Consider the following 115,343-nt stretch of genomic DNA (forward strand, 5'->3'; position numbering starts at 1 on the left):
TAAGGGCAGGCGTGCTTGCAGTGGTTTTTTCAGCTTGGCTCATAGTTGTTTTCCACAAAATGCTGATAAATTCATATTCTGATGATAGATGAAAATGACTAATAATTCATGGTTAATTTAAGTTATCAGCCATAATCCATTAAATCCGTTAAGGCAGATATCTGCTAAGTCAATATATGTCAATAATAGTCATAGCGTCTCAGAGTGTTATTTGGGAGGGTGTTTATCACTTTTACCACTGAGACATGTTGGTTTTTATATCGGGATAATCTTCTGCTAAGCCTGCAAACCAGCTCTGATTGGCGCTGCTGTCAGCTTTGGACTCCAATAACATGGCAGCAAGACTGGCAAAGCTCGCATGAGCGGTATGACCACCATCTGCTTCAGCATCATCCTCGATAGCTAGCGCGACCTGACCACCAGTCATCGCTAAATAGACTTCGGCTAAGATCTCTGAGTCAAGTAAAGCGCCGTGAAAGGTTCGGTCTTGTTTACCCACATCAAGGCGGCGTACCAGTGCATCAAGGGTGTTTTTCTGTCCAGGGTATTGCTGTTTGGCCATCGCCAGCGAGTCAGTGACTTTTACTCGCTGCGCAAAGTCAGTCATACCAACCTTGTCAAACTCCATTGATAAGAAGGTCATATCAAACGCCGCGTTGTGAGCGATGATCTCTGCACCATCCATAAATTCATAGAGCGATTTGGCTACTTGATCAAAGGTTGGTTTGTCGGTTAAAAAAGCCTCAGAGATACCATGAATACGGATGACTTCTTCGTCCATACCGCGTTCTGGATTGATATAAACATGTAGCTTCTCGCCCGTGAACTTACGGCCGACTAGCTCAACGATACCCACTTCGACTATTCGATCCCCTTTTAGAGCATCAAGACCTGTGGTCTCCGTATCCATAATCAATTGGCGGTTGGCTTCATGACGATGAATGGGCTTGGGTAGCAGTGGGCGAAAATGCGGATTGGCACGGCTGGTATCGCCGTCAAACTGTGGCAAATCTGCCGTCTCATCTGGCAAGTTATTAGTTGGCAAATTGTTAGTTGGCAAGTTATTATCTGCTGTCATTGCATCTGTACTCATAGACTCGGTACTCATTGGCTGTATATCGTGGCTCAGTTGGCTACTGACTTGCATGGAATGTGAGAAGCTATTTGTTGCATCTAAAAGTGTCTCGTCTGAAGCGATGTCATCTAACACTTCCTCTAATAGGGCTGCCTCGTCATCCATCATATCAAAGCCCAAGGGATCAAAGTTAAGCCAGTCATTAGCGGTTATTTGAGTTTTTTTTAGCATTACCTTCATGATTATCATCTTTAGGCGTACTATTGCCTGCAGCTGACGGCTCACTACTTGAAGTGACTCCAAGGTTGGCCAGCTCGTCGGCCTTTTCATTGCCTGCATGACCTGCATGACCTTTTACCCAATGCCAATCAACATCGCGATCCTGACGAAGCTTATCTAGCTGTTGCCACAAATCCTGATTGGCAACGGGCTTTTTGCTGGCGGTTTTCCAGCCGCGTTGTTTCCAATTGGCAATCCACTGCGTAATGCCGTTTTTTACGTAGCTAGAGTCAGTCCAGATTTCAAGCTTTGAGCCGCGTGGGCTGTGCTCTAGGGCTTTTATTGCTCCCATCAGCTCCATACGGTTATTGGTGGTTTCTTTATCGCCGCCGTATAGGTCTTGTGTACGTCCATCGCTAAATATCAGATGTGCGCCCCAACCACCAGCGCCCGGGTTGCCTTTGCAAGCCCCATCAGTATAGGCGACGGTGGTGTTTGCCTTCACTGCCAGTGGGTCGGCTGTATTTTGCTGACGAGTACTTGCAGCGCTTACTGATACGTCAATAGAAGCGCTAGAGGCATGCAGTGATGAAACATGATTGTCTGACATAAAAACTCAATAACCTATTAAATACTAACCTGCAGCCACACACAATTTATATAAAAGCATGGCTCAACTGCTGCTAGTGTCACTTAAATGAATGCGCTTGATTATAGCAAATCCATGACCAATATGTGCTCTTGCTAATGACGAAACTGTAAAACGACATATCAGCACAGCAGGATAGAAATTTTCTGTTAAAATAAGCCTGATGAATTCACCTTAATTTGAATTGAGCTTTTCAGGTCTCAAAACCCTTTATTGTAGGATAATCCTAACATGCCTAAACGCTTAGACGGTCGCTTAGTCACTATAAACAGTAAACTATGCAATAAACTTGCCATTCTCGCAATCAGTAGCATAGCCTGCAGTGCGTTATTTTTGACTGGCTGTAACGACAGTAGTCTTTCAGACGCTGAGAATACAGAGACAAAAGCTGAAGCGGATTTATCTGTCTTTGCAGGCTGTTATACCGTCAGCCATAACGAACCTGCACAGATTAAAATCAGTGAGCAATCAGGTGAGTGGGTGATGCAGATGAAAGAGCCTGCAAGTGCTAACCGTGTCTGGGATGTCGCTGAACCGTTAGAAATCGTTGATAACAGCGAGATACCTAAGTTTTTCTCCATCGATCCTGATAATGTCGATGCAGTCATTGCGCGTCCTGATAGGGTATTGGTGTTGGCACATGTCAAACCTGTCTATGCCAATATTGATCCACTCCTTGACAGTGAGTATTTGTCTTATATTTATAGAGGGGCCAATACCATTTATCGGGTAGATTGTGATGAGGTTAATACGGATATTTTAGCCAATCCACATGCCAACATTGTGATTAATAATGTCAATGAAGACAGCTATTAATGATGGATATAAAGGCCCTTAGACAGTTACTGATTGTTTGAACAGTGTTTGCTATCCAGTGTTTTGTAATAGAGTTAAAAATATGAATTTTTTTAGTTATGTGGTGTTAGGCGGATTGTCTTATGCAGCTGGTTGGGCAATACGAAATTATGTACTGAATAAAAAGCCTGCACCTGAACAGCCGTATGGCTTGAAACATCCAACAATTTTGGGGTATCTAGGTGGGTTTTTTATCATCATGCTGGTGGTGTCGTGGCTGATTGGTCGCTACTTGCTCGGTCATGTTAGCCTTGATCTGCCGTTTATTGTTATCAATAGTTTGGTTGCGACCTTCGTCTATTCATTTGGTCTAAATCCAGAAAACTCACGTTATGATCTGCCGAACTGAACAAGCAAAATGAATAGCAGCAGCACGTGACAAAAAACGCATCCGTTTTTTAGGATTCACTATAGAGCTGATAAATAAGCAACGACGGGTTAATAAAAACCGTGAGTCGTTGCTATTTTTTGTGGTCTTAGTTGGGCGCTTTAGTTAAGAGCTTTAGTTAAGAGCTATGGGCTGTCAGAAAGGGTGTTGTTGTCATCGGTCTTTTCTGCTTTTATCTCAGTCTCAGTCTCAGTCTCAGTCTCAGTCTCAGTCTCAGTCTCAGTCTCAGCTTTGAGAGAAGTTTGGCGTTTTTTCCATGACTGATACTTGTGCAGATCTTTTTCGACCAGTTTTAAGCAAAAAGTAATGACTAAGGCATCATCAATATAACCAATAATCGGGATGAAGTCTGGAATGATATCGATAGGATTTAGAATATATAACAAACCTACGACGACCGCTGATATGGTTTTGTAGGGGATGTCTTTATAGTTGCCTTGATAGTAGTCTTTCACTAAGCTCATAAACAACATCAAGTCTTTAGTAAAGCGTTCTAGATAACTGTTGTCTTGCAGCTTGTCTTTAAGTTTTTCTTCTTCACGAATGATGTATTCTAGGTCAGCATCAGCAATCCTGTCAGTGTTTCCGTTTTTGCTACCCTCTTTATAATCAGCAGTCATTACTATTCTCCTTTCACGTATTTTTAGTATATTCATACTATAGCCAGCATATATCTATAGACCAAATTCGATTCGTGCTCTATTTTAAGATAATTTTTTAAGGCAATGATCCAATATGCGCGCAACCACAAAAACTCTACAGCAGTCATCAACAGACACTACGACAAACAACGAGCTTAATCGCCGCCAGTTTTTTTGGCAGTTAGGCATGACTGCAGGAGCAGGGCTGTTTGCAACCCAGAGCCTTGCGCAAAGCTTGAGTGTTGCTACAAGAGACCAAAAAAGTGCTAAATCCCTGACCAAAGACGAATTACCTATCTCAGAGTTGCCTACCTCAGCGGTTGAAGATAATCAGTTAATAGGGTCTACCTCAAAGTGCATAATACCTACGATTGAAACGCGTCTATTTGCTAGCTCCAACGTTGGCGGTAGTAATGAGCGCAACCAGCTAGCATTGGAGCGATTGGCCTGTGCAGGTTTTGAGGTACACAATCCTGCTATCACCAAACGCCAGTATTTACGCTTTGCTGGTACGGATGCGCAGCGGGCCAGTGACCTGCAGAATATCGCCACTGGTGCCATTAAAGCGCCCAAACTGCTACTCGGCGTGCGCGGTGGCTATGGCGCCATACGCTTGCTCCCGTTGATTGATTGGCCGACGTTAGGACGTGTTATGCACGAGCGTGGCACTATATTGGCTGGGTTTAGTGACGTCACTGCTATTCAATGTGCGCTATTGGCACAAGGGAAAATGAGCTCGCTTGCTGCGCCCATGCTCTACAGTGAGTTTGGCAAAACCACACCTGATGAGGTGAGTTGTCGCCAGTTTGTAGCGGCACTCACTAATCCTAATTTACGCATCGATATACAGAGTGCAGCGTTGACCAGTGCCCAGTTACCCACGATTTTAGCCACTGATGAGAGTCAAACACTAACAGGAACGATCTGGGGTGGTAATCTCAGCGTGGTATCGGCGCTGGCAGGGAGTAAGTACTTACCGAACATTGATGGTGGCATTGTCTTTTTGGAGGACGTGGGCGAGCAGGCATATCGTATTGAGCGCATGCTCTATGACTTGTATTTGGCTGGCGTGTTTCAGCGTCAGCAAGCCATTGTTTTTGGGTCGTTGTCTGGTACCGGTGAAGACAGCTATGACAAACGCTATGATGTGGCGATGGTCATTCGTCAGTTGCATAAGCTGACTGGACTGCCTATCTACAGCGGCATGAGCTTTGGACATATCAGTAAAAAACACAGCTTCCCACTGGGCGCAAGGTGTGAGATAAGCCCGAACGCTCTAGGCGGTTATGGCATGAGCTTTACTGATTATCCAGTCATTGATAATAAAAATATTATAAGTGTTGAGGGGCTGTGGCAGGTTTGAGAAGTACGATAATTTTCCAACATGAATTTTATTCATCTTATGTTTAAGTTAAGTCGTTTTTATTCATGTTCTAATTTGGGTATGATTCATCCCATACACAAATTTGGTTTTATCTCAGTTAATGAGAGTAGATTAAGGTAGCAGATTATCATGAGTAAACAGTTCACATATACCATCTCACACATTCGTTTTGACGAAAACTATCAGCCTGCAGACAGCACGCGTCTGACCACTAACTTTGCGAATTTGGCACGTGGCGACAATCGCCAAGAGAACTTACGCAAAACGCTCGCCATGATAAACAATCGTTTTAACGATTTGGCGCACTGGGACAATCCAACCGCTGACCGTTATTCTGTTGAAGTCGATATCATTTCAGCAGACTTAGATATCGAAGGCAATGGCAATACGTTTCCAGTCATTGAGACGCTGAAAACAACGATTGTCGACCATAAAGAAAACACCCGTATCGACGGTATGATTGGCAATAGCTTCTCATCTTATGTACGCGATTATGACTTTAGCATTGTGTTACCAGAGCATTTCGCAAACCATCCAGAGTCCGCGCCACCAGCTGATTTTGGCGATTTGCACGGTAAGCTGTTTCAACATTTATTGAACTCAGAGGCCTATCAAGCCAACTTTCACAAGCAACCTGTGATTTGCCTGAGTGTGTCAAGCAGTAAGATCTATCAGCGCACGGGCAATGAGCATCCTGTATTAGGGGTCGAATACAGACAGGATGAGTATTCATTGACCGATGACTACTTCCACAAAATGGGCTTAACCGTTCGCTATTTCATGCCTGCAGGTAGTGTTGCGCCTTTAGCGTTTTATTTCGCTGGTGACTTGCTACGTGATTACACCGATCTTGAGCTGATCAGTGCCATCAGTACGATGGAGACTTTCCAGAAGATCTACCGACCTGAAATTTACAATGCCAACTCTACCGCTGGTCACATATATCAGCCAAGTTTGAAGTACCAAGACTATTCATTGACTCAAATTGTCTATGATCGCGCGGAGCGCAGCCAAATGGCGGTGACGCAAGGTAAGTTCACGGAAGATGAGTTTATAAAACCCTATCAGGCCATTCTTGATGAGTGGGCGGCAAACTATGTTGTGACAAGCGAGACAATTCAAAAAGAAGCGGCTAAAAAACGCGCAGCTTAATAGACCCTTATCAACCAAAATATAAAAGATTAGATAATAGAGAAGATTAAATATTATGGAATTATTATTACCGACGTCAACAGCAGGCAGCTTACCAAAACCTTCTTGGCTTGCCGAACCTGAAAAAATTTGGTCACCTTGGGCATTGGAAGGCGAACAACTGCTTGAAGCCAAACAAGATGCGCTACGGGTGTCATTACAAGAACAGCGGCATGCAGGGATAGATATTGTCAGTGATGGGGAGCAGACTCGTCAGCATTTCGTGACCACCTTTATTGAACATCTAGATGGCGTCGATTTTGAGAACCGTAAAACGGTCAAAATCCGTGATCGTTATGAGGCGAGTGTGCCATCTGTCGTTGGGGCTGTGAGCCGTCAAAGACCAGTATTTGTAGACGACGCCAAGTTTTTACGGCAGCAAACAGATCAGCCGATAAAATGGGCGCTGCCTGGCCCAATGACGATGATTGATACGCTGTATGATGGTCATTATAAAAGCCGTGAAAAACTGGCTTGGGAATTTGCCAAAATTCTCAATCAAGAAGCCAGAGAGTTAGAAGCGGCTGGGGTAGATATTATCCAATTCGATGAGCCTGCCTTTAACGTGTTCTTCGATGACGTCAACGACTGGGGCATCGCCACGTTAGAGCGTGCCATTGAAGGGTTGAAATGTGAGACGGCGGTGCATATTTGCTATGGCTATGGTATCAAAGCCAATAATGACTGGAAAAAGACGCTGGGTTCAGAGTGGCGCCAGTATGAGCAAGCATTTCCAAAACTGCAGCAGTCTGCTATCGATATTGTTTCACTCGAGTGTCAAAACTCACATGTGCCGATGGATTTGATTGAATTGATTCGCGGCAAAAAAGTGATGATCGGTGCCATTGATGTGGCAACCAATACTATTGAAACTCCTGAAGAAGTTGCGGATACGCTACGCAAGGCCCTGCAATTTGTTGATGCTGATAAGCTTTATCCTTCGACCAACTGCGGCATGGCACCTCTGTCTCGCCAAGTGGCACGTGGTAAGCTTGCAGCATTAAGTGCAGGTGCGGCAATCGTTCGTAAAGAACTGACAGCTTAGTACGTATTGCACGGCACTTACTACATAGCATCTATTACCCAGTACTAACCAATCTTAAGATGTGTGGGGATCAATGCTCGAGAGTTTGGTTTGATTGTAAAATCCGATTAGAATCATTAAGTAATCCTATCGATAACTGAAGAAAATCTATAGTCGAACCACGCTTAAAGTGTTACGGTATTAAGTCCCTGTGCCTATCATTATAATACTTGCGCGCTTGCCTTGTATTGTTTTTAGGATTGACACGCCCTACTACTTACCGAGCTCAAATTTAGGATTACAGTAATGATTAAGGATATGATTGAAGCAACCGACTTTAGAGATGCAATGTCTATGTTAACGACAGCGGTCAATGTGGTCACCACAAAAGGCCCTTCTGGTATGCATGGGTTTACCGCATCTGCGGTATGTAGTGTCACGGACACACCGCCAACCTTACTGGTCTGTATGAATCGGATGGCTCGATCACATAAAAGTTTTATTGAAAATAAAATCTTGAGTGTCAATGTGCTAGGGGTACAGCATGAATATATATCCAATACCTTTGCCTCCAAACTCGGTTCAAAAGAGCGATTCAAACAGGGTTCTTGGACGCAGTTAGCAACAGGCGCTCCTGTTTTAGAAGATGCGCTCGTCAGCTTTGATTGTGAGATTGAGCAAGTTCAGGAAGTTGGCACGCACAGTATTTTTATATGCCGTGTTGTCGCTATCAAGCAGGAGAAGCAAGATGGGCAAAATGAAAGTTTGGCCTATTTTAATCGTGCCTATCATCAAGTGGGTCAAGCCGATCAAGGGTAAACCGCGTACATTATTTTCTAGGGTCTGTTGGATATCCAATAGACCCTAATTACTATCTAGCTAAAATAACTATAGTTGATACACTTTAAAACCGACACAGTGCTACTGGGATAAATTTTGTGCAGCCTCTGGAGTGCGAAGCGCACAGCAAGCAAGGAAAATTTGTACCAGTAGCACGACAATATAAACGTATCGATTTTATTTCGAGTTGACTATATTTAACCAAATCTAAATAAGAAGTAACTATCCTGTGGAACTAATCATTTTTTTAATAATAGGGGCGCTAGCAGGGTTTGCTGCAGGGCTATTTGGCGTGGGCGGCGGCACCATCATCGTGCCACTGTTATTTATCGTTTTTACGCAAATGGACTACAGTCCTGACAACATCATGCATCTGGCGTTAGGTACCTCACTGGCGACCATCATTGTCACCTCGATCAGCTCGTTAATGGCACACAATAAAAAGGGCGCCGTCATGTGGCCTGTCTTTAAAAACTTAGCGCCAGGTTTAGCGGTTGGCTGCTTTTTGGGTGCGGGAATAGCAGGGCAAATATCTGGGCTTTATCTGCAGCTTATTGTCGGTGTATTTTTGCTTTGGGTCGCCTATAAGATGTTCTTCGGTGGCAAAAAACAGGTCGCCAGTCATGCTAATAATGTCAGTAATGCCAACCATAATAATACAGAACTGCCTTCAAAACCTAAACAGTTGGCAGCAGGCGGGGTTATTGGCGTTGCTTCGGCCATTTTTGGTATTGGTGGCGGCAGCTTAACGGTGCCTTATCTCACCCGTTATAATGTGGTCATGCAAAAAGCGGTTGGTACATCCGCTGCATGCGGCTTGCCGATTGCCATTGCAGGTGCGCTAGGGTATATAGTATTTGGGACGCAGGCGCAAATAAATGTACCTAATACCATTGGCTTTGTGCACATTTATGCCTTCTTAGGTATCAGCATCATGAGTTTTTTCACCGCGAAGGTAGGCGCAAAAGTCGCTCATATACTATCACCAGCATTGTTAAAGAAATGCTTTGCGCTGTTATTAACCGTGGTGGGATTTTATTTCCTTTATAAAGGATTGGTTTGAGGTTTGAAAGACTTAGATTAAACATATACCAGCAGCGCGCATAAATTTATAACAGTTTTATTTTCAACTGACTATACGTTCGTTATTCTTACTAGAGATACAACCTATTAGTAGTCCTAATATTTAAATATTCAACAAATCTTAGTTGCTTATAGCAGCTTGTTGCCGTTCTCGATACGCTTTCGGTGACATACCATATACTCGCTTAAATGCTTGGCTAAAAGTTGAGTTTGATGTGTAACCAACTAGCTCACTGATTTGACCGATACTATTATGTTGTAGGCGTAGTTGGCGAGCAGCAAGACATAAGCGGTAGGTAGTCAGGTAAGTCAAGGGCGGCACCCCCATAATGTTTTTGAAGCGCTGAGTAAAGCTTGAACGAGACATGCCGACCTTTTCTGCCAGCTCATGAGTCGTCCATTTATGATCTGGTGAATCATGAAGAATGGCTAGTGTTTTTGATAAATACGGATCTCTCATAGCAAGCAACCAATTCTCTGCCTTCTCAGGCAATCTTTCAATATATGTGCGTAAGCATTCAACCATGACAATACTTGCCCAAAAATTAATCATCGCAAGCTTACCTAAGCGCTCATATTGAGACTCTATTGTTAAGAAACCAAGGGCCCAGCCGAGCGCTTTAAATTGACTTCCATGGTTTTCATCATGCTCAGGCAAAATGGCGGGTAATGCTGATAGTAGCGGTCGAAGCAGGTCTTTATCGTATTGACATTCGATTACTATAAATTGCGTATTAGAGTTACTGTCTTTGAGAAGGTCGGCAGGACATTTATCATCCTCAAGTAAAGTTTTATCTAACTCTTGGACATGTTGACTATGATAGTTTGGTGCATGACAGATATGTTTATTGGAATTAGGAATCATCACAATATCACCAGTATACACTTGTCGTGATACTCCATTTATAGTGATATAAAAGCTGCCAGCTTGAATCAAATAAAAATAAATATTGTCGCTACTCGTGAGTGAAAATGCCCAGTCACCAGAAAAACTCAAACAATAATATTTAGTTTCCTTTAGGTGCTGAGATTGCTGTAGCAACCTACTCAGTACATCCATAAGTCCCGTCCTTAATTATCAATCAGCTTCGAGATCCTTGTCATCGTTTCCTGTCTAAAAACATTGTTGATACTAGGTTTGATATCACGATGAACGGTGCATTTCTCTATCTAAAAAACCATCAAATATAGTCTGATCAGGTGTAAGAATCTAGCCAATAACCATATCTAAAAGAGTGTGTCTAATTTTATACTACCAAATATCGTATGTTATTTACTTTAAATATTATAGGTTTTTGAGGAAATACCAGCTAAATGGTTGTTTCGTAGGGTCAGCTATATCTTTAGCGAAGATATTTTTTTGTCTTATAAGTCAGGTGGTTAGATCGTTTTTAGTGTTTGCATAGATAACAAGTAGCAGCGAGATTGTAGTAGAGCATGTGATGCGGTCAAGTTAAAGGATAAAAAACCTAATAATCAAAAGCTTGCTGCTCAATATCAAGGTGATAGTCATAAAGCCCTCTAAAAAAATGATTGCTAACCAGTAGAAATCCAAGACAAAAGGTAATTTATCTATATAAATTAACCAAACATGTGTTTATTGTCTCTATATTTTTAGTCGTAGCACATTATCATCAATTTGGCTTGCGACATATTTAGTAGATGGTCTATGTTGGTGTTATGGCCGCTGATAATAGTAAAGCAGATGATTTGATTGGTTAAATGTTAAGTCTACTGTTTGTTGATACTTGTTATAGGAAACCAACTGAAGTTTTGCTGTGAGCAGTTTTCGTACTCAAGTATTTTAAATCTGGATATGTTAATTCTCAAAGGAGTTGAGACCATGACTACTAAAAAAACAGGTTCTAAAGCTACTGACACTAGCAAGCAAAAAAAGCAAACTTCCTCCCAAAACATCTCAGACGTCTCAAAGGCGCAGACATCTGTAGAAGCTCAAAGCGGTGCTACCATTAAGACGCAAATCGATGATTTTAAGCACGGCTTTCATATGGCCGAAGAGTAACTGCTCAGGCTACAATCTGAAATAGCAAAAGATACGAGTAGTGATTCAGCTCAGATCAAGTCATTAAAAGTGAAGGCTGATGCGGCACAAAAGCTTATTTCTGATCTAAAGGATAAAGTCGCTGCCGCCCCTGAAATTGCGCAAAACTTGGGCGTAGGTATTGAGCGTCCAACGATCATCGAAAAAGAATTCCACAACGTGGTTAGAGAAACTGAGCTTAATCTTAACGATGTGGTTTTGGAGACGCCAAAGGTTATAGCGCAGCAGCGTATGACTGGCATTGGGCCACGTGATGCCAAGCTGTTCGCAGACAACACCATGACACCGATCCAGATGATTGGCAAATTGCGCCTCTAGTTTGATGGTGAAGATGGACGACCAGCACCCAATGCTACTTATGCCTTGCAGGCGACGCGAAAAGACTCAGATGAAAAGATACAACTGCGCAGTGGTAAGACAGACTCTAGAGGGTATACCTCAGTTAATTTGTCTAATATTGAGCTTGATAGTATCGAAAAAATCGATGTCATCATCCATGACGCTTCGCTAGACAAAACCAATCCACATATCTATACCTTGTCTAAAGATAGAATCTTGGATGGATTATTGTTAGCAGTTCCTCATATTATCCCTGTTCCAAAAACATTGGTCGAAAAGCTACATGATTGGATGGACAATCATGACAGCACTGAGACACCAGGAACCATAGAAGATCCCGATGATATTGACTTGAGTATCTCGCCAGCATCTTTTGGTCTCAATGAAGAGCATATCGATGGAAACTGCTGTTTGCGGCCAAGGACTGAGTTTCCTGCCAAAGAGTACTACTTTCGCCAAACGGTGCGCCTGACTGATATTGAAGATGTGCGCTTGGTATTTAACGGTGAAAAGGAAAAAGAGCGCACGGGTGTGGCATCACCTATTGATTATGGTGATGACTCTGCGAGTACCTATGCAGTACTAGGCGGCAACTTGCTCATAGGTCTGTCTAATCTGTATCGCCACGGTTGGTATCCTGCTGGGCGCGGCTTGGGACGACTGTTATACTCGACGTCACTAGCACCTTGCGAAGATATCAATCTAGCCTTTATTGATTGGACACGTAGTGAGCGCGATACTCGTTCTGAGTCGCGAACACAAACTGAGCAAATGGAGCATGATCTACAGCATGATCGCAGTATCGATGAAGTGGTGGACTTGGTATTGCGTGAGAACCAAGAGGGTAGCTCAGCTGCTGGCGGCGGCGGAGCAAGCTTAGATCTTGGGTTCTTTAGTATTGGCGGCGGGGGGGGTGGTACCTCCAGCTCATCGACAGGGCGGCGCTCTTTGCACACTTCAACGGTGCAAAATATATCCGATAGTGTGTCGCAAAGTGCGTCGGCTATCCGGCATCAGCGCTCTACCGTTGTCACAACCTCCTATCAGCGAGAGTCTGAACGTATTCAGACGCGTACAGTACATAATCACAATATGAATCACGTGATGAACTTGCAGTACTTTCAGGTGGTAGAGCACTACTCTGTAAAGACCGAGCTGGTTGAGGAAAAACCTGTATTGATGGTGCCCTACGCGGTCGATCAGGCTATATTTGGAACAATTGCCAGTTTTGATAAGTTCGTCAACTCGCCCTCTAGTGCCATTACTCGTTTTCTTGATCGGCATTCAAGACTGTTACGAAGAATGGTGCCGCGCAGCTATAGAAGTGCCTTTCAATCGCTCTCAAGACTGTTGCATTGCAAAGATGTCTATAGTATCGAAGAGCCTTATGCGACTTTTTCGCGTTGGGATATTACTCTAGGGTCAGCATGGCGGCTTGGGGTTAGCCTGCGTATCAAAACCAAATCAGGACAAACGCTGCGCTTAAGCCCTCGCGGTCACACCTCCAATCAGCCTCCAAGTTACTTTGTCTCCTCACCTGTTAGACATGATGATATCAGTGAGTTTATCGTCTCCTTTGATAGTGCCGAGGCGCTACGTAATATCAACGCTATAGACTTAGGTTTTTTTAGCATTAATGAAACCGCCTTTGGAGATGCGATTAAGTTCAAGCTTGACCGTATCGAAGTCTATGCTACGACCGATCGCTCGCGCTATATTAGCAATCCGCAATCCTTTGTGATTGAAACCAATGCTGTTGATGTCACGCTGGATGCTAGCAATCCTTCGGTAAACATCGGTATCGTTGCCAATCCTCCCGTTGACTTTAGCAGCTATCGGGGCCGCGAGCATAGAGACTATTGCCGCTTGCAGGAGCTGATCGCTCACATCCAAGGGCAGCCTATGCGCTATATGCGAGCAATCTGGCTACGCGAGGACTCAGATCGTCGCGCTATCCGATTTGATCAATTCAAAATAGGCGACAAATCACTGCTCGATCATATCGTCAATAAGCCCATCGGTATTTTGGGTAATTATGTCGCCTTTGAGGTGCTCGAAGGCCATCGCATCGCTGCGGTCAGGAGCCCTGACTACGTGGTATCTAGCCGTGTTGTTACTATTCCGACTAGAGGTGTATTTGGTGAGGTGTTCTTATCGTGCTGTAATGCTACAGAAAAACGCGATGTCGAGCGCTTCGTTGAACCTGAGAACCGCTGTCAGCGTACCGCGCCTGACATCACCGGCGTCTCACCTGGTAGCCGCGCATCACGCAGCGATACCACACCGACCAGCTTTGCTGCGCCGATCGTCAACATGCAGGCAGCTCCAGCAGTACCTGACTCCTCGGGTATGGCAAACGCTTTGTCAGTAATGGGAACGCCTGATATATTCCGCGATCTGACCAATGGCGCTGAGCTGTTATCCTTTATCAATAACGCAACCAAAGAGGCGTTTACGAGCACTCGTCAGCACCGCGCTGCTATGGATGCTATCGCAGGAGATGTAGTGCGCGGCTTGGTCTCAGCCTATACAGGTGTGCCAATATCTAGTAGTGATTCAGCTGCGCCTGCGGACGCTAAGACCGATGGCGTCACCAAATCGACCAATACCAAAAGCGGCACCAAAGCCAGTACCACGGCGCCTACCTCAGCGAAGATCAATAACCCAGGTCTGCAAGCGGCATCGAGTGAGATGGTCAGACAGACATCACCTTCCAAGCTGGTCGATCAGTTGCAAGTGATCAAAAAGGCGGTTGATTCGGATCTATTAACCCAAGCAGAAGGAAGTAGACGTACCGCGCAACTACTGGGTGAGATTGACGATCAAAACGTCATTATCCCAGCGTCAAATATCTCTTATGGTGTTGTGGCTGAGCCGTTAGGGACAGCGTCACGCGAGGTCGATATCAAGCTGCGTGTCTTTATACCCGCGCCAGTGGTGACTACTGGCATACCATTGACCAGTGCCTATGCTGGCGATGATCGTAGCTTTTCGTACAGTGATGGTACCTCAAGAGCTGAGATTCATGCCAAGCTTACGTTTGGGACGGATCATGCTTGGCCACAATTGCAAATAGATCAGATCGAATTTGGTGCCACTCATGCCTACGATCAGGACGATACCTCAGATGTGGCTGGCAAGCCAAGCTGGTGGAACTCGATCAATAGTGGTGCAAGCCCAACAGACTCTGGAACGCTGACCAGAACTGCGGACAACTTAAATGCGGTACAGTCCTATACTTATGCGCCTACTGCCGAGAGCTATTGGCCAGATGGACCTATCGCCGCCTTGGTGTATCTCAAAGTCAACGCACCCAATCCACTAGAGTCTCTAGCCCCTGCGATAGACGCCAATCTGTATCTGTATGTCAAACAGTATAATGGCAAGCTCTATTACAAGCTATCAGGCGATCACGACGGGTTCCCAGCGTTTGAACTGTACGTGGATGAGTGCCGAGTATTCTCGCATGATCCTGCTGCCGAAAACCAAAGCCCAGCGTCATTATTGCCACCATCGGAATACAGAGTCGGCGAAACAGGCATCACCAGTGGTTGGAGTATGTTACCGTGTGACATAACTACACAAGTTTAATTACCTTCAGCAATATAGAGCCTCAAGGCACACTGTTTTGAGGCTTTTTTTGGTTAAAGTATACGTAAGGCGCTGATGAATCTCATCTTTTATTCTCGTCTAGGTAGATTGCGAGAAGTATACCGATATGGTGCCAACTTATATTAAAAATATGCTTAGAGTAAAAACGATATAGAAATGGTGTCCGCATAAGTTAAGCAAAGCAATTCTTAATAATAGCTTACCCAATAAAAATGGCCGTACTGAATCAAACCAGTGCGGCCATCATGCTTACCATTTTTTGTCCGTTATTTAGAGTAGTGATGTTCAGCTCACTCTAAGTGATGAGCTTCCTGTAAACCATAAACAGGTGTTTCTATCCCTTCCATTCTGGCCTTAAGTTGCAGTGATAAGTATTGAGAGTAGTGCCGCGACTGATGCAAGTTTCCGCCATGGAACCATAACGCCTCTTGCTGCGTTGGTTTCCACATATCTCTTAACTCACCTTCCCAAGGGCCTGGGTCTTTTTTGGTATCTGAGCCCATCCCCCAGCACTTACCGACTTTATCGGCTACTTCTTGTGAGATTGTTTTTGCCGCCCAACCGTTCATAGAGCCAAATCCAGTAGCATAGACAATTAAATCTGCCTCTAGCTCTGTGCCATCCGTTAGCACCACTGACTTCGGCTTAATGTGATCAATACTAACACCAGATTTAAGCTTTATCTTCCCTTCCGCTACTAGCTCAGAAGCACCGACATCGATATAGTAACCAGAGCCTCGACGTAAGTATTTCATAAAGAGACCAGTATGATCTTCACCAAAGTCGAGCATAAACCCTGCGTCAGTTAACTTTTGATAAAAGTCAGCATCTAACTCTGCTACTTTACGGTAAACAGGCTCATGAAATTGCGGCATGATTTTAAAAGGAATAGAACCAAAGGTCAGGTCCGCCTTATAGGTAGTCATTCCATTCTCAACTGCTTCTTCTGAATACAAACCCCCTAATACCTCATCCATCAAAGTATCTGATTTAATAATATGCGTTGATGAACGTTGTATCATAGTGACGTCTGCGCCATTTTCCCAAAGGGCGGCACAAATATCATGCGCTGAGTTATTGGCACCTAGTACGATACATTTTTTTCCTCGATAAGCCTCACCGCCTGGGTGCTGGCTTGAGTGATGCTGCTCTCCAGCAAAATCTTCCATACCAGAAATTTCTGGTATGTTTGGCAACCCTGACATACCAGTCGCCAAAACCAATTGCTTAGGATGTAATACTAAATGTTCACCCGCTCTATCAACCTCTACATTCCACTGCTGTAACTCCTCATCGAATTCAGCACTGATACATTCAGTTGATCCCCAGTAGTTTAACTCCATAACCTTGGTATACATTTCTAACCAATCACCAATTTTGTCTTTTGGCGTAAATACTGGCCAGTTCTCAGGGAAGGGGAGGTACGGCATATGGTCATACCAGACAGGATCATGCAAACATAATGACTTATAACGATTACGCCATGTATCACCTGGTCTAGGCTGCTTATCTATGACAATTGTCGGAACGTCGAGTTGCCGTAAGCGAGCTCCTAGACCGATACCGCCCTGTCCACCACCGATAACTAAGCAATAAGGCTGCTCGCTATAACCGAGGTTTTTTTCTTCAATTTCCCGTTTTTCCTGCCACGTTAAACGATCAGGGTCAGCACCATGTTCAGCACCTTTTGGACGTAATCTTTTACGCTTTTCAGGGAAGTCTTTGAGCTCGGTCATAGTGGTTAATAATGTCCAAGCTTTACCATTACGCAGACGTAAGTGTCCATAGCCTTTTGCCACCTTGGTGTTGAAGGTTATCCAAGCTTCTATAACACCCTCATTTTCTACTGCATCTTCTTCAAGCTGCCAATTATATGGTTCAGCCGTTTCTAGGGTATGCGAGAGCATATCTTTAATTTCATCTTGCCCCTCCAATGTCTTGATATTCCAAGTAAATGAAACTAAATCACGCCAATACCCTTCGGCTTCAAAGTACTCAGCTGCTTGGTCTATATCTTTTGTGCGCAAGGCTTGATCAAAACCTTGCAGCCAATTAGTGACTTGTTGGCTTGCGGATAACTCATTATCATGCTTTTGAGTAGTCATAAAATTCCTCTCCATGGTTATTTTTATTTACTCTATTGCTAAGCTTCATGTGCAGCAGTGAAAATTCACTAAACACCAAATAGCATACTTTTCGAAGTGAATCGAAAAGTGTGAGCTTTTGATATCAGCGAGTGTCATTTCAAAACAGAAAGTTAATACACTTAAGAAAAAGAATATTCTCTATGGATAGTAACTCCTTATAAGAGCTATAGCCTTTAAGACTATAGCTCTTATAAACAGATGTTGTCAATTCTAGTATATGGTTGTTCTCTCATCTGTTAGCTATCCTGATAAAATGTAGTATTTATATAGTGATTCCTAAATAAAAAGAGTACAGCTTTTACGGCGTGCTACTGGTATAAATTTTCTTTGCTTGCTTGCTTGCTTGCTTGCTTGCTTGCTTGCTTGCTTGCTGTGCGACTGCGTCACTGTTCGGTGCTGCACAAAATTCATCCCAGTAACACTGTATTTGTTTTAAAGTGGATCGACTATACTCACTTTCGGTTGGATTGCTTTGGGTGATTTATGGAGAGGGTGAGATGTATCATGTGCCAACTACGGGTGTTATCTAGTTTGTAGATTAACTATTAACTATTTATTAAGTACGGTTGTTCATATACTCTGCTTCTGTTAAGTCTGGGTTACGACAGTCTTTCAATCCATCATACCCATCGTCATAACGTGAACGTTCAATAATGAATTTACGTAACTCACCCTCTTGACTACCATCAAGCGTGAAATCATTTAATAAATCTATCATGTCTTGTGATGTTTCTATGTCATTGTCAACGAGATAATCAATGCGGGCCGCTTGTGCTGGTGTTAGTGGTCCGGTTGTTTGTACAGCGTGGGCACCTGTACCATTATTGTAGTCGTCCTCATCATAAAAACCATCAGTGTCGATATTACTATTTCCAGTATCAGCTACTTCTTCACTATCAACAATGCCGTGAAAGACATCTTCAAACTCATCATTTTCAGTGTTGTATATTTCATCCTCTACATCAGCCCAGTCTAAGTCAGCGACAGATGGTTCTTCGACTGTATTATTAGACTCTTTATCGTTTAAGTCTAACGGAAAGGCAATTCTTGTGACTTTCCAGCTAAGGCCGTCTCTATGCATAATCACATCTAATGACTCTTTATCAACATCATCAAAGATCTGAACTTTGAATCGATTAAATGACAGGTAGCCGGCTTTATAATCAATATCCTCATTTTTGGCTTCAGGCTTATCTTCAGACGTGTCATTATTTAAGTCAAAATCTAGTTTTTGCCCTTGAAGCATTAATGCAACGCCGTCGGGTGTGACGACACTGTCTATAATTGGGTCTATCATCGCAGTGGCTAACATGGTGCCCAAAGCTTCAAAGCCATCTTGCTCATCACTTGCAGCAAGCTCCTTAAGCATGGCGGCTTTGACTTGATCCTTCATACTTTGTTTCACATTAGGGAAGTCAATGTACCCCGAGAGCTTGTCTGCATCTCCTTGTACAGCAGCATTTTTAATGTTATTCAACGCTATATAGGGTGATGTATAAAGGTAGATTGCAAATACAACAAGCAAGCCCGCCAACCAAGGCAAAAGTTTTTTCAAAAAAGCTCTCCTAAAATATGGATGAAATGAGTTATTAACCTATCGCGCACAAGATATAGTCGGAGCACTTTTAAACCGCTACGGTGTTACCCGCTCTAGATTTACTTAGTGTACTATCTGCGGTCGGTCGCCTTGTAACGACTTAAAAATCGTTGAGATTCTGGTGTATACTTACAAAGCAGTGATTTTTAGCAAGGAATATTAACATTGCTTGACATATAAAACAATTTGATAGAGTGTGATTGGCTAACTCTTGAACTACTGTAAAGAAAATACTAAAAATAGCTGATAGCATATGTGGCCAAAGTATCGCCACAATCACACTCATTGCTCATATTTATCTAACAATCTAATAATAGTCAAAGTTTAGTCAAAGCAATGACATAAACTTTTATTTAAGAAAAGAAGGAAGTTAAAGAAACATGGCTAAAACACCTGCAAATAAGAACGACCAAGCCAAAGATGGTCGCTTTGAAGAAGCCCTTTGGGATGCTGCTAATAAATTGCGTGGTAGCGTCGAATCGTCAGAATATAAGCACATCGTCCTTAGCCTGATTTTCTTAAAGTTCATCAGTGATACCTTTGAGCAGCAGCGCCAAAAGCTCATCGATACAGACTATGAGAAGCACATCGACATGGTGCCTGCTTATACCAAGGATAACGTGTTCTACTTGCCAGAGGAGAGCCGTTGGCGCTTTATCCAGCAGAATGCCAAGCAAGAAGATATCGCGCTCAAAATCGATACGGCGCTCAGCACCATTGAGAAGACCAACCAATCATTGAAGGGCGCATTGCCTGATAATTACTTCTCTCGTCTTGGCTTAACGGCCAGTAAGCTTGCCGCTTTGATTGATGTGGTCAATAACATCGACACTATTGGTAATCCTTCCGAGGACACCGTCGGGCGCGTGTATGAGTATTTCTTAGGTAAGTTTGCCGCAACTGAAGGCAAGGGCGGTGGTGAGTTCTATACGCCTAAGTCCGTGGTCAATCTCATTGCAGAAATGGTTGAGCCGTATCAAGGCAAAATCTACGATCCGTGCTGCGGTTCGGGCGGTATGTTCGTGCAGTCCATCAAGTTCATCGAGAGTCATCACGGCAATACCAAAGACGTCTCTATCTATGGGCAAGAGTACACCAGCACGACCTATAAACTTGCCAAGATGAACCTTGCCATTCGCGGTATCGCTAGCAACTTGGGTGATGTGGCTGCCGATACCTTCTTTAAGGATCAGCACGAAGACCTCAAAGCCGACTTTATCATGGCAAACCCACCCTTTAACCAAAAGGATTGGCGCGCACCTGATGAGCTGGTCGACGATCCACGCTGGGCAGGCTATCCGACACCGCCGACGGGCAATGCCAACTATGCGTGGATATTACACATGATATCTAAGCTCTCTGAGCACGGTACGGCAGGTTTCGTATTGGCAAACGGTTCGATGTCTACCACCACCAGTGGCGAGGGTGAGATACGCGAGCAAATCATCAAAAACGATTTGGTCGATTGTATGATTGCGCTACCAGGTCAGCTGTTTTATACCACGCAGATTCCGGTGTGCTTATGGTTCATCAGTAAAGACAAAGCCGCCACCTCCGCTGATAGTAAAGCAAAAGGGCTGCGCAATCGTAGCGGTGAGACGCTATTCATCGATGCGCGTGCTATCGGTAGTATGGTGGATCGTACGCATAAAGAATTTACTACTGATGACATCGAGGCGATTGCTAAGACTTATCATGCATGGCGCGGTGAAGCGGAAGCAGGCGGTTATGAAGCCTACGCAGATGAAGCAGGTTATTGCAAATCGGCAAGTCTAGTTGATATCAAAGCCAATGACTATGTACTGACACCGGGGCGTTATGTCGGCGCTGCGGCAATAGAGGACGACGGCATCCCGTTTGAGACTAAAATGCTGGAGCTAAGCCAAACGCTATATAAGCAAATGCAAGCTTCTGAAAAGCTAGATGCGACTATTCGTCAGAATTTGGAGGTATTGGGTTATGGTGAGTGATTGGGTAAGTTTAAGCGAAGTATGTGAGATTCGACGTGGTTCTTCACCAAGACCCATTGTTAATTTTACATCAGAAATAACAGGAATGCCTTGGGTAAAAATTGCAGATGCAACAGCAGATGAGTCGAGATATATAACCAAGACAAACCAATTCATAAAACCTGAAGGGGTTTCTAAAAGCGTCATTGTTGAGAAAGGTGATTTAATACTATCTAATAGTGGAACAGCAGGATTGCCTAAATTTATGGGTATTACTGCTTGTATACATGATGGATGGCAGGTCTTAAAGAACTTAGACGGAATTACTAGTGAGTATCTCTACTACTCATTAATACATATCAGACCATTTTTGCTTCATCATGCTTATGACAGTGTAATGAAGAACTTAACTTTAGATATGGTTAGGAATGCAAGAATTAAGTTGCCGCCACTTCCAGAACAAAAAGCCATTGCTCATATCCTCGGTTCTTTAGATGACAAAATCGAACTCAACCGCCAAATGAACGAAACGCTAGAAGCGATGGCTCAGGCATTGTTTAAAAGCTGGTTTGTGGATTTTGATCCAGTTATTGATAACGCGCTCGCAGCTGGTAATGCCATTCCTGATGAATTTATCGAACGTGCTGAGCTACGTAAAGGCATTGAGAAAAAAGAGAACTCAGATATTCAGAGTTTATTCCCTGATGAGTTTGAGTTTACTGAGGAAATGGGATGGATTCCGAAGGGTTGGGTTGTTATACCAATATATGAGATTGCAGATTTCATAAATGGTTCGTCTTTCAAAAGCAAATTTTTCTCCGATGAAAATGAAGGCTTACCAATCATTAAGATCGCAGAAATCAAAAACGGTATTTCGCAACAAACTAAGTTTACTACTCAAGAAATGGCTGACAAGTATTTCATCAGTGATGGTTCAATCGTTTTTTCATGGTCGGGAAATCCAGATACTTCAATTGATACGTTTATTTGGACTGGTGGAGATGGATGGTTGAATCAGCATATTTTCAATGTCGTATTACATGAAGACAAAGACAAAACTTTCATTTATTACTTGTTGAAAAGTTTAAAGCCAGTTTTTACTGAGATTGCAAGGGATAAGCAGACAACAGGGCTTGGCCATGTGACCGTAAAAGACATGAAACGAACTTATACTATTAAACCATCTGGTTCGACATTAGAAGCTTTTGCAAGACAGTCAAATCCGATCTTTGAAAAGTGGTATCAAAATTTATTTTCTTCTAGAGAGTTAATCAAACTCCGCGACACTCTTTTACCTAAATTAATGTCAGGTGAATTGCGTATTCCCGACGCTGACGCCATGACAAAGGAGGTATAGATGAGCATAAACACTGAACATAACCACGCGACAATAGAAATATATCAAAGCCGTAATGGTCAAGCACAGGTAGATGTCCGTTTTGAGCAAGAAACCGCATGGCTGTCACAGGCACAAATGGTGGCACTGTTTGGTCGGGATCAGTCCGTGATTTCACGTCATATCAACAATGCCTTGAGCGACGAAGAAATCTCTGAAAAAAGCAATATGCAAAAAATGCATATTGCAAATTCTGATCGACCCGTGGTCTTTTATGATCTAGACGTGGTTATTTCAGTTGGCTACCGTATCAAGTCACCTCAAGGTGTACAATTTAGGCGATGGGCGACCCAGCGCCTGCGTGAGTATCTCGTGCAAGGTTACGCCATTAATGAGCAGCGCTTTGATAAAAATGCCGCCGAATTAAAGCACGCTTTAGCCCTTATCAAAAAAACCGCGCAAAGCCCTGAACTAAAAACCGATGAAGGACGCGGCTTGATAGAGATTATCAGCCGCTATACCCAGACCTTTTTGTGGCTACAGCGTTATGATGAAGGCCTGCTTAACGACCCAACAGGACAAACAGGCGGTCTATTGCCCAGCACCGCTGATGCCATGGCGGCACTAAATCATCTCAAAGCCCAATTGATGCAACGTGGCGAGGCGACAGAGCTATTTGCCAAACCGCGCGGTGATGGCTTGGACAGTATCTTGGCGACTTTAGAGCAAACCGTGTTTGGTGAGCCGGCTTATCCGACCATTGAGAGTAAAGCGGCGCACTTATTGTATTTTATGGTCAAAAACCATCCCTTTACCGATGGTAATAAACGCAGTGGCGCGTTCTTGTTTGTGGATTTTTTGTATCGCAACAACCGCTTGCTCGACAGCGAGAGCAATATGGTGATTAATGATACGGGACTTGCCGCCTTAACGTTATTGGTTGCCGAGTCTGACCCCAATCAAAAAGACACCTTAATTAAACTCATTATGAACATGCTGTCGTTAGAGAGCTGATCAATAGAGGCGTAACCGATGAAATTCACCGAAGACCGACTTGAACAAGCCATTATTGAATTGCTAGCAGCCGAGGGCTATCCACATACCGTTGGTGAAGCACTTAATCGTAATCCTGACGATGTGCTCATTAAGTCTGATCTTCGACAGTTTCTAACGACCCGTTATAAAGCTGACTTAATCACAGAATACGAGATTGAGTCCATCATTCATAAGCTTGAATACCTTCCTGCCTCAGACCTTTACGACACCAATAAAGCCATCATGAAGCTTGTCGCTGATGGCTTTACCCTCAAGCGTGAAGACTATACCCAAAAAGATTTATACATCCAGCTGATTGATTATGAGGCACTCAATAACAATCGCTTTCGCATCGTGAGTCAAATGGAAATACAAGGCTTTGAGCTGCGTATTCCTGATGGCATTCTTTATATCAACGGTTTACCACTGGTGGTGTTTGAATTTAAGAGCAGCATCCGTGAAGATGCCACCATGTTTGATGCCTACACCCAGCTAACCACCCGTTATAAACGCGATATTCCAGAGCTGTTTAAATACAACGCCCTATGCGTCATCAGTGATGGGGTCAACTCAAAGATGGGTTCATTCTTTGCGCCTTATGAGTTCTACTACTCTTGGCGCAAAGTCACGGGCGATGAGAAGTTAGAGAAAGACGGTATCCACTCCTTATTGACCATGATGAGCGGTTTATTTGATAAAACGCGCTTGCTTGATGTCATCCGTAATTTTATTTACGTACCTGACAAATCAAGCTTTGATGCAAAAATCGTTTGTCGTTATCCGCAGTATTATGCGGCCACCAAGCTATACGCCAATATCAAGCAGCACATGAAGTTGCTCGACAGTCATGGCAACTTGATTGACGATAATGGCTTACGTGACGGCAAGGGCGGGACGTACTTTGGCGCGACTGGCTGTGGTAAGAGCTTTACCATGCTGTTTTTAGCACGTCTGCTAATGAAAGACGCGGCGCTTGGTAGCCCAACCATCATCTTAATCACGGACCGCACCGACTTAGATGATCAGTTATCCAACACCTTTACCAATGCCAAGACCTATATCGGCGATGACAACATCATCAGTGTCGAGAGTCGAGCGCACTTGCGTGAGCAGCTAAAAGGGCGTAAGAGTGGCGGCGTGTTCCTAACCACCATTCATAAGTTCACCGAAGATTTGCAACTGCTGACCGACCGCAGTAACGTCATTTGTATCTCTGATGAAGCGCATCGCAGTCAAATCAATCTCCAGCAAAAAATCACCGTCACCGAAGACGGGGTAAAGAAGTCTTACGGCTTTGCTAAGTACCTGCATGACTCATTGCCCAATGCTACTTACGTTGGCTTCACGGGCACACCGATTGATGCCACTCTTGATGTGTTTGGTCCAGTCGTTGACAGCTATACCATGGTTGAGTCGGTATTCGATGAAATCACCGTGCGTATCGTCTATGAAGGTCGCGCTGCCAAAGTGCTGCTTGATAGCAAGCAGCTTGATGAAGTAGAGAAGTATTACCAGCACAGTGTCGAGTCAGGCGCCAGTGTTTATCAGGTCGATAAAAGCAAACAGACCATGGCCAGTATGTCGACCATACTCGGTGACCCTGATCGTATACGCGCCATCGCCGAGGACTTTGTGCAGCACTATGAAGCACGAGTAGAAGAGGGCACCACCCAAAAGGGTAAGGCGATGTTTGTCTGTAGTAGCCGTGAAGCTGCCTATCAGCTGTACAAAGACATCATAGAGCTGCGTCCTGAGTGGGATGAGGTACGAGCATGTGAGGAAGGCTCAACCTTATCTGAAAGCGATAAGAAAAAAGTTAAACCGTTGGAGCGCGTCAAGATGATCATGACTCGTAACAAGGATGACGCAAAAGGCATGTGGGATAATCTTGGTAATAAAGACTACCGTAAAGAGCTCGACCGTCAGTTTAAAAACGGTAAGTCTAACTTTAAAATCGCCATCGTCGTTGATATGTGGCTCACAGGCTTTGACGTACCTTTTCTCGATACCATCTACATTGATAAACCTTTGCAAAAGCATAGCCTGATTCAAACCATCTCACGGGTCAACCGTAAGTTTGAAGGCAAAGAGAGCGGCTTAGTGGTTGATTATATCGGCATCAAAAAACAGATGAACTTGGCGCTCTCACATTACACTGGCGGTCAGATTCAAAACCTAGAAGATATCCAAAAGTCAGTGGTGGTGGTCAAAGACCATTTAAACCTACTCGATACCGTCTATCATAAGTTTGACTCCAGCCTGTACTTCAACGGTACGCCATTAGAGCAGCTCAATTGCTTGAACGCGGCGGCAGACTTCGCGCTGCAATCCAAAAAGCTAGAAAAACGCTTTATGGATTTGGCCAAGCGTTTGAAGTCTGCCTATGATATTTGCGTCGGTAGCAGTGAGCTCACAAAGGCGCACAAGGACAAGATTCATTACTACCTAGCCATTCGTACCATCATCTTTAAAATCACTACTGGTGGCGCGCCTGACGCCCAGCAGATGAACCAAAAGGTACATGACTTGGTGAAAGACGCGCTGCTGAGTGATGGCGTTGAAGAAATCTTTAAGCTTGGTGATAACAGCGATGGTGAGATTGATATCTTCGATGAAGACTACCTAGCCAAGCTTGAGGTGATTAAACAGCCCAACACCAAGCTGGAGCTGCTACAGCAGCTACTGGCTAAAGCCATTGGTGAGCTGAAAAAGACCAACAAGGTGAAGGGCGTCGATTTCAGTAAGAAGATGAATGCCTTGGTTGAGAAATATAACGACCGTGACGAGCAAGATGTACTACGCGCTGAAGTCATTGGCGATTTCTCTGATGAGATCATAAAGCTGTATCACGAGCTGCGCGAAGAGATGGCGTCGTTTGGTGAAATGGGTATCGACTTTGAAGAAAAGGCATTTTATGACATTCTGCTGTCACTGGCGCATAAATACGATTTTACCTATCCCGAAGACAAGCTGATTGAGCTGTCCAAAGAAGTGAAAAAACTCATAGATGAAAAAGCTAAATACACTGACTGGAACAAAAAAGAGGATATCCGAGCCGAGCTACAGTTTGATCTAATGGTATTGCTTGACGAGTGGGGCTATCCGCCAGTTGATTCAAAAGAGGTCTATAAAGAGATATTTGAGCAGGCTGAGAATTTTAAGCGCCATAGGATGGTTTAGGCATAGCAGGTATATTTTTGATTTAATCGCCTCTTAGCATGACGTTTAGACTGAATATTTTGATAGCTTACACAAAGAAAAACACCGCAAATCATAACGATTTGCGGTGTTTCTTTACTACTATAATGGTACCCGGAGCCGGACTTGAACCGGCACGCTATTGCTAGCGAGGGATTTTAAATCCCTTGTGTCTACCAATTTCACCACCCGGGCAAAACTTGTTTTATCTTTAATGTAAACTAGCTGATAGACCATCTAGTCACTAGATAAGTGGCCGCTATTATAAGCGGTTACGCTAATAATGCAAGCCTAAATTAACGTAAAGTTAATAAATAATTGGAGGCTGGAGTCGGAATCGAACCGGCGTTAACGGAGTTGCAGTCCGCTGCATGACCACTCTGCCATCCAGCCAATCAAGGTGGACTATATTAGCAAAGATAATTTAAATTACAAGTCATTTTTTAGTCAAAACCAAGTTATTTTAGCAAACAGGCGTTTTTAAGCACGCTAAGGGTACTTAGCCATCATAAAAACACTGAAAATTGATATTTTATGCTTACTGTTTTTAACGCCTACTGCTAGATAATGGTACAAACCATAAGGCCACGTTATTTTGGTCAGCGTGGCCTTACTTAAAAACGCATCACCACTAAACGCATTACCACTAAAATAATACTTCGTGACGATGCTTATGCTTATAAAGATTGCAACCAAGATAAAGATTAAACAATGTCCTTATTTTGGCGGCGGGCCTTTTTTACATCACGGTAAGTTGCGGTGCAGATAAGTATCAACACGGCCAATGTGAGTGCAGGCCAAATTAAAATGTACAATCCGTATATAAACACATTATCCATATTAGCTCCTTATATAGTATTGGTCAGATGAGAATGACAAATGAGTTAGGCATTGGTTTTTGATCCTAGGTTTGCTTTTGGTTTGTCATAATTGCCCACCCGCTGTTTAATCAAGTCAAAGTCAAAGTGCTCATCTCCCATGAGACTGACCACGACACAAACAATCGTACTTACGCCATAAGCGGTCAAAGAAGCGACCAAGACCATGTATTGACGTAAAAACCCTGTCGCATAGATGAGCATCAATATCAAAGTGATGGCAGCGGCAAGCATGCCTATCTTACGACCCAAGAAACCAAACACCATCAGACCGATGACGACAGCCGCACCGACACTTGCCATAACTTCAAAGAATAAAGCAGTAAAACCAGTGATTGGTATGAGCTCAAAACGAGCAATACAAAAGAAAATCAGTGCGACAATCACAGAGGAGGTAAAAGCAACATTGGTCACACGATTCCAGAACACACTGGCAATCACAGGGAAGACCACAGCACCCCATAGGGCACCGACAAATACCAGCATGACCAAAATATCAAGCTTGAAGCTGGCAAATATCAAACCTAAAACAGTAGCAACAATCATGGTCGTACGACCAACAAGTATCATTGTTTTGGGTTTCACCCGACCTTTGGCGATATTTTTACCATAGATATCAGCCATCATAATCGTTGACAGTGCGGACAAATCAGAATCGGCTGTCGATGATAGCGCGCCAATCACCAAAATGAAAAACAGTCCAATAAATACTGGATGTAAATAAGTACTCACCATCTGTGGTATCAAGTTGTTCATATCGCCATTCAGGGGTTCGATACCAACGGTCAGCGCCATGAGACCAATCATACCCAAACCAATGACAATGCCAGCGTAACCGACAGTGGCTGTTAGAAAGGTGGATTTAATCTTCGTCTTTTCAATGGCAAATAAACGCTGAGTAATGGTTTGGTTACCAATGGCATAAGCCAATACCGCGACAAAATAAGGCGCTCCTTGTTGAAAAAACGCTTCAGATGAAAAGAAATCCTGCTGCTGCAGGGTGAGATTGGGTAGTCCGCTAACCATCGCTGAAGGACCGCCCATCGAAAACAATATCAACGGAATAATGATAGCGCCAATTGCCATCAGGGCTATAAGCTGCGCAAAGTCAGTAAAGACAGAGGCACGGAAGCCTGAGGTTAATGTATAGCTAAGCACGCCAACGCCTGCGACTATCACACCAGTTTGGAAGGAGAGAGGGGATAGTACGGATACCAATGCACCAGCTGCAGTGAAGTTGACCATCAAGCTAATTAAGCTGCCCATAAGGTTAGATACTGCTAAAATTAATTGGCTTGATGATCCATGGCGAGCATTGATGAGTTCGCCTAATGTGTGTCCATTGGGTGCAAGCTCTCGAAAACGCTTACCAAATGGATAGATGAATAAAATCATCAAGGCGCCCCAAAAACCATAATGAATCGGCCCTGATACCCCATATTTGTATCCAGATGTGGCCGCTGCATAAAAGGACGCCGCCCAGATCCAAGTGGCTGTCATACTGGCCGCGCCCATACCGAAACCGACCCCATGACCTGCTACCATAAATCCAGAGGTGGTCTCCTTGTCTTTTTTAATCAATAAGGACAGTAAGTATGTACCACCATAAAACGCTAACAATAATAAAATAATAGTTAGCGCTGAGAATTGGAACAATGACTCAGTTTTCAAATTGATACCTCGCTATTGTTAACTATAAAAAGCTGACATCATCAAATATAATCTCAGCTCTTGATGATTGAATCAGCAGTCTATCGCTATCGAGAGTGGCAAAATTTGCATTATCAACTGGCCTTATTAACTATCAGTTATTAGAGCCAATCATTGGCGTGAAATCTAATAAGCGTGATGCGCTGGTACAGCTATGTACCAAACTATAGGCGCAGTCTATGGCTAGCGTTTGATAATGGCATTGCCATGATGCTGACAAACGATGCATTTGCATGTCGCGATAATGACTGCATACCAGCATTCATTACGATGTGGATGCTGGTTGATCTTGATAGGCATATTGGCAAAAGTAATTGGCCAACTGCAATTGATACATAAGAAGTAAGATCTATTGAGTTCATCAATAAAACTACAACTATGTTAAACATGTGTAACATTTATGGATAATAAGGGTAACGTATTACCAGCTTAATCTCAAATCTCTTGGGTTATTAGTTTTCAAACTGAATCGCACCGTCATTTGAATGCTTAAAAATAACGATATTAAAATAATAATATTCGCTTGAAGGTATCTATAAAGTAGGTCGGTTTCTGGGTATGTTTTTGCTTAAATCATATTGAATACTAGGCTTTTGGCGGCTAGACAGGTACAATACGCATGTTTAATTTGGTGCTGTTAATGGTTATATATTGATATTATTATGATCAATATATCGATTGATATTCATGTATGTAAAGACATATTTGCATGCCGATACATAGCTATTTCTAGCTAAAAAACCTGTCAGCGCTATTCATATTTTTTTATCGCTTTCTCTATTGGAGTTACTATGTCGACTGCCCATGGGTCCGCTACCGTTTTGGACGGCAAAGCACTTGCTAAACAAATAGAACAGCTACTGCGCACACGCGTGGACGCCATCAAAGAAAAGACTGGACGCACACCAAGCCTTGCTACGATATTGGTCGGTGAAGATCCCGCTTCTGCCACTTATGTGCGTATGAAGGGCAATGCCTGTAAACGCGTCGGTATGGATTCTATTCGAGTAGAAATGCCAAGCGCGACGACCACAGAGCAGCTTATGGCTAAGATAGACGAGCTTAATAATAACCCAGACGTACATGGAATCTTGCTCCAGCATCCAGTACCTAGCCATATCGATGAGCGCGCTTGTTTTGAGCAGATTGACCTTGCAAAAGATGTGGATGGCGTGACTTGCTTGGGCTTTGGACGCATGAGTATGGGGGAGTCAGCCTATGGCTCATGTACCCCGCAAGGCATCATGCATTTATTAGCGCATCATGATATCGAGCTTGCTGGCAAGCAGGCAGTGGTGGTAGGGCGTAGTCCTATCTTAGGTAAGCCGATGGCGATGATGCTCCTGAATGCCAACTGCACAGTGACTATGTGTCATTCAAAAACCCAAGATTTGGCTGAGTATATCAAGCGTGCTGATATTGTCGTTGGAGCGGTAGGCGTGCCAGAGCTCATCAAAGCAGACTGGATCAAAGAAGGCGCAGTCGTCATCGATGCAGGCTTCCATCCAACGGATGATAGCGGTGTCGGCGATATCGAAATGCGCGGCGTAGAAAACATCGCTAGTGCCTATACGCCAGTACCAGGCGGCGTAGGGCCGATGACCATCAATACCTTGATTCGTCAAACGGTTGAAGCGGCTGAGAAATCGGCAGGTCTGATCTAGCCAACCACTCAGCTAAAACAAAAAGGGGCTAAATATTAATATTTAGCCCCTTTTCTATGTTTTTAACAGTGATAATTATTGATCAATAACAGCAGTTAATGCGCAACGACCTAAATGCTTCGCAAGAAGCTGAGCAAGGTTTGTTTCTCTTCAGCAGGCAGCTGTCTAAAGCGCGTTTTTGCTTCTTCAGCTTCACCGCCGTGCCACAATATTGCTTCGGTTAAACTGCTCGCCCGACCATCATGCAAGAATCGTGCTTCTGGATCACGCGCTACAAGCCCAATACCCCAAAGCGGTGGTGTACGCCATTCAAAGCTTTCAGCATTTTTTTCTTTCACACCATCATCCAATCCTGCACCCATATCATGCAAAAGCAGGTCAGTATAAGGGTATATCACTTGCTGTGATAGGAGTGGGAATCGGATGCTTTCCCCAGTTTTTTGCTTGGGTGTATGACAGCCAGCACAACCAACATCGGTAAACAAAGTAGCGCCTTGATTGAAGGTTTGTAAGTCATTGATTCGCCTTTCAGGCACTGCCAACGCTGTCATAAAGTCAACCACGGCATCTAAGCTACTATCTGACACTTCAGGACTACCACCGTTTTCTGCTGTCCAACAGATTGGTTGATTGACTGTACAGTTGGGATCCATAAATACTGAGGTAGTTAGCCCCATATCCTGTGACATAGCATTGGCGTTTTGCGTACGTAAGCTTGAGTTAATTGCTTTCCAACCAAAGCGCCCAACCTGTTGTTGATTGCCCTCATAAACCCAGTGCACGCGACCACTTATACCATCTTGGTTGCTGTCATCTGAATCGGCTGCGGCAATAATATCAGCTTCAGGGATTAGGTTGAGTAGCCCCATACCAACTAACTGTGGTGAAATACGCCCACTAATGGCAGTGTTTCCTAAAGGTTGAGTTGTATCAGTAGGAGTAAAGGTAAACTCAGTACCAGACGGTGTGTTTTGAGTCGCAGTCGTGCTGCTATAGTGCATTTTACCTTCAGGGGCAATACTGGAGTCAGTGCTTTGATGTTGCATTTGCTCACCATAGTAAGCATGTGCCGTACCCTGCCTATCACCCAGCCTAAACAAAATCGCATCACTCAACTCACCATTAGCAAGATGAATGGGTTTGCGGCCTACATCGCTATGGCATTGGGTACAGGCATTGGCGTTGAATAATGGGCCGACACCATCAAATAGCACGCGGCCGACATTCGCGGGTGTCCATTGAGTAATAAATAGCTCGCGTCCAGGTGAGATACCGCCTAATAAACTGCTCGGTAGATTAGGCATTATCTGTAAAAATGGACGTGCTACATCAGAATTGATAGTGGCTGCGCCGCCAGCTGGTAGCCAGTTAGTATCCGTTTCTTGGTTGCTATTATCATCAGGTAAGACTGGTAAGTTAGGGGAAGTGGAGGTACTGTCGTCTGAACCACCACAAGCAGTCAATACGATGCTAAACGTTAACAGAGTCGTACGCACAATAATGGGCAATGATACAGCTGGTGCCTGTTTAAAGAATTGTTGAGAGAATCGCTTAGGTGTCGTGAAGTTATGCGATAAAGACATGGTGTTACCTAAAAAGAGTGTCATAAATGAATACAACGCTGATAATAAGTCATCTAACGGATAAAAGGGCTGCATAGCATATGTGCCCTTTTATCGCTTATTATGGCGTTTTATAAGGTTTGGGTTTGCCAGTATATTGGCATGACGCTGGTGCTAGTTTGGCAGGCTAATGGGAATAGGATAGTTATACATCCATATATGAGCAGCGTTTGCACTGCCGAGTGAGCCCTCAAAGCTCCAGCCCCAAGTGAATAAGTTGCCATCAGCCTGTGTGTTTGATGTCTCATGAGCAATGAGGTGCATCGCGCCCATTGCTATATTATCGATATCCGTCAAGCTGGTGAGCTTGTCAGTCGGCTCATCCAAATCATTATAGATGGTTCTTCCTATGTCATTAGTCTCACCAAACATACCCCAAGGGTAGACCTTGCCATTATTCAGTAGTGCGTAGCTGGCATTGCCATTGGCATAGATACGGCGCACTTCTTTGTCCGTGAACCAAGGAAGCTTTTTGGGTGCAGTGACTGTACTATTCCAAGCGTTATCGGTATTAGAGAAGATTTCGCCGTTATAGCCCACTTGGCTGCTGGCATTCAAGCCCCAGCCATAGACCGAGTCTTGATTGGTTAATGCTAAAACATGATCACGCCCAGCGGCCAATTGCGTGACGATTTCAAGGCTATCATCTGCTACGTCAGACGTCTGAACCACTGAAATACGGACTGGTTTAGGGTTTTCGTTAACACAGTTATTAGCACTGGTACATTCTTGGCCTTTCCCAAGGTTGGCATAGGCATCGCTACCCCAGCCCCAAACTTGACCTTTGTCATCAAGTGCATAAGAGCTATTTGCACTGGCCACCACTTGTACAATCTGGCCAGCATCTATGGCAGAAAAGTCAACTTTGACAGGGTTGCTGCTATCAGTGGTTGAGCCATCGCCCAGTTGTCCTTGACCATTGGCACCAAAAGCCCAAACAGAACCGTCTTTGGTTAAGACTAAGTTGTGCTTATAGCCAGTAGCAACCATCAGAGCATGGTTGATTTCTGAAATGGTAGAGATATCAAGACGGCAATCCTCTTTACTGCTGCAGCTATGACGACCTGTCTCACCGCGGCCCAGTTGTCCATATTTGTCCTCACCCCAACTATAAACGTGACCCTCTTGGTCGATGGCTAATGAGTGATTTTGGTTAAAGCTAATGCTGGCAAGATTGTTTGGAGCACGGCTCATTAATATAGGTGTGGCAGGGTGGACACTGATATCGGATAGTTTTGATGTCATATTGAGGCCGGTTTGACCGTAATTATTGCGTCCCCAACCATACAGCTGACCGTCTTTAAGAGCACCTGTATGCGAGCCTCCAGCAGCAACCTTATCGCCCAAATAGATAGTTTTAATAGACTGTGTGATATTGCCAGCTTTATCGGTTGCCGTTAGAGTCAAAACATTCCTACCTAGTGCCAATAAAATACTATCATTAAATAGACCCTCACTATTTATGGTAAGCACTTGATTTGGTTTGTCATTGAGTTGATAGGTTAATGACTGCATTCCACCAGTATCTTTGACCTGACCTGCTAAGAATACTGCTGCCACGTTTGAGTAGCCATCACTAAATTGATCATTAGTGATCAAGAGAGGCGGCGTCACATCACCTATCTTGATATCGTCTTCACCACCACAAGCGTTGAGCAGTAGTGCTGTCGTGACAAATGTTAATGCTTGGCCTAGACGGGATAAATGCATAAAAACCTCAATAAATGATTAAAATTAGCAACACTGACGGTAAATAAGTACCGTAGCAATACCTGAGCAAGAATTAATGCGAATAGTATTACAAATGATAATCGTTATCAATAAAAATATAGAAAATAATGAGAGTTAATATGCTATCCAAACCAATAATATCTGGAAATAATGACTTTAAGTTCAGCTTTTAGAAAAGGAGCAGACGACCAGCTCAGTTTTAGAGTGGCGACTTACAACCAACCCAAGCGCTTAAAGTTGTAGTATAAGTAGCCGCATAATGAGCCGATGATCAGCATGATGACAAGATATGAATATTCCCAGTGCAGCTCAGGCATAAAGTCAAAGTTCATACCATAGATCCCAGCTATGGCTGTCGGTACTGCCAATATACCCGCCCAAGCGGCAAGCTTACGTACGACCTCGTTCTGTCCCATATTGACCATGGCCATGTAGGTATTCATCACCACGCTCAGCATCTCATTTAAGCCGTTGATGGCATCTAAAGAGTGTAACAAATGGTCATTCACGTCACGGAAGTAGGGTCTGGCTGCTTGCGAAAACGGTGAGACTAAATCACTGTGGTTATGATTGATAAAAAAACTACAGATATCTTGGACTGGCAAGATAACCGCGCGCATATGTACCAGCTGAGACTTCAATCCGTACAAATTGTGCAGCGTCTCTTTATTAAACTCATAAGTAAATATATTACGTTCTTGCTCACGTAAGTAGCTGCCTAAACGATCGGTGATAGGCATATAGTTATCGACGATAAAGTCAAGAATGGCATGCAAGACAAAGATAGGTCCCATGCGCAGTTTTTCAGGACGGCGGTGGCAATGGTCACGCACTGGAGCATAAGAGTTCGAGGGACCAGTGCGAATGGTAATTAGGTAGTTTTTACCCATAAAAATGGCGGTCGTACCATAGCGAATCACACTGCCTTCTAGCTTTGCCGTCCGTATCACTAAGAAGATGGTGTCGTTGTTATAGCTTTCTATTTTGGCGCGTTGATGATCTGCAAAAGCATCTTCAATCGCTAGCTCATGCAAATCAAACGCACTTTGTACTTCAGCGATGGTTTGAAGGCTAGGCTCATATAGACCGAGCCAGATGAACTGACCGTTGTTGGTGAGTGCCTTGCTGACATCACTGATCGCTACCTGATTGAGTCGCTCGCCTGTCTTTCGAGAGTAAGAGTGACAGTTGACGATCTCATTGATGCTTAAAGGTTCAATGTCTTCATAGCGTTCAGCATCAGGGTCGTAGACCGTCATGGTCTCTAGGGTATCTTCTGCGGTTGCATCTGCATCGCCATAGATATAACTGTCATAATCGACCCGATAAGGGTGGTCACTGTTATTAACAGAATACAGATGATTGATATTGGAGTCAGGGGTGATACGTGTGGTCATCTTGATAGGCTGCTTGTCATCGTGATTCATATCACCTCCTGTCATATGGTGTAAAAAAATCGCTGCTGATGGCGTAAGCTACCAAGACGCCGCAGCTATAACTTATGATGTGTGTTGCCAGCGAGCGTAGATGCCCACGCAGATAGGCTAAATGGAGTTTTTACATTTATAGGGCATAGCGCTTCAAAGTGTCGATATCGACTAGTGCCAACAAGCTTTCGTGACAAGCTTCAAGCTTAATCTGCGGGGCAACACCGAAGTCCAAAGCTTCGACCCAACGTAAAGCGCAGACACACCAGTAGTCGCCTGGCTTTAGACCAGGGAAGTTGTATTCAGGTAGCGGCGTGATTAAGTCATTGCCACGGCTGGCTGAAAAGTTCAAAAATTCACTGGTCATTTTGATGCAGACGGTATGTTGACCAACGTCATGATTGCCAGTATGGCAAAAGCCATTACGATAATAGCCAGTAATAGGGTCAAAGCAGCAGCTGGCAAGGGCAGTGCCCAGTACGTTGGTTTGATTGTCGGCTGGGTTAGGATGGTAGTCAGATGACATAGGGTCTCCGAGGTAGATGATATTATTATAGGGTTTGGTAAATGAATTAAGCGTATGCCCTCGCAATCGATAAATATCGCTATGCATGATGGCACCGTCAAATGTGGGTTAGTGTAACATGGGTTCGATAGGATATTGTCATACAAAACATTGCTATAAATTTCAAATGCTTGTCTACGGGTATCAAAAGCTAGCTGCGAACAGGGTTTAGGATAGATGCACTCTAATCATTTTAAGAGAGTGTTCAGCTATCAATAACTTCCTATAACAACTAACCCTATATTGGCTGTAATTGTGACTAGGCGAAACTTGGCTGCTATGCTAAACTTAAAACTTAAAGTGCCTTGATCATTTATCGCATTAATTTAGTCGTTTTATCATTTCCATTTATGCTCATTATCCCTATTTTTTGGTATTACCTAGTTTGTTTATCATAATTGGGTCAATGATGGTGCGTTTAAAAAACACAGCTCATCATTAATGAGTTCATAAAAACACCCTTATAATGCCGCGTTTTTTTGGTAAGCGATACGCCAAACAAGGATTTATTGTGTCTGCAAGTTCTGAATCAGCTGTTCTCGACCTATCACGCTCTGAAAACAACACCCAGTCTATGGATCATAGTACCGCATCTGGTGGTGCTCCACATTTAAGCAATTTTCATTTGAGTAACTTCAGTGCAGAGGTTGCCAATAGTTGGCTATTGCCTGATGGTGTCGTCGATGTGTTGTTTGAAGATGCACAAAAGCAAGAAGTGCTGCGTCATCAACTGACTCAGCAGCTCATTACGCATGGTTATCAACTGGTATGTCCACCGATGATCGAGTATACCGAGTCATTGCTTAGTGAGGCGTCAGAAGATCTTAAACGTCAGACTTTTAAGATTATTGACCAGCTGACGGGCCGCTTGATGGGCGTGCGCGCTGACATCACACCGCAGATTTTGCGTATTGATGCGCATCATGGAGGCGATGGTATTGCTCGTTATTGTTATGCAGGCGATGTGATTCATACCTTGCCATCAGGGCTATTTGGCTCACGTACGCCGCTACAGTTGGGTGCAGAGATATTTGGCTGTGCGTCGCTGAGTGCAGATATTGAGCTGATAGATGTGTTGTTTACGATGATAAACAACCTAAACATGAGTGCAGCGCTGCATATTGATTTGGGTCACGTAGCGATATTCAAGCGCTTAGCCATATTAGCAGAATTGCCTGATAGTGATACCAAACAGTTGATGCACTTATATGCGAATAAAAACCTACCAGAGTTAAAGCGTGTCTGCCAAGCGCTGCCAATGGGTAAGGATTTTTATACATTGGCGCGTTATGGGCATGATATGTCTCAATTGCTGGCCAAACTATCAGATACGGCACAGCAAGATACCGATATTGCCACCGCAGTCGATGAGCTGCAACGCTTAAAAGAGCATCTACAGCAGCAATGGCAGTGTGATGTCAGTATCGATATTACTGAGTTGTCAGGCTATCACTATCATACTGGTATCGTCTTCAATGGTTATATCAATAGTGAGACTCAGCCACTGGTTCGTGGTGGTCGGTTTGACGGTATACAAATCCACAATGAAGAGCCAAGAGATGCTACCGGCTTTAGTATGGATGTCAGCCGTTTGCTCGCCCATACACATTTGGATGACCCCACAGTTGTGGTCATTAACTACAGCGATATGAGTCATGCTGATGGCTTGAAAACACAGGCTTTACAGCAGCAAGTAAAAAGCTTACGTCAGCAAGGTTGTCGTGTCACCATGCCGCTAAATGAGCATGATCGTCCCGTTGGGCTCACACACCGCTTAAGCATTATAGATGACCAGTGGCAGCTACAAGCCGTATAGCCAATCTATTATAAAAGAGTGACAGCGTTAACCTCGCTTGATGTATTACTTATACATCTGTACTCGGTTGCCTTGACTCTCTTTCAAATTGAATCGACTATATAGCCAAATGCTATCTGGACTGAAAAACAACATCACTTTATAGATGTTTTAAAATTTTAAATTTACAAAGTTATCGTACACACCTCAATACATCATTGTAAGGATTAATCATGGGTAAGAACGTCGTAGTTTTAGGTAGCCAATGGGGCGATGAAGGTAAAGGAAAAATCGTTGACTTGCTCACCGAAAAAGCCTCAGCCGTTGCACGTTTCCAAGGCGGTCACAACGCAGGTCATACCTTGGTTGTCGATGGTAAAACCACTATTTTACACTTGATTCCCTCAGGTATCTTACGTGAAGGCGTCACTTGCTTCATCGGTAACGGTGTGGTGTTAGCGCCAGATGCCCTATTAAAAGAGATGAAAGAGCTAGAAGACAACAACGTACCGGTACGCGCGCGTCTGCGTATCTCGCCTAATTGCCCACTCATCATGCCATACCATGTGGCACTCGACCAAGCGCGTGAAGCCAAACGCGGCACGGGTAAAATCGGTACGACTGGCCGCGGTATCGGTCCTGCGTACGAAGATAAGGTTGCTCGCCGTGCTATCAAGCTTGCTGACTTATTCCGTGCAGATCTAGAAGAAAAACTACGTAATTTAATCGAATATCATAACTTCCAACTGACTCAGTACTACAAGGTTGATGCCATCGATTTTGATGAGACTTTCAAGCTGTGCCAAGAGTGGAAAGAAGAGCTAACAGGTCTGGTCACTGATGTAACGGAAGAGCTGAATCAGATGCGCCTTGAAGGTAAAAACTTGATGTTTGAAGGTGCTCAAGGTACGTTGCTTGATATCGATCACGGTACCTATCCGTTTGTGACCAGCTCAAGCGTCACAGCAGGCGGCGTATCTACTGGTACGGGTATCGGTCCACTGTATTTAGACTATGTACTTGGTATCACTAAAGCCTACACCACACGCGTTGGTAGCGGTCCGTTCCCAACTGAGTTGTTTGATGATGTTGGTGCACATTTAGCGCGAGTTGGCCATGAATTTGGTGCGACGACTGGACGTGCGCGTCGCTGTGGTTGGTTCGATGCCGAAGCGCTACGCCGTGCGGTGGTACTTAACTCTATGTCGGGTATCTGCTTGACCAAACTTGACGTGTTAGATGGTCTTGAAGAGCTACTCATTGGTATAGGCTACGACTTACCAGAGACTGAATGTGCAGGCGCGCATGATGCTGAATTCTATGAGTCAGTGACGCCAAGATACGAAACATTAGAAGGCTGGAGCGAGTCGACGGTTGGTATCACTAACTATGATGACTTGCCAGAAAACGCCAAAAAGTACATCAAGCGTATCGAAGCCTTGATTGACTGTCCTATCGATATCATCTCAACCGGTCCTGACCGTGAAGAGACGATCGTACTGCGCGATCCATATGATGCGTAAATAGATAGACCGAAAGCAGACTACTTTAAGTGAATAAATAGACCCCGATGCCTGAGCATGGGGGTTTGTCATTTAAATACTGTCGCTGCTTTGAGATTTATAGCATGTCTTACTGTTAAGTTTACGTTCATGTAAGAGACAATCATAAATTAACCCTATCATTTATAGCGTCAATCATTATAATAGGCAACAATCTTACGTTGAGTGTTGTGTGTCCGTATTGGTGATACATAGCAATGGACTTGGCGTGATGGCTAGAGATAAAACAATCCCTTTCATTTCCTGTTTAACCAACTATTTATTAGGAGCTTTTCATGGCTAACGAACGTACTTTATCTATCATCAAACCTGACGCTGTTGGCGGCAACAACATTGGCGCAATTTACAGCCGTTTTGAAGACGCTGGTCTAAAAATCGTTGCGGCAAAAATGCTGCATCTTGATGACGAAAAAGCAGGCGGTTTCTACGCTGAGCACAAAGAGCGTCCATTCTACAATGACCTAGTATCATTCATGACTTCAGGTCCAGTTGTTGTGTCTGTATTGGAAGGCGAAAACGCTATCGCTAAGCACCGTGAAATCATGGGCGCAACCAACCCAGCTGATGCTGCTGAAGGTACTATCCGTGCTGATTTTGCTAGCAGCATCGATGAAAACGCCGTTCATGGTTCAGATTCAGCTGAATCAGCCAGCCGTGAAATCAGCTACTTCTTCAATGATGATGAAGTTTGTGCACGTACGCGTTAATAGCGGTGATTATTGATATCATCTGTTATGATTAAGGATGATTGTTAATAATTATACCAAACCCAAAAATTACGACTAGCGGTGTCAAACTCGCTAAGCCTACTAAGTGTAGTACTTGCACTCGTTTTCCTAGCTACTCTATTTTTGGAAACGGTATTAGTTTCGCCAAGCGGCTTATATCTTATGGTATAAGCCGTTTTAGCTATTATAATAATCGTATTCTTTATTGAAAACTGTCGCCGTTTACCTCATTATCTATAATTACTCAGCATTATCAATCCCTTATCAGCATACTTTTATCATTTACTATTTATGAGTTCTAAGCGTTCATAGTAAATGAATACAACGTTAAATTGATAAAACCTGCGCTCATAACGGATTGCTCATGCACCACGGTATGGTCAAATCCCTATAAATAATTGCAAAGCTCGTATAAATACGCTCATGCAAAAAGGTTATCTATTATGTCCACTATTCAAACACCCATTCAGCACGTACCTGCAAAAACTACTAATAGCATTAAGCTGGTAGATGAGGCACAAGCCAAGACCAACCTATTAGGAATGACGCAAGCGCAACTTGCCGACTACTTTAAAAGTATCGGTGAAAAGCCGTTTCGTGCGACCCAAGTGATTAAGTGGATATATCAGCACGGTGTGACTGATTTTGAACAGATGACCAACCTTAGTAAGTCATTGCGTGATAAATTGTCACTGAATGCTTGTGTGACTCCGCCCAAAGTCATTCATCGTCAATATAGTGATGATGGCACACGTAAATGGGTGTTTGAAGTGACGGGTGGCTCGCTGGTTGAGACGGTGCTTATTCCCGCAGATGACAGTAAAGTGAACGGCCGTAAGACCTTATGTGTGTCTTCACAAGTAGGCTGCGCGCTTGACTGTAGTTTTTGTAGTACTGGCAAACAAGGCTTTGAGCGTGATCTGACGGCGGCGGAGATCATCGGGCAGCTATGGGTCGCCAATGCCTCATATATGACTGACGAGCATGATAGTTTAGAGGGTGTTGATCACAGCTTATGGGAAAACAATGTGACCAACGTGGTCATGATGGGCATGGGCGAACCGTTATTGAATTACAAGCCAGTGGTCGGCTCGATGGAGCTGATGCTCAGCGATCACGCTTATGGCTTATCAAAACGCCGTGTCACCTTATCGACATCAGGCGTAGTACCAAAAATGTATCAGCTGGCGCAAGATATAGATGTGGCACTCGCCATTTCACTGCATGCACCCAATGACGAGCTGCGTAATGAGCTGGTACCAATCAACAAAAAATATCCGTTAGAGGAGCTCATCGCCGCCGCAAAAAACTATGTCTATGACGTCAATCCGCGCCATAAAAAGCATGTGACCATTGAGTATGTCATGCTAGATGGGGTCAACGATAGCGATGAGCATGCCAAACAAATGGTGGCGCTGCTCGATGGCTTGCCAAGTAAGATTAACTTAATCCCGTTTAACCCATTTCCGCATGCGCCTTATGACAAATCAAGCAATAACCGCATTCATGCTTTTAGCAATATCCTGAGTGAAGCGGGTTTTGTTTGTACCATTCGTCAAACGCGTGGTGATGATATTGATGCCGCTTGTGGTCAGTTAGTTGGGCAGGTAGCGGATCGAACCAGACGCTCGGCAGCATGGCAACAAAGCATCAAGGATCGCGGTATGAATAGTGATGTAGAGGTTTAATATCTCTTTTATCAGAGCTTGTAGCAAAAAATACAGCTGTCATTCATACTCTGAAACAATGAGGAAATGTAGTAATGTAAACTAAATTGTACTTAAGGTATCTAAATCCATTAAACTAATGGCTTTGTTGATTTGCAGTTTTATGAAGGCGGCTATGATGACCATTAAAAACGCTTGGCGTAAGCCGAAATGTTTACTCCCTAAGTACTTAATGCCTAAGTACTTAATGCCTAAGTGCTTACTGATAGCAAGTGCGCTTATGGCCTTGATGGCGGCTGGGTGTCAAAGTACGCCCAGTAACGAGCTTGCTGGGATGGAGTATCAAACCTCAACCCAACCCAGCAATAATCGCAACCTTGATAAGCAAGAAATCGCCCGCGTTCGCACGTCGCTTGCGGCGCAATATATCCGCAAAAACGAGCTTGATACCGCACAGCGTCAACTAGAAAAAGCCTTCGCTGCTGATAGCCGATATGCACCCGCCTATGATATGATGGGCGTCCTGTTGCAGCAAGAGGGCAGCCGCATTAATCTTGAAAAAGCAGATCAGTATTTCAAGAAAGCAATTGCGCTAGATAGAGATTTTGAACAAGCACGTAATAATTATGGCGTTTACTTATCCCAGATGGGACGCTATAGCGAAGCAGTAGAGCAGTTTGAGGTTGCAGGCTCGGCTTTGGGTTATGAAGGACGCATCGGCGCGCTTGAAAACCTAGGGCGTACGTATTTGCAGCTTGATAATAGACCCGCCGCGGCCAAAGCTTTTTTACGTGCATTAGAGGGTAATCGCAACAGCATCATTGCTCATATCGAGCTGGTTGACTTACTCCTTGAACAACAGCGTGTGCAGCAAGCGCAAAGACTCTATGATGAGACTTTGATACTGGTAAAGGGGCAGGGTATGAGCCCGCGACTTCTGTTGCAAGGTATCAAACTTGCCGCCGCGCAAAATGACATAACGGCGCGTCAACAGTTGGCGCAGCAGTTGCTATCCGCTTATCCATTAAGTGATGAAGCAAAACAACTTAAGACTTGGCTTAACAATCCAGAGGCACCATGGAAATGACCAACCCATCAACGAACAATCAATCTAACGCTCAGGGATCATTTGGTGCCATGCTGCAGCAAGCCCGTAAGACTAAGCAATTAAGCTTAGAGGATGCATCACGCGAGCTGTTTATTTTAAAGCGTCATCTGCAAGCGATGGAAGACGAAAACTTCTCAGCGCTGCCACAAGCTGCTTTTGCCCGCGGTTTTGCTATTAATTATGCAAAGTTCCTAGATTTAGATCCTGTACAAGTAGCGACCAGTTTTGATGCAGCTTACCCTAATGAATTGAAGGTACAGTCGACAAGTAATATTGATTCCCCATTACGGCCGATGGGTACCTTGCAACGTGATAGCCGTAGCCGGATTCGCTTCAATCCGTTACTGATTCTTGCCGTCATAGGCTTGATTATCTTGGCAGTGTTTTTATTCCGTATGGTGACCAATGCCAGTAAAGACTCTCAAGACACAACCCCAGTTGTTGAAAACCTGTCAGCATCAGAGCAAGCGCAAGGAGCAGCAATCGATACGAGTGCTATCGATAATGTCGGTGCATCTGGCTCTGCGCTCAATTTAAATAATACGGCTGCTATGACAAATGCGGCACTAGACGTCAATGTAACGGCTAATGCTGATATCACTATCACCGATGCGTCAGGCGCCAGCCTGATGTCTGGTCGTCAAACGGTTGGTGACTATAAGCTGTTTGGTACACCTCCTTTCAATATTCAGATTGATAATGTAGACAATGTTAATTTATCGCTTAATCAAGAAGCGGTTGCTTTAGATCAATATGCGACCGATAAACAGGCCAGCTTTGCGCTAACACCTTAAGCGGTCCTGATTTTTAGAAGCATTCATTTCAATTAGCGCATTCATTATCAATTCATGGTTTAATTCTATCTTTTGCTATGCTTAAAGGATTCATATATGTCAACGTCATCGCCTATTAACCGTCGTCCTACCAAAAAAATATATGTCGGTGATGTCGCGATTGGCGGCGATGCACCGATCAGTGTGCAGAGTATGACCAATACTGACACTTGTGATGTGGCAGCGACGGTTGCCCAAATTGAGCGCTGTGTTGAAGCAGGTGCTGATTTGATGCGTATATCGACGCCCACAATGGATACGGTCAAAGCTTTTGCTGAGATTCGCAAACGTGTCAGCGTGCCCTTGATAGCCGATGTACATTTCGATCATAAAATTGCGCTTGCGGTTGCCGAAGCGGGCGCGGATTGTTTGCGTATCAACCCGGGCAACATCGGTAGCGATGCCAAGGTACGTGAAGTGGTTGCTTGCGCCAAAGACTACAATATTCCAATTCGTATTGGCGTCAATGCTGGCTCACTCGAAAAAGACATTCAGCGTAAATATACTGAGCCAACTGGCGAAGCGATGCTAGAGTCGGCCATGCGCCATATCGATATTTTGGAGCGTCTAAACTTTGACCAGTATAAAGTGTCGGTCAAAGCCAGCAATGTATTTTTGACTTTGGATGCGTATCGCTTGATATCGGCACAAATCGATAACCCGCTGCATCTTGGTGTCACCGAAGCTGGCGTATATCGTACTGGCGCGGTCAAGTCTGCTATTGCACTGGGTGGTTTATTATTAGATGGTATCGGCGATACCATACGCATCTCATTGGCAGCAGAGCCTGAAGAAGAGATTAAGATCGGGTTTGATATTTTAAAATCGCTCAATATCCGCTCTAACGGCGTCAACTTCATTGCTTGCCCAAGCTGCTCACGCCAAGAGTTTGATGTCATCAAAGTGATGACGGCACTAGAAGCACGTTTGGAAGATATTCGTGAACCGATGAACCTATCGGTTATTGGCTGTAAAGTGAACGGTCCAGGTGAAGCAAAAGAGGCTGACATCGGCATCGTGGGTGCAGCGCCAAAATCATTGGTCTACCGTATGGGTGAAAAAAGTCACCTCATCGATACCGATAATTTGGTTGATGAGATCGAGGAAATGGTACGTGCGCATGCTGATGACTTGGCAAAGCTGCGTGAAAACGAAATCATTAGAGTTAAGTAAGGTAGTGATAAATCATTACGATTAGCTATTAATTACTAATAATTATCAGTGATTCATGATTAGTGGTTAATAGTTATAAATTTGGCACCGATAACAACAATAGAAACAACGGTTATAACTTTTAAGGATATGATTGCATCATGATCAAGGCTATTAAAGGGTTTAATGATATCTTGCCAGAACAGTCGGCTAAGTGGCTAAAGTTGGAAGCCATATTGGCAGATGTATTAGGTAGATACGGTTACGAGCATATTCGCTTACCGATCGTTGAGCAGACAGATTTGTTCGCTCGTGCTATCGGCGGTGCGACCGATATCGTCGAAAAAGAAATGTATAGCTTTGCTGACAAATCAGATCCGCCAACGCCTCTAACCTTACGCCCTGAGGGCACGGCAGGCGCGGTACGTGCGGTGATTGAACATAACCTACTGCGCGGCGATACGCCAAAGCTTTGGTATATTGGGCCGATGTTTCGCTATGAGCGTCCACAAAAAGGCCGCTATCGTCAGTTCCATCAGATAGGCGTGGAGAGTTTCGGTAGTGCGTTGCCAGATGCTGATGCCGAATTGATTGCGATGACGCATCTGATGTGGCAAGAGCTGGGTCTAAAAGATGAGATGCGCCTAGAGCTGAATAGCCTAGGAGAGACCGATGAGCGTCGTGCTTATCGCGAGGCGCTGGTGGCTTATTTAACCGATAAGCAAGATCAGCTTGATGAGGATAGTAAGCGCCGCCTAACCACCAATCCACTACGTATCCTCGATAGTAAAGATGCCAATACACAGGCGCTACTTGCTTATGCGCCCAAACTGGCGGACTTTTTGGGTGAAGAAAGCATTGCGCATTTTGAGCAAGTGCAAGCGTATTTGACGGAGCTAGGCATTGATTATGAAATCAATCCGCACTTGGTACGCGGGCTTGATTATTATAATAAAACAGTCTTTGAGTGGGTAACAGACAAGCTTGGTAGTCAAGCGACTGTCTGTGCTGGTGGACGTTATGACGGACTAATCGGACAGTTAAAGTCTGTCGGCGCGCGCGATGATAAGCCAGCCAAATCTGAGCCTGGCGTTGGTTTTGCAATGGGTCTTGAGCGCTTATTATTGCTTATTGAAGCAGTCGCTCCGATGCCAGAGACCTCGGCCTGTGATGTTTTTGTCGTTGCTCATCCTGACGTATTCAGCGCAGGCTTTAGTTATGCACAAAGATTGCGTTATAGCCGCCCAGATCTAAGAGTAAAAATGGCGAGTGCGACCAGTTTGAAAGCGCAAATGAAAAAAGCGGATAAGTCAGGAGCGGCATTGACCGTCATCATTGCACAGCAAGAGCTGGATGACAGCACCATTAGCATTAAAAATATGCAGACGGGTGAGCAGAGCACTGTGGCGCAAGATTGGCTAGAGGCAACAGAGAACTTTATGCGTCCTCAATAAATTCGTTATTGGTTGAAATGTCGTCAGATGCATTCAATTTAGCAAGCTAACTTATAATCACTCGCTCTTTCGCAATGAGTTTTAATAACTAGATTTTATTAGGTAAACAAACATGGTTCAGAATACTCAATCGCCAAATGCAGACAATTCGATGCAAGCGCTCAAGCAATACGGCAGCTATATCGTCACCGCTATTCTATTAGCACTGGCAGGCTATTTTGGCTGGACCTATTGGCAAGACAATCACGCGCGGGTAGATACTGTTGCTGCCGATCATTATGCTGATATCCAAAGACTGAATGAACAAGTCAGCTTGGCCGCGCAAAACCCAGATCTAGAAGCAGAAGCGCTAGCAGGGCTGGCTGCGAGCCGTGAACAGCTCAATCAAGATATTGATGCTTTAGTAAGTACTCATGGCAACTCGGTTTATGCTTGGCAGGCACTCATGATTAAAGCTCGTCAGCAAGTTGATAGCGATGACTTCGCTGGTGCTACCGAAAGCTTGAAACAAGCATTATCAATAGACTTGGGTGATGCAGGGTTAAGTGCCATTACTCGCTTACGCTATGCGCAGATACTATTGTCAGCGGGCGATGCAGATGCGGCGCTATCGGAAGCAAGTAATGATGTGCCTGTTTCTTTTGAAGCGAGTCAGCAAGAGCTGTTAGGTGATATCTATTTGGCACAAGATAATAAAGAATCTGCCATAAAGTCTTACGAAAATGCTTGGGAGCTACTTCGTAAGCGTCAAGAAACCCGTGCAGTATTGGTTTTAAAGATGGAAAGTTTAGGTATCGTGCCTGAACCAATCAGCGAGCAAGCCAGTCTTATTCAAGCTGCCGCTCCAGCAGCAGAGCCATTACTAATAGAAAACGGCAGTATTGAAGCCGGTGTTAACAATAGTAACGATTCTGACTCAGCAGCGCAGTAAATCAGCAGTACAATAAGCCATAGTTTATATTGATGATATCTGTTATTTTATTGACAGTTAATTTATTCGTAGTGAGAACATACAATGACCCGATCTATTCGCTTCAGCAAGATGTCAAAGGGCAAAACCATAAAGACCACTGTCATGCACGTGGCGGTATTGGCGCTAATGACGACTGCTGTCGTTGGCTGTAACCGCGGTATCAAGCCAGTCGTAAACGATCCAGTAAAACTGGTGCAAATTGCGCAGCCTATAAGTGTGCTGCAGCCTGTGTTTAGCGTTGATGTCGGTAATAAAAAAGCCAGTAAAAAAGACCCACTTAATTTGCAAGTGGGTTATGGTAATGAGCAAATTATCACCGCTTCACGTGGGGGTGATTTAACGGGCTTTAATACTGCTGGACAGCGCATATGGTCAGTGAATGTTGATGATCAAATCACAGGCGGGGTGACATTAGACGAGTTTAGCCAGACGGCTATTATCAGTACCCGTGGCGGTTTGGTGATGGCGTTTGATAGTGCGACTGGCGCCAAACGCTGGCAGAAGCAGCTATCGGGATCCGTGCTGACACCTGCGCTTATTAGCAATAATCGAGTGGTTCTATCTGCCAATGATGGCTTCTTACATGGGTTGTCTCTCCAAAACGGACAGTCAGTTTGGCAGTTTGCAACCCAAGTACCAGCGATTAGTATTCGCGGTACGGCCGCCCCGACATTGCTAGACGATAAGACAGCTTTGCTCGCTACGGCTGATGGTCGTTTGCATGCGCTTACTATTGATAGCGGTCTGCCACTGTGGTCAAGACGAGTCGGTGTCGGTACAGGCAGCAGCGAAGTTGAGCGCATGAGTGATGTGGATGGCATGCCTATCATCAATAACAATCAATTATTCGCCATTAGCTATAGCGGACAGTTAATTGGTATTGATTTAGCATCGCGTCAAGTGATGTTCGTTAATGAACTTGCCAGTCTTAAGTCTTTAGCAGTCAATGCTCAGCAAATCGTTGCTACCAGCTTAGATGGTAAAGTAGTCGCTTATGATCGTACTAATGGTCAAGTGATGTGGGAGAGTGAAGCACTGGCTTATCGTGCGTTAACTAATCCTGTGATGATTGGCAACTATATCGCTGTTGGTGATCTTGAAGGAGTCGTACATTTATTTGATCCTGCAACGGGTGACATTGTTAGCCGAGTTGAGACCAAAGGTGCGTTAACCAGTCTGCAAGTACAAGGTAGTCGTTTAATGACTCAAAGCACATCAGGGCAAGTTGCTATTTGGCAAATGGTTCGTTAAACGTACTTTATACGATCTATTACTGCGTGATCGCTATGTAGATCTATAAAGTAAGAAGAGTATGGCTTGTATTGAATTTAAACGCTGCTGAGTCAGCGTTTAATGTCTTGTGTAACTGCTGCATTTCACGTAATCTATGCGCCCCTGATCCTGATATAATGCAGCAACGACAACCTTGTTAATAAGCTGTGCTTACTTATCAAGTGGATGACTTTCATCCGTCATCTGGTGTTAAGAGACACGTCTATACCAACACGCCTTGTCTTGCCTTATCTTGTCTTGCCTTATATAGTATCCATCTAAATTTTCGGTAATATGACGCCTATTCGCTGTCATCATTATCCGCTACTGTATCCATAACTATGCACACAATAGAGAGTAACGAATGAGTATCAAGCCTGTGGTCGCTTTAATTGGCCGCCCAAACGTAGGTAAGTCTACCTTGTTTAACCAATTTACCAAAAGTCGGCAGGCACTTGTTGCCGATCTATCAGGTCTGACTCGTGATCGTCAGTATGGTGATGCAGTATATGAGGGCAAGGCATTCATCGTTGTCGACACTGGTGGTATTGGTGAAGCAGATGATGGCCGAGGGGATATCGATGATTATATGTCTGAGCAGTCGCATACAGCGATTCATGAAGCCGATATCATTGTCTTTGTCGTCGACGCTCGTGCTGGTATGATTGGCGCGGATGCTGAGATTGGCAAGTTTTTACATACTTTAGGCAAGCCTGTTTATGTAGTGGCAAACAAAGTCGATGGTGCTCATGACTCTGCACCTGCCGAGTTTTATGCACTGGGACTGGGTGAGCCGTTTCCAATGGCCGCAAGTCATGGCCGCGGTGTCGGTAACTTGCTAGAAGCCATCACCACTGACATGCCTGAACAAGAGACAGTACATGAGCCTAATGGCTTAAAGCTTGCCATCATTGGTCGTCCAAACGTTGGTAAGTCGACGTTGGTGAATCGTCTACTGGGTGAGGATAGGGTTGTCGTCTTTGATATGCCTGGTACTACCCGCGATAGTATCTACATTCCTTATAAGCGCGATGGCAAAGACTACGTGTTGATTGATACTGCTGGCGTACGTCGCCGCGGCAAAATCGATGATAAGGTAGAGAAGTTCTCTGTTATCAAGACATTGCAAGCGATTGAAGACTCAAACGTCACGGTTATTGTGATTGATGCCCAAGAAGGTATCGTTGACCAAGATTTGCATATGATTGGCTATGCGCTTGATGCTGGCCGTGCCCTAGTGGTTGCGATTAATAAGTGGGATGGTCTGACTCAAGAACAAAAAGACTATATCAAAATTGAGATGGATCGCCGCTTTAGCTTTATACCTTATGTAAAAGTTCATCTTATCTCAGCGCTGCATGGTACTGGCGTAGGTAATCTCTATCCGTCTATCTTACGTGCTTATCAATCTTCGATGTTTGAAGTTTCTACCAATCGCTTAACGCAAATACTGCAAGATGCAGTCACGGCAAATCCACCACCAACCGTTGGTGGTCGCCGTATCAAGCTACGTTATGCACATATTGGTGGTCATAATCCGCCCGTTATCGTTATTCATGGCAATCAAACTGGCTCACTACCTAAGAGCTATCAGCGTTATCTTGAAAACCAATTCCGACAAGTGTTTAAGCTTGAAGGCACACCACTCAATGTAGTCTTTAAGCTCAATGAGAATCCGTACGCCAATAAAAGTGATACGCCAACCAAAGCCAAAGCGCAACAGCTGCTTCAGCGTCAGCGTAATCGCAAGCAAAAGTACTCTAAATCCGATAGAAAGACCGATAAAAAAGGTCGCTAAATGCTTGATTGACTAGATAGCTGATTAATTAGATGGTTTTTGAATAGGGGGCTGAGTTTTATATACCTCTATGAGCTGTGAATATTTAGAGGCAGATAAGAGTTTTGTAAATCAAAAAGGGAGCAGTGGTGGCTCCCTTCTCAATAGCTTATAACTACCCTTAAGCTCCATGCGTATCATGTATTATAAATAAAAACCAACCCACCTTGAGTGAGTTACATGAGTAGAGACTCAGTTAAAAACATACCTACGCTTATTCGACGTACTATTTTTCAGGCCATCAGCTTTTCAGTATTGGCGGCTTTTGTGCTGTCTTTTTCCTACACCTATGTTTATCAATACCAGCAAAAAGCCATCCATGTTCAGAACTTGGGTGAGCTGCTTGCCAGCAATGCCTCAAGTCCTGACGGTGCAAACTTAGTTGCGAGACAAGTCAGCTCGTTGCTAGAAGATGACCCTACCTTACAAAGCATTCTGTTTTATTCTACTGACCAACCCATATCCGACGCCAATCAAACTGCTATTGGCCGTATAAGTAGCGATTGGTACAACGCCTTATTCAGTGATTCTATTAGCTTCAACTACCCAGTGACCAGCCGTTATCTGAGTGGGAGTAGTACTCAGCGAGATAATACTGTACTACAGCTTACTCCTGAAACTGTCAATAATGAGATGGACACAGCGGAATCATCAAGTCAGACGGCTACTCCGAATGCTTTAGTTGGTTATATTAATATTACTTTAGATATTCATAAGCTGCGTTGGCAGTGGGTATATATCAACTTATTATCATGGTTTGCGACTATCTGCATTCCTATTTTTATCGGTTGGTTTGTATTGCGTAAGCTGAACCAACCGACCAAAGATCTTACTGAGCTAGTTAAGGTGTGTGATGTTGTCATTGACAATCCAGAGCTTCAACATTTGCCGGTTATCCAGCAGAAGTTTTATTTTCAAGAGCTGCTAAAAGTTAAAAAAACATTGGTTGTTTTATTTGACAGGCTGCAAGCTGCACAAAAAGACTATCAGGCTCTCGCTGACTTTGAACTGCAATTGCACAATAAAGACTTATCACTTGATATGCAGCGCTCCAATTTCCAAAGTATGATCACCCATGAGCTTAAGACCTCACTCAATGCTATTTCAGGGGGTTTACAGCTGTTGGACAATCAGTATCTCAATGATGAACAAAAAGACACGCTGGCCATTATTCGCAAGGGCAGTCAGCATCTAGAGTTTACTCTTGAGCAGATTATTCAGCTCAATAAAATTGAAAAAGGTCAAGTAGCACTGAGTCTCAATGAGTTTAATCCATTACAAATGATAGCTGACTTATTATTAGAGTTTGAACCAGTAGCCAAAAAAAAGGGGTTAGATCTGGTTAGTCGCGTTCATCATACTGGTTATATGCTTGAAGGAGATACGACGAAAATTCAGCAAATCTTGACCACGCTCATTAATAATGCGATTAAATTTACAGAAAATGGTCAAGTCGTTATTGAGTCTCAACTGACTCACCTTAATGAAAGCATGCGTTGGCAGGTGCATATTATAGATACAGGTATAGGTATCGAAGATATCTATTTTGAAGATATTTTCTTGCCATTTTTTCAGGTTGACTCTTCCCAAACTCGTGAGTATGAAGGCATAGGGGTTGGCTTATCAGTAATCAAGCAAATAGCTCAGCTTATTGGCGCCTCTATTGAAGTCAGCAGTGATTTGGGTGTTGGCAGTCATTTTGTAGTAACGATGCCACTGCGTCAGAGATATCAATCGCAGCAACAGAGCTTGTTGCAAGGTATTAATATCTTATATTGTCACCAAGATGAAACAGGGTTTGAGGTAGAGACGCTGCAACGGTTCGGCGCTAATGTTACCTGTCATCAACATGCGCAGCTGGTGTTGGATCATTTGGCTGAAAAGGAGGTGGCTATGGTGATGTTTGCTGAAGAGGTGCCACCAGAGCGGGTAGAGCGGCTGGCTAAGCGTATCCGTGAGCATGAAACGACGTATCGAACATTACTTATCTATTGCTATCCACCAGATGAAGAGCGCTATCTCGATGATTTTGAGCCTGGCTTAAAAGCAGCTGGGGTAGACTACTGTCATAGCGCTACACGAGACCCTAGAGTATTGAGTCGTTTGCTCAGTAAATGGTTGTATTGAAAAATCCCATGCAAATAAAGTATGGTTTTAGCTGACGACACTTTGTTTAGAGTATGTCTCAATAGTCCTCTAACGAAATCACTCTGCCTGCTGTAGATACAAACAACACTTTCACACAAGTATTATTTCAGTACAAAATAATCAATAGCATAAAGTTTACTACCTGCTACACTGAATTGATTGGCAATCATAAAGGGCTTGGCCAGCGTTATCAAACAATAAAATGTGCTGAAAGTTATCTATAAATATGAGCAGGGTAAAGCCATGAACTCTCTAGAGCTTAAAGTACCACCGGTAGCACAAGTCATTATCATAGCGATTGTCATGTATGGCGTCTCTAAAACCATGCCAAGCTTACAGTTCTCGTTTAATGGCTCAACTTTGATAGCTGTTGGTTTGATAGTTTTAGGTCTATGCATCGGCATGATGGGCATTGCTCAATTTAGAAAAGCGCAGACCACACCGAATCCGCAGGCGCTTGACAGGGTATCCAGCTTAGTGACAAGTGGCATCTATCAATACAGTCGCAATCCCATGTATTTGGGATTAGTGCTAGCCTTATTTGGTTGGGGGTTCTATTTGTCTCACGTTCTACCGTTTGTGCTAGTGCCAGTTTTTATGCTTTATATGACGCGCTTTCAAATTCAGCCAGAAGAAAGGATGATGGCGCGAAAGTTTGGCAATGATTATCAAGCTTATCTGATGCGAGTACGAAGATGGATATAGCGTTTAGTAAGCAAAGAATTTTATGATGAATAAATAAACATCTATATCAGGGAGAAGACGTCATGGAAATGAACGATATACCTTTTAGTATTACTGACTGGACGCAAGTAGAAGCAGTAGAGAATAAAGGTGAAACTGGCACAGGATATTGGAAAACCTGCGAATTTAACAACATTAATGTGCATATGGTTGAATACTCCGCAGGCTACCTAGCTGACCACTGGTGCTATAAAGGGCACATTTTGCTGTGTGTTGAGGGAGAGCTTAATACTGAGTTAAAAGATGGTCGTACTTTTACCTTAACACCAGGTATGACTTATCAAGTAGCGGATGATACGATTGCTCATCGCTCGTCAACTAAGACAGGCGCTAAGCTATTTATTGTGGATTGAAAATTCCCATAAAGATGCTAGGAAAGCTCAGTTTAGTGTTTTCCTAGAATACTGTTGTCATCTTTCTTGGATTTTTTGGCCGCTTTTTTCTCTTTTGCGGTTAACAGCGGTTTCTTTTTGACATTCTTCTTACTATCTTGACCTTTGCTCATGATTTATTCCTTTTGAGGCATCGTATACCGCCCTTTATATCAGACTGTGCTGAGCTAAGTGCTATATCGATACAGTTGACGCAATGATTGCGAGCTGTCTTGAGTATAGTCCTAAGCCTACGCAATAGATAGCAATAGCAGAGTTCGCCTATGATTCAACTCGGATTCAGCTCAACCCTCTTTTTGCCGAATATTTATCCAAATCAACCTTCCTATATATTTGCCAAATCAAGCCTAGCTGGTTTAAGGCTGTTGAGTAAAACTTCTAATCTAAGCTTCTAACCTAAGTTCATAACCTAAGCTAAGCCTAATGGATTCGTTCAATCAATATGAGTATTAATAAGTGCTTACTTACGGATAGATGGCGATTTGCTATAATGAGCAGCAAGCCGATCAATATATGCGGCAAAATCTTACACATCAATATTTAGCACAATGGTGCTTACTGTTTTGGTTAAAAATTATTATGCGTATTCGTAAACTTTTTAAATTTGAAAATGCTCATATTGTGCGAAACTGTAGCTCTGAGCGCTGCAAACACTCTATCCATGGTCACAGTTATCAGATCGAGCTGATACTTGAGGCCAATCGTCTAGACCACGGTCAGATGGTGTATGATTTTGGCTTATTAAAATCTTCGATTAAGGACATTATCGATAGCTTTGATCATGCGATTTGTTTTTGGAATAAAGACGATCCTGAGTATATCGCTGCTTGTAAAAAATTCAGCGCACGCTGGATAAGTTTGCCAGTCTCGCCATCAGCAGAGCAGTTCTCGCGAGTGATATTCTTTTGGGCGCAAGAAATCTTGCAGCAAACCCAAATGCAAAATGGTGAAGCCGATGTCAGCGTATACTCTGTCATTGCGCATGAGACTGCAACTGGCTACGCACAGTGTTTTGCTGATGATGTGGCCAATGAACAAATGGGTAAGCTGGTGTTAGAGGAGTTTGACTTTAGCGATCAAGTTCGTGCTGAGTGGCACGATCCTGAGTTGTATGACAAACTGATTCGCGGTGAAAGCTTTGTCAATCCAACAGTGACTATGCAAGTACAGGCAGGTACAGCCTGATGCATCATGATAACAATATAGCAGATGATAAAAACTTGCAAACCTTGACACTGCATTCTGAAGACGATACCCAAGCATTGGCTAAGCAGTTGGCTGCTTTGCCATTGACGGGGAGTGTGTGGCTGTCAGGTGATTTGGGCGCTGGTAAAACGACCTTGACGCGTTATTGGCTACAAGCGCTGGGTCATACAGGCGCGGTCAAAAGCCCGACTTATACTTTGGTTGAACCTTATAGTATCCAGCAAGATAACGGTACGACTAAGCCCGTTTACCATGCTGATTTGTATCGTTTGCAAGATCCAGAAGAGCTGTCTTTTATAGGCTTTGATGAGTATCTAGATGAGCCAAATGCCTTGGTTATTATTGAATGGGCGAGCCGTGCTGATAGCTATCTGCCGCCGCCGACATTATTTATCGACATGATGCAAGGTGACAATGATAGCCAATCACGTCAGGTTGAGCTGCGACTATCGAAAGCAGGACAAGCGCAAGGGTTAGACTTGTCGGTATTAAAGATTTAGCTTTAACCAACATGCCCTAATATTTAAAGAATATGATACTCATTCATGCCAGATAATTCTTCTAGTATCCGTATAAAAAAACTATCGCCGCTGCTGATCAATCAATTAGCCGCAGGTGAGGTGGTGACACGTCCAGCCGCTGTGGTCAAAGAGTTACTGGAAAACGCTATCGATGCTGGTGCGAGCAACATTGAGGTGCATATTACCCAAGGTGGCATGGGGATGATTGAGGTAGTGGACGATGGCATTGGTATTCATCCTGATGATATGGTGATGGCGATTACCCGTCATGCGACCAGTAAAGTCGCAGATGTCGCCAATTTGCATGGCATTACGACGTTGGGTTTTCGCGGAGAAGCATTGGCAGCAACGGCCGCGGTGTCTCGTTTGACTCTAACCAGTAGTCATGATGACAGTGGCATTGGTCGTCAGTTGCAAGTTGCAGGTATCTTGGATGATAGGCCAAAACTGCTCCCTGTCGTACATAATCGTGGAACGACGATTACAGTCAAGGACTTATACTTTAATGTGCCGGCACGTCGCGGTAACTTAAAATCTATCGCAACCGAATTTAACCATATTGAAACGATTGTCCGTGAAGTGGCTCTAGTACGAGCCGATGTGGCACTCACTCTGTTTCACGATAATAAAAAGCGGCTGTTATTATCTGCAAGATCTATTGACAGTAGTCACGATAGCGCCAACTGTCTGCCATTGTCACGTCTCGAGCAAGCAACTGGATTGCTATTGACCGATAACGCGCTAGAAATAGCGATTGATTTATCCAGTCTCATGCAGCAGCCTATAGAGTACAGCGATCATAAATACTCAGATAATCAGGCAAATATTAGTGGTTGGTTATGGCCTATCACTGACTCAAAAGATACTTTACCAAAATTTTTATATGTGAATGGGCGTTTGGTCAAAGAGCCGATCGTTAGCAATCAGTTGCGGCAACTTGCTCACAATGCTGGGCTAAGTAGCCTAGGGTATGCTCTGTATTTCGATATGCCAACTGAGTGGCTCAATATCAATGTGCATCCTTCCAAACAGCGTATCAAAATCAGTCCATTAAACAATATTATGGCGCATTTAAGCCATGCCATTCGTACTAGACTTAAGACGCTAAGTAACAATGATATGCTAGCAGCTACCAACTACGATAGACAGGCGCTAAACGATAACACCTATAAAGGTAAATCGTTCGATAATTTATTGCCCAAGATATCTACTATTGATTCAACACAGAGCAGGCAAGTTCAAGCTCCGAAATATCCGTATCAGCTGTCAGCAGGCAAGCCGTTTTCTAAAAGCTCAGAAAAATCTTATATTGATGAATCGTCTGATACTAATGTTAATACTGTAAGTGTGGCTTTAGCTGGTAGCGTTAATGCTTTTAGTAGCCCATTTATAGAAACAGGACGATTACCCATTTGCTTGGATGTTATTACCAGCTTAAATGGTTTAGTCAATGAACCTACTATCAATAAAGAGGCTGATGATAAAACGCTGCCTTGGTTATTGTTTTATAACCAAGGACGATGTTTACTTATTAGTGCAGTGGATTGGCAGTCAAAGCTACGTTTGTTATTTGAGTCCCATGTACTTAGCAGTAATGTATTCAAAAAAGACCAAAAGCTAAACAGCGCAGCATCTATCAATCAGCAACTTGCTACCATCAGCACGCAAATGTCAGCGCAGGATGTGGCAGTCTTTATCGTAGATGTTGAGGAGTTACTGAGTAACAACGCAATCAAAGTTATAGATCGCAATAGATTGGTTTCGTTGATGTTGTCGTCCGTGTCCGAACAATTACATAGCTAAATGCTACTCCTGCTACTCACAATATAACTAGTAAAGGCAACTCTATGCGACATTCGTCTGATGGCTTATCTCATGGTTTGAATCCTAATTTAGCGGATAATAGCGTGGTGTGTCTGATGGCACCAACAGCGAGCGGCAAGACCGCACTGGCTTATGAGCTATATGGTACAGGGCGTTATGAGCTAATCTCGGTAGACTCAGCGCTGATATACCGTGACATGAATATCGGTACGGCAAAGCCAACGGCGAGTGAGCTGGCGCGCTATCCGCACCATTTAGTCGATATCATAGACCCTATGCAAAGCTATAGTGTCGCTGAGTTTGTCAGTGATGTCGCACATTTGATTGGTGGCTGTCATGAGAACGGCAAGATACCCTTGCTGGTAGGCGGCACTATGATGTATTACATGGCGCTACTTGATGGACTGTCTCCTGTGCCAGATAGCGATGATAGCGTCCGCATGCGCGTAGAGCAGTGGCGACAAGACGAGGGCATTAGTGCGCTCTATGATTATCTTGGCAAGGTTGATCCTGTGAGCCACCAGCGTCTCAATGCAACCGACACTCAGCGTATTACCCGTGCTGTTGAAGTCTATCTGCAAACAGATATTCCAATAAGTGAATGGCAGCGTAAGCCCAAGCAGGCATTGGCACATAATCCCAATCAGCAGTGGCATGCGCTGGCTGTGATGCCTGATCGCGTATGGCTGCATGAGCGTATTGCGCAGCGTTTGGATATCATGTGGGATGAGGGGCTAGTGGCTGAAGTCGTTAGTTTGCTCGAGCAGTATCCTCTGACACCCAACTTACCATCTATGCGCTGTGTTGGCTATCGACAGGTATTGGAGTATCTGGTACATATCAATCATCCAGTATTAGAACAACCGCATTTGGATAAGGCACAGTTTTATGATGCTTTTGGAGAGCTTGATGAGTCAGGTAGTCCAAAAGCAACACAAAATAAAGTAATTCAGCCGCAAGCGCAGCCATCAAATAGCGGTAGTCAGACCGAAGTGTTTGCTTTTCAGCAGATGCAAAACAAGTCGCTATATGCAACCAGGCAGTTGGCAAAGCGCCAATATACGTGGTTACGTAAACTGACTCAGTTGCCAAGTGCAAACCTTGTTGTAGAAACCTCATCTGGCACATCAGCTAACGAAATAGAGATCGCTTCATTTACGACAATGACCCAAGCAAGTGACTATTTACTAAAGTGACTGTTTACTTTATTTAGTATGTACGTTAATTATTATCTATATTAGTTATCTAGGTGAAAGGAGAAAGTCTTACGTTTATAATGAATATTAAGTATTCATAACAGCAATATGTAAAAAGCAGGTGACAATAAGTTGCAAAAATTAGCCAAAATAACTGTTATAATTTATTATTATAGTATTGACAGACGGCTAGATATCGTTACAAACAATGGTTATGAACCCTAGGTTTTAACAAAACGCTCGTTGAAATAACTGGTTACTTAATTATTTACAATAATATACCATTCGCGATAAAGTAGAATGACTTAAGAACAAATAGGTGCTTATTTAGATACGTTTTATCAATAACAATTTACTATTGTATCTGCTACTAACCATTATAATTAAACAAGCACTTATACTATAACTATATATATTATTTAGGAGAGTTTTCATGTCAAAAGGACAAACCTTACAAGATCCGTTTTTGAACTCGCTACGTAAAGACCGTATTCCTGTCTCAATTTTTTTGGTTAATGGAATTAAATTGCAAGGTCAAATCGAATCATTTGATCAGTATGTGGTGTTACTGAAAAACACAGTGAGCCAGATGGTCTACAAGCACGCTATTTCGACAGTGGTACCAGCGCGCAATCCACGCAGTAGTGGTACAGCATCAACGACTGGTAGTAGCACGACTCAAGGTGCTGCCGGTTACCAAGGCGGTGCTGTAGGCGCTGGCTTTGAACGTGGTGGCAGTGCAGGTGGCGGTTTTGAAGAGCGCGGATTTGCCTCTAATCGTAGTGGCTTCAATCGTGGTGGATTTAGCCAAGGTCAGGATCGTGGCTTTGAGCGTGGCGCTTTAGGTCAGGGAGCTGATCGCGGCTTTGAGCGTGGTGGTTTTGGTCAAGATCGCGGCTTTGAGACACCGGCAGAAGACACAGGCTCTGAAGGGTCAAGCAATGATTTTGATGACAATAAATAATAAATAGAGACAGCAAGTCGCTATTTAGATGCTGCTATCGTTAAAAGTACGTTATCGGTGTGCTTTTAACGGACATACTTATATTACAACTAGACCTGCTATATAAGTGGGTCTTTTTTTATATAGTCGATCCACTATAAAAATTATACCAGTAGCACGCCGTAAAAGCGGTACTCTTTTTATTTAGGACTCACTATATAAAGCATTCCTATACTAGGCGACAACTATCTATTTTCTCCTATATTATTAATATGGCTATTAATATAGTAAAATACCTCACTGATTGATAAGAACACCTCACCGACTAATAAACGTATTGAGCTAAACGATGAATAACCGCGCAGAAAACCTGACTCATGAGCAATTTATAAGTACCGCGATTGACGCGATAAATACTGAAAAAGCTGCCTTGGCATTATTGACAGAGCAGATTGATGATAGGTTTGCGCAGGCGTGTGATATTATTTTGGCTTGTAAGGGTCGGGTCGTTGTGACTGGTATGGGCAAGTCAGGACTTATTGGCCGCAAAATAGCCGCAACCTTCGCCTCTACCGGTACCCCTGCTTTTTTTATGCATCCAGGTGAAGCGGGTCATGGCGACTTAGGAATGCTGGTAAAAGGCGATGTGCTGCTGGCTATTTCCAATTCTGGTGAGTCAGATGAGATTAAGATGTTGCTACCAGTGGTCAAACGCCTAAATATCCCATTGATAAGTATCAGCCGTGATAAGCGTGGCATGTTACCGCGCGCAGCTGACATTGTCTTGACATTGGGTAAGTCGCAGGAAGCTTGTCCGCTCAATCTTGCGCCTACGTCTAGTACCACCGCTACTCTGGCACTAGGGGATGCCTTGGCTGTCGCTTTAGTACATGCGCGCAATTTTACTTCAGAAGACTTTGCCTTATCACATCCTGCTGGAGCGCTTGGCCGTCAGTTGTTAACGCGGGTTGAAGACTTGATGCATAGTAGTGTAGAGGACTTACCACTCATCAATCAGCAAGCGCCACTGCAAGAAGCTTTGTTTACGATGTCTGCTGGACGTTTGGGTATGACAGTAGTGACCGATGATGAGCAAAGAGTCGTTGGGGTGTTTACCGATGGCGACCTGCGCCGTGGACTTGAGAAGGGAATTGATTTGGCTACTCCTATGAGTGCGGTGATGACCAGCAACCCACGTCAAGTTAGCAGAACGATGCGTGCTTCTGATGCACTAAGTGTCATGAATGAGAACGCGATTAACCAGCTATTGATAATGGACGAGCAGGGTCATTTAGATGCTATTATTACTGTCCATGACTTACTGCAAGCGGGTGTGAAATAAGCTATCAATATTACCCAAGTTATGACCTAATACCACACTCTCAACTATTCTAAAGCTATTGCTGTAGGCTGCGGCTTTAGCCCAGCATTTTGCTTCTGCAAAGTTTCAAAGCTGGGCTAAAAGCGCCAGCCTACGATAGGGCATAATAAGTTGAGAGTCAGATGACCTAATATGCCTTAATACAAAAAGACTTGATAAGAGAATGGATTATGCAAGATTTAATCAAAAAAGCGGGACAGGTAAAGCTACTGGTAATGGATGTTGACGGTATCTTATCAAATGGACAGATCATCTATGATGGCAACGGTGTCGAGACCAAAGCATTTTCGGTACACGACGGTGTAGGGGTCAAGTCTTTGGCGCGTTATGGTATCTTGACGGCCATTATTACTGGTCGCAGCAGCGCTATGGTGGATAAACGTGCGGCTGAGATGGGTGTTAACCATGTGGTACAAGGCCGTGATGATAAGCTTGTCGCTCTAAATGAGCTACTTGCAACCTTAGATCCTGCGCTCAATATTACCGCTGCCGATTGTGCCTATATGGGTGATGATTTACCTGATATAAAAGCCATGCAAACGGTCGGTTTTGCTGCCACAGTGCCCAATGCGCATGCCGAGGTCATTCAGCGTAGTGACATGGTGACGACCAGATCTGGTGGCACAGGCGCTGTACGCGAAGTATGCGATCTTATTTTAAAAGGTCATGGACATTATCAAGATTTTATTGCGCACTATACGCTTGATGAAACCAATACTCAGGATGAATTGTCGTGAGTACTCGTGTTTTAATCATCATCGCCTTGATTATTGCTGTCATCGCTGGCTGGTTCTTCCAAAAGCAAGGTGAAATAACACCTCCCGTCAATATAGAGGCTTCAGAAGTAGACTATGAAGCGACTGATATTCAAGCGATACAGACCAACGAGCAGGGCGAAACTGAATACGAGCTCAATGCCGATTCGTTGACACACAACCCAGTGACCAATCAAGATGAGATGTCGGGCATTACTATGAACTGGGAGCCCTCTGATGAGCAGCGCTATGTTATCCAAGCGGGCAGTGCTACTATTAATCAACAAACTGGTGAGCTGCGTTTATCTGGTGGCTTTAGCTTAGTGAGTGAAGAGAAGACTGGTGAAGAAGGTGCTGCATCGGATATCGAACCAATCAAGGTCACGGGTCAGACGCTCAAAGGCAATACTAAGTCACGACAAGTTTACAGTGATGAACCTGTCAAAGTTGAACAAGGCATGAACCGTTTTCAGGCCGCAAGTATGACAGCCAACCTTGAAACTGGTGAGTATGAGTTTGGGCAAGTGGCCGTCACTTTCAACCCTGCTAAGCGTCAAGATCAGGCGCTGTTTTGATCGTTTTTAATCACGCCTATTGCTCTCATATAAGCTAAAATAAACGTTTAGAGTGAGCTAACGAACCCTATTTATTTCTCTAACACTCATGCCTACTCATTATAAAAAGAGTCACTGCTTATGAAATCAAATTTTTTGCTTACTAAACGCCTCAATCATATCCAGCGTTATTTATGCGTATTGCCGACAGTGATGCTATTGGCTTTGCCTCTATACAGCCATGCACTGCCATCTGATGCCAATCAGCCAATTAAGTTGCTAGCGGATAAAGCGACTTATAGTGAGCGTACAGGTGTCACCAGTTATTCTGGTAATGTTATTATCACTCAAGGCACGCTTAGGTTGACTGCGGATGATATTACCGTCAATCTCTCTCAGCAGCGTAGCATTAATTCGGCGGTAGCGACTGGACGTCCAGCGACCATGCAGCAGATAGTCACTAAAGAAAAAGGCCTAGCAAAAGGCCAAGCCAATAAAATAGATTACAATGCGGTCACGGGCATCATCACCTTAACGGGTAATGCCAAGCTAGATCAAAACGGTGCCAGCTTTGCAGGTAATGTTATTCGTTATAGTCTCAAAGCGGGAGATGTAGAAGCGACTGCTGGCGGTAATCAGCGTGTTGAGTTGATACTGCCACCTAGTAATAGTACTAACCAGAGCAGCATACGCTAAGACAATTCTGTGGTTTTGCCTAAGCGCTTAAATTTTGCATGAGTATGAGTATGATATGAGTGATAGCAAAGATTTAGATAGCCATTCTTTAAATAGTAGTTCTATCAATAGCAGTTCTGACAGTCAAACAGTAGCCGCAACGAGTGAGCCAACCTCGCCAGTCAATGCGCGACTGACGATGCAAAACCTAGGCAAGCGCTATGGCAAGCGCTGGGTAGTCAAAGATGTCTCATTCTCTGTTGAGCAAGGACAAGTGGTTGGGTTATTAGGGCCTAATGGTGCGGGTAAAACGACCAGCTTTTATATGGTAGTCGGTCTGGTCAATATGGATAAGGGCCGTGTGACGTTAGGTAAGATGGATTTATCCAAATATGCCATGCATGAGCGTGCCCGTGCTGGTATTGGCTATTTGCCGCAAGAGGCTTCTATCTTTCGTAAGCTGTCTATTGAAGACAATATCTTGGCCATTTTGCAGACGCGTAAGGAGCTGACGGCCGCCGAGCAGCGCCAAGAGCTAGAAAAGTTAATCGGTGAATTCAATCTAGGACATGTGCGCAAGTCTCTAGGGATGAGTGTCTCCGGTGGTGAGCGCCGTCGCTGCGAGATTGCGCGCGCGTTAGCTGCTGATCCTAAGTTTATCTTATTGGATGAGCCCTTTGCGGGCGTTGACCCTATTTCTGTGGGTGATATTAAAGAGGTCATTTTGACCCTGAAGAATCGCGGTATCGGAGTGCTAATCACTGATCATAATGTCCGAGATACGCTAGCAATTTGTGAAAAGGCTTATATCGTCTCAGAAGGCGCTATTATCGCTGAAGGCACCCCGCAAGACATCTTGAGCAACGATTTGGTTAAGTCTGTCTATCTAGGTAAGGACTTTCAAGTATAAGTAAACTATGGTTATAGCCACTTTTTGATAAAGCCTTGTCTCATCTATAAGTGGCTAACTGTAGCAGTATGAATGGATTCAAATAAAAATATTTAAAACCCTGTTATTTAAAGTCATTTTCTTTGTATCTCTACGCTAGCGTTATTATCCCTCATTCATTTTTATCAAATATCTTACTGGCTCATCATCGTCCATGATGATTCAACCTGCATCAATAAAAACATCTTTTCTCTTCTTTATTTTAGAACTTAAATAAGGCGCACATACGATGGCAAAAAATAAAAGTAGCTATGTCTGTCAGCACTGCGGAGCGCATTTTGGCAAATGGTCAGGACAATGTTCTGATTGTGGCGAATGGAACAGTTTGGTAGAAGCCCCCAATGTTAGTATGCCGCATCATAATAAAAACACTGCCAAGCCTAGTACCAGTCGAGCTGCCTCTCGTAATGCAGGTGCACCTGCTGGCAACTATTCTGGAACGCACAGTGCAGTCATGCCGCTCAATGCTGTCAGTGTTACGCTAGATACGCGTCTGCCAACAGGCATCAGCGAGTTTGATCGAGTGTTGGGCGGTGGATTGGTGGCAGGTTCAGTAGTGTTGATAGGCGGTGATCCCGGTATTGGTAAGTCAACGATTTTGCTTCAAACAGCAACCAATATGGCACGCGCAGACTCTTTAGCCGGTAGTGCGCTCTATGTGACAGGTGAAGAGTCGCTGGCTCAGGTAGCCATGCGAGCCAAACGCTTGGATTTGCCTGCTGATCGATTGCGAGTACTGGCTGAGACCAATGTAGAGACTATTTGTGCAGCGTTAACCCAAGAGCAGCCAGCGGTTGCTATTATCGACTCCATCCAGACCATCTATACCGATGCCATTAACTCTGCACCAGGCGGTGTCAGCCAAATCCGTGAATCGGCTGCTATTTTGACCCGATATGCTAAGCAGACAGGGACGGCGCTATTTTTGGTCGGTCATGTCACCAAAGAAGGGACGCTGGCAGGTCCACGTGTGCTTGAGCACATGGTCGATACGGTCTTGTATTTTGAAGGGCAGTCTGACTCACGCTTTCGCATGATTCGAGCCGTTAAAAACCGCTTTGGTGCGGTGAATGAGCTGGGTATCTTTGGTATGACGGATATGGGCTTAAAGGAGGTGGCCAATCCATCCGCCATATTTTTGAGCCGTTATGATAAGCCCGTTGCTGGCTCAGTCGTCATGGTCAGCCGTGAAGGTACCAGACCGCTACTGGTCGAAGTGCAGGCACTGGTTGATGACTCGCAAGGACAGCCACGACGTATGGCACTTGGTCTTGATTATCAGCGTCTATCAATGCTGCTAGCGGTCATGCATCGTCATGGTGGCATTCATACCAGTGGGCAAGATGTTTACGTCAACGTGGTTGGCGGTGTCAAGGTGATAGAAACGGGTTCTGATTTAGCCGTGTTATTGGCGTGCGCATCGAGCATTAAAGAAAGAGCGTTACCATCATCGTTAGCGGTATTCGGTGAGGTAGGTCTATCGGGTGAAATTCGCCCTGTACCAAACGGGCAGGAGCGTTTAAAAGAAGCAATGAAGCATGGGTTTAAGCATGCCATTGTACCTAAGTCTAATGCGCCAACAACTAATTCTGCTCAATTTAAAGGCATTAATATAATCGCTGTTGAGCGCTTGGACGATGCGATAGAAAGAGCGTTTGAGCTATAGCTTTTAAATAGATCACCCATAAAAAAACTGCCAAGCGTAATACGCTTGGCAGTTTTTATTTTAACATTACAGTTCTAAAATACTTTAATATCAATTAAGTGTTTAAGACTAAGGCCCATCAACCCGCTCAATCGAAACGTTGCCAACCCCTTTGTTGGTGATACCCAATTGTTTAGCTGCCCCATAAGATAAATCCATGACGCGGTTGCCATGAAAAGGCCCGCGGTCATTGACTTTAACCACGACGCTTTTGCCATTGGTTTTATTGGTTACTTTAACATAGCAGTTAAGGGGTAATGAGCGATGGGCTGCAGTCAAAGCATTCATATCAAATGTTTCACCACTGGCGGTTTTACGACCATGAAACTTACGACCATACCAAGAAGCCAGACCAGTCTGCTTAAATTTGCTCACAGAGTTCGACGCCACAGCAGTTAAACGCTCTAATACGTCTTCGTCATCAGTGACTTGGCTGGTATCATTGGCTAATAAAGAGCTGTTCAATGCTAACGATGTCGGCTGACGGGCGGACTTGACTAGGCTTGAAGCATTATCATGTTGGCGAGTAAGCTCACCGAGCACGCGATCAATATGGGAGGCGTTATCTTGTGACAAAGTCGCAAGGGAGGTTTTTGCTTCTACTGCGTTTGCGTTAGATGCCACTGCAGATCCAGCACATAAACACACCGACATTGTAAGTAAACCAGACAGACGCTTATTCATAAATTCCTCTATAACTGATACGTCAGAACCTAACTTTGTCATTACAAGTAAGTCATAAAGCCTTTAAATATGCGAATGTAAGATATTTGTCATGGCTTTATAAATAGGTTTTGACGTATGGTTAAGCTTCTTATCATCTTTGATAAATTTACAGGAAGTAACTATTACCAACTGATATTCATGAGATGTATTAATAATATAAATATTAATGCCACTAAAAGAATTTGGCACACTGTTAGGAGTTTTCTACGTAGGTTTTTTGACTTGCTTAACTAAATAGCTTTGCGTGAATCTTTGTTAGTAAAGCGTTAATTAAGTAGTGCGTATGAAAACCTAGATGCTCACTATACGGATGAGCTCCGACTGAAGTATGATTGATTGCTAACTTTATGAGTAGCTATGTATAAGTTATGTATCAACACGTATTGACAAGAGATTAGCGCACTTTTTTGCAAATAACAAGCATTAAAACTTATAGGTAATTATGGATTACTACTTGCACTGGCAAGGAGTTCTATATGTTTATAAGGTCTTATTTTAATAATATCAACTACTTATATGACCTATAGGTCTAATGTATTTATATATTATACAAGTGACAATTTAATACTAATTGCAAAAATAAAGTTATAGGTTTTTATTTTTATATAAAATTTTACTGCATAAAATTAGGAGCGGGTACGATGCTAAATAGGCGAGTATTTTCCCACTTGCATTTATATATGATTCAACAATATGACTCAATAGCTAATATGATTTGTGAGTATGGATGGACATCAGTAGTCCAAATCCCGCCATTAAGGTCACTATCGCTGTGCCGCCATAACTGATAAACGGAAGCGGAACGCCCACAACGGGCAAAAGTCCTCCGACCATGCCGACATTGACAAATATATAAACAAAAAATGACATTGCGATGGCACCTGCCAGTAGGCGACTATAGGTGTCAGGGTGAGTAAAAGCAATGTATAGCGCACGTGTCAATAGGCAAGCATAGATAAACATTAGCAGTATCACGCCAAACAGACCAAATTCTTCTGAGAATGCCGCAATGATGAAGTCAGTATGCCCTTCAGGTAAAAAGTGCAGATGTGACTGCGTGCCTTCTAGGTAGCCTTTTCCAGAGAGTCCGCCAGCACCGATTGCTGTCTTGGACTGGATAATATTCCAGCCAGCCCCTTGCGCATCGCCTTCAGGATTGAATAAGGTTAAGACGCGAGTACGTTGGTAATCGTGCAGTAAAAATTGCCATGCAAAAGCGACTAAAGGTATGGTCAGCGCCAACGCGCCTGATATCATTCGCCATGACAAGCCTGCCAAAAATAACACAAAAATGCCACTGGCAGCGACCAGTAAGGAAGTGCCAAGATCTGGCTCTATAGCCACCAGCAGTACAGGTATGATGATAATCGCTAATGTCACTATAACGCTTAAGAATGAGGGCGGTAGCTCACGTTTAGACAAAAACCAAGCACACATCATAGGCATACCAAGCTTCATAAATTCTGACGGTTGCACGCTACCAAACCCAGGAATATCAATCCAACGCTTTGCCCCCATCCGTACTTCACCAATAATCTCAACCAACACCAGCAAAACGATGCCTAATATATAAAATATCGGTGTAAAGCTGCGATAAATATTCGGTGGAATCTGTGCCATGATAAACATCACGGTAAATCCTACGCCATAGCTCACCAGTTGGCGAATGACCATCGCATTATCTTGCGAAGAAGCGCTATAGAGTATGGTCAGCCCAATGCTGCAGATAGTTAGGAGTAGTATCGTTAGCCATGGATCTATATGAATGCGTTGCCACAAAGTCGGCTCATGATGTTGACCGAAATGATGGCTTTGACGTGAAAAACGATATTGTGGATTCAGAGACATATATAAAGGCAGCTATAAGTGGCTATAATTTAAGTAACTATAATTTAAATGCATGCAAACAGTGACTAAAATTAGCGATAAGTTAATCGTAATAGCGTGCAAGGTGACTGTTGTCAGGTTTTTGCAAAAGCTAGCGGTCATGGATGATGGGAGAGTAAGTTTGTATAAAAGCAAACTCGTCAAAGGTAACGTAATTATAAAAATAATGATGATAAATGTTAATTAGATTTCTATTACCTATTATACGATGCAATAGTTTAGCTTGCCTGCATAAAATTTGATAGTATCGATAAAATGTTTTTAGCGATAATTGCCCACATGAAAAATACGAACAGTAGTATTACATTTATAAAAAAATCCATGATAGCTCTTGCTGTATGTGTCAGTAGTGTGGGTGCTCAAGCGGCCATCTTGCAAGACAATAGTGAGCGCCGCATTCAAATACGTCAAGGTACGGCTGTTACCAGTAATTATTCTAGCAACTCTAATCAGGCGCTATCAAGCGATGATCGTATGCAGGGGCTGATCAAACAAAAACAGCGCGAATATAATTTTGATGCCAACGTATCAATAGAAGAAAACAAACGCGTGTATATCAATAAGCCTAGAGCAAGCACTGGTTATAACAATAGTTATAGCACAAGCGATAATTATTATAGTAATGCCACTGCGATGGATTTTAACACTTGGCTCAATAGCAATCACTTTCGGGCACAAGAAGTTGCAAACTACCAACGTTACCTAAGCTCGCAAATCGGGGCTCATAATGTCCCACCGCTTGAACAATTGCTTACCACAGCGCGTAGTTGGGATAAGTGCGGTTATGAGCCTTATCAGTTGCCACCGCAAGAGTTATGGTCAAATATCGTGCCTACGTTACGGCTCTATAGCTTATTAAAAAATCAAGGAATCTTGCCAGCAAGCACGGAAATCCGTTCTGTCTATCGTAGTCCGGGACTCAATAGCTGTGCTGGCGGTGCTAATAGCAGTAAGCATATGACTGCGGGCGCAATAGATATTTGGGTTCCTGAGTACCAAGATAACTTTTGGCTACTGAGTAAGATGCAAGACGATCTGTGTCAGTTTTGGCAATATCAAGGGGAGTCTTATAACTTTGGACTGGGTTTGTACTCAACAGGTTCTGTGCATTTAGACACGCAAGGTTATCGTAAGTGGGGCTTTAATCATGCTACGAGTAGCTCGTCTTGTCGGTATTAGTATCACTCTAAGCAGCCTATGGGTATAGGGGATAGTATCAATCAGCCAGTGATGAACGAAGGTACTAGTAGCTTTGATCGTTGATGCGTTATAAATTTGAGCTGACGTATAGGTCACTGAAAGTTAGTGAGATTTTGGTTATATATGTTTTAATAGCCATGAATTATTGTTTGTTTGAACGACATTCATTCATCAAGTAGTGACATAAGTGTTTGATATAAGCAGATTTTATGAAAAATACTAGGTTTTCAATGGCTGCTATACGTAAGTTTAAGCCAAGTAAATATATTAATAAAAAAGAGCTAGCATTGATTGTTACAGCTGCATCCGTGCTTTTTGTGAGCAATGCTTGTAGCCCAAGTGATCCTAATACAAGTTTGGTTGATGTAAATCCTACAGCAATCAAGCAGCAGCAGCAAAAAGCTGCTGAAATTGAGAGCCCATCCCGAATTCTGTGTAACTGCCCTTTAGATTAAATGCCTGCTTATACGATCATCAAACATAATCATAAAGCGATTAAGAGCAGACGTCCAGTTACGAATCGGCATCGACCACTTCTTGGATGCCTGCTGTGTTGCTAGATATACCACTTTAAACGCTGCCTGATCAGAGGGAAATACCTTACGCTTATTCACCGCCGTACGAATCACGCTGTTTAGCGACTCAATAGCATTGGTGGTATATATGACTTTTCTAATGTCTTTAGGGTAGCCAAAGAACACCGTTAAGCCCTCCCAGTTATTACGCCAAGACTTGATGACATGCGGATACTTATCGCCCCACACCTCATCAAGGTGTTCGAGATTGGCCTCTGCTATCTCAAGCGTATCAGCGCCGTAGATGGCCTTTAAATCAGTCGCTATTGCCTTCTTATCTGTCCAAGGTACAAACTTCATTGAATAGCGTACCATGTGCACGATACACAGCTGAACCTGAGCGTTGGGGTAAACCGTATTGATGGCATCAGGAAAGCCCTTTAGACCGTCGACGCAAGCGATTAGGATATCTTGTACCCCGCGGTTTTGTAGTTCAGTGAGAACGCCAAGCCAGAACTTAGCGCCTTCATTCTCTGATAGCCACATGCCAAGCAGCTCTTTTCTACCATCAAGTCCCACGCCTAGCGCCAGATAGATTGCCTTGTTGATAATCTGCTATCTTGACGTGCTTTGACGACGATGCAGTCTAAGTAGACGATAGGATAAACACTGCTCAATGGCGGTGCTGCCAAGCGGTGATATCGTCAATAATATTGTCAGTGACTCTTGAGACAAGAGAGCTTGAGATATCGACACCGTAGAGCTCTTTAATGCTCTCTACAATCTCGGTGGTGGTTTGACCTTTGGCGTATGAGCGAGGATCAGCAAGTGTCTGGGAGACACTTGCCCGAAGCGCAAGACGGAAGGCTATGCCTGTAGTGAAATATGATTTTATCATCAAGGCCACTAATACGGGTTTGATGCTTGCGCACTAGTGTAGGTTCAAAGCTGCCACCGCGGTCTCTTGGAGTGGAGATCTCAAGGTCGCCTGTGTCGCTACGGACGGTCTTTTTAGTATGACCGTTGCGCTTATTAGGCTTGTCTGCTTTTTCATGCTTGGGGTATCCAAGATGGTCTTCCATCTCAGCTTCTAAGGCAGTGTCGATAAAAGATTGCATGAGCTGCTTTTGAAAGTCTTTGATGTCATCAAAGCTGTTCATGCTACCAGCCATTTGCTCGGCCAGTTTCTTGATATCAGATTGGTTAGTCATTGCTTATTCTCCTGTTAGTGGATTATAAGCAGTTACACAGAGTTTGGGAAACTCCCGAAATTGAGGACAATATCAAAAACTCCTATGCGCGGCTGGCGGCTCAGCATGCTGATATATGCCCCAAATTGCTGCAAGGAAGTATAGGTGAAGCCACTATTGAGCGTGCTTCTGAGGTGATGGTGAATGATCACTGCGATTATTTTTTGTATTTACGTCGCGGACAGAAGCTTGCTGTTACTCTTGACAATAGACAGATAGAAGCATTACTAATTGTGCCTACGCTGCATAATTTTGCCAACGGCGACTATGAGGTAGTGTCTTCTTATGATAAACATGTCATTCGCTTAGCTTATGATGGTGCCACCTACAAGCCTAAGCACTTAAGCTATGATGTAGCCATAACGGTTACAGACTAATCTGTAACCTTATTCTCAGTTGAGACTTTCAGTTTCGGATCGTCTGCTCCTACCGTCACAATCAAAAAGCGATCAGGATCAAGTGTCTCACGCATGGTCTGATTGACTGCTGGTAGCTGGACGTTGTCAATGCGTCTCATATAGTCGGTCAAATAGTTATCTGGTAGTTTATAAAAATTCATCATCCCCAATAAACCATTGATTCCCGCATTACTCGCAAAACTCATCGGAAAGCTGTTCTTCATGTTGTCCGTGGTCAAGCGCATCTCATCAAGAGTAATTCCCTTGTCTAACGTGTCGTGAATGACTGCTAAGCTGGCATCGATAGCATCGCGGGATTTGTCATTACGTGTGGAAAACCCTATCTGATAAGGGCCGCGAGCCAACATTGGACTCATAGAGCCTGAGATGCCATAGGTAAGCCCAAGGTTTTGACGTATTTGTGTCATCAGTCGGGCATTGAAGTTACCGCCTGCCATGACTTCATTACCCACGGCAAAGTTGGTTTGCTGCTGCTGAGCCTTAGTATCAGTGGCGCGCTTGTTGCCCAATTGACCCATTAATACCGTGGTTTGAGTACTGGGAAATGGAATATGAATGTGCTGTGCTTGGGTGAGGGGTTTTGGTTCAGGTAAGGGCTCAGCGGCTTTACCTGTAGGTAAGTCGCCAGTGATGGCATCAGCGAGTTGTTTGGCTTGGGCTAATGTTAGATTGCCCGTCATGGCAAGTGACGCATTGGCAGCGACGAGATAGCGGTCTTGAAAGTCCGTCAGATCTTCTTTTTTGATGCTTGGTACGGTCTCAAGTGTGCCCGATGAAGGGTGGGCATAAGGGTGCGACCCATACAGAGCCTCATTGAAAGCGAGGCTAGCAAGGCTGCCTGGATCTTGTTTTTGCTGCTGTAGACCGACCAGTAATCTTGCTTTATTGCGCTCCAAAATCTGCGGATCAAAAGTTGGCTGGGTGAGGGTTTGGGTCATTAAATCAACTGCGGGTAGCAAATGCTCATCATCAGACAAGCTGCGCAGCGAGACGATAAACATGTCTTTGTAGGCACGACTCCCTAGATCAATACCTAAAGTCTCAACAGCGCGGGTAAAGGCATCTTCATCTAAGCGGTTGGTTCCTTGAGTGAGCATCGTAGCGGCCATGTTGGCGATACCAAAACCATTGTTACGTATATCCCCGTCACGGGCGCTACCAGCATTGAAGCGCAAGTCGATATCTACGATAGGGAGGGTAGTTGCACGCACAAAAGAGACAGGCACACCAGCAGAGGTCTTGAAATGCTCAATCGTTGGTACAGTGAGCTGTAGCGGTTTGGCGTTATCAAGGCTGGTAAGCTTAGATAATGCTGCAATGGGTGCGCTTGCATCCACTGTCGCGGTAGAGTCGCGATAGCCGTCTTCGGCAGCCAAAGCAGCATGAGCTGAATTTGTATAAGCTGGAGTGGTCAGCGCTGCTAACCCCAAAACCATACCCGCACTGAGAGAGGATATACGCATAGATTTGGTGCGTTTTTGCTGTGCTAGAGTTGCGTGTTGTAGTGTTGTTTTTAGCATGGATATAAAAGCCTTCTTAGTCATATTTTTCTTCTTAGTATTAGGACACGGTCTAGTCAGTCGTTTCTGCTGTGCTTGTCTCAGCTTTATCCGTTTGACTGGCAGGTGGTACGATATGCATCACGGTCAGGTTGTCTGGCACCAGGTATTTTTTGCTGGCGGCTTGGATGTCAGCGACACTCACGCTATCTAGCTTGGCGGGCAGGGTTGCAAGTAGTCTGTCATCGAGTCCGATAGTCTGTAGTGAGCCAATCATCTGGGCTTGTCCTTGCATACTGTCTTGCGCGTAAACTAGGCCAGTGACAGTATTGGTCTTCGCGCGGCTTATTTCATCGGCATTGATGGGGTCGGTAGCAAGCTTGCCTATCTCAGCCGTGATGGCGTCTTGCGCTTGCGTCAAGCTAATACCTTCACGAGGAGTAGCTTGTATCAGAAACAAGCCGTCGCCGCGATCAAGCAAGTTATAAGAAGTTCCTACAGAGGTCAGTAGGCCTTGTTCACGGATGAGCCGACTCTCTAGTCGAGCAGACAGACCGCCGTCAAGCACATCTTGCGCAAGTGAAAGAGCGTACGCTTGCTTTTCATTATTTGCAGCCACTGTTGACAGACTAGGTACGTTATAACCCATAAGTAATACGGGTACCTGAACCGCTTGCTCAGAGTCTACTTTTTGATAGCCACGAAAGCCTTGTTGTCTGACGGCAGGACGCTCAGGCAGAGTAGTGCTGGGTTTTAGATCGTCAAAGTAGCGTTTGACTTGCGTCAGCACGTCTTCTGGTTCAACATCACCGACGATCACCAAGGTTGCGTTATTAGGTGCATACCAGATTTTGTACCAGTCTTTTAACTCAGCCAGTGTAATAGACTCAAGCTCGCTCATGGGTCCGATAACAGACTCGCCTTTAGAGCTGTCAGGTAGAGCTAGTAAGCGAAATGACTCATAGGCCTTGGCCAGTGGATTGTCATCGGTACGTTGGCGACGCTCTTCCATGACGACTTGCCGCTCTTTATCAAACGCGGCGGCATCGAAGCGCAAATTAGTCATACGGTCGGCTTCTAACTCTAGCGCGAGCGCCATACGGTTCGCTGGAAACAGCTCATAGTAACCAGTATAGTCATAGCTGGTAAAAGCATTATTTACCCCGCCAAACTTGGCAATCAAACGTTCATAGTCATCACTTGAGACGTCAGCCGTGCCTTTAAACATCATGTGCTCAAGTAGATGCGAGATGCCGCCTTTATCGTGCGGTTCATCTGCTGAGCCCACACGATACCAAATTTGCGTCATCACGACTGGGGCACGGTGGTCTTCTTTTACGATGATTTTAAGTCCATTGTCTAGCTGATACTCATGCCGACCTGACATATCCATAGCCAGCGCTGAAGGCTGCTTAGTTGCATCTGTTGTTGGGCTAGGAGTGACGGTTGTCAAACTGGTTACATCGGGTTGCGCGGTTGGTTTAAGATTACTGGTTTGACACGCAGCAAGGGTGGTAGCAAGTGCTAAGGCGCAGGCCATGCGTAGTGAGTTAGCAGGTAGTGATAAAGACAGAGACATGATAGGTTCTACTTATAAAATAACGGCTGAATATGGCTAAATAAAGAAGGGTTATTGTGTATGATATAGGCTTTATAGAGATTTATGTCCACCAACAATAACGCTAGCGGTTGGCTTGAATTCTTGAGTTGTGCTACAGCCTACGGCTGCTAATAATAAAATGCTCATAATCATAGCGACCATAATTTTCATGATGGTGTTCGCACGCGAAGTGGTTGACGTCTTGTAAGTTGATAGTATTGCTGACATAAATATTCCTGATTTTTAATATAGTGAATCCTAAATAAAAAGAGTACTGCTTTTACGGCGTGCTACTGGTATAAATTTTCTTTGCTTGCTGTGCGACTCCGTCACTGTTCGATGCTGCATAAAACTCACCCCAGTAGCACTGTATTTGTTTTATAGTGAATCGGTTATAAAAAGTTGTTTTAAAAAGGTAAGACAATAAGACGTATTACAATATTTTTTTCATATCGGAGATTAAGATGGCCGTGGGTTCAAGTGCTTGCATGGTGGCGCAGCCTACGGTTGAAAAAGACAAAGCCAATAAAACAAGCGGTAGGCTTAATTTATGGGTTTTTCTATAAATAGAGTCGCTCTTAAAACCCTGCTTAATATTAGGTTTGATGTCGCTCGATGGGCATGATTGAGTTAGCGGTAACATGTCTGTTCCTGTTTAAATAATCGCTTATAGCTGACTGTAGCGAACTTTAACATCAGCAAAGTCAGAGATTTGTGTCCAAACCTTAAGAGAAGCTTGCTCAGCTGATTTGTCACGCATCAGCGGTTACTGTTATTGACGTCGCTGAGCTTGCCTTGAATTATGCTAAACTAGCACAAAAACCATCTCTTATTCTAATGATGCCGTTGATACTGCTATAAACGGCACAACAAACACATTACTGACAGTGATAACCTTTAGGGCAAGCATATGAATAATCCAAATAATAGCAATCGTGTGGTCATCAACTTGGATGGTGACCTTGATGATTTAGATGACGATGATATTACCTTACCCAGTTTGCCAGCGCAATCCGTCCCCATCATAGATGAGCCTGAGACGAGTGCTGTGCGCACGCAAGAGAGTACAGCAAAGAATATAGGCGCAAATGTAGAAGTATCAACAGCAGACGCTGCAGAAAGTATCGAGCTGGGTACGCCAATTGTATCGACTGACACAAAAGATACGTCTGAAAGCACGGCGGCCAACGAACAACATATCAAAAGTGATACCAATCGGCCTACTATCCCAACGATGCCTTTGCAAGAACATGCAAGTGAGAGCGCAGCAGCAAAGTCATTAGTAGCCAGTACTGAGATGGCTGAAGCTAAACCAAAGCATGTAGATGAGAAGCAAGGCCGTCAACAGGGCAGCTGGTTTAATCGGATGAAATCAGGACTCAGTAAGTCACGTAAGAATCTAGCAGAAGGCATGGTTAGTATCCTTATCGGTGGCAAAGAGATCGATGATGAGTTATTAGAAGAGGTTGAAGACCAACTGTTGGTCGCTGATATTGGGGTAAATGCGACCAATCGTATTATCAAAAGTTTGACTGAGCAAACAGCTCGTGGTGATTTGATTTATGCGCATTCACTGTATAAGGCCTTACAAAGCGAGCTGGTTGACATCTTAACGCCAAAAGTAGCGCCGCTGGTGATTGATACCAGTAAAAAACCCTTTGTTATCTTGGTTGTTGGCGTGAATGGTGTAGGTAAAACGACTACCATCGGGAAGCTTGCCAAGCGTTTACAAGGTGAAGGTAAGTCGGTCATGCTAGCGGCTGGTGATACTTTCCGCGCTGCTGCTACCGAGCAGCTACAGATTTGGGGTGAGCGTAACAATATCCCAGTCGTCGCTCAAGGTCATGGCTCTGACAGCGCTTCGGTCATCTTTGATGCGATGCAATCTGCCAAAGCCAAAAACATCGACGTGCTGATTGCGGATACTGCAGGCCGTTTGCAGAATAAGACTTACTTGATGAACGAATTAGAAAAAGTAGTACGAGTGATGCAAAAGTCAGACCCGAGCGCCCCGCATGAGGGCATGATTGTCCTTGATGCTGGTACAGGTCAAAATGCCATCAATCAAGTGGAGCTGTTCAATAAAGTGGTGCCACTAACGGGTATTACTATTACTAAGCTTGACGGTACGGCCAAAGGTGGGGTGGTATTCAATATCGCTGAAACGACCGATGTACCCATCCGTTATATTGGGGTTGGCGAGTCAATTGATGACTTGCGTGCCTTTAGTCCCAAGCAGTTTGTTGCCGCTTTGTTTGAGACGGATGAAAGTTAACCTTTTAGCAAGATGAGCAGTTAACAAGGCAGGGGAGGTATTATGATTGTAACAATGACAAATTTTGCTCAAGATCAATTAATTTTGATAGCAAGCACAGATGAGCATCAAAGCCCCAAGCTTGTTGAGATTAATTGGCTGTCAAAAGATCAGTCATGGCGACAGTCTAAATCCTCTGCCAAGCTCAAAAGGCACTATGAGCTTAGCGAGGATGATTTCATATTCATAGATAAGAATAGCCTAAGTAAACAGTATCCTGCTCAGGCTTTACTGCTTGATGCCATTAACCAGCTTAATAAATATGCTGCTGGCAAGCGCGATAGTTTTGACTTGCCACTAGATACCTCAATAGGTACTGAGTTTCAGCAAAAAGTATGGCAAGCACTACAAGCTATCAATTACGGTGAGGCTATCAGCTATGCTACGTTAGCACAGCGCGTGGGTAATCCAAAAGGCTTTCGCGCGGTGGCCAATGCTAACGGCAAAAACCCCTTTAGCATTATTATCCCTTGCCATCGGGTCATTGCCAGCGATGGTAAGCTTGGGGGCTATACTGGTGGACTGGATAAAAAAGCATACTTGCTAGCACTTGAAGGGGTGCAGTATAAAACCTAAAACTCAAAATGAGTATTAAAGCTCTCTGCTAGAGAGATGTAAACTGAGAAGCAGGTAAAAAGCCAAACGTTATCTATAGCGTTTGGCTTTTTTATTTCTTAATGAGTGAACTATAAATGCAAGCTACTCTTCAAGCTGAGCCATCACCTCATCGGTGAAGCTGACGTTGGTATAGACCTCTTGTACATCGTCTATATCCTCCAGCATATCGATCATTTTCATTACTTGTTGTGCATCATCGATATTATCAATTTCAGCTTGCGTAGAGGGTGACATAGTCACTTCAGCATTGTCTGAGACAAGACCAGCAGCATTAAGGGCATCTTTGACCTGACCAAAACTTTCCCATTCAGTGATGACAAGCAGGCTGTCGCCATCATTTTCGATATCAAGAGCGCCAGCATCTAGCGCGGCAAGCATAACTTCATCTTCTAAGCTTGTGTCATTAAAGGAGATCTCACCACGCTTAGTAAACAGATAAGCCACTGAGCCTGAGGTGCCAAGGTTGCCATCGTGCTTAGTAAAAGCATGACGCACTTCACTGACGGTGCGATTGACATTGTCGGTCATGGTTTCGACAAGCACAGCCACGCCGCCGACACCGTAACCCTCATAGCTGATCTCATCCATATTAGTAGTGTCGCCGCCACCAGTACCACGATCGACCGCACGATTAATAGTGTCGCGGGTCATATTGACTGACAGACCTTTTTCGATAGCGGCCCGTAGACGCGGGTTTTTATCAGGATCAGGGTCGCCTTGTTTGGCGGCTGAGACGATTTCACGGATAACTTTGGTAAACACCTTGCCTCTAACTGCATCCTGACGGGCTTTACGGTGTTTTATATTTGCCCATTTTGAATGACCTGCCATATTATATCCTTAAGTTTCACTGGCTATTTAGTACATGCTCAATGTGAGTCACATACATGATAATGTTTTTATTTATTAGCATGTTCAATATGCTCTAGCAATCACGCTTTGTAGAGGTGTGTCGATACACTTTCCTAGCGTAACCAGCTTAGGCTTATGCTTGCGAATTGTATGTCGTTAACAGCAGTTTTTTGCTACACTGTGGCAAATTATGTGCCATGATGGTGAGCTTGAGCGGTCTATATTATAAACCACTTCTGCGCATTTTGACTAACCCGCGCTTATCTCTATTACGTCAAACCATCCGATATTATGTATAGTCAATTCAATATAAAAGAGGCACATTCAAATTAGCGTTCTGCTGGTATCAGTTTTTCTCTCTTGCTGCGCACTTTGCACGGTTTGATGCTGCGAAAACTCATGTTAGCAGTACTGTTTTTTTAACTGAATCGACTATAGCTACTGACTTTATGAGCCCACAGATTCTATGAAGCAACCAACTGCTGAAGTCATTACTTATCTACGTAACCGCATTCATATTATTATCGAAGGCACAGACACCCGTTTGGGTAAGTTTTTTGATATTGTATTGCTAATTGCGATTTTGACCAGTGTCGGCGTAGTGATGCTTGATAGTGTGCTATATATGCGTTTGCAATATGGGACGATATTTTATTATGCAGAATGGTTCTTCACCATTTTATTTACTTTTGAATATCTTTTAAGACTGTTTTCAGCGCCCAATCGTCTTCGCTACGCTTTTAGTTTTTTTGGTGTAGTGGATTTATTGTCCATCTTACCAAGCTACTTAAGCTTATTTTTTGGTGGTGTACAGTATCTACTGGTCATACGAATTTTACGTATCTTACGCGTGTTTCGTGTGCTCAAGCTAAAAGCCTACATGCAGCAAGCGGGTTTTTTGGCATCTGCCCTCAGAACCAGCCAACAAAAAATCACCGTATTCTTTTTATCATTGGTGCTACTGGTAACAATTTTCGGCTCAATTATTTATGTGGTAGAAGGGCCTGAGAATGGTTTTACCAGTATTCCAGTCTCTATCTATTGGGCAGTCGTCACGATGACCACCGTTGGTTATGGTGATATGTCGCCAAAAACACCACTGGGTCAGGCCATTGCGACCATGGTCATGATCACGGGTTACTCTATCATTGCGGTGCCGACAGGGATTTTTACCTCTGAGCTGGCGCGTAACATGCGCCCACAGCTCAATCCTGTCACCTGCCCAAACTGCGGTAAGTTTGGTCATGCAGTAGGTGCGGTATTCTGTGATCGCTGTGGCCATGCTCTGCATGTGTGAGTTTTATTGATATTAAGTTATTGACCTCTAACTTATTAATACTTTGGTGTTTCCAAGTATTCTTCTACCAGTGGCGACAAATCTATCTCGACGCCTAGGTTTACCAAGTTCCAATATTGTCCCGATACCGTACGATCGAGCATCATAGTCGTCGCTGACGGTTGGAACTGACCAAAGTACTTCAAAGACGTCCGCATCTGCGTAATGGCTTCATGATGGACTTGGCTACCCGCAAAATCAAAAGGGCCTTCTTGATAGGGCGCTATAGACAGAGGTTTTAGGCCAATGGCAAGCCACTGCTGGTAAAACTCTCCCGGTACGTTTTTTTCATCATCACGGCGGATGCCCAACGCGATCAAATCTTGTTCAAGTGCTGTCGTATCGCCTTTTACAGCATGATAAGCGAACCTGCGAAACAACTGTACTTCCGCATTGCTATAGCTGCGGATACCACCGAAATCATAGGCAACGACGCTGCCATCCTCGCGAAAGGCAAAGTTGCCAGGATGCGGATCACAATGCATGCGATATAAGCCAAATAACTGACCTGCACTAAAGTGAAATAGTCGCTGAGCAATTTTTTGTTTGACGCTGTTGTCCCAAGTCGCCGCAGTGGTCAGGCTTTCTCCCATCTCTTCCGTCAAGGTCAAAATCCGCTTGGTAGAATGACTGCTGATAACTTTGGGGATAATGAGACCTTCGTCGTCGGCGTGAAAGGCGCCAAATACTAATAAGTTATGTGCTTCCTTGATATAGTCGAGTTCATCATGCAAGCTTTGACGTATCTTATCAAACAGTTGCTCTTGCAGTTTGCGACTCATATTAAGCACGCCTGCGACTTTTAAGGCCATGCGTACTTGTTTGAGGTCACTGTCGCAGTTTTCATCGACATCGGGATACTGCACTTTGACCACTACCTTTTGTCCGGAGGGTAGGATGGCTCTATGAACCTGACCGATGGATGCTGCCGCAAAAGGCACTTCTTCAAATTCAGTAAATAACTCATTAATAGGCGCTTTGAGCTCGCGCTCAACCTGCATACGAATCTGAGCGTAAGGCATTGGTGGCGCGTCTTTTTGCAGTTTTTCTAGAGCGGTTGCGACTTCAGGCGGAAACACATCTTTATACTGTGAGGCAATTTGTCCCACTTTCATGACAGCGCCTTTCATCTCACCTAAGGTCTCAGCAATCTGAATCCCCACATCTTGCATCATCTCAGAGCGTGCTTGCAGACGCTTTTCTTCGTCACTAGACAGGTGCTTTAATGAGTTCTTAGCCGCTTTGCCTGCGATGCTTGCAGTCATACCAGCAAGTTTCATAAAGCGTTTTCCGGACGATTTTGCCATTCATATCACCGTGTGTTGAGTCATTATTGGTATATTAAGTCGTTATGTTGATGCAGCTCTATTCTAATTAAGCCCAAGCGGTTTAGCCAGTATGCTTAAGTTACTAAATACTCAAGTTTTCAATACTTAAGAAGCTTAGCTTGTCTGACAGATCTTAAAGCCCATCAGTCAGTTAAGGCTATGTTATATGTATGGAGCAACCAATAATCAAGCGCCATCTGATAGCCAAAATGACCCAAACCGCAAATGACACCGACGGCTATATCGCTTAGATATGAGTGCTGACGAAACGGCTCGCGGCTATGCACATTGGATAAATGCACTTCGATAAATGGTTTTTGGGTGGCGAGCAGGGCGTCACGTAGCGCGACTGAGGTATGGGTAAAGGCAGCCGGATTGATAATAATAGCGTCTACCTGTGATGCTGCATTGGCTAGTAGGCCATGATGTTGAATATCATCGACCAGTTGTCCTTCGTGATTTGATTGAATGCAAATAAGCTCAATATTGTGTTTGGCTGCACGAGCGGTCAGCTGTGCTTCAATATCAGCAAGTGTGGTGTGACCATAAATTTCAGGCTCACGCTTACCTAATAAGTTTAAGTTCACCCCATTGATCAATAGAAGCTTACGTGTCAGTGTAGGCTTTGTCTCTGTATCAGAGCGGTCTGTTGTTGTGGTATTTGTCGTTACTGATTGATGAGAAGGTGCGCTCATAGCTCTCTCTATACTCTATAGATGACTGGAAATAAGAAAATGATAAATGATTAACAGGATAAAGAATGGCTTTATAATAACAGCTTGACCACCATGTTATAAAAAAATTACATAAAAACCCCACATAAGTGCTAAAAACCATGTTAAAAGGCTTTGTGTTACTAAAAACACGTGTTATGATATTTTTTATACGATAAGTATTGCAAGTTTGTTACAAATATCGTTTTGGTATTTGAGACAACCTGTTTATTTTTTGATTTCATGATTTTAGCACCCGTTTATATGCAATGTTGCAAAGGAATTTGGGGCTAATCGCACTTTTTAGGAAGCACTATTATGTCAGCTCGTGAACAAGGTACTGTTAAGTGGTTTAATGACTCAAAAGGCTTTGGTTTCATTCAACGTGATAGCGGAGAAGACATCTTTGTCCATTTCCGCGCGATTCAAGGTGATGGCTATCGCTCTTTAAAAGATGGTGAAAAGGTTGAGTTTAGTGTAGTTGAAGGTCAAAAAGGCCTGCAAGCCGAAGAAGTCAGAAAAGTAGACGAATAATCAGCCTGGCCAATATGAGTGTTTAACCATATTGCAGAGCAAACTACTGATATACTACTGAGTCAAGCCGGTCATAACTTACCAATGTTGAGCATGTTGCAATGTTTTGGTAAAGGGCAGACATAAGGCTTGGCTTTTTTGTGCTTATAGATTTTATATGTCATTATACTGTAGAGTTTGCTGAGTTTGCTGAGTTTGCTGAGTTTGCTGAGTTTGCTGAGTTTGCTGAGTTTGGCCACTCTTGTTTGCATTTACTATAAGCCCAGCCAAAACTTGAGATAGGCCTACTGTCGATTTATATACAAGCAATTCATATATCAGCGATTCATACACAAGGATAATTTTTTGAGTAATTTTAAAACATTCACTGATCTCCCACTTTCAGAGCCAACCTTAAAAGCGATCAGTGATTTGGGATTCACCGAATTGACCGCCATTCAAGCCCAGATATTGCCGCATACTTTGGCGCATCAAGATGCTATTGGTCAGGCGCAAACCGGTACTGGTAAGACAGCGACGTTTTTGCTGACCATTATGGAAACCTTACTAAAGCGCTCTTTCGCTGATGACGAACAGCGGTTTTTAGGTGAGCCGCGCGCAGTCGTTATGGCGCCAACACGTGAGCTGGCACAGCAGATATTCGATGATTGTATCGCGCTGACCAAATATACCTCATTACATAGTGTCTGTATCATGGGCGGCACCAACTATGAAACGCAGCAGCACGAGCTTGAGCGTCAATATGTTGATATTTTGATTGCCACACCTGGACGTTTGATTGACCTGATGAACAAAGGCATGGTGTATCTTGACCGTGTAGAAGTGTTGGTATTGGATGAAGCAGATCGTATGCTCGATATGGGTTTTATCCCTGATATCAAACGCTTGGTTGGTCGTATGCCACCGAATACAGACCGTCAGAGCTTGTTGTTTTCCGCTACCTTTAACCAAGATGTAATGAATCTTGCCTACCGCTGGTTACATGAGCCGCAGTTTGTTGAAATAGAGCCTGAGCACAAAACCAGTGAATTGGTCGATCAGCATTTTTACTTATTGACAGAAGACCAAAAGTTAGATGCCTTACAAGGTATTTTGGCTGATACAGCAGTGGATAAGGTAATCGTCTTTGCCAATCGCAAGGATCAGGTAAAGCGCTTATATCATAAATTGCGTCAAGGCCATAAAGTTGTGATGCTGTCAGGTGATGTGATTCAACAAAAGCGTGAAAAGTACTTACAGCGCTTTAAAGATGGTCATGCTTCTATTTTGGTAGCGACCGATGTCGCAGGACGTGGTATTCATGTCGATGATATCAGCCACGTAGTCAACTATACATTACCAGATCAGCCAGATGATTACGTGCATCGTATCGGTCGTACAGGCCGTGCTGGGCAAACGGGTATCAGTATCAGCTTTGTCAGTGAAGACGATGCCTTCAACATACCCGCGCTTGAAAAGCATTTGGATACTAAGTTTAGCCTTGAGCAATGGCAAGCATAACAGCTTAGAATATAAAGTTGTTTCGCTTGTTTTATAAATAGCCATCATAACTAGCTATTATAAATGCCTGTTAATAAGCAATTATAAAAAAGCCCTCAACGATGAGATACACGTTGAGGGCTTTTCTGTGGCTAATTTGGTTTGGTGCTCAATTATTGAGTGTGATCCACAGTCTCTGCATGTTCATTCATATCATGTGTGCTGTCGTTCATCTGACTCATATCTTGATGGCTAGCGTTATCTGCTTCAGACACTATAGCAGAAGGGCTACCATGATCCATCTGTGCATGACCGTCTTCTCCGCCATGCCCACCATGTCCGCTATGCATGGACATCATAATCATAGGTACAAAAATAACGGCCATACCCGACAGTACCATTAGTGCGCCATTTACTTGGCGTAAGCGGAAACGTCCAATTTTATCACGTAGCCACCCAACGGTCTCATGAGTAGCGACCAACATCGGGACTGTACCTAGACCAAAGACAAACATCAGTGCCGCACCGCTCAACGGGTCATGGGCAACGACAGCGATCAGCAATGCGCCATAGACCAGTCCACAGGGTAAGTACCCCCACAACAGCCCTGCCGCCAGTGCGCGAGGATAAGTATTGAGTGGAAATACTTTTTGACGTACTGGGCTAAGATACTGCCAAAAACGCATGCCTACCCGCTCAAGTTTGTTCAAAAAAGGCATACCAAGCATGGTAACGCCTACAAAGACTAAGACCAGTCCTAGCAAGATACGCGGTGTACTGTTACCTTTCATTAGGGGCTCTAAGACAGTCGTACCGATGAGACCTGCAACTAAGCCCAAAATAGAATAACTGACTAGGCGTCCAAAATGATAGGTAGCGATTAGGCGACGACGCTTGGCTGGGCTGACGTCTTTCATAGATAGACTAAAAGCCGCGACCAGACCACCGCACATGCCCAAGCAGTGTGGTGAACCCAAAAACCCCATTAAAAATGCCGCAACTAATAACGCTGTGGTCATAAGGACTGTCTCCTAAATAATGCATAGTATGCAAACCTGTTTTTCACAAATAAAGACAACAGGTAGTGGATGAAATAGTGAATCTAAAAGTCATACTTGATCGCAGTGCCTAACGGCAAGGCTTGAAAACACGGTTCAAAAAAGGTTTAGGGCTATGTTTTGGGAAGATCAGAGTCTTTGGCTTGGATAGGGGCAGAATCATCCAAACTGATGTCTTTAGCCTCATTATCAAGAGCGCTCGCTTCAGCTTCTTCAGTAGGATTGAGGGGCTCATGAGACTGCAAGACTTGACGCCGCTCTTGTCGGTCATCCAATATAATGCGCTGTGACGCATTGTCCAAATCTTCAAATTGATTAGATTTTACTGCGTAACGCACCGCCCAAATGGCCACCACAAACAGCATCAAACTCAACGGGATTAATAAAAATATACTGAGCATGGTAAACCTCTTAAATAGCAGTTTCTTATATTATTATACACTTTTTGCAAGTGTAATAAGTGACCTGTATAGGTCGAACATTTAATAGATCTTAATGACGCGTTAAACTTGTTTTTAAGTGTGTGGCTGGTGTCAGTTAAAGGTTTTGACCGCCTTACCTCTCGGCGTTAGTAGCTGCTCGATGGTGACTTCGTCTGCCCGGCGACAATCTGACTGCGGGCGCAAAACATCCCGCAGGTAGGCCGCTATTTCATAGACTGCACGCCTAGAATGGCTTAAGTTTTGCGCCGGTTCCATCCAGTCACGATTGACGGGTAGTGGGGCGCTGAGAGGTGTACTATTAATACCATTTAAGGCCAGCTGTCTGCGTGCCCGTGCCATGTGGTAACTGTCGGTCACTAGGTAGACATGCTGTAGCGGGATACGCTTGGCAATAAAACGTGCATTTTCGCAGGTATTCATACTGGCATTTTCACTTATCGAGCCTTCAATACCATGTTCGATAAGCCATTGATTCATCCAAGGAGCTTCAGCGCCACTTAGGACAATCGGTAATGGCAGATCATGATAGGCTGTCGCAGCAGTGCGAACACGGTTTAAGCTGTAGCCATTTAGGATTATTTGGTTGTTATTGTCGTTGGTAAGGCCACCACCTAATATCACGTAAGCCGTTGGTGGTGAGCTTGTCGCTGTAGGCGGCATAGCAGATAGGGGCAGGTGTTGAAACATATATACCACCGCACGCGAGAACAGCGGGGTAAATAGGCTGACAAGGACAAGAATAATCATTGTCGAGCCAAGCAAAAAAGTGATGTTAATGATACGAAATAATCTTATCATACGCTCAGCTGAGCGTAAGTAATGACGCCACAGCCGTTTTGACCATGGGCGTTTAGACCGCATGCTCTTGTCCAATCGTACCGTCAGCGTTTACCCATACTGGTTCACGACACAGGGTAATGGCAAACTTGTCATAAACGCTGCTTGCGATATGGTTTTGGGCTGTTGCCACGTCTGCTTGGGTAGCTTGATAGGGAGTATGGTTGGTAAGCACGAGCGCTTGATGCTTATGAGTGACTATCGGCTCAATACCGCTACCTTTTAGCCCAGCTTGCTCTATCAACCAACCTGCAGCGACTTTGACGGTTGATGCGGGCATAGGGTAGCCGACAATATCAGGGTAAATACTCTGTAATGATTCGAATTGGTTTTGAGAGATGATCGGATTTTGGAAAAAGCTGCCGCAGTTTGGTAATTGCTGCGGGTCTGGTAGCTTTTGTTTGCGAATATCAATGATGGCATGCATCACATCGCGTGGGGCAGGTAGGGCATGCCCTTGCTGCTCAGCATAGGCTTGGGCAACGGTTTGTACATCGCCATAATTGGCTAAAACTTTGGTTGGATCAGTATGCAAACGAAAACCGACACGGCTGATGAGCCAAGTATTGGGCGTGCGTTTGAAGAGACTGTCTCGGTAGCCAAACTCACAGTCTGCGGCAGTTAGCTGATGCCAAGTTTTGCTTGGTAAATGATAAGCACGGACATATTGCATATAGTCTTCAAGTTGAACACCGTATGCACCAATATTCTGTACAGGGGCGGCACCTGTCAGCCCAGGAATGAGGGCTAAGTTCTCGAGTCCATACCAGCCTTGGTCAACGGTATGGATGACCAAGTCATGCCAGTTTTCACCTGCCATGACTTCGATTTCTACATAATCTTGAGTTTGCGCGGTGATGGTGATGCCACGCATTTTTGGTCGTAACACAATAGCATGGAGCTTTGAAGGAAGCAGGACATTACTCCCACCAGATAATACAAATAACGGCTGACTGCTATCGGTGCTTGCCATAAAGGTATCAAGCTGAGACTCAGCTGTGAGCGTCACCACTGTGTCAGCCAGACAAGCAAGTGCCATCGTATTAGCATGAGAAAGGTCATACGATGAATCATTTTGCTTACTGGTATCAAGGCACAAGTCTGTAATCATAAGGCAGTCTATTTAGCAAATAAATGAGCGAGAGTAAGGCCATGATCAGAGATTAAATAGACCTTAATACGCTCGTTATTATAAGGCATACACAAGATAAAATCAGATAAAACATGCAGGTTTTGTGGTTAGTATCAGTAAAGCTCTGAGCGATATAAATGTCTATCAGATACAACTACATAGCATTCCAGCTCTCAATCCAAGCTTTTACACTGGATTCGATACGCTCAATGACTTCTTCAAAGTCATCCCCGTCACCTTGATAGGGATCAGGAACATCATCGCCACCATAGTTGGGATCTTCTTCGCTAAACAATGCCAGTCTAGCCAGTTTATCATCTGTATTTGGCAGGTCATCTTTAATCGCTTGCAGGTCTGCTAAGTTTTGCGTATCCATGGCTAAGATAAGATCAAAGTTATAAAAATCCTCTGCACTGACTTGACGCGCAACCAGCTTACTGAGGTTATAGCCCTGACTTTTGGCATGGCGCTGTGAGCGCGGGTCGGGCGCTTTACCGATATGCCAATCACTCGTACCTGCAGAATCTATTTTTAGCGAAAGTCCTGCTATGGCAGCTTGCTGGCGAAAAATCTCTTCGGCCGTTGGTGATCTACAAATATTACCCAAACAAACCAATAATACTGACGATGGTGTAGACGCTTTAATTTGCATAATATGACCTTTTATGACAATAAAAAAACATGCTATAAAAAACCAGCAATTTTAATGCGGCTCACTAGCATGTGATTGGTTGAATAAATAAAGAGTGAAGAAGTAGTAGCTTTCAATGTTCTAATGATCGAGCTGTTGACGCTTGTCACAAGGAGTTTAGCGTAACGCTTAATGTCGTAAATAACAAGGGCATGCTCTAGGCAACAAAGATCATGCAAGGAATGCAGTCTTTAAACTATTTTAGTGTTTTTTAGTCTTGCTGATGCTTAAAGCGCTGCAGGTCGCGACGTTGTTTTTTGTTGGGCTTATTATCAGGGCGTGCAAGATTAGCAAGCTTGCGCTGTTCAGCATAATAAGCGCGGCGCTCTTCGCTCTCTTGGGTTTCTGAATACAAGACTTGCGCAGCAGTCGCATTGCCACGCTGTGCCGATAGCGCTTCAACGACGACGGTTTTTTCCGTCATTGCGGTTGCCGACCCTTGTCGAATGGTCAACTCGTCACCGACAGCAATCTCTTTACTGGTCTTTACACGGCTGCCAGCATAATGTACACGTCCGCTTTCAATGGCTTGCTTGGCAAGGGTACGCGTGCGATAAAAACGCGCCGCCCATAACCATTTATCAAGACGGATTTTAGTTGGTGTATTAGGCGTATCGTTATTTTTACTCATCTAAACCTCGTTGATAGATTATGATATCAATAGCTAACATTAGTAACTAACTTAGCATTTAGGCGTGTTTCATAGACCCTAATATAGCTTAGTTGTAAATGAAATGACACGCCTGAATGTTTACGTCTTTATTTTTTATTTCAAAAACAACTGATAACCAATATTGTCATTGAGCATCGTACAGTCATAGCCGATATCGAGTAGAGCATCTTGCAATTGGCGTGAGTTACTTTCTGATGCTTGTAAGCCTACCAGTACACGACCTTCAGCGGCGCCATGATTACGGTAGTGGAATAAAGTAATATTAAAATCATTACCAAGCTTTTCTAGGAAAGTCAGCAGCGCTCCAGGTCTTTCTGGAAAGACAATTTTTAATAATTGTTCATTTTCAACATGCGCATGACCCCCAATCAAATGACGAATATGCGATTTTGCAATATCATCATCGGTCAAATCGTATGCCGTATAGCCGTCATTTGCCATTTGATTACTAATAGTCTGACGCTCTTTATCGCCTTCTTTGAGAGCGATACCCACAAATATTGAAGCAGGCTCCATCGAGTCAGGTGACAGCTGATTGTCAGCACGATAGTTAAATTCGGTAATATTACGGCCTTGTAAGCTGCGGCAAAAGTCTAAAAATGCGCCAGTTTGCTCAGGGATAGTGACTGCAAAGATGGCTTCTTTCTTTTCGCCAATCTCGGTACGTTCCGTGATATAGCGCAGACGGTCAAAGTTCATATTAGCACCGCAAACGATGCCGACGCAGTTTTTACCTTGGAGATTATTGGCATTAATATACTTTTTCATACCCGCGATTGATAGTGCGCCAGCAGGCTCAACAATGCTACGGTTCTCTTCAAAGACATCTTTTATAGCGGCGCAGACTTCGTCATTAGTACAGGTCACGACTTCAGGCTCAACGATAGTGCCCGAACCATCGCTCTTTTGGGTACGAATAACATCAAACGGCAACTCGCCGATTTGGGCAACGGCAACGCCATCGACGAACAGCCCGACTTGTTCAAGTTTGACGCGTTCACCAGTTTCTAGCGCCGCCTTTAGGCAAGCTGATTGTGCTGCTTCTACCGCGATGACCTTGACGTGTGGCGCCACTTCCCCTAAGAATGCCGCAACACCTGATATCAGGCCGCCACCGCCGACCGCGACAAAGACATAATCCATATTGCGCCATTGCTGAGTCAGCTCAAGACCAATGGTTCCTTGCCCAGCAATGACCAGCTCATCATCGTAAGGTGGTATGAAAGTCAGACCTTCACGCTCAGCACGGTCAATGGCATAACGATTGGCTTCATCAAAGCTGTCACCATGCAAGTCCACATTGCCACCCAGTGCTCTGACAGCATCAACTTTGATGTCTGGTGTGGTGGTGGGCATGACGATAATATTATTCAGATCTAACCTACGGGCAGAGTAGGCAACACCTTGAGCATGGTTGCCTGCCGATGCGCAGATAACGCCGCGTGCTTTTTGCTCATCACTCAATTGACTGATACGGTTGTATGCGCCGCGCAGTTTAAAGGACTTGACGGGCTGTAGGTCTTCGCGTTTTAGACGAATATCATTAGCAAAACGTTGAGTGAGCTTGGGTGCAGCTTCAAGTGGAGTCTGAATGGCGACGTCATAGACAGTGGCTTGTAAGATGGCTCGTACCCAATGTGATAGCATAATGATTCCTAAATAGGCAATAAATGGAGATAAAAATGAAATAGATTAGCCTATGCTGATTTTTGTCATCTTGCAAGACTCAATTGCAGTTTTCATGGTTGTTTTTATGACAAAGTATGAATGACTGGCAAATCCATATCAAAATTCATCAACTGACACAAGTTAAATTACAATCACTCCTGCGCTGACATCTTTTGTGGTCATCGGGTATAATGACCGCGCATTTTGATATTTTTCACGTTGCCAAGGATTTATAATGAGTGATCAGCAAACACAAAAGAAATCTGCTGCCAAAGCGGCTCTAGAGTATATCGAAGATGGAATGATATTAGGGGTAGGGACGGGCAGCACCGTGAACTGTTTGATTGAGTTGTTACCCACAATTAGGCTTGCAGGCGCTGTGGCTAGTTCGCAAGTGACCGAAGATAGGCTAAAAGCCCTTGGAATTGAAGTGGTGGATCTGAACTTTGCCGGAACATTAGACATATATATCGATGGCGCGGATGAAGTCAATGAGCAGCTACAATTGATCAAAGGGGGTGGCGGCGCGCTCACACGTGAAAAGATCGTTGCTGCCGCTTCCAAGAAGTTTATTTGTATGGTCGATGAAAGCAAACGTGTAGATATATTGGGCCGAAATTTTCCAGTGCCCATCGAGGTGCTACCGCAAGCGCGCTCATATGTTGCAAGGCAGTTGGCTGAAATGGGCGCAGAGCCAGTATACCGTGAAGGGTTTGTCACCGATTATGGTAACGTCATCTTAGATGTGTACGATTTGGATGTGAGTAATCCAATAGCTCTAGAAAAAGAGCTAAATAATATCGTTGGCGTGGTGTGTAACGGTATTTTTGCTGCAAATCAAGCAGATGTACTGTTAAAAGCGGGTAATAATGGGGTTGAACCGATAACACGTTAGAGTAATAATTATTAAACCATCCGCAGTTTTTGGGTTTGATATAGTCTTAAATCTCGAGCATATATAAAGGCAGACTACATAAGTAATCTGCCTTTTTGCTACTATTTTAAGATTGTTTTAGCTCAAGCTAAACGGTTATCGATCTGATAGTTTGATCTTATCCTTTAACAAAAATTCCATCAATGCCTTTTGTGCATGCAAGCGGTTTTCTGCCTCATCCCAGACGACAGAGCGCGGATCATCAAGCATGTCATGAGAAATCTCCTCACCGCGATGCGCAGGCAAGCAGTGCATAAAGACCACATCTGGATCTGCCTTGTCTAATAAAGACGGTGTAACTTGATAAGGGGCAAAACGACGCGCACGGGTATTTTGCTCGGACTCTTGGCCCATACTTGCCCAGACGTCAGTGACAATGAGGTTGGCGTCTTTTGCCGCATCTTGTACGTTTTCGACGAGGCTAACGCAATGTGAAAAGCGTTCCATTAACTTTGCATCAGGCTCAAAGCCATAAGGCGCTGCAACGCGTAGCTCAAAACCGAATTGATTCGCTGCTTGCATAAAGGAGGCGCACATATTGTTGCCATCACCGACCCAAGTCACGATCTTATTCTCGATACTGCCACGATGCTCGTAATAGGTTTGCATATCGGCCAATAGCTGGCAAGGATGAAAGTCGTCGGTCAAGGCATTGATGATGGGCACACTTGAGTATTCAGCAAAAGTCTCAACCTTTTCGTGTCCAAAGGTGCGAATCATGATGATATCAACCATGCTAGAGATGACGCGAGCTGAATCTTCTAAAGGCTCACCGCGACCGAGCTGAGTGTCGTTTGGTGATAAAAATATCGCATTGCCACCAAACTGTCCCATACCAGTCTCAAAAGAGATGCGAGTGCGGGTTGATGACTTCTCAAAAATCATACCAAGCGTACGGCCAACAAAGGGCTGATAGATCTCGCCAGCGTGTTGCATTTTACGCAGTTCGCTTGCACGTATAATGAGGTTTTGTAATTCTTGTTTGGTTAAATCAGATAAGGTTAAAAAGTGGCGCAAACTCATAGCAATCCTAGCAGTCGATCACAGTCAATGAAACGTTATCAGCCGTCAGTGGCAATAGGAAACTACCCAAGCCATGGCGACAACAAACTTTTAGTATAGCGTAATTAGTTTCAATGTAAACGCCAAATTTTTCTAAAAATTCTTCTAAAATAACCCAGTGGTAAATTTACGCCAGTTTGCGGAGGGGACGCGCACTGAGCCTACATAGTAGCTCATAACCAATCGTGCCTGCATGATTAGCGACCTCATCGACATGCGGCTTCGCCCCCCAAAGCACGACTTTGCTATCAAGCGCAATATCTACTAGAGCGGCACTCAAATCAATGACAATCATATCCATGGCCACTCGTCCTCGAATAGGACAGGGATAGCTGGTGTTGCTAGCAGCATCAATCATCATGACATAAGCATCATCACTGATGACACGCGGATAGCCGTCACCGTAACCAATACTGACGAGAGCGGTTCTAGTATCCTGCTGAGCAGTCCAGCGACTACCATAACCAATCGCCTCGCCAGCACTGACTGTGTGTACCGCCATGATCTGCGCACTGAACTCCATCGCAGGCTGTAGATCTAAATCCTTAGCCGATTGATCAATGACTGGTGAGCTACCATAGAGCATGATACCTGGACGTACCCAGTCATAATGATTATCAGAGAAGTTTACGATCCCTGCAGAGTTGCACAACGAGCCCTTGATATCTGCACTGACATGCGCTTGTAAGTGGCTTAGCATGTCAGAAAAACGCTGTATTTGTATGCTGTTGAGCGGATACTCGCGATCGTCGGCATTGGCAAAGTGCGTCGTGAGAATGAGCTGGTAACCAGCATCATGTAAACGCTGCGCTGCTTCTACAACCGTTTTTTCATTGAAACCTAAACGATTCATGCCAGTATTATATTTTATCCAGACCTGCCGTGTTGAGCTTTCGGCTGCTGGTATATTGGCTAGCGCCCAGTCTAACTGCGGTGTATGGTGAATCACGCAGCTACAGTCATTATCAATGGCTTGCTGCCACTCGTCGGCGCTAAACACGCCTTCAACCAAACCAATCGTTTTGTCCCAGCCTAATTGCCGAGCCTCTAATGCCTCAGTAAAAGTGGCAACACCAATCCCATCTGCTTGCTGCAATGCTGGCAACACGGCAGCCACGCCATGACCATAAGCATTGGCTTTTACCATAGCCAATACTTTGGAATTGGGCGCGCGCTTTTTTACTTGAAATAAGTTGTGAGTAAGGGCTTGAGGATTAATGGTTACGGTAGCAGTACGCATAATTAAGATCTTTATTAGTATTTTAGGCCGACAGTTATAGATATTAATAGTCATTTTATGGTGTAAAATAACTTGTGGTTGGGTTTTGAATATTACAGGTACAGATCATTCATGGCTAAGCGTTATTCATCATCAAAAGTAACACCTTGATAGTACTCAGGTGTCAGGTTGATAAAGCGGGTAAATTGACCTTCAAAACCCAAACGTATGGTACCGATAGGGCCATTACGCTGCTTGCCGATAATGATTTCAGCCACGCCTTTGTGATCTGAGTTTTCATTATAAACCTCATCGCGATAAATAAACATAATCAAATCCGCATCCTGCTCGATGGCACCAGACTCACGTAAATCTGACATGATAGGACGTTTGTTGGGTCGGTTTTCTAGACTGCGGTTCAGCTGTGATAAGGCGATAACAGGGCATTCAAGCTCACGCGCTAAGGCTTTTAGACTTCGAGAAATCTCGGAGATTTCGCCAACACGGTTGCCATCAAGACTAGGGACTTTCATCAACTGTAGATAGTCGACGATGATGGCGCCAAGCTTACCATCATGGTTTTTGGCGATACGGCGACAGCGTGAGCGCAGCTCTGATGGTGGCAATGCGGTACTGTCATCGATATATAAATGCTTAGACTGCAAATGTTGAATAGCATTCATCATTTTTGCCCATTCGTCTTCGTTCATTTGTCCTGAACGCAGATGGGTCTGATTGATAGCGCCCCAAGATGACAGCAAACGCATGACGATAGATTCCGCTGGCATCTCCATCGAGAACACCACCACAGGCAGATCTTCATTGAATAGGACGCCTTCTGCCAAGTTCATCGCAAAGGTGGTTTTACCCATAGAAGGGCGCGCCGCAACAATGATTAAGTCACCAGCTTGCAGCCCTTGGGTTTTGTTATTTAGCTCAGCAAATGGCGTCTGCAACCCAATCATGCCGTCAGGATTGGATTTTAGCTCCTGAATTTTATCAATGACATTGGTCAATACTGAAGTAATACCAACGGGGCCGCGTTGTTCTGCGCGTTTATTGTGCTGCTCATTAATACTAAATATTTTGGCCTCAACATTGTCCAAAATATCACTAACGGTTTGATCTTTGGGGTTGTAGGCAAGGCTTAACATATCATTGCCAGTGGTAATCAATTGGCGCAGTGTCGACAACTCTCGTACACGTTGAGCATAGGCAGTCAGGTTAAATAATGTCGCAGGGCTTTGACTCAAAATATCAGCCAAATAACTGTCACCACCTGCAGATTTGAGCAGTTTCTGTGCTTCTAGCCAATCATGTACCATCACGGTATCGTAGGGTTCATTGACCGCTGCTAGATGAGCGATGGCATCAAAAATATGCTGATGGCGTCCTGCGTAGAAGTCATCTTTGGTAACGATATCGGCAATCTTGTCATAGGCTTCTTCGATACTCATCAAAGAAGCCAGTAGCGCCTTTTCAATATCGATATTGTGTGGCGGCTGCTGATTGAGTAAGTCGTCGGTTTTGCTAGAGTCTGCCATGAGTGCCTAATTTATCTAAAAGTCGGTAATAAGGTATGCAAAAAATGGTAATAAAGAGAGAACAAGAACTGTCATTATCGTAAGCAGTGAGTGCTATCACTACATTAGTGGTACTAAAACGCGTCAGAGCAGTGTAACAAATGGTGCTACAATCAAAAGCGAAAGTTTAACACATTATAGGATTTTTTCTTGCTCTATCAGTACCGCGTTAGTCAGTGATGTATCAGTGAGTATCTGTGTATGTAGAGATAAGGGTTCAAGTCTGAGCAGTAAAAATCGTGACATTAAACAGCGTTAGACTTAATGAGAATATAATAATATTTGATAGTTAAGATAAAGTAAGGATGATTTTATAATGACAAAACAACCGTTGTTAATTACCACAGGCGAGCCAGCTGGTATTGGTATGGACGTAGTGCTACTGTTGGCAGCCGAGGGTAAGCTGCAAGATTCTTCTAGGCCTATTTGGGTGCTCGCTGAGAATGAGGCCATGCAAGCGCGCGCTGATGAACTCATCGCTGCTGGCGTGTTAACTGAGTCTCCAACTTGGCAAACTGTCGCCGCACCTATAGATATTGCAGAGTTTGCGCAGCAGATGTCATCGCTGTCTATCGATGATAAAAGTGAAGGCACTGGCGGCAACAGTAGCGAGAATCATAGTCAGGAGAGTCATAATAACGCTTTCACTTTGCTTGAAGTCAATTGCGGTGCACCTGTGGTCGCTGGTCGGATCGATATTAATAATGCCATCATGGTGGCGCGGCAATTGGAGGTCGCTCACCAACTGGCAGCAAACAACATCGTAGCAGCTATCGTCACAGGCCCTCTACAGAAATCTGCGCTTATAGATGCCAATATTAAGTTATTGGATGGCACCATGTTTAGTGGTCATACCGAGTTTTTTATGCAGCAAAGTGGCTGCGATAAAGTAGTAATGATGCTTGCCAATCAAGCCATGAAAGTTGCGCTTGTGACTACCCATTTGGCTCTAAAAGATGTGCCTGCTGCCATCACGCAAGACAGTGTCCGTCAAACTGTGCAAATCGTTGTCGATGAAATGCGTTCAAATTTTGGTATAGATGCGCCGCGTATCTTGGTCTGCGGTCTCAATCCGCACGCTGGTGAGGGTGGACATCTAGGCATGGAGGAGATCGAGATTATCAATCCAGTATTGCAAGAGTTTATCGCAGCTGGCGTAGACATATCAGAAGCGATGCCTGCTGATACCTTGTTTACTTCTCGGCATCTGGAGAGCTGTGATGCGGTGATTGCAATGTATCACGATCAAGGCTTGCCAGTGCTCAAGTCACACGGCTTTGGTGATACGGTCAATTTAACTCTAGGATTGCCTTACATCCGTACGTCAGTCGATCATGGAACGGCGCTTGATTTGGCTGGCAAGGGCGGTGCGAGCGCCACGAGCTTGTATCAAGCGCTAGTGATGGCGAATGAGATGGCAGATAAAGCATTAACGTAAGTGATAAATACCGCATTGAATATGACGCCAAAATACAGTCTGATTGTCAGCTGTGTTATAATTTCACACTGCTTACAAAGCTTTAAATCCAATGTTCTTATGACGTTGAATTTATTCACAGTTTTTTATTTTTTAATCATTAAGAATCCTTTATGTCCACAAACTCGTTTGACGCTAAGACATTAGCTGCCAGCTTGCGATCTGCCAAGCACCAACCGCGTAAACGCTTTGGTCAAAACTTTTTGCATGACAGCAGTATTATCCGCCAGATTGTCGATAGCATTCACTTAAGCCGTGACGATAATTTGCTAGAGATTGGCCCAGGTATGGGGGCATTAACCGAGCCGTTATTGGCAGAAGTTGATGCCATGACAGTCGTCGAGCTGGATCGGGACTTGGCAGACAGTCTACGTATTCGTATTGGTGCTAATAGCCATCCTAACTTTACGATTGTCAAAGAAAACGCCATGAATGTGGACTATCGTGAGTTCTATAGTCCTGAGCGCGGTAAACTGCGTGTAGTGGGGAATCTGCCTTACAACATCTCAACGCCAATATTGTTCCATTTGCTCAGTTACGCTGAGGTCATTCAAGACATGCACTTTATGCTCCAAAAGGAAGTCGTCGAGCGTATTACCGCTGATGTCGGTAGCAAGATTTATGGTCGTCTGTCGGTGATCATGCAGTATTATTGCGATACGGACTATCTGTTAACCGTGCCACGGGGTGCGTTTAATCCACCGCCAAAAGTCACCAGCGCTGTATTTCGTCTCACGCCGCATATCGATAAACCAGTGGTGGCAGAGGATGAAGAGTATTTTGCTATTGTGGTACGAGAGACCTTTAATCATCGCCGTAAAACCTTGCGTGCCATCTTCAAAAACTCAACCCTATTGCCAACATTGACTGAAGAGGACTTTGCTGCCTGTGGTATCGATCCACAAGCACGTCCAGAGACACTCAGCGTCAGTGATTTTGTGGCTTTAAGCAATCAGTCCAAGCGTGTAGAGGTTTGAGCTTTGTTTGCTTTCGATGAGTGATAGTTATAGAGTTTAAATAGATTATTTAAGTAATTATTGAGGGTTTATGAGTTTTCGCCACCAATACGTCATCGGTGACTTGCAAGGGTGTTATGCTGCGTATCAAAAGCTTCTTAAGACCATAGACTTTGATCCCAAGCAAGATAAATTATGGTTTGCTGGTGATTTAGTCGCACGTGGAGAAGATTCATTAAGTACTTTACGTCATGTCAAAGCGTTAAGTGAGCAGGGCGCTGCTGCGACTGTGCTTGGTAATCATGATCTAAATTTGCTTGCCGTATGGCGCGGAGCGACTAAGATCAAGAAAAAAGACAAGACGGCGCCGATTTTTGCTGCAGACGATAGCGATGAGCTGCTACATTGGTTGCGACATCAGCCGATTTTAGCCTATCCTGATGAGCACACAGTATTGGTGCATGCTGGTATACCGCCGCATTGGTCTATCAATGATGCTGCAGAATATGCGCAGCAGTTAGAAGTGCCGCTAAGAGGCAGTTTAAAGAAACTCGATAAGTTGTTACCTAAACTTTATAGTAAGACAGCCGATCATTGGCATGACAATATCGAAGGCTTCACCAAGCTGCGGGCGATATCCAATTATTTCACACGTATGCGCCTTTGCAAGCAAGATGGTACGCTTGAGTTTAGTTTTACAGCAAGTCTAGATGATCATATGCCAGATGGGTTTTTGCCCTGGTTTGCATGGCAGGTGCCACGTGAGCGCAAGATACTATTTGGACATTGGGCAGCACTCAGGGGCGAGGTAGACTTGCCACACGCGCGTGCGCTTGATGGTGGCTGCGTCTGGGGTAATGCTTTATTGGCTTATCGTCTAAGCGATGGTAAAGTGATTCGCTCAAGTGCGCATTGTCCAAACTCTTAATGACCGCTTATCTAACCTTGATATACAAGGCTAGATAAGCGGTCTGTTTTAAGTGGTTCTGTTATAGCAGTCTATTTTGAGTGGTCTATTAATAGGCTTAAAGCGCGGAATTACTGGTTCCACTGAGGTATACTAATAAGGTGTTAAAAGGAGCTAAAAATGAAACTCGCAGAAGCCCTACTTATTCGTAGCGATATGCAAAAAAAACTTGCTCAAATTAAAGGACGTATTCGTAGTAATGCTAAAGTTCAAGAAGGCGATACGCCAAATGAAGATCCAAGTCATCTAATGATTGAGGCTAGTCAAGTCATTACTGAGCTATCTACTTTGATTGAACGTATTCACCGTACCAATGCAGTTGCTAAGACGGATAAAGATCAATCAATGCTGACGCTATTGGTTGAACGCGAGGCGTTGGAGATGCGCCACAAACTATTAATTGAAGCAATTGAAGCGACCGACACTGAGGCAGATCGTTATAGTCATCGTGAAATTAAATGGAATATTATGGTCTCAGTAGCTGAGTTACAAAAGCAAGCCGATGACCTGGCGATGAAACTACGCAAAATTAATATTGTCATTCAAGCCAATAACTGGCAAATTAACCTTGTTGAATAAGATTTGTAGACTACTAAATTTATAATTCTCTATTCTTATAGTCATAAATGAATAGAACCACCTATTGGAACCGATTGGGCGAGTGTCAGACCCCTTACCTACACAACAGGGGGTTGAAAATATACTGTAGTGTTTGTCATGCGTTGCGGGTAGACGCTTTTTTTACTACTTATGCCCCGAACACGTCACAGCTCACAAGGTACTACTTAGACCTTACTACCAGATACTGACAGTCGGTTTCAACTTTACGTTTAATGCCTCTTGATACGCCGATTATCAAGAGCGTCATCTACGAGTACTACGCATTTACCAAACTCAACACCCCGTGTTAAACCTCTCTAATCCACGACTCCATTCAAGTCCTCACTAGGGTACCGAAATCACTGAATGAAGAAGTACTTGCTAAGATACCTTAATTGGGTTCAATTCCCTATACAGACATTGAACGTATTCTAACAATCGATGTCATAATAAATAATTTTTAACCTAAATAAGTCTCTAACGATCAAACTACCAAAACGGCCGCATTAACTTGGCAGATTAGGCGGCTTTTTTGGTTTCGGTAATGGTGTCTTGGCATCTCCTGCCACTTTGCTCTCAGAACTGCTTATTGAATCTGCGCTTTGTGAATCATGACTTGTATTACCATCGATAGCGCCAAGCGTCTTTGTTATTTTGTCGTACTGGATATCATCAGTGTAGGGCACACTATTGAGCTCTTCATTTACGAGACCATCATCGAGATCCACCACTTTGGTAGACGGGGCATGAGGTTGTATATGGTTACCCTTTGGCTGGTTGTCGTAGTATATATCTGTGGCTGTGTCAGCGCTTTGTGCATTGCCCTGCCTAGATTCGGGTAGGACTCTGACATCAGACAAACGCCGTACGACATAATTATTAGGTAAGGCCTTGCCGCCTTTTTGTGCTGACGTATCATCAAATATCATATGGCCTTGACTATCGATACGCGCATATTTCATGGGTTTATCACGCGGCCAAAAGAAGTCAGATGGATGACTAATAATATGACCAAAAACCAACTTGGTAAGTCGGCTCCACTCAAAGAAGCGTACTTCTTTTGAGCGCAGCGCTACGATTAAGGCCAGTGAAAAGCTGACCATGAGGTTGACGAGACCGATAAGCGCAACCCCAAGGATAGAGACCAAAATTAAAGGCCAGCTGATTTGGGCTGATGATAAGTTAAACAGTCCGTGTGCTAGGTTTGCGGAGGCAAAGGCAATATGGCGAATATCAATGGGTAAGCCAAATAAGAAACCTATGGTGGCGGTACTCCCTAAGAATACCCCGAATAAGAAGTTACCCATGATAGCGCCGAGGTTGGCCTCAACAAAACGACCTAAGCGTTGGAGCCATGACTTAGGCATCATATATTGCAGTAACCAGTGTTTATAGATACGAGCGCCAATTTGATTATATACGGCCAAATTATCATAGTAACCCGCAATGAGGCCAGACAAAAATAAATAGACTCCAGCTATGGCAGCATGAGGGAGTGCCAAAGAATAAAAAGGATCAAGATCATGTAAGAGGCTTGCCGCCATATTACTATCGATCATTGGTGCGCCAGTATACTGCAGCCAGGCAAAAGAGATGATTAAAGCGACTGGCACAGCAAGCATGACGTTACCCATGATGGCGATGAACTGAGTACGCAGGATATCGACTACCAGCTCCGATAGCTTGGTAAGTTGATGTGATTTTTTGCCAGAGCCATCTGATATGGTTGAGGCGATAGCAGCGGCAGTCATCGCTGGCTGTTTGGTCGCGACGGTACCGTGCACGATGTGGATAAATACAAAGCCTAGACCATAAATCATACTGTTGACAAATGCCCGTCCCATCGGAGCAAGCGCCAAGTGGTAAGCCAATATTTTTAGGGTCGCCATAAAGGCAATTAAGAATCCGCCAATCGAGGCTTTTTTGAACATTTTTTGATAGCCAGCTCTATCAGTGCTGATGTAGTGTTCACCAACACGGCTGGCATTTTCAGTGACTTTTCGCGACAGTAGCTTGGTATTATTGTCTATCAAATAGCCGATACTATAACGACGATTAGCCGTTGTAATGATGGTTTGAATCAGCTCTATGATGGCTTTATCGCGATTAGGGCTTTTGTCAGCGACCAAGTCCGTCAAGATACGCATACGTTGCAAGCTTTGATCAAGGCGCAACATCATATTGGTCAAACGAATCGAGATGCCAGTTTTATAGATACGCTTACGCACGGTGGCGACGATATCATCACATTGCTCTAACATGACCAGTAAGGGCGCTTGGTCGACGGCGTGCTCTGGAGTAATGTCAGTCAAAGTGTCAAGCTCATGTGCTTGCCGATACTGATTGACAAACAGTACTGCTTCTTGGTTTTGTGCGACAAAGGAGGCGGAGTAGTTTAATATCTGGGGATAGGCTTCCATCAGGTCTGGATGCAGACCAATCCCGCTAATACGATAGGACAAAATCACAATCGCATTCAAAATATTGTTTTTTGCCGTGGCTACCAGATGCAGGTGTTCTTCTTGCACTTTAAGAAGGCTTACGAGGGTATCCCACTTATCTTTTTCGACATTTGCCAGCCAGCGTTCATCTTGGGGCTTATCAAACAAATAACCGACCAGCTCAACCACAGAGTCATCTTGCGGTAGTAACGGCAAAAACCTGTGACCAACCAGCCGACGTAAACTACTAAAAAACCCTTCATCCGACATAATGCCAGTATCTGTATAAAGGGCGATTTGACGATACTGAATGATAAGCTTTAAGACAAAGCTGGCGAGACCATCTCCATATTCTGGATGTTGACGTAAGATGTCGATCAGAGTCTGAATTTTCTGATTGGCAAGGGCAGGCTGCTTTTCAGTTACTCGCAGCTCCTGGATTAAGCGCTTAAGCATTGCTGGATCTGGTACGTCAGCTAAGGCGGTAATCTGCTGTAAAATGCGTTTTATTTCGGACACATTGTACCCTTTATCGTTGTTATTCTATTATGATGTGATGAGAGGTTTAATAAGGGTTATTCTAATCGTAACCGTGCATAGATAGTTAATTATTTTGTTAGCAGTTATTGTGAGCGTCATTTTGGCAAAAAAGGGACAGTAGCGTCACTGTCCCTTTCATTAGAATATTATAGAATGCGTTCGATGACTACTTAGCTAGCAGGTACGTCAAAGTAATCAAGATCAAAGTTCATCATTGGATCACTACCCGCTTTAACCATCTGTGCATGAGCATCAATGCGTGGCAAGATGCGACCAACGAAATAGTCAGCGAGCTTGGCTTTATTGGTATAAAACTCGCCTTCTTTACCATTAGCGGCTTCCACCATCAACGCAAACATGTATGAGTACGCTAGGTAGCCAAATGCATGCATGTAGTCAACGGCACAGCCATTAATCTCATTTTTACGTTCACTGATATTGCTAAGAACACTGGTGGTCAATTCTTCAATTGTATCAGCAGCATCTAGCGTTGCTTGTTTGATACCGTGCTCCGCTTGCATGTTATTGACAAAATCACGAATCTCACCCAAGAAGTGAGTGACATATTTGCCGTTATTACGAGCGACTTTACGACCCAATAAATCAAGCGCTTGAATACCGTTGGTGCCCTCATAAATCTGTGCAATACGAGTATCACGAACGATCTGTTCCATACCCCATTCACGGATATAGCCATGACCGCCAAATACTTGTTGGCAATCAATGGTCGCTTCTAGCGCTTTGTCCGTTAAGAATGCTTTGGCCACTGGCGTTAGCAGCGCAACACGAGCGGCTGCAGCTTGAGCGGCCTCAGGATCGGTACTAAACTTCTCTTCATCAAGATTTTTGGCAACATACATGGCAAAGCAACGAGAGGCTTCAGTATTGGCTTTTGCGTTCAATAGCATACGGCGCACATCGGCATGATGGATGATGGCATCAGCAGGTTTTTCTGGGCTTTGAATCTGTGTATCGCTACGACCTTGACCACGATCATTAGCGTATAACGCCGCATTTTGATAAGCAAGCTCAGAACCACCTAGGCCTTGCAGACCCATGGTGACACGCTCGTAGTTCATCATAATGAACATTGAAGATAGGCCAGTGTTCTCAGCACCAACCATCCAGCCTTTGGCACTGTCAAAGTTCATCACACAGGTCGCAGAGGCTTTGATACCCATTTTGTGCTCGATAGAGCCGACTGCCAAGGTATTGCGCTCGCCTAAGCTACCATCTTCATTGACCAAGAATTTTGGTACTACAAACAGCGAGATGCCTTTTGAGCCTTCTGGCGCATTTGGCGTTTTGGCAAGTACCAAATGAATGATATTGTCAGTAAGGTCGTGCTCACCGCCAGTGATAAAGATTTTGGTACCAGAGATGTCGTAGCTGCCATCGTCATTAGGTATGGCTTTGGTTTTAATAATACCTAAGTCGGTACCAGCATGAGGTTCAGTTAAGCACATGGTGCCTGACCATTCACCTGAATACATTTTTTCTAGATAGGTTTGTTTTTGCTCTTCAGAGGCAGCAGCGTTTAAGCAGATGGTTGCACCAACGGTAAGGTTGGGGTAGAGAGCAAAAGATTGGTTGGTAGTGAAGACCATTTCTTCGGCCAACATGGTCACCATCTTAGGAAAGCCCTGACCACCGTACTCTGGGTCGCCACTTAGGCCAACCCAACCTGACTCAGCATACTGTTTATAGGCGTCTTTATAGCCTGTCGGCGTCGTGACGACACCATCCCCTTCAAAGGTTGCGCCTTCCTCATCACCTGTGCGATTGATAGGCAATAAAATATTTTTTGACAGCTTCGCCATTTCTTCCAAAATCATATCGACCGTTTCTATGTCGACATGGGACAAGCTTTCGTTATTTTGCCAAAACTCAGGCGCTTTAAACACATCATTAAGGATAAAACGCATATCAGTGAGCGGGGCATTATAGACAGACATAAACATTCCTTTGAGTTTACTGTAAAAAAACTAACTTATTTTTAATGAGACGGTATTTTTGTAAATGACTCACGAAGTTTAGCAAATTAGTGAATAATCTTGTGTATCTCTTAGTGAATCATGCGTACACCAAAAGTTAACCCAAATACTTGCAGGTTTATATTAGCACTTTTGTCAGACAAGCACGGCATCAAGAGGGATATAGTTTTGATAGAAGCATTTGTTACTTTTAGACAATAGTACTAATGGTTTATCCCATCGGGTTTGTCTTTTACTTAACCAGTCGTCTGTTCATGCTGCAAAAAAAACCGCATCATCTCTTTCGAAGCGTCAGGTCCTTTAGGGTCTGTATATGACCCAGCACTGCTACCACCTGCCCAGTTATGCCCAGCACCATGAATCTTCCAATACTCTAATTGATTCAGGCCCTTATCGTCAATGACTTTCAGCTGAGTAATACGATAACTTTTTTTAGAGCCAATCTCATGTTGCTGACGGTCTAATATCGTCTTTTGTGCTTGTAATCGCAGCTTGGCTTGCTCAACAATCTGCTCCCCATTACGGATATTTACCGTTTGATCTTGATCGCCATGAAACACAATCATAGGCACAAACTTGTGGTTCGGCGCCAGATTTAGAGAGGAGGTGCTGCCTTTGCGCATGGTCATCAATGCAGAGGGTAGGTTGGTCGCACTACGATAAGCCAGACCCGAATGAACGCCAATAGCAGCATACAATTCTGGATAAGTCTCAGCCATAATCACCGCCATAGCAGCGCCAGCAGATAACCCTGCAATATACACCCGTGATGGGTCCACTGCGTAATCTTTGACAACGGATCGAGTCAATTCTGCAAGCCATGCAGGCTCACCTTGACCTTGCTGTTGATCAGTAGGTCTAAACCAGTTCCAACAGCGATTGGGGTTGGCAGAGGCGGGCTGAGAGGGATAGACAATTAGGCACTGGTGCTCTTCTGCTAATTCATTCATGCGTGTGCCCACGGCAAAATCTTCTGGCGATTGAGTGCAGCCGTGTAGCATAACTATCAAAGGCACTTGTAAGCTTTGCTCTACAGCTTGTGAATAGTTTGAGGGAATATATAGTCTGTAGTCATGACTGCCTTGAGAGGACTTAAATGTACCTTTCAGAAACTGCGCATTCTCAGGAATAGTCGGCTCAATATGCGTATTAAGTCCAGCGCCGATACCACTTATATCCATAGCTGATGGCAAGTCGAGTTTAAAGTTCTTAATCTTATCGGTAAGACTTTGTAAACTCTCAGGCAGCTTATTGGATGATTTGCTAGCAAGCTCTTCAGTATTTGCCATATTTTCTTTTTTTACAGACTTCACTTTTTCTGTAGGCTTTGCTTTTTTTGTGGTTGCGCTATCTTGTAGCGTGGGTCTATCAGGCGTTACATCTTTCATCGTGTTGGCATTACTGGTGTTGTCAGTAGTATTGCTGTCTGATACGTTGCCGCTTAAGTTATTTTGAATGAGGGTAGTGGCCTCTTTTAATCGGCCTGATTTCATCAGTTCCATCGCCTCTTTAAGATGTGGCGGTGTCATATTAAATTTTGAAAAATCCATGGGGTGTTTTCCGTTATATGTCTATAAATTTTGAGGGTAATTGTCAAAGCAGATGCTTAGCTCATTTTGTTGGCCAATACGGCTTTTATCTCTGGGCTTGCCTGAAGCACGCCTAATACGGTAATGCTTTCGATCGTGGCCTCCACAAGCTCTGGTGTCACGTCAGCAGCGATGGTCGCCAGACCCAATACTTGAATGTGTAGTTTTTCATTACGCTCTTGCACCGCTTCAAGATCGGCGCGGGTGTAATGACGTAAGCCTAACTCTAAGGTTTTACGAGCAACGGTTTGACGTACCACATCAGCATGGGTGGTAAGCTGATTGCGTATCGCCGTGCGGATAAAGTCGGTGCGATTAGAATAAAAGCCTTCTTGCACCATCAAATCTACTTGCCCAAGATCGACGTAACCTAGATTGATAGTGACCTTTTCTGTCTCGCCTGCGCGGGTGCGAATAGGCGTTGTATTCTTGCTTGTCATCGAATGTTCCTTATAAGAAAACCTCTGATTGCTGGTATTATACTCCAAATAGAATCCATGTGGAGTATAAATAGTGGTTTTTAATAAAAATTAACATGAACGGCTTAAAATACTTTTAAATTTGCAGATCATTAACAACCTCGTATGCAAAAAAATCGGCAACACACCGAAGTATGTTGCCGATAGGTATATTGTTGCCAAGCTCTCAATCAATTAAAAGATTAAGTACTGAATCAAGAGTTAAAACATTTAATTAAAAGGCAAACTGATCAACATCCATGCTCATGTACGGCTCAACACCCGTGCTGATACGCTGTACGTGGGTAGTAGTACGTGGCAGCAGTTTGGCAAAGTAGAACTGCGCCGTTTTGATCTTGGCATCATAAAATGCTTTTTCGCCGCGACCTTCTTTTATGGCTGTCTGAGCGACCAACGCCATACGTGCCCATAAGTAGGCGAGGGTGACGTAACCACTGAAGTACATGTAATCAACGGCAGCGCCGCCTACAGCGTCAGGGTTTTCAGTGGCTTGCATGCTGATACGTGCGGTCAGATCGCCCCATTCTTTTAGATGCTTGGCAAGTGGGCGAATAAACTGACCCATCTCATCATTGTCTATGTTTTCTTCACAGAAGGCTTCGATGATATTGACAAAGTTTGCCAGCATCTTACCTTGTGAGCCCAAAACCTTGCGACCTAATAAGTCCAGCGCTTGAATCTCAGTCGTACCTTCGTATAAGCAAGCAATGCGTGTATCACGTACGTTTTGCTCCATGCCCCATTCACTGATAAAGCCATGACCACCATATACTTGTACACCATGGTTCGCGGCCTCAAGACCAGTTTCAGTCAAGAAAGCCTTGGCAATTGGTGTCAATAGTGACAGCATTTGGTCAGCGAACTTCAGCTCGTCGCCTTCGCCTTTTGCGACGGTATCGGCAAAGTGTGAAAGGTAGTAAACCAACGCGCGGCCACCTTCAGCAAAGGCTTTTTCGGTCAATAGCATATTACGGACTGCTGGATGTACGATGATAGGGTCGGCGACTTTATCTGGCGCTTTGACACCTGATAGTGAGCGCATGGCCAGACGTTCTTTAGCATAAGTCAATGAGCCTTGGAACGCGTACTCTGCAGCCGTTAGACCTTGAACAGCAGTACCGATACGGGCGACGTTCATAAAGGTAAACATGCACTGTAGACCACGGTTTTCAGGGCCAATCAAATAACCTGTTGCACCATCGAAGTTCATCACACAAGTCGCAGAGGCTTTAATGCCCATTTTGTGCTCAATAGAGCCACAGGTAACTTGGTTGTTTTCGCCTAAGCTATTGTCTTCGTTGACCATCACTTTTGGTACGATAAATAGTGAGATACCTTTTGTGCCAGCAGGAGCGCCAGGCAGGCGAGCCAAACAAATATGAATGATGTTTTCTGCCAGATCATGCTCGCCCGCTGAAATAAAGATTTTTTGACCAGTGATGCTATAGGTGCCATCATCATTAGGCTCTGCTTTGGTACGGATGATACCTAAGTCAGAGCCTGCATGTGCTTCAGTCAGACACATGGTGCCAGACCATTCGCCCGTGACCATTTTTTCTAAATAAGTGTCTTTTTGCGCATCAGTGCCATGATGTTCAATGGTTTGAATAGCGCCATGTGACAGACCAGGGTACATAGAGAATGACCAGTTGGCAGTACCGACCATCTCATTGATGACAGTAGACAATGAGAACGGCATGTTTTGACCGCCGAACGCTTCCTCTGCAGTCAAGGCAGGAAACCCAAGCTCACAATATTGCTTGTAGGCTTCTTTAAAGCCTTTAGGAGTCGTAACTTTGCCATTGTCAAACTGACAGCCTTCAGCATCGCCGCTTTGATTTAAGGGAGACAGCTCATTTTCAGCAAAGCTTGCAGCCATCTCAAATAGGCTGTCCATCAATTCACGGTCGGCCTCTTGAAACTTTGGCAGACGCTTGTAATGGCTTTCGCTGTCAAGTAACTCATGCATCACAAACTGGATATCACGTAGGGGAGCTTTGTACTGCATAACTTTCTGTCCTTTTTTGGGATATGACCGACAACGACGGCATAGCTAAATGTATGACTGTCTGCGTTGTTTATAGTTTTCTGATGCCAGATTATCCATAGTTTTTATAGATAATGACATCGGTCATATGGAGTAACGTTGAGAAGAGATAAAAGAATTATGACTGTATTCGTAATTCGTAGATTCATGACAAAAGATAGGCTTTCACTAAGAATTATACAAGTTTAGTCATAATACTGATAAGTCATGAACCCTTCTTGCATCCTTATTCGATCAACGTTGTAGGACAAAAAACCACTTTAGAATATTGTAATGAGGAGAGAGATATGAGGAATGACAGGCATTAAATGAAGTCGTAACAATAGGGCTGTTATAAAAGATAAATCACATAAATGGCTATCAAGCTATCTATTTTCTAAGTATCTATTTGCTAAGAAGGGATTCAGTCAGCAGTGTGGTTGCCAGCTCAGCGGCAACAGGCCGGCCAAACCAGTAGCCCTGACCATACTTGCTACCCATTTGTAATAACAAATCACGTTGTTGTTCAGTTTCGATGCCTTCAGCGATGGCGCTCATGTCGAGAGCCGTAGCCAAATCTAAGATGCATTGCACGATGGCTTGTTGAGTGCGGTTATGAGCGATTTCAGAAATAAAGCTTCTATCGACTTTAATAAAATCAAAAGGGTATTCCTGCAGATAGCTCAATGACGCATAGCCAGTACCAAAGTCATCGAGTGCCAAGCAGACTCCCAACTCTTTGAGTGCAATCAGCTGCTGTTTAATATTGGCATGGCGCAGCATTAAAGAGGATTCGGTGACCTCAATGTGTAGCTGATAAGGATGGATAGGGTAGCGATCAAAGAGTTGACTGACAAAGCCAAAGAATTCAGGATGGCGAAATTCAGCCGCATCGGCATTGATGCTGACATATTGGGTAAAGCCCATGTCTTGCCAAATAGACAGTTGCTCGGCTATTTGCAGTGCCATTTGACAAAACAGCTCAAACGACATTTTATGTCTGATAATAGCGTCGATAAATTTTTTTGGCGAAAGCAGGCCGCGGCTAGGATGTCGCCAACGTACCAATGCCTCAAAGCCTGTGATTGCTCCAGTACTTAACTCGATTTTGGGCTGATAGTATGGCTCAAATTGATTGTCATTGATTGCTTTGCGCAGCTCAGACTCAAGTTGTAAGTTATCTATTGCTATATAGTTCATCTTATCGCTATACCGACAGATACCGCGACCACCTTGCTGCTTAATATAATGTAGGGCTTTTTCAGCTTTATTTACCAAGTTGGTTACTTGGTTGCCGTCTTGAGGATAGTAGCTCACTCCAATAGATATCTGCAGATAGATATCCTTACCTTTTACTTTAAAGGGCCGTTCACACATTTGCAAAATACTGTCAAGCTCACTACAGATCATATCGGTATCTTTACACTCAAACAGCAAGCCAAAGTCATCACCGCCAAAATGGGCAAAGCAGTGTAATTTTTTGAGCTCTAAACTATTGACCCGACCGACAAACTCTATCATAAGATTGTTGACCAATTCTTGGCCAAGGCTATTGGTAAGCGTACGATAGCGATCTATATTGGCTCGAGCGATGACTAATTGTTGCTCAGTGGTTGTTAATAAATCGTGGCTATGACTCAAAAATACTTTGCGATTGGCTAAGCCTGTCAACTGATTGTAATTGAGTAAATGGGTCAGTTGCTGTCGGTCTTTGACAGCTGATGAGATGTCACGAATGATAGCAAAATAATAGGTGGTTGCCTCAATACACGTTCTATTGAAGGCTATATAACAGTTGATCTTTTGACCATAACGAGAGGCTAAAACAAATTCATTTTCATAGAAACCATTACTGTCTAGGCGATTGGTAATATGTCTTAAGAGAGCGGCTTCCTTTTCTGACAAAAACTCAGCAGCATATATACCCAAAGGCCGGCCAAGCAAAAACGCCTCGTCATAACCGAGCATATCCTCGTAGGCAGCATTGATGGCTAGATAGCGCAGTTCAGCATCTAGAATAAATATAGCATCGTCAAGGCGTTCACATAGTTTAGAGAGCAGCTGTTGCTTGATGGGTAATGATATTTGTTTAAAAGTGCTCATGACTATGCTCAAGGGTAAAAATACAGTGGATAAATAAAAGTTAAATAGATAGTGATTTTTAAGGGTGATAAAAGCCTATCAGTGGTTATGTTGCAATTGATAAAGTGCATCAAGGGTGGCTAAAGCAACCACCGGTGCCGTTTCAGTCCGCAAAACCCTTGACCCAATTTGCCAAGGTGCAAAACCAACGGCCTCGGCTTGTTTACATTCATCGTCGCTGAGCCCGCCTTCAGGGCCAATTAATAGCTCAATAAAAGGCGAGTCCTGCTTTAATACCGTTAATAACGACTTAGGCATAGCAGGCTGTCCAGCTGCTGGTACGCTCATTTGCAGGCGCATATCTGCTGGTTGCTGTAACACTTGATAATAAGCATCCTGACTTAACGCTGCCATGATAGGGCTGACTGATATGCTGCTAATAGTCTGGTTGTCGTTATTATCGTTGTTACTAGCGTTTTTATTATCATCGCTCTGATTAATAATCATGCTATCAGTTTCTGTTTTTTTGCTCTTTAACCATTGCGAGACAGGCTGCGGCGCAAGAATAAGCGGTGGCCGATTGAGTCCGCACTGCTCACAGGCAGCGATGGCCACTTGCTGCCAATGGAGAAGTTTCTTATCCACTTGCGCAGCTTTTAGGTTGACCTCACCATGGTGGCTGCTGAGAAGTTGGATGGCGGTTACTCCAAGCTCAGTGGCTTTTTGAATCGCATAATCCATACGCTCACCGCGACTCATGACCAGCCCTATGTTGCTGATAATAGGTGCGGCGCGATCATCGCTTAGATGAGCAAGTAAAGTGACAGTGGCCTGTTTTTTACTGATTTCTTGTAGCTGTACTTGATATTCACCGCCAAAGCCGTCGAATAAAATACCTTTATCACCGACATTTGCGCGGAGTACACGGCACCAGTGATGCACGATGCTCTCTGTTAAAGCGACGCTTTTACCAATGGCTAAGCGGCTAAGTCTAGGATTATCAGTAGTGTTAGTGTTGCTTGTAGTTTCATTATTTGTTGCATAAAAAAAACGTCGCACAGTTTTTCAGTCCTATAGTCCGAACAATAATCCGTTTAAATATATTAGCAGAATATTCATTGAGTAGGTAAAAGTATTGTTATTCTTATCAAAATACTTCGCCCATTGCTCATTGTTATTGTTTTTAAGAAAGTGGTTTTGATAAAAAAGCATCAGCAATAAAAAAACTGGCACTCCTAAGAGCGCCAGTCGTTTAGAAATAAACACACGTGTCGTTTAGCCAGTCAATCCCAAGGCTTCAACCAAACGTTTATTTGGCTCAACCTTATTCATGCTATAAAAATGCATGGCAGGGACGCCCTCAGAGATTAAACGCTCACATAAGCGATAGACGACATCAAAGCCAAACTCGCGAATGGCGGTGCGGTCATCGCCGAAATCAGCCAGTTGCTTACGCACATAACGCGGGATATCAGCGCCACAGCTATCAGCAAAGCGTACGAGATTGCTAAAGTTGGTAATCGGCATGATACCCGCTACCAATGGCTGCGCAACGGTATCGATACCGCGGCCTTCTAAGGCATCACGCAAATACAAGTAACTATCTGCGTTATAGAAGAACTGGGTGATTGATGAGTTTGCACCCGCTTGGTACTTATTGACTAGGTTGTCGATATCAGACTCAAAGCTACGCGCTTGTGGATGCATTTCAGGGTACGCAGCGACTTCGATACGGAAGTGATCACCTGAGTGTTCGCGAATGAACTTCACCAAGTCTAAGGCAAACGGTAGTTCACCCATGCCGACCTGACCTGATGGCAAATCACCACGAAGTGCTACTAAGCGCTTAATGCCCAAGCTCTTGTAAAGATCGAGCAACTCAGCGATTTCACTTTTGTCATCACCAATACAAGACATATGCGGCGCAATTTCAGTCTCACCGCGCGCGCACAATGCTTGTACGATATCTAGGGTGCGGCTACGAGTTGAGCCGCCCGCACCGTAGGTCACCGAAAAGTACGAAGGTGACAGCGTATTTAGCTCATCGTAAGTGCTGAGTAGCTTTTCGTGCCCTTGCTCGGTTTTGGCTGGAAAAAACTCAAAAGAGAAAGCAGGCTTACTCACAGTCTGACTCCTCTTAGTATTTATAAGCGTCAGGCTTGAATGGCCCTTCGACAGGAACACCCAAATACTCAGCTTGCTTTTCGGTCAGCTTGGTTAGCGTACCGTTGAAGCCTGCAACCATGGCAGCAGCGACTTCTTCGTCTAGCTTCTTCGGTAATACTTTGACGTATAAGTTGTCAGTACGCTCATCAGCTGGCAAGTCAGCGAATTTTTCTTCAAACAAATACATCTGTGCCAATACTTGGTTGGCAAATGAGCCGTCCATGACACGTGATGGGTGACCTGTGGCATTACCTAGGTTTACCAAGCGACCTTCAGCAAGCAAAATCAAATAATCGTTTTCATCGTCTGAGCGGAAGATTTGATGTACTTGTGGCTTAATCTCAACCCAGCGCCAGTTGTCACGCATAAACTGCGTATCGATTTCGGTATCAAAGTGGCCGATGTTACAAACGACAGCGCCAGGTTTTAATGCCGCTAGCATATGCTTATCACAGACATGGTAGTTACCAGTGGTGGTTACGATCATATCTGTATCTTGTAGCAGACGGGTGTTGATACCTTCTGCGCCGCCAGTATTGTCGCCATTGATGTATGGTGACAATACTTCATAGCCGTCCATACAAGCCTGCATGGCACAGATTGGATCGACTTCTGAGACACGAACGATCATGCCTTCTTGACGTAGGCTTTGCGCTGAGCCTTTGCCCACATCACCATAACCAATAACTAAGGCACGACGACCTGCAAGGAACATATCGGTTGCACGTTTAATCGCATCATTTAAGCTATGGCGGCAACCGTATTTGTTATCATTTTTAGACTTAGTTACTGCGTCGTTGACGTTGATAGCAGGAACTTTTAGCGTGCCTTTTTGAAGCATCTCAACCAAGCGATGAACACCAGTGGTGGTCTCTTCTGAGACACCATGGACGATATCAAGCATTTGCGGATACTCATTATGAATCAATGCCGTCAAATCACCGCCATCATCCAAGATTAAGTTTGCATCCCAAAGCTGACCAGATTCTTCGCCGCCAACATGGATTTGTTGACGCAGGCACCATTCGTACTCTTCTTCGGTTTCACCTTTCCAAGCAAACACAGGAATGCCAGCAGCAGCAATGGCTGCAGCAGCATGGTCTTGAGTTGAGAAAATATTACATGAAGTCCAGCGTACTTCTGCACCTAGCGCGACTAAAGTCTCGATAAGGACAGCCGTTTGAATGGTCATGTGGATACAGCCGACGATTTTAGCGCCTTTAAGTGGCTGTTCGGCTTCGTAGCGACGACGCAAACCCATGAGGGCAGGCATTTCGGCTTCGGCGAGAGTGATTTCACGGCGGCCGTAATCAGCAAGGCTGATGTCAGCGACTTTATAGTCAGTGAAAGAGGGATCGATCGTATGGGCAGAGGGTATGTTCGACACTGCGTCCATAATATGCTCCTATCAGTGGTAAATGATTGATAAAAAGAATAAAAACGCAGGTGCCGTTGTTTGCGCTGTCAGTGCTCAGATAAAATAATGAGCACATAACAGTTACCGAGCCTAACATAGGATGAAATTGGCATAACAGTAAAGCTTAAATGCGCAAGTCCATTCTTATGGTGCAACACCTCTCGGAGGGTCATTATTGTAATAGATGAGGCCTCAAATGTCACCTATTGTCACTTATTTACTGATATAAATAATAGATGGTAACATCGCATAAGGTAACGGGATAGTTTTGACCATAAAAAAAGGCCATCGATTGATGACCTTGGTTTATTTTGATAACGACAGGCTTTTTATACTGCTAGACAGGCTTAGAACCAGTTATAGGTTAAAGACGTGAAGAAGTTGATACCGTCTTGGTTATAGCGAGTACCAAAACCTTCGTTAGTTGTGTAGTCTTCGTTAGTCAAATTCTCAACACGGCTGCTCAGCGTAAGATTTGGGTTGATGTAATAGTTTCCGCTAACATTAAACAGCGTATAGTCATCTATAAAGGTGCTGTTGTCAGGAGAGTTGTAGGTTTTGCCAACATATTCTGCTTCAGCGCGAACGTCAAAGTCTAAAGCTTGGTAGCCTACATAGATAAGCCCAGTATGCTCAGGACGATAAACCAACTGCTTGCCTTTATTCACGCCTGAGCGCTCTTCTGCATCAGTATAAGTATATTGACCACCAAATAAAACATTACTGAGTTGCCAGTCCGAGGTGAAGCTATAGCCTGATAATCTTGCTGCATCAATATTAGTTGCTTGATATTTGAAAGTTGCTGGATCATAAGCATTGTTAATCAGATTGTCGACACGACTATTGAATCCCGTTAGTCGCGTGGTTTGAAGCGCACTATTGGACTCGATAAACACTTCTAAGTTGTTGCTTTTTTCGACTTCTAAATTTTCATTGGGTACATAGTAAGTACTTTCAATGTATAAGTCATTAAGCGAAGGCGCTCTATAACCAGTAGCAAAGCTGGTACCAAGACGTAAACTAGGTGCTAGTTTTAAGGCGTAACCTAAGCTATAGGTTGTTTCGTTATCAAACTGTGAGTTATCATCATAACGAACATTGGCTTGCAGATCATAAGCGTCTTTGTTGAGCTGATAACCAACAAAGCCACTTTTGATCGTACGGTCGTTTATTTTGTAAGTGTCGTTACCATTGTCAGGTGTGTTATCAGTAATATCTACTTCCTGCTCTAACCATTCTGCGCCTGCTTGTAACTGTCCTGTAGGCAAGCGATAAATACTGAGTAAGTTTGCTTGTTTTTGTTTGGTTTCAAACGCATCACCAACCTTGTTGTCAAGCTTATCCAAACTCTGACCTGCCGATAACCTGACTGTCAGCTTATCGTTTTCATATTGTGAAAACGCTGATACAGCACCGTTTTCTTGCTCGATTTCTGCATCGGCGC

93 protein-coding genes, 2 tRNA genes and 2 pseudogenes (2 of these 97 cut by a window edge) are annotated in these 115,343 nt (G+C 44.0%); 53 read left to right on the top strand and 44 right to left on the bottom strand.

What is annotated here, in order from left to right; translation table 11 throughout:
- Both JMX03_RS06075 and dnaQ read right to left on the bottom strand, forming a co-directional pair.
- Positions 1-43, bottom strand: the 5' end (the start) of a protein-coding gene (locus JMX03_RS06075) for a hypothetical protein (RefSeq protein WP_201595226.1). The gene continues 1,640 nt to the left of window position 1, outside the view; only the first 43 of its 1,683 coding nucleotides appear in the window; the start codon lies at positions 41-43; the stop codon falls past the left edge of the window.
- Positions 44-232: 189 nt separating this feature from the next.
- Positions 233-1,904, bottom strand: a pseudogene (dnaQ, locus tag JMX03_RS14945) (DNA polymerase III subunit epsilon).
- A gap of 270 nt (positions 1,905-2,174) precedes the next feature.
- On the opposite strand from dnaQ, the gene JMX03_RS06085 reads away from it, so the two are divergent.
- A complete protein-coding gene (locus JMX03_RS06085) occupies positions 2,175-2,759 on the top strand; it encodes a hypothetical protein (RefSeq protein ID WP_201574969.1) in 585 nt (194 codons plus the stop codon).
- 82 nt (positions 2,760-2,841) lie between these two features.
- Positions 2,842-3,147 carry a hypothetical protein gene (locus JMX03_RS06090; protein ID WP_201574968.1) on the top strand — a complete coding sequence of 102 codons (306 nt, stop codon included), beginning with the start codon at positions 2,842-2,844 and terminating at the stop codon, positions 3,145-3,147.
- A 164-nt stretch (positions 3,148-3,311) separates the two neighbouring features.
- On the opposite strand, the gene JMX03_RS15305 is transcribed toward JMX03_RS06090, so the two are convergent.
- Complete coding sequence (locus JMX03_RS15305; protein ID WP_406947693.1) at positions 3,312-3,806, bottom strand: YkvA family protein; 495 nt, start codon at positions 3,804-3,806, stop codon at positions 3,312-3,314.
- A 115-nt stretch (positions 3,807-3,921) separates the two neighbouring features.
- On the opposite strand from JMX03_RS15305, the gene JMX03_RS06100 reads away from it, so the two are divergent.
- The 5 genes from JMX03_RS06100 (at position 3,922) to JMX03_RS06120 (ending at position 9,329) form a co-directional block, all read left to right on the top strand.
- On the top strand, positions 3,922-5,190 hold the full coding sequence (locus tag JMX03_RS06100) for an LD-carboxypeptidase (protein WP_201595230.1): 1,269 nt from the start codon (positions 3,922-3,924) through the stop codon (positions 5,188-5,190).
- Between the two features lie 150 nt (positions 5,191-5,340).
- Positions 5,341-6,363 (top strand): DUF1852 domain-containing protein, encoded by a 1,023-nt coding sequence (locus tag JMX03_RS06105; protein ID WP_201595232.1) that lies wholly within the window; start codon positions 5,341-5,343, stop codon positions 6,361-6,363.
- Positions 6,364-6,418: 55 nt separating this feature from the next.
- Complete coding sequence (locus JMX03_RS06110) at positions 6,419-7,447, top strand: methionine synthase (RefSeq protein WP_201574964.1); 1,029 nt, start codon at positions 6,419-6,421, stop codon at positions 7,445-7,447.
- A 297-nt stretch (positions 7,448-7,744) separates the two neighbouring features.
- Positions 7,745-8,245, top strand: a complete 501-nt coding sequence (locus tag JMX03_RS06115; RefSeq protein WP_201577356.1) for a flavin reductase — start codon at positions 7,745-7,747, stop codon at positions 8,243-8,245.
- Positions 8,246-8,495: 250 nt separating this feature from the next.
- Positions 8,496-9,329: a sulfite exporter TauE/SafE family protein gene (locus JMX03_RS06120; RefSeq protein ID WP_201595234.1), complete on the top strand. Its 834-nt coding sequence runs from the start codon at positions 8,496-8,498 to the stop codon at positions 9,327-9,329.
- A 141-nt stretch (positions 9,330-9,470) separates the two neighbouring features.
- On the opposite strand, the gene JMX03_RS06125 is transcribed toward JMX03_RS06120, so the two are convergent.
- Positions 9,471-10,409: an AraC family transcriptional regulator gene (locus JMX03_RS06125; RefSeq protein WP_201595236.1), complete on the bottom strand. Its 939-nt coding sequence runs from the start codon at positions 10,407-10,409 to the stop codon at positions 9,471-9,473.
- Between the two features lie 783 nt (positions 10,410-11,192).
- On the opposite strand from JMX03_RS06125, the gene JMX03_RS06130 reads away from it, so the two are divergent.
- The 3 genes from JMX03_RS06130 (at position 11,193) to JMX03_RS06140 (ending at position 15,341) form a co-directional block, all read left to right on the top strand.
- Complete coding sequence (locus tag JMX03_RS06130; RefSeq protein WP_201595238.1) at positions 11,193-11,372, top strand: hypothetical protein; 180 nt, start codon at positions 11,193-11,195, stop codon at positions 11,370-11,372.
- A gap of 69 nt (positions 11,373-11,441) precedes the next feature.
- The gene (locus JMX03_RS06135) at positions 11,442-11,729 is read left to right on the top strand and encodes a hypothetical protein (protein ID WP_201595240.1); all 288 of its coding nucleotides are present in this window, start codon (positions 11,442-11,444) and stop codon (positions 11,727-11,729) included.
- A 45-nt stretch (positions 11,730-11,774) separates the two neighbouring features.
- Complete coding sequence (locus tag JMX03_RS06140) at positions 11,775-15,341, top strand: DUF3238 domain-containing protein (protein WP_201595242.1); 3,567 nt, start codon at positions 11,775-11,777, stop codon at positions 15,339-15,341.
- Between the two features lie 311 nt (positions 15,342-15,652).
- Here the strand turns inward: JMX03_RS06140 and JMX03_RS06145 are convergent, their stop codons facing one another.
- Entirely contained in the window at positions 15,653-17,467 is a 1,815-nt protein-coding gene (locus JMX03_RS06145; RefSeq protein WP_201595244.1) for an NAD(P)/FAD-dependent oxidoreductase, read from the bottom strand.
- A gap of 598 nt (positions 17,468-18,065) precedes the next feature.
- Complete coding sequence (locus tag JMX03_RS06150) at positions 18,066-19,064, bottom strand: DUF2939 domain-containing protein (protein ID WP_201595246.1); 999 nt, start codon at positions 19,062-19,064, stop codon at positions 18,066-18,068.
- 422 nt (positions 19,065-19,486) lie between these two features.
- Here JMX03_RS06150 and JMX03_RS06155 point away from each other — a divergent pair, with 422 nt between their 5' ends.
- From JMX03_RS06155 to JMX03_RS06170, 4 genes are read left to right on the top strand one after another with little or no spacing between them, the layout of a single operon-like run.
- The gene (locus JMX03_RS06155) at positions 19,487-21,076 is read left to right on the top strand and encodes a class I SAM-dependent DNA methyltransferase (RefSeq protein ID WP_201595248.1); all 1,590 of its coding nucleotides are present in this window, start codon (positions 19,487-19,489) and stop codon (positions 21,074-21,076) included.
- The gene (locus JMX03_RS06160) at positions 21,066-22,412 is read left to right on the top strand and encodes a restriction endonuclease subunit S (protein WP_201595250.1); all 1,347 of its coding nucleotides are present in this window, start codon (positions 21,066-21,068) and stop codon (positions 22,410-22,412) included. The genes JMX03_RS06155 and JMX03_RS06160 overlap by 11 nt, the downstream gene beginning before the upstream one ends.
- Complete coding sequence (rhuM, locus tag JMX03_RS06165; protein WP_201595252.1) at positions 22,413-23,405, top strand: virulence protein RhuM/Fic/DOC family protein; 993 nt, start codon at positions 22,413-22,415, stop codon at positions 23,403-23,405.
- 18 nt (positions 23,406-23,423) lie between these two features.
- Entirely contained in the window at positions 23,424-26,606 is a 3,183-nt protein-coding gene (locus JMX03_RS06170; protein WP_201595254.1) for a type I restriction endonuclease subunit R, read from the top strand.
- Between the two features lie 126 nt (positions 26,607-26,732).
- On the opposite strand, the gene JMX03_RS06175 is transcribed toward JMX03_RS06170, so the two are convergent.
- From JMX03_RS06175 to JMX03_RS06185, 4 genes are all read right to left on the bottom strand, one after another.
- Positions 26,733-26,819: transfer RNA gene (locus JMX03_RS06175), tRNA-Leu, on the bottom strand.
- Between the two features lie 124 nt (positions 26,820-26,943).
- Positions 26,944-27,017, bottom strand: a tRNA-Cys gene (locus tag JMX03_RS06180).
- A gap of 311 nt (positions 27,018-27,328) precedes the next feature.
- The gene (locus JMX03_RS15310; RefSeq protein WP_227677745.1) at positions 27,329-27,463 is read right to left on the bottom strand and encodes a putative transporter small subunit; all 135 of its coding nucleotides are present in this window, start codon (positions 27,461-27,463) and stop codon (positions 27,329-27,331) included.
- A gap of 45 nt (positions 27,464-27,508) precedes the next feature.
- Positions 27,509-29,158, bottom strand: coding sequence for a sodium:solute symporter family protein (locus JMX03_RS06185; protein ID WP_320158309.1), 1,650 nt, complete (start codon positions 29,156-29,158; stop codon positions 27,509-27,511).
- An 845-nt stretch (positions 29,159-30,003) separates the two neighbouring features.
- Here JMX03_RS06185 and folD point away from each other — a divergent pair.
- The gene (gene folD / locus JMX03_RS06190; protein WP_201595258.1) at positions 30,004-30,876 is read left to right on the top strand and encodes a bifunctional methylenetetrahydrofolate dehydrogenase/methenyltetrahydrofolate cyclohydrolase FolD; all 873 of its coding nucleotides are present in this window, start codon (positions 30,004-30,006) and stop codon (positions 30,874-30,876) included.
- A 110-nt stretch (positions 30,877-30,986) separates the two neighbouring features.
- Here the strand turns inward: folD and JMX03_RS06195 are convergent, their stop codons facing one another.
- The 4 genes from JMX03_RS06195 to JMX03_RS06210 all read right to left on the bottom strand — a co-directional run bounded on the left by JMX03_RS06195 (position 30,987) and on the right by JMX03_RS06210 (position 36,182).
- Complete coding sequence (locus JMX03_RS06195; RefSeq protein WP_201595260.1) at positions 30,987-32,459, bottom strand: di-heme oxidoredictase family protein; 1,473 nt, start codon at positions 32,457-32,459, stop codon at positions 30,987-30,989.
- Between the two features lie 153 nt (positions 32,460-32,612).
- Entirely contained in the window at positions 32,613-34,208 is a 1,596-nt protein-coding gene (locus JMX03_RS06200; RefSeq protein WP_201595262.1) for an RCC1 domain-containing protein, read from the bottom strand.
- A gap of 233 nt (positions 34,209-34,441) precedes the next feature.
- Positions 34,442-35,656, bottom strand: a complete 1,215-nt coding sequence (gene corA / locus JMX03_RS06205) for a magnesium/cobalt transporter CorA (RefSeq protein ID WP_201595264.1) — start codon at positions 35,654-35,656, stop codon at positions 34,442-34,444.
- Between the two features lie 136 nt (positions 35,657-35,792).
- Positions 35,793-36,182 (bottom strand): DUF2237 family protein, encoded by a 390-nt coding sequence (locus JMX03_RS06210; protein WP_201574933.1) that lies wholly within the window; start codon positions 36,180-36,182, stop codon positions 35,793-35,795.
- Positions 36,183-36,795: 613 nt separating this feature from the next.
- On the opposite strand from JMX03_RS06210, the gene JMX03_RS06215 reads away from it, so the two are divergent.
- From JMX03_RS06215 to radA, 25 genes are all read left to right on the top strand, one after another.
- Entirely contained in the window at positions 36,796-38,037 is a 1,242-nt protein-coding gene (locus tag JMX03_RS06215) for an ATP phosphoribosyltransferase regulatory subunit (RefSeq protein WP_201597837.1), read from the top strand.
- A gap of 212 nt (positions 38,038-38,249) precedes the next feature.
- Positions 38,250-39,539, top strand: coding sequence for an adenylosuccinate synthase (locus JMX03_RS06220; RefSeq protein WP_201595266.1), 1,290 nt, complete (start codon positions 38,250-38,252; stop codon positions 39,537-39,539).
- A 314-nt stretch (positions 39,540-39,853) separates the two neighbouring features.
- On the top strand, positions 39,854-40,285 hold the full coding sequence (ndk, locus tag JMX03_RS06225; protein WP_201574930.1) for a nucleoside-diphosphate kinase: 432 nt from the start codon (positions 39,854-39,856) through the stop codon (positions 40,283-40,285).
- Between the two features lie 464 nt (positions 40,286-40,749).
- Positions 40,750-41,994 (top strand): 23S rRNA (adenine(2503)-C(2))-methyltransferase RlmN, encoded by a 1,245-nt coding sequence (gene rlmN / locus JMX03_RS06230; RefSeq protein ID WP_201595268.1) that lies wholly within the window; start codon positions 40,750-40,752, stop codon positions 41,992-41,994.
- A 157-nt stretch (positions 41,995-42,151) separates the two neighbouring features.
- Positions 42,152-43,060, top strand: coding sequence for a type IV pilus biogenesis/stability protein PilW (gene pilW, locus JMX03_RS06235; protein WP_227695404.1), 909 nt, complete (start codon positions 42,152-42,154; stop codon positions 43,058-43,060).
- Positions 43,057-43,875 carry a helix-turn-helix domain-containing protein gene (locus JMX03_RS06240; protein ID WP_201595272.1) on the top strand — a complete coding sequence of 273 codons (819 nt, stop codon included), beginning with the start codon at positions 43,057-43,059 and terminating at the stop codon, positions 43,873-43,875. The genes pilW and JMX03_RS06240 overlap by 4 nt, the downstream gene beginning before the upstream one ends.
- A gap of 96 nt (positions 43,876-43,971) precedes the next feature.
- Positions 43,972-45,087 carry a flavodoxin-dependent (E)-4-hydroxy-3-methylbut-2-enyl-diphosphate synthase gene (ispG, locus tag JMX03_RS06245; RefSeq protein ID WP_201574927.1) on the top strand — a complete coding sequence of 372 codons (1,116 nt, stop codon included), beginning with the start codon at positions 43,972-43,974 and terminating at the stop codon, positions 45,085-45,087.
- A gap of 140 nt (positions 45,088-45,227) precedes the next feature.
- Complete coding sequence (hisS, locus tag JMX03_RS06250; RefSeq protein ID WP_201595274.1) at positions 45,228-46,520, top strand: histidine--tRNA ligase; 1,293 nt, start codon at positions 45,228-45,230, stop codon at positions 46,518-46,520.
- A 112-nt stretch (positions 46,521-46,632) separates the two neighbouring features.
- Positions 46,633-47,451 (top strand): YfgM family protein, encoded by an 819-nt coding sequence (locus JMX03_RS06255; protein ID WP_201595276.1) that lies wholly within the window; start codon positions 46,633-46,635, stop codon positions 47,449-47,451.
- Between the two features lie 84 nt (positions 47,452-47,535).
- Positions 47,536-48,744: an outer membrane protein assembly factor BamB gene (gene bamB, locus JMX03_RS06260; protein ID WP_201595278.1), complete on the top strand. Its 1,209-nt coding sequence runs from the start codon at positions 47,536-47,538 to the stop codon at positions 48,742-48,744.
- A 385-nt stretch (positions 48,745-49,129) separates the two neighbouring features.
- On the top strand, positions 49,130-50,563 hold the full coding sequence (gene der / locus JMX03_RS06265) for a ribosome biogenesis GTPase Der (protein WP_201595280.1): 1,434 nt from the start codon (positions 49,130-49,132) through the stop codon (positions 50,561-50,563).
- A 219-nt stretch (positions 50,564-50,782) separates the two neighbouring features.
- A complete protein-coding gene (locus JMX03_RS06270; RefSeq protein WP_201595282.1) occupies positions 50,783-52,729 on the top strand; it encodes a sensor histidine kinase in 1,947 nt (648 codons plus the stop codon).
- 264 nt (positions 52,730-52,993) lie between these two features.
- Positions 52,994-53,455, top strand: coding sequence for a methyltransferase family protein (locus tag JMX03_RS06275; protein WP_201595285.1), 462 nt, complete (start codon positions 52,994-52,996; stop codon positions 53,453-53,455).
- A gap of 62 nt (positions 53,456-53,517) precedes the next feature.
- Positions 53,518-53,847, top strand: coding sequence for a DHCW motif cupin fold protein (locus tag JMX03_RS06280; RefSeq protein WP_201595287.1), 330 nt, complete (start codon positions 53,518-53,520; stop codon positions 53,845-53,847).
- Between the two features lie 618 nt (positions 53,848-54,465).
- Positions 54,466-55,071 carry a 6-pyruvoyl trahydropterin synthase family protein gene (locus JMX03_RS06285; protein WP_201595289.1) on the top strand — a complete coding sequence of 202 codons (606 nt, stop codon included), beginning with the start codon at positions 54,466-54,468 and terminating at the stop codon, positions 55,069-55,071.
- Positions 55,071-55,592, top strand: a complete 522-nt coding sequence (gene tsaE, locus JMX03_RS06290; RefSeq protein WP_201595291.1) for a tRNA (adenosine(37)-N6)-threonylcarbamoyltransferase complex ATPase subunit type 1 TsaE — start codon at positions 55,071-55,073, stop codon at positions 55,590-55,592. Before JMX03_RS06285 ends, tsaE begins: the two co-directional genes overlap by 1 nt.
- A 45-nt stretch (positions 55,593-55,637) precedes the next feature.
- The gene (mutL, locus tag JMX03_RS06295; RefSeq protein WP_201595293.1) at positions 55,638-57,416 is read left to right on the top strand and encodes a DNA mismatch repair endonuclease MutL; all 1,779 of its coding nucleotides are present in this window, start codon (positions 55,638-55,640) and stop codon (positions 57,414-57,416) included.
- A gap of 44 nt (positions 57,417-57,460) precedes the next feature.
- Positions 57,461-58,633 (top strand): tRNA (adenosine(37)-N6)-dimethylallyltransferase MiaA, encoded by a 1,173-nt coding sequence (miaA, locus tag JMX03_RS06300; protein ID WP_201595295.1) that lies wholly within the window; start codon positions 57,461-57,463, stop codon positions 58,631-58,633.
- 433 nt (positions 58,634-59,066) lie between these two features.
- The gene (gene hfq, locus JMX03_RS06305) at positions 59,067-59,597 is read left to right on the top strand and encodes an RNA chaperone Hfq (RefSeq protein WP_201595297.1); all 531 of its coding nucleotides are present in this window, start codon (positions 59,067-59,069) and stop codon (positions 59,595-59,597) included.
- Positions 59,598-59,925: 328 nt separating this feature from the next.
- Positions 59,926-60,918, top strand: coding sequence for a KpsF/GutQ family sugar-phosphate isomerase (locus JMX03_RS06310; RefSeq protein ID WP_201595299.1), 993 nt, complete (start codon positions 59,926-59,928; stop codon positions 60,916-60,918).
- A 209-nt stretch (positions 60,919-61,127) separates the two neighbouring features.
- A complete protein-coding gene (locus JMX03_RS06315; protein ID WP_201595301.1) occupies positions 61,128-61,694 on the top strand; it encodes a KdsC family phosphatase in 567 nt (188 codons plus the stop codon).
- Entirely contained in the window at positions 61,691-62,287 is a 597-nt protein-coding gene (lptC, locus tag JMX03_RS06320; RefSeq protein ID WP_201595303.1) for an LPS export ABC transporter periplasmic protein LptC, read from the top strand. Before JMX03_RS06315 ends, lptC begins: the two co-directional genes overlap by 4 nt.
- A 192-nt stretch (positions 62,288-62,479) precedes the next feature.
- Complete coding sequence (gene lptA / locus JMX03_RS06325) at positions 62,480-62,962, top strand: lipopolysaccharide transport periplasmic protein LptA (RefSeq protein ID WP_406947739.1); 483 nt, start codon at positions 62,480-62,482, stop codon at positions 62,960-62,962.
- 178 nt (positions 62,963-63,140) lie between these two features.
- Positions 63,141-63,851, top strand: a complete 711-nt coding sequence (lptB, locus tag JMX03_RS06330; protein WP_201577340.1) for an LPS export ABC transporter ATP-binding protein — start codon at positions 63,141-63,143, stop codon at positions 63,849-63,851.
- Between the two features lie 268 nt (positions 63,852-64,119).
- The gene (gene radA / locus JMX03_RS06335; protein ID WP_201595307.1) at positions 64,120-65,556 is read left to right on the top strand and encodes a DNA repair protein RadA; all 1,437 of its coding nucleotides are present in this window, start codon (positions 64,120-64,122) and stop codon (positions 65,554-65,556) included.
- A gap of 108 nt (positions 65,557-65,664) precedes the next feature.
- On the opposite strand, the gene JMX03_RS06340 is transcribed toward radA, so the two are convergent.
- Together JMX03_RS06340 and rodA are read right to left on the bottom strand one after the other, a co-directional pair.
- Positions 65,665-66,279 (bottom strand): septal ring lytic transglycosylase RlpA family protein, encoded by a 615-nt coding sequence (locus tag JMX03_RS06340; RefSeq protein WP_201574910.1) that lies wholly within the window; start codon positions 66,277-66,279, stop codon positions 65,665-65,667.
- Positions 66,280-67,026: 747 nt separating this feature from the next.
- Positions 67,027-68,169: a rod shape-determining protein RodA gene (rodA, locus tag JMX03_RS06345; protein ID WP_201574909.1), complete on the bottom strand. Its 1,143-nt coding sequence runs from the start codon at positions 68,167-68,169 to the stop codon at positions 67,027-67,029.
- Between the two features lie 360 nt (positions 68,170-68,529).
- Here rodA and JMX03_RS06350 point away from each other — a divergent pair, with 360 nt between their 5' ends.
- Together JMX03_RS06350 and JMX03_RS06355 are read left to right on the top strand one after the other, a co-directional pair.
- Positions 68,530-69,387 (top strand): D-Ala-D-Ala carboxypeptidase family metallohydrolase, encoded by an 858-nt coding sequence (locus tag JMX03_RS06350; protein WP_227695406.1) that lies wholly within the window; start codon positions 68,530-68,532, stop codon positions 69,385-69,387.
- A gap of 230 nt (positions 69,388-69,617) precedes the next feature.
- Positions 69,618-69,863 (top strand): hypothetical protein, encoded by a 246-nt coding sequence (locus tag JMX03_RS06355; protein ID WP_201595311.1) that lies wholly within the window; start codon positions 69,618-69,620, stop codon positions 69,861-69,863.
- Here JMX03_RS06355 and JMX03_RS06360 read toward each other — a convergent pair.
- Positions 69,855-71,134: pseudogene (locus tag JMX03_RS06360) on the bottom strand (IS256 family transposase). The gene JMX03_RS06355 and the pseudogene JMX03_RS06360 sit on opposite strands and share 9 nt — an antisense overlap.
- Here JMX03_RS06360 and JMX03_RS06365 point away from each other — a divergent pair.
- Positions 71,134-71,550, top strand: coding sequence for a hypothetical protein (locus JMX03_RS06365; RefSeq protein WP_201595313.1), 417 nt, complete (start codon positions 71,134-71,136; stop codon positions 71,548-71,550). The pseudogene JMX03_RS06360 and the gene JMX03_RS06365 overlap by 1 nt on opposite strands.
- Here JMX03_RS06365 and JMX03_RS06370 read toward each other — a convergent pair.
- The 4 genes from JMX03_RS06370 to JMX03_RS06385 form a co-directional block, all read right to left on the bottom strand.
- The gene (locus JMX03_RS06370; protein ID WP_201595315.1) at positions 71,547-73,112 is read right to left on the bottom strand and encodes a M16 family metallopeptidase; all 1,566 of its coding nucleotides are present in this window, start codon (positions 73,110-73,112) and stop codon (positions 71,547-71,549) included. The two genes, JMX03_RS06365 and JMX03_RS06370, sit on opposite strands and share 4 nt — an antisense overlap.
- 52 nt (positions 73,113-73,164) lie before the next feature.
- Positions 73,165-74,670, bottom strand: coding sequence for a M16 family metallopeptidase (locus tag JMX03_RS06375; protein WP_201595317.1), 1,506 nt, complete (start codon positions 74,668-74,670; stop codon positions 73,165-73,167).
- A gap of 72 nt (positions 74,671-74,742) precedes the next feature.
- Positions 74,743-74,919, bottom strand: a complete 177-nt coding sequence (locus JMX03_RS06380; protein ID WP_201595319.1) for a hypothetical protein — start codon at positions 74,917-74,919, stop codon at positions 74,743-74,745.
- Positions 74,920-75,124: 205 nt separating this feature from the next.
- Positions 75,125-75,334, bottom strand: coding sequence for a hypothetical protein (locus JMX03_RS06385; RefSeq protein WP_201574904.1), 210 nt, complete (start codon positions 75,332-75,334; stop codon positions 75,125-75,127).
- A 654-nt stretch (positions 75,335-75,988) separates the two neighbouring features.
- On the opposite strand from JMX03_RS06385, the gene ftsY reads away from it, so the two are divergent.
- Both ftsY and JMX03_RS06400 read left to right on the top strand, forming a co-directional pair.
- On the top strand, positions 75,989-76,966 hold the full coding sequence (gene ftsY / locus JMX03_RS06395) for a signal recognition particle-docking protein FtsY (RefSeq protein ID WP_227677999.1): 978 nt from the start codon (positions 75,989-75,991) through the stop codon (positions 76,964-76,966).
- Between the two features lie 42 nt (positions 76,967-77,008).
- A complete protein-coding gene (locus JMX03_RS06400; protein WP_201595321.1) occupies positions 77,009-77,581 on the top strand; it encodes a methylated-DNA--[protein]-cysteine S-methyltransferase in 573 nt (190 codons plus the stop codon).
- Between the two features lie 123 nt (positions 77,582-77,704).
- Here JMX03_RS06400 and JMX03_RS06405 read toward each other — a convergent pair whose 3' ends face one another.
- On the bottom strand, positions 77,705-78,454 hold the full coding sequence (locus JMX03_RS06405; protein ID WP_201574902.1) for a YebC/PmpR family DNA-binding transcriptional regulator: 750 nt from the start codon (positions 78,452-78,454) through the stop codon (positions 77,705-77,707).
- A 487-nt stretch (positions 78,455-78,941) separates the two neighbouring features.
- On the opposite strand from JMX03_RS06405, the gene JMX03_RS06410 reads away from it, so the two are divergent.
- Positions 78,942-79,772: an ion transporter gene (locus JMX03_RS06410; protein WP_201595323.1), complete on the top strand. Its 831-nt coding sequence runs from the start codon at positions 78,942-78,944 to the stop codon at positions 79,770-79,772.
- 35 nt (positions 79,773-79,807) lie between these two features.
- Here the strand turns inward: JMX03_RS06410 and JMX03_RS06415 are convergent, their stop codons facing one another.
- Both JMX03_RS06415 and aroQ read right to left on the bottom strand, forming a co-directional pair.
- Complete coding sequence (locus JMX03_RS06415; protein ID WP_201595325.1) at positions 79,808-81,118, bottom strand: ABC1 kinase family protein; 1,311 nt, start codon at positions 81,116-81,118, stop codon at positions 79,808-79,810.
- Positions 81,119-81,282: 164 nt separating this feature from the next.
- Positions 81,283-81,834, bottom strand: a complete 552-nt coding sequence (gene aroQ / locus JMX03_RS06420; protein ID WP_201574899.1) for a type II 3-dehydroquinate dehydratase — start codon at positions 81,832-81,834, stop codon at positions 81,283-81,285.
- 336 nt (positions 81,835-82,170) lie between these two features.
- On the opposite strand from aroQ, the gene JMX03_RS06425 reads away from it, so the two are divergent.
- Positions 82,171-82,386, top strand: a complete 216-nt coding sequence (locus tag JMX03_RS06425) for a cold-shock protein (RefSeq protein ID WP_201574898.1) — start codon at positions 82,171-82,173, stop codon at positions 82,384-82,386.
- Positions 82,387-82,731: 345 nt separating this feature from the next.
- Positions 82,732-83,886 carry a DEAD/DEAH box helicase gene (locus tag JMX03_RS06430; RefSeq protein ID WP_201574897.1) on the top strand — a complete coding sequence of 385 codons (1,155 nt, stop codon included), beginning with the start codon at positions 82,732-82,734 and terminating at the stop codon, positions 83,884-83,886.
- A gap of 152 nt (positions 83,887-84,038) precedes the next feature.
- On the opposite strand, the gene JMX03_RS06435 is transcribed toward JMX03_RS06430, so the two are convergent.
- From JMX03_RS06435 to ilvA, 7 genes are all read right to left on the bottom strand, one after another.
- Complete coding sequence (locus JMX03_RS06435) at positions 84,039-84,884, bottom strand: sulfite exporter TauE/SafE family protein (RefSeq protein ID WP_201595327.1); 846 nt, start codon at positions 84,882-84,884, stop codon at positions 84,039-84,041.
- 152 nt (positions 84,885-85,036) lie between these two features.
- The gene (gene ccoS, locus JMX03_RS06440; RefSeq protein ID WP_201595329.1) at positions 85,037-85,324 is read right to left on the bottom strand and encodes a cbb3-type cytochrome oxidase assembly protein CcoS; all 288 of its coding nucleotides are present in this window, start codon (positions 85,322-85,324) and stop codon (positions 85,037-85,039) included.
- A 132-nt stretch (positions 85,325-85,456) separates the two neighbouring features.
- Entirely contained in the window at positions 85,457-86,227 is a 771-nt protein-coding gene (locus JMX03_RS06445) for a YdcF family protein (protein WP_201574894.1), read from the bottom strand.
- On the bottom strand, positions 86,217-87,314 hold the full coding sequence (gene murB / locus JMX03_RS06450; protein ID WP_201595331.1) for a UDP-N-acetylmuramate dehydrogenase: 1,098 nt from the start codon (positions 87,312-87,314) through the stop codon (positions 86,217-86,219). Before murB ends, JMX03_RS06445 begins: the two co-directional genes overlap by 11 nt.
- Before the next feature lie 175 nt (positions 87,315-87,489).
- Complete coding sequence (locus JMX03_RS06455; protein WP_201595333.1) at positions 87,490-87,987, bottom strand: low molecular weight protein-tyrosine-phosphatase; 498 nt, start codon at positions 87,985-87,987, stop codon at positions 87,490-87,492.
- A 250-nt stretch (positions 87,988-88,237) separates the two neighbouring features.
- On the bottom strand, positions 88,238-88,657 hold the full coding sequence (locus JMX03_RS06460; RefSeq protein ID WP_201595335.1) for an RNA-binding S4 domain-containing protein: 420 nt from the start codon (positions 88,655-88,657) through the stop codon (positions 88,238-88,240).
- Positions 88,658-88,792: 135 nt separating this feature from the next.
- Positions 88,793-90,346, bottom strand: coding sequence for a threonine ammonia-lyase, biosynthetic (gene ilvA / locus JMX03_RS06465; protein WP_201574890.1), 1,554 nt, complete (start codon positions 90,344-90,346; stop codon positions 88,793-88,795).
- A 256-nt stretch (positions 90,347-90,602) separates the two neighbouring features.
- On the opposite strand from ilvA, the gene rpiA reads away from it, so the two are divergent.
- Positions 90,603-91,262 (top strand): ribose-5-phosphate isomerase RpiA, encoded by a 660-nt coding sequence (rpiA, locus tag JMX03_RS06470; protein WP_201595337.1) that lies wholly within the window; start codon positions 90,603-90,605, stop codon positions 91,260-91,262.
- A gap of 135 nt (positions 91,263-91,397) precedes the next feature.
- Here the strand turns inward: rpiA and argF are convergent, their stop codons facing one another.
- The 3 genes from argF to dnaB form a co-directional block, all read right to left on the bottom strand.
- The gene (argF, locus tag JMX03_RS06475; RefSeq protein ID WP_201574888.1) at positions 91,398-92,324 is read right to left on the bottom strand and encodes an ornithine carbamoyltransferase; all 927 of its coding nucleotides are present in this window, start codon (positions 92,322-92,324) and stop codon (positions 91,398-91,400) included.
- A 166-nt stretch (positions 92,325-92,490) separates the two neighbouring features.
- Positions 92,491-93,603 (bottom strand): alanine racemase, encoded by a 1,113-nt coding sequence (alr, locus tag JMX03_RS06480; RefSeq protein WP_201595339.1) that lies wholly within the window; start codon positions 93,601-93,603, stop codon positions 92,491-92,493.
- Positions 93,604-93,725: 122 nt separating this feature from the next.
- Positions 93,726-95,126 (bottom strand): replicative DNA helicase, encoded by a 1,401-nt coding sequence (gene dnaB / locus JMX03_RS06485; protein WP_201595341.1) that lies wholly within the window; start codon positions 95,124-95,126, stop codon positions 93,726-93,728.
- 352 nt (positions 95,127-95,478) lie between these two features.
- Between dnaB and pdxA the strand changes: the two genes are divergently transcribed.
- The 4 genes from pdxA to JMX03_RS06505 all read left to right on the top strand — a co-directional run bounded on the left by pdxA (position 95,479) and on the right by JMX03_RS06505 (position 99,144).
- Positions 95,479-96,603 carry a 4-hydroxythreonine-4-phosphate dehydrogenase PdxA gene (gene pdxA, locus JMX03_RS06490; protein WP_406947740.1) on the top strand — a complete coding sequence of 375 codons (1,125 nt, stop codon included), beginning with the start codon at positions 95,479-95,481 and terminating at the stop codon, positions 96,601-96,603.
- Positions 96,604-96,755: 152 nt separating this feature from the next.
- Positions 96,756-97,619, top strand: a complete 864-nt coding sequence (gene rsmA, locus JMX03_RS06495; RefSeq protein WP_201595345.1) for a 16S rRNA (adenine(1518)-N(6)/adenine(1519)-N(6))-dimethyltransferase RsmA — start codon at positions 96,756-96,758, stop codon at positions 97,617-97,619.
- Positions 97,620-97,689: 70 nt separating this feature from the next.
- Positions 97,690-98,526 (top strand): symmetrical bis(5'-nucleosyl)-tetraphosphatase, encoded by an 837-nt coding sequence (locus JMX03_RS06500; RefSeq protein WP_201595347.1) that lies wholly within the window; start codon positions 97,690-97,692, stop codon positions 98,524-98,526.
- Between the two features lie 159 nt (positions 98,527-98,685).
- Entirely contained in the window at positions 98,686-99,144 is a 459-nt protein-coding gene (locus tag JMX03_RS06505) for a DIP1984 family protein (RefSeq protein ID WP_201595349.1), read from the top strand.
- Between the two features lie 527 nt (positions 99,145-99,671).
- Here JMX03_RS06505 and JMX03_RS06510 read toward each other — a convergent pair.
- From JMX03_RS06510 to JMX03_RS06555, 10 genes are all read right to left on the bottom strand, one after another.
- Positions 99,672-102,125, bottom strand: coding sequence for a site-specific recombinase (locus JMX03_RS06510; protein ID WP_201595351.1), 2,454 nt, complete (start codon positions 102,123-102,125; stop codon positions 99,672-99,674).
- Positions 102,126-102,316: 191 nt separating this feature from the next.
- A complete protein-coding gene (locus tag JMX03_RS06515) occupies positions 102,317-104,101 on the bottom strand; it encodes an acyl-CoA dehydrogenase C-terminal domain-containing protein (protein WP_201595353.1) in 1,785 nt (594 codons plus the stop codon).
- Between the two features lie 275 nt (positions 104,102-104,376).
- Complete coding sequence (locus JMX03_RS06520) at positions 104,377-105,690, bottom strand: extracellular catalytic domain type 1 short-chain-length polyhydroxyalkanoate depolymerase (protein WP_201595355.1); 1,314 nt, start codon at positions 105,688-105,690, stop codon at positions 104,377-104,379.
- A gap of 56 nt (positions 105,691-105,746) precedes the next feature.
- The gene (locus JMX03_RS06525) at positions 105,747-106,169 is read right to left on the bottom strand and encodes a CopG family transcriptional regulator (RefSeq protein ID WP_201595357.1); all 423 of its coding nucleotides are present in this window, start codon (positions 106,167-106,169) and stop codon (positions 105,747-105,749) included.
- Between the two features lie 253 nt (positions 106,170-106,422).
- Positions 106,423-108,216, bottom strand: coding sequence for an acyl-CoA dehydrogenase C-terminal domain-containing protein (locus JMX03_RS06530; RefSeq protein ID WP_201595359.1), 1,794 nt, complete (start codon positions 108,214-108,216; stop codon positions 106,423-106,425).
- A gap of 423 nt (positions 108,217-108,639) precedes the next feature.
- Positions 108,640-110,337, bottom strand: a complete 1,698-nt coding sequence (locus JMX03_RS06535) for a putative bifunctional diguanylate cyclase/phosphodiesterase (protein ID WP_201595361.1) — start codon at positions 110,335-110,337, stop codon at positions 108,640-108,642.
- Positions 110,338-110,415: 78 nt separating this feature from the next.
- Complete coding sequence (locus JMX03_RS06540) at positions 110,416-111,375, bottom strand: 16S rRNA (uracil(1498)-N(3))-methyltransferase (RefSeq protein ID WP_201595363.1); 960 nt, start codon at positions 111,373-111,375, stop codon at positions 110,416-110,418.
- Between the two features lie 216 nt (positions 111,376-111,591).
- Positions 111,592-112,440 (bottom strand): methylenetetrahydrofolate reductase, encoded by an 849-nt coding sequence (locus tag JMX03_RS06545; RefSeq protein ID WP_201595365.1) that lies wholly within the window; start codon positions 112,438-112,440, stop codon positions 111,592-111,594.
- A gap of 13 nt (positions 112,441-112,453) precedes the next feature.
- Positions 112,454-113,878, bottom strand: a complete 1,425-nt coding sequence (gene ahcY, locus JMX03_RS06550; RefSeq protein WP_201574869.1) for an adenosylhomocysteinase — start codon at positions 113,876-113,878, stop codon at positions 112,454-112,456.
- A gap of 368 nt (positions 113,879-114,246) precedes the next feature.
- Positions 114,247-115,343, bottom strand: partial view of a TonB-dependent receptor plug domain-containing protein gene (locus tag JMX03_RS06555; RefSeq protein ID WP_201595367.1) — the 3' portion only. The gene runs 832 nt beyond the window's last position; only the last 1,097 of its 1,929 coding nucleotides appear in the window; its start codon lies beyond the right edge, outside the window; its stop codon occupies positions 114,247-114,249.

It is taken from the genome of Psychrobacter fulvigenes, assembly GCF_904846155.1.
Classification (GTDB): domain Bacteria; phylum Pseudomonadota; class Gammaproteobacteria; order Pseudomonadales; family Moraxellaceae; genus Psychrobacter; species Psychrobacter fulvigenes.

What these genes read in the sequence shown, in the direction of transcription:
- JMX03_RS06085 (WP_201574969.1), top strand. Translation starts at nt 2,175, where the DNA reads ATGCCTAAACGCTTAGACGGTCGCTTAGTCACTATAAACAGTAAACTA.
- JMX03_RS06090 (WP_201574968.1), top strand. Translation starts at nt 2,842, where the DNA reads ATGAATTTTTTTAGTTATGTGGTGTTAGGCGGATTGTCTTATGCAGCT.
- JMX03_RS15305 (WP_406947693.1), bottom strand. Translation starts at nt 3,806, where the DNA reads ATGACTGCTGATTATAAAGAGGGTAGCAAAAACGGAAACACTGACAGG.
- JMX03_RS06100 (WP_201595230.1), top strand. Translation starts at nt 3,922, where the DNA reads ATGCGCGCAACCACAAAAACTCTACAGCAGTCATCAACAGACACTACG.
- JMX03_RS06105 (WP_201595232.1), top strand. Translation starts at nt 5,341, where the DNA reads ATGAGTAAACAGTTCACATATACCATCTCACACATTCGTTTTGACGAA.
- JMX03_RS06110 (WP_201574964.1), top strand. Translation starts at nt 6,419, where the DNA reads ATGGAATTATTATTACCGACGTCAACAGCAGGCAGCTTACCAAAACCT.
- JMX03_RS06115 (WP_201577356.1), top strand. Translation starts at nt 7,745, where the DNA reads ATGATTGAAGCAACCGACTTTAGAGATGCAATGTCTATGTTAACGACA.
- JMX03_RS06125 (WP_201595236.1), bottom strand. Translation starts at nt 10,409, where the DNA reads ATGGATGTACTGAGTAGGTTGCTACAGCAATCTCAGCACCTAAAGGAA.
- JMX03_RS06130 (WP_201595238.1), top strand. Translation starts at nt 11,193, where the DNA reads ATGACTACTAAAAAAACAGGTTCTAAAGCTACTGACACTAGCAAGCAA.
- JMX03_RS06145 (WP_201595244.1), bottom strand. Translation starts at nt 17,467, where the DNA reads ATGACTACTCAAAAGCATGATAATGAGTTATCCGCAAGCCAACAAGTC.
- JMX03_RS06155 (WP_201595248.1), top strand. Translation starts at nt 19,487, where the DNA reads ATGGCTAAAACACCTGCAAATAAGAACGACCAAGCCAAAGATGGTCGC.
- JMX03_RS06160 (WP_201595250.1), top strand. Translation starts at nt 21,066, where the DNA reads ATGGTGAGTGATTGGGTAAGTTTAAGCGAAGTATGTGAGATTCGACGT.
- rhuM (WP_201595252.1), top strand. Translation starts at nt 22,413, where the DNA reads ATGAGCATAAACACTGAACATAACCACGCGACAATAGAAATATATCAA.
- JMX03_RS06170 (WP_201595254.1), top strand. Translation starts at nt 23,424, where the DNA reads ATGAAATTCACCGAAGACCGACTTGAACAAGCCATTATTGAATTGCTA.
- JMX03_RS15310 (WP_227677745.1), bottom strand. Translation starts at nt 27,463, where the DNA reads ATGGATAATGTGTTTATATACGGATTGTACATTTTAATTTGGCCTGCA.
- folD (WP_201595258.1), top strand. Translation starts at nt 30,004, where the DNA reads ATGTCGACTGCCCATGGGTCCGCTACCGTTTTGGACGGCAAAGCACTT.
- JMX03_RS06195 (WP_201595260.1), bottom strand. Translation starts at nt 32,459, where the DNA reads ATGTCTTTATCGCATAACTTCACGACACCTAAGCGATTCTCTCAACAA.
- JMX03_RS06200 (WP_201595262.1), bottom strand. Translation starts at nt 34,208, where the DNA reads ATGCATTTATCCCGTCTAGGCCAAGCATTAACATTTGTCACGACAGCA.
- corA (WP_201595264.1), bottom strand. Translation starts at nt 35,656, where the DNA reads ATGAATCACGATGACAAGCAGCCTATCAAGATGACCACACGTATCACC.
- JMX03_RS06210 (WP_201574933.1), bottom strand. Translation starts at nt 36,182, where the DNA reads ATGTCATCTGACTACCATCCTAACCCAGCCGACAATCAAACCAACGTA.
- JMX03_RS06215 (WP_201597837.1), top strand. Translation starts at nt 36,796, where the DNA reads ATGGATCATAGTACCGCATCTGGTGGTGCTCCACATTTAAGCAATTTT.
- JMX03_RS06220 (WP_201595266.1), top strand. Translation starts at nt 38,250, where the DNA reads ATGGGTAAGAACGTCGTAGTTTTAGGTAGCCAATGGGGCGATGAAGGT.
- ndk (WP_201574930.1), top strand. Translation starts at nt 39,854, where the DNA reads ATGGCTAACGAACGTACTTTATCTATCATCAAACCTGACGCTGTTGGC.
- rlmN (WP_201595268.1), top strand. Translation starts at nt 40,750, where the DNA reads ATGTCCACTATTCAAACACCCATTCAGCACGTACCTGCAAAAACTACT.
- pilW (WP_227695404.1), top strand. Translation starts at nt 42,152, where the DNA reads ATGACCATTAAAAACGCTTGGCGTAAGCCGAAATGTTTACTCCCTAAG.
- JMX03_RS06240 (WP_201595272.1), top strand. Translation starts at nt 43,057, where the DNA reads ATGACCAACCCATCAACGAACAATCAATCTAACGCTCAGGGATCATTT.
- ispG (WP_201574927.1), top strand. Translation starts at nt 43,972, where the DNA reads ATGTCAACGTCATCGCCTATTAACCGTCGTCCTACCAAAAAAATATAT.
- hisS (WP_201595274.1), top strand. Translation starts at nt 45,228, where the DNA reads ATGATCAAGGCTATTAAAGGGTTTAATGATATCTTGCCAGAACAGTCG.
- JMX03_RS06255 (WP_201595276.1), top strand. Translation starts at nt 46,633, where the DNA reads ATGGTTCAGAATACTCAATCGCCAAATGCAGACAATTCGATGCAAGCG.
- bamB (WP_201595278.1), top strand. Translation starts at nt 47,536, where the DNA reads ATGACCCGATCTATTCGCTTCAGCAAGATGTCAAAGGGCAAAACCATA.
- der (WP_201595280.1), top strand. Translation starts at nt 49,130, where the DNA reads ATGAGTATCAAGCCTGTGGTCGCTTTAATTGGCCGCCCAAACGTAGGT.
- JMX03_RS06270 (WP_201595282.1), top strand. Translation starts at nt 50,783, where the DNA reads ATGAGTAGAGACTCAGTTAAAAACATACCTACGCTTATTCGACGTACT.
- JMX03_RS06275 (WP_201595285.1), top strand. Translation starts at nt 52,994, where the DNA reads ATGAACTCTCTAGAGCTTAAAGTACCACCGGTAGCACAAGTCATTATC.
- JMX03_RS06280 (WP_201595287.1), top strand. Translation starts at nt 53,518, where the DNA reads ATGGAAATGAACGATATACCTTTTAGTATTACTGACTGGACGCAAGTA.
- JMX03_RS06285 (WP_201595289.1), top strand. Translation starts at nt 54,466, where the DNA reads ATGCGTATTCGTAAACTTTTTAAATTTGAAAATGCTCATATTGTGCGA.
- tsaE (WP_201595291.1), top strand. Translation starts at nt 55,071, where the DNA reads ATGCATCATGATAACAATATAGCAGATGATAAAAACTTGCAAACCTTG.
- mutL (WP_201595293.1), top strand. Translation starts at nt 55,638, where the DNA reads ATGCCAGATAATTCTTCTAGTATCCGTATAAAAAAACTATCGCCGCTG.
- miaA (WP_201595295.1), top strand. Translation starts at nt 57,461, where the DNA reads ATGCGACATTCGTCTGATGGCTTATCTCATGGTTTGAATCCTAATTTA.
- hfq (WP_201595297.1), top strand. Translation starts at nt 59,067, where the DNA reads ATGTCAAAAGGACAAACCTTACAAGATCCGTTTTTGAACTCGCTACGT.
- JMX03_RS06310 (WP_201595299.1), top strand. Translation starts at nt 59,926, where the DNA reads ATGAATAACCGCGCAGAAAACCTGACTCATGAGCAATTTATAAGTACC.
- JMX03_RS06315 (WP_201595301.1), top strand. Translation starts at nt 61,128, where the DNA reads ATGCAAGATTTAATCAAAAAAGCGGGACAGGTAAAGCTACTGGTAATG.
- lptA (WP_406947739.1), top strand. Translation starts at nt 62,480, where the DNA reads ATGCTATTGGCTTTGCCTCTATACAGCCATGCACTGCCATCTGATGCC.
- lptB (WP_201577340.1), top strand. Translation starts at nt 63,141, where the DNA reads ATGCAAAACCTAGGCAAGCGCTATGGCAAGCGCTGGGTAGTCAAAGAT.
- radA (WP_201595307.1), top strand. Translation starts at nt 64,120, where the DNA reads ATGGCAAAAAATAAAAGTAGCTATGTCTGTCAGCACTGCGGAGCGCAT.
- JMX03_RS06340 (WP_201574910.1), bottom strand. Translation starts at nt 66,279, where the DNA reads ATGAATAAGCGTCTGTCTGGTTTACTTACAATGTCGGTGTGTTTATGT.
- rodA (WP_201574909.1), bottom strand. Translation starts at nt 68,169, where the DNA reads ATGTCTCTGAATCCACAATATCGTTTTTCACGTCAAAGCCATCATTTC.
- JMX03_RS06350 (WP_227695406.1), top strand. Translation starts at nt 68,530, where the DNA reads ATGATAGCTCTTGCTGTATGTGTCAGTAGTGTGGGTGCTCAAGCGGCC.
- JMX03_RS06355 (WP_201595311.1), top strand. Translation starts at nt 69,618, where the DNA reads ATGAAAAATACTAGGTTTTCAATGGCTGCTATACGTAAGTTTAAGCCA.
- JMX03_RS06370 (WP_201595315.1), bottom strand. Translation starts at nt 73,112, where the DNA reads ATGCTAAAAACAACACTACAACACGCAACTCTAGCACAGCAAAAACGC.
- JMX03_RS06375 (WP_201595317.1), bottom strand. Translation starts at nt 74,670, where the DNA reads ATGTCTCTGTCTTTATCACTACCTGCTAACTCACTACGCATGGCCTGC.
- JMX03_RS06380 (WP_201595319.1), bottom strand. Translation starts at nt 74,919, where the DNA reads ATGTCAGCAATACTATCAACTTACAAGACGTCAACCACTTCGCGTGCG.
- JMX03_RS06385 (WP_201574904.1), bottom strand. Translation starts at nt 75,334, where the DNA reads ATGTTACCGCTAACTCAATCATGCCCATCGAGCGACATCAAACCTAAT.
- ftsY (WP_227677999.1), top strand. Translation starts at nt 75,989, where the DNA reads ATGGCTGAAGCTAAACCAAAGCATGTAGATGAGAAGCAAGGCCGTCAA.
- JMX03_RS06400 (WP_201595321.1), top strand. Translation starts at nt 77,009, where the DNA reads ATGATTGTAACAATGACAAATTTTGCTCAAGATCAATTAATTTTGATA.
- JMX03_RS06405 (WP_201574902.1), bottom strand. Translation starts at nt 78,454, where the DNA reads ATGGCAGGTCATTCAAAATGGGCAAATATAAAACACCGTAAAGCCCGT.
- JMX03_RS06410 (WP_201595323.1), top strand. Translation starts at nt 78,942, where the DNA reads ATGAAGCAACCAACTGCTGAAGTCATTACTTATCTACGTAACCGCATT.
- JMX03_RS06415 (WP_201595325.1), bottom strand. Translation starts at nt 81,118, where the DNA reads ATGGCAAAATCGTCCGGAAAACGCTTTATGAAACTTGCTGGTATGACT.
- aroQ (WP_201574899.1), bottom strand. Translation starts at nt 81,834, where the DNA reads ATGAGCGCACCTTCTCATCAATCAGTAACGACAAATACCACAACAACA.
- JMX03_RS06425 (WP_201574898.1), top strand. Translation starts at nt 82,171, where the DNA reads ATGTCAGCTCGTGAACAAGGTACTGTTAAGTGGTTTAATGACTCAAAA.
- JMX03_RS06435 (WP_201595327.1), bottom strand. Translation starts at nt 84,884, where the DNA reads ATGACCACAGCGTTATTAGTTGCGGCATTTTTAATGGGGTTTTTGGGT.
- ccoS (WP_201595329.1), bottom strand. Translation starts at nt 85,324, where the DNA reads ATGCTCAGTATATTTTTATTAATCCCGTTGAGTTTGATGCTGTTTGTG.
- JMX03_RS06445 (WP_201574894.1), bottom strand. Translation starts at nt 86,227, where the DNA reads ATGCGGTCTAAACGCCCATGGTCAAAACGGCTGTGGCGTCATTACTTA.
- murB (WP_201595331.1), bottom strand. Translation starts at nt 87,314, where the DNA reads ATGATTACAGACTTGTGCCTTGATACCAGTAAGCAAAATGATTCATCG.
- JMX03_RS06455 (WP_201595333.1), bottom strand. Translation starts at nt 87,987, where the DNA reads ATGCAAATTAAAGCGTCTACACCATCGTCAGTATTATTGGTTTGTTTG.
- JMX03_RS06460 (WP_201595335.1), bottom strand. Translation starts at nt 88,657, where the DNA reads ATGAGTAAAAATAACGATACGCCTAATACACCAACTAAAATCCGTCTT.
- ilvA (WP_201574890.1), bottom strand. Translation starts at nt 90,346, where the DNA reads ATGCTATCACATTGGGTACGAGCCATCTTACAAGCCACTGTCTATGAC.
- rpiA (WP_201595337.1), top strand. Translation starts at nt 90,603, where the DNA reads ATGAGTGATCAGCAAACACAAAAGAAATCTGCTGCCAAAGCGGCTCTA.
- argF (WP_201574888.1), bottom strand. Translation starts at nt 92,324, where the DNA reads ATGAGTTTGCGCCACTTTTTAACCTTATCTGATTTAACCAAACAAGAA.
- alr (WP_201595339.1), bottom strand. Translation starts at nt 93,603, where the DNA reads ATGCGTACTGCTACCGTAACCATTAATCCTCAAGCCCTTACTCACAAC.
- dnaB (WP_201595341.1), bottom strand. Translation starts at nt 95,126, where the DNA reads ATGGCAGACTCTAGCAAAACCGACGACTTACTCAATCAGCAGCCGCCA.
- rsmA (WP_201595345.1), top strand. Translation starts at nt 96,756, where the DNA reads ATGTCCACAAACTCGTTTGACGCTAAGACATTAGCTGCCAGCTTGCGA.
- JMX03_RS06500 (WP_201595347.1), top strand. Translation starts at nt 97,690, where the DNA reads ATGAGTTTTCGCCACCAATACGTCATCGGTGACTTGCAAGGGTGTTAT.
- JMX03_RS06505 (WP_201595349.1), top strand. Translation starts at nt 98,686, where the DNA reads ATGAAACTCGCAGAAGCCCTACTTATTCGTAGCGATATGCAAAAAAAA.
- JMX03_RS06515 (WP_201595353.1), bottom strand. Translation starts at nt 104,101, where the DNA reads ATGTCTGTCTATAATGCCCCGCTCACTGATATGCGTTTTATCCTTAAT.
- JMX03_RS06520 (WP_201595355.1), bottom strand. Translation starts at nt 105,690, where the DNA reads ATGGATTTTTCAAAATTTAATATGACACCGCCACATCTTAAAGAGGCG.
- JMX03_RS06525 (WP_201595357.1), bottom strand. Translation starts at nt 106,169, where the DNA reads ATGACAAGCAAGAATACAACGCCTATTCGCACCCGCGCAGGCGAGACA.
- JMX03_RS06530 (WP_201595359.1), bottom strand. Translation starts at nt 108,216, where the DNA reads ATGCAGTACAAAGCTCCCCTACGTGATATCCAGTTTGTGATGCATGAG.
- JMX03_RS06535 (WP_201595361.1), bottom strand. Translation starts at nt 110,337, where the DNA reads ATGAGCACTTTTAAACAAATATCATTACCCATCAAGCAACAGCTGCTC.
- ahcY (WP_201574869.1), bottom strand. Translation starts at nt 113,878, where the DNA reads ATGGACGCAGTGTCGAACATACCCTCTGCCCATACGATCGATCCCTCT.